The sequence below is a fragment of the Haemophilus sp. CCUG 66565 genome (genome assembly GCF_001679495.1).
In the GTDB taxonomy this organism is placed as follows: domain Bacteria; phylum Pseudomonadota; class Gammaproteobacteria; order Enterobacterales; family Pasteurellaceae; genus Haemophilus; species Haemophilus haemolyticus_K.
Genome location: NZ_LZOX01000002.1, coordinates 172,852 through 288,194 on the forward strand (window position 1 = coordinate 172,852; position 115,343 = coordinate 288,194).

At 37.8% G+C, this 115,343-nt stretch carries 109 protein-coding genes, 1 tRNA gene, 1 pseudogene and 1 riboswitch (2 of these 112 only partly in view); of the genes and pseudogenes, 53 read left to right on the forward strand and 58 right to left on the reverse strand.

From position 1 onward, the window contains the following. Positions 1-433: the 5' portion of a chalcone isomerase family protein gene (locus tag A9501_RS02200; RefSeq protein WP_048952566.1), read on the reverse strand. It extends 176 nt beyond the left edge of the window; only the first 433 of its 609 coding nucleotides appear in the window; the start codon lies at positions 431-433; its stop codon lies beyond the left edge, outside the window. Between the two features lie 127 nt (positions 434-560). Then, positions 561-1,955, reverse strand: a complete 1,395-nt coding sequence (gene fumC / locus A9501_RS02205; protein ID WP_065264762.1) for a class II fumarate hydratase — start codon at positions 1,953-1,955, stop codon at positions 561-563. Between the two features lie 234 nt (positions 1,956-2,189). Between fumC and A9501_RS02210 the strand changes: the two genes are divergently transcribed. The 4 genes from A9501_RS02210 to valS are packed head-to-tail and all read left to right on the forward strand — an operon-like array spanning position 2,190 to position 6,349. Next, on the forward strand, positions 2,190-2,624 hold the full coding sequence (locus A9501_RS02210) for a DNA polymerase III subunit chi (RefSeq protein WP_065264763.1): 435 nt from the start codon (positions 2,190-2,192) through the stop codon (positions 2,622-2,624). Positions 2,625-2,627: 3 nt separating this feature from the next. Then, the gene (gene yqfB, locus A9501_RS02215; protein ID WP_065264764.1) at positions 2,628-2,936 is read left to right on the forward strand and encodes a N(4)-acetylcytidine aminohydrolase; all 309 of its coding nucleotides are present in this window, start codon (positions 2,628-2,630) and stop codon (positions 2,934-2,936) included. 57 nt (positions 2,937-2,993) lie between these two features. Next, positions 2,994-3,428, forward strand: a complete 435-nt coding sequence (locus A9501_RS02220) for a hypothetical protein (protein ID WP_179855772.1) — start codon at positions 2,994-2,996, stop codon at positions 3,426-3,428. Between the two features lie 56 nt (positions 3,429-3,484). Beyond that, positions 3,485-6,349, forward strand: a complete 2,865-nt coding sequence (gene valS, locus A9501_RS02225; protein WP_065264766.1) for a valine--tRNA ligase — start codon at positions 3,485-3,487, stop codon at positions 6,347-6,349. A gap of 131 nt (positions 6,350-6,480) precedes the next feature. Here valS and A9501_RS02230 read toward each other — a convergent pair whose 3' ends face one another. From A9501_RS02230 to A9501_RS02240, 3 genes and pseudogenes are all read right to left on the reverse strand, one after another. Continuing rightward, on the reverse strand, positions 6,481-9,645 hold the full coding sequence (locus tag A9501_RS02230) for a type I restriction endonuclease subunit R (RefSeq protein ID WP_065264767.1): 3,165 nt from the start codon (positions 9,643-9,645) through the stop codon (positions 6,481-6,483). Positions 9,646-9,859: 214 nt separating this feature from the next. Next, positions 9,860-11,194: a restriction endonuclease subunit S gene (locus A9501_RS02235; protein WP_065264768.1), complete on the reverse strand. Its 1,335-nt coding sequence runs from the start codon at positions 11,192-11,194 to the stop codon at positions 9,860-9,862. Next, a pseudogene (locus tag A9501_RS02240) lies at positions 11,187-12,922 on the reverse strand (type I restriction-modification system subunit M). The gene A9501_RS02235 and the pseudogene A9501_RS02240 overlap by 8 nt, the downstream one beginning before the upstream one ends. Positions 12,923-13,037: 115 nt before the next feature. Here A9501_RS02240 and rbfA point away from each other — a divergent pair. From rbfA to tyrA, 3 genes are all read left to right on the forward strand, one after another. Further along, positions 13,038-13,424 (forward strand): 30S ribosome-binding factor RbfA, encoded by a 387-nt coding sequence (gene rbfA, locus A9501_RS02245; protein ID WP_005628626.1) that lies wholly within the window; start codon positions 13,038-13,040, stop codon positions 13,422-13,424. Further along, positions 13,424-14,344 carry a tRNA pseudouridine(55) synthase TruB gene (gene truB, locus A9501_RS02250; RefSeq protein ID WP_065264770.1) on the forward strand — a complete coding sequence of 307 codons (921 nt, stop codon included), beginning with the start codon at positions 13,424-13,426 and terminating at the stop codon, positions 14,342-14,344. The genes rbfA and truB overlap by 1 nt, the downstream gene beginning before the upstream one ends. Positions 14,345-14,433: 89 nt before the next feature. Continuing rightward, the gene (gene tyrA / locus A9501_RS02255) at positions 14,434-15,558 is read left to right on the forward strand and encodes a bifunctional chorismate mutase/prephenate dehydrogenase (protein ID WP_065264771.1); all 1,125 of its coding nucleotides are present in this window, start codon (positions 14,434-14,436) and stop codon (positions 15,556-15,558) included. 33 nt (positions 15,559-15,591) lie between these two features. On the opposite strand, the gene queF is transcribed toward tyrA, so the two are convergent. Genes queF through A9501_RS02280 form a run of 5 tightly spaced genes read right to left on the reverse strand, consistent with a single transcriptional unit; the run spans position 15,592 to position 19,322 of the window. Continuing rightward, positions 15,592-16,431 carry an NADPH-dependent 7-cyano-7-deazaguanine reductase QueF gene (queF, locus tag A9501_RS02260; RefSeq protein WP_065264772.1) on the reverse strand — a complete coding sequence of 280 codons (840 nt, stop codon included), beginning with the start codon at positions 16,429-16,431 and terminating at the stop codon, positions 15,592-15,594. Between the two features lie 54 nt (positions 16,432-16,485). After that, positions 16,486-17,271, reverse strand: coding sequence for a Zn-ribbon-containing protein (locus A9501_RS02265; RefSeq protein ID WP_065264773.1), 786 nt, complete (start codon positions 17,269-17,271; stop codon positions 16,486-16,488). Continuing rightward, complete coding sequence (locus A9501_RS02270; protein WP_065264774.1) at positions 17,262-17,642, reverse strand: SufE family protein; 381 nt, start codon at positions 17,640-17,642, stop codon at positions 17,262-17,264. Before A9501_RS02270 ends, A9501_RS02265 begins: the two co-directional genes overlap by 10 nt. Next, positions 17,639-18,838, reverse strand: coding sequence for a cysteine desulfurase (locus A9501_RS02275; RefSeq protein WP_065264775.1), 1,200 nt, complete (start codon positions 18,836-18,838; stop codon positions 17,639-17,641). Before A9501_RS02275 ends, A9501_RS02270 begins: the two co-directional genes overlap by 4 nt. Position 18,839: 1 nt before the next feature. Beyond that, positions 18,840-19,322 (reverse strand): thermonuclease family protein, encoded by a 483-nt coding sequence (locus A9501_RS02280; RefSeq protein WP_065264776.1) that lies wholly within the window; start codon positions 19,320-19,322, stop codon positions 18,840-18,842. A gap of 118 nt (positions 19,323-19,440) precedes the next feature. On the opposite strand from A9501_RS02280, the gene A9501_RS02285 reads away from it, so the two are divergent. From A9501_RS02285 to A9501_RS02300, 4 genes are all read left to right on the forward strand, one after another. Further along, the gene (locus tag A9501_RS02285; protein ID WP_065264777.1) at positions 19,441-19,872 is read left to right on the forward strand and encodes a CidA/LrgA family protein; all 432 of its coding nucleotides are present in this window, start codon (positions 19,441-19,443) and stop codon (positions 19,870-19,872) included. Between the two features lie 20 nt (positions 19,873-19,892). Next, positions 19,893-20,588, forward strand: a complete 696-nt coding sequence (locus tag A9501_RS02290) for a CidB/LrgB family autolysis modulator (protein WP_065264778.1) — start codon at positions 19,893-19,895, stop codon at positions 20,586-20,588. A 92-nt stretch (positions 20,589-20,680) separates the two neighbouring features. Next, positions 20,681-22,066 carry an anti-phage deoxyguanosine triphosphatase gene (locus A9501_RS02295; RefSeq protein ID WP_065264779.1) on the forward strand — a complete coding sequence of 462 codons (1,386 nt, stop codon included), beginning with the start codon at positions 20,681-20,683 and terminating at the stop codon, positions 22,064-22,066. A gap of 93 nt (positions 22,067-22,159) precedes the next feature. Then, entirely contained in the window at positions 22,160-24,103 is a 1,944-nt protein-coding gene (locus A9501_RS02300) for an ABC transporter ATP-binding protein (RefSeq protein ID WP_065264780.1), read from the forward strand. Between the two features lie 28 nt (positions 24,104-24,131). Here A9501_RS02300 and can read toward each other — a convergent pair whose 3' ends face one another. Both can and asnS read right to left on the reverse strand, forming a co-directional pair. After that, positions 24,132-24,821 (reverse strand): carbonate dehydratase, encoded by a 690-nt coding sequence (gene can, locus A9501_RS02305; protein ID WP_032803425.1) that lies wholly within the window; start codon positions 24,819-24,821, stop codon positions 24,132-24,134. 75 nt (positions 24,822-24,896) lie between these two features. After that, positions 24,897-26,300 (reverse strand): asparagine--tRNA ligase, encoded by a 1,404-nt coding sequence (gene asnS, locus A9501_RS02310; protein ID WP_065264781.1) that lies wholly within the window; start codon positions 26,298-26,300, stop codon positions 24,897-24,899. A gap of 118 nt (positions 26,301-26,418) precedes the next feature. Between asnS and sohB the strand changes: the two genes are divergently transcribed. Then, positions 26,419-27,480 (forward strand): protease SohB, encoded by a 1,062-nt coding sequence (gene sohB, locus A9501_RS02315; RefSeq protein ID WP_065264782.1) that lies wholly within the window; start codon positions 26,419-26,421, stop codon positions 27,478-27,480. A 191-nt stretch (positions 27,481-27,671) separates the two neighbouring features. After that, on the forward strand, positions 27,672-28,526 hold the full coding sequence (locus tag A9501_RS02320; protein WP_048952675.1) for an OmpA family protein: 855 nt from the start codon (positions 27,672-27,674) through the stop codon (positions 28,524-28,526). 62 nt (positions 28,527-28,588) lie between these two features. Here A9501_RS02320 and ytfE read toward each other — a convergent pair whose 3' ends face one another. Beyond that, positions 28,589-29,260 carry an iron-sulfur cluster repair protein YtfE gene (ytfE, locus tag A9501_RS02325; RefSeq protein WP_065264783.1) on the reverse strand — a complete coding sequence of 224 codons (672 nt, stop codon included), beginning with the start codon at positions 29,258-29,260 and terminating at the stop codon, positions 28,589-28,591. 241 nt (positions 29,261-29,501) lie between these two features. Here ytfE and A9501_RS02330 point away from each other — a divergent pair, with 241 nt between their 5' ends. The 4 genes from A9501_RS02330 to cspD all read left to right on the forward strand — a co-directional run bounded on the left by A9501_RS02330 (position 29,502) and on the right by cspD (position 31,048). Then, entirely contained in the window at positions 29,502-29,816 is a 315-nt protein-coding gene (locus A9501_RS02330; RefSeq protein WP_048952673.1) for a YqcC family protein, read from the forward strand. Next, on the forward strand, positions 29,816-30,535 hold the full coding sequence (gene truC, locus A9501_RS02335) for a tRNA pseudouridine(65) synthase TruC (protein WP_065264863.1): 720 nt from the start codon (positions 29,816-29,818) through the stop codon (positions 30,533-30,535). Before A9501_RS02330 ends, truC begins: the two co-directional genes overlap by 1 nt. Continuing rightward, positions 30,528-30,680 carry a YoaH family protein gene (locus A9501_RS02340; protein ID WP_048952672.1) on the forward strand — a complete coding sequence of 51 codons (153 nt, stop codon included), beginning with the start codon at positions 30,528-30,530 and terminating at the stop codon, positions 30,678-30,680. The genes truC and A9501_RS02340 overlap by 8 nt, the downstream gene beginning before the upstream one ends. A 149-nt stretch (positions 30,681-30,829) precedes the next feature. Beyond that, a complete protein-coding gene (gene cspD, locus A9501_RS02345; RefSeq protein ID WP_048952671.1) occupies positions 30,830-31,048 on the forward strand; it encodes a cold shock domain-containing protein CspD in 219 nt (72 codons plus the stop codon). A 65-nt stretch (positions 31,049-31,113) separates the two neighbouring features. Here cspD and matP read toward each other — a convergent pair whose 3' ends face one another. Further along, complete coding sequence (matP, locus tag A9501_RS02350) at positions 31,114-31,560, reverse strand: macrodomain Ter protein MatP (RefSeq protein WP_048952670.1); 447 nt, start codon at positions 31,558-31,560, stop codon at positions 31,114-31,116. Positions 31,561-31,681: 121 nt separating this feature from the next. Between matP and A9501_RS02355 the strand changes: the two genes are divergently transcribed. Beyond that, positions 31,682-33,448 carry an AAA family ATPase gene (locus tag A9501_RS02355; protein ID WP_179855774.1) on the forward strand — a complete coding sequence of 589 codons (1,767 nt, stop codon included), beginning with the start codon at positions 31,682-31,684 and terminating at the stop codon, positions 33,446-33,448. Positions 33,449-33,612: 164 nt separating this feature from the next. Further along, complete coding sequence (gene fabA, locus A9501_RS02360) at positions 33,613-34,146, forward strand: bifunctional 3-hydroxydecanoyl-ACP dehydratase/trans-2-decenoyl-ACP isomerase (RefSeq protein WP_048952668.1); 534 nt, start codon at positions 33,613-33,615, stop codon at positions 34,144-34,146. A gap of 84 nt (positions 34,147-34,230) precedes the next feature. Here the strand turns inward: fabA and hybG are convergent, their stop codons facing one another. The 8 genes from hybG to A9501_RS02400 all read right to left on the reverse strand — a co-directional run bounded on the left by hybG (position 34,231) and on the right by A9501_RS02400 (position 41,408). After that, a complete protein-coding gene (hybG, locus tag A9501_RS02365) occupies positions 34,231-34,506 on the reverse strand; it encodes a hydrogenase maturation factor HybG (RefSeq protein WP_065245732.1) in 276 nt (91 codons plus the stop codon). 29 nt (positions 34,507-34,535) lie between these two features. After that, positions 34,536-35,045: a hydrogenase-2 assembly chaperone gene (gene hybE, locus A9501_RS02370; protein WP_065264785.1), complete on the reverse strand. Its 510-nt coding sequence runs from the start codon at positions 35,043-35,045 to the stop codon at positions 34,536-34,538. A gap of 91 nt (positions 35,046-35,136) precedes the next feature. Continuing rightward, positions 35,137-35,610 (reverse strand): HyaD/HybD family hydrogenase maturation endopeptidase, encoded by a 474-nt coding sequence (locus A9501_RS02375; RefSeq protein ID WP_065264786.1) that lies wholly within the window; start codon positions 35,608-35,610, stop codon positions 35,137-35,139. After that, positions 35,610-37,319: a hydrogenase 2 large subunit gene (hybC, locus tag A9501_RS02380; protein ID WP_065264787.1), complete on the reverse strand. Its 1,710-nt coding sequence runs from the start codon at positions 37,317-37,319 to the stop codon at positions 35,610-35,612. The genes A9501_RS02375 and hybC overlap by 1 nt, the downstream gene beginning before the upstream one ends. Next, positions 37,319-38,545 carry a Ni/Fe-hydrogenase cytochrome b subunit gene (gene hybB, locus A9501_RS02385; protein WP_065264788.1) on the reverse strand — a complete coding sequence of 409 codons (1,227 nt, stop codon included), beginning with the start codon at positions 38,543-38,545 and terminating at the stop codon, positions 37,319-37,321. The genes hybC and hybB overlap by 1 nt, the downstream gene beginning before the upstream one ends. Then, a complete protein-coding gene (hybA, locus tag A9501_RS02390; RefSeq protein ID WP_005636015.1) occupies positions 38,538-39,578 on the reverse strand; it encodes a hydrogenase 2 operon protein HybA in 1,041 nt (346 codons plus the stop codon). The genes hybB and hybA overlap by 8 nt, the downstream gene beginning before the upstream one ends. Positions 39,579-39,580: 2 nt before the next feature. Further along, the gene (gene hybO / locus A9501_RS02395; protein ID WP_065264789.1) at positions 39,581-40,726 is read right to left on the reverse strand and encodes a hydrogenase 2 small subunit; all 1,146 of its coding nucleotides are present in this window, start codon (positions 40,724-40,726) and stop codon (positions 39,581-39,583) included. A gap of 211 nt (positions 40,727-40,937) precedes the next feature. Beyond that, a complete protein-coding gene (locus tag A9501_RS02400) occupies positions 40,938-41,408 on the reverse strand; it encodes a hypothetical protein (RefSeq protein ID WP_065264790.1) in 471 nt (156 codons plus the stop codon). A 160-nt stretch (positions 41,409-41,568) separates the two neighbouring features. Between A9501_RS02400 and A9501_RS02405 the strand changes: the two genes are divergently transcribed. Next, positions 41,569-41,952: a helix-turn-helix domain-containing protein gene (locus A9501_RS02405; RefSeq protein ID WP_065264791.1), complete on the forward strand. Its 384-nt coding sequence runs from the start codon at positions 41,569-41,571 to the stop codon at positions 41,950-41,952. 50 nt (positions 41,953-42,002) lie between these two features. Here the strand turns inward: A9501_RS02405 and trpCF are convergent, their stop codons facing one another. From trpCF to purE, 12 genes are all read right to left on the reverse strand, one after another. After that, entirely contained in the window at positions 42,003-43,442 is a 1,440-nt protein-coding gene (gene trpCF / locus A9501_RS02410; protein ID WP_065264864.1) for a bifunctional indole-3-glycerol-phosphate synthase TrpC/phosphoribosylanthranilate isomerase TrpF, read from the reverse strand. Positions 43,443-43,482: 40 nt separating this feature from the next. Next, a complete protein-coding gene (gene trpD, locus A9501_RS02415; RefSeq protein ID WP_065264792.1) occupies positions 43,483-44,484 on the reverse strand; it encodes an anthranilate phosphoribosyltransferase in 1,002 nt (333 codons plus the stop codon). 52 nt (positions 44,485-44,536) lie between these two features. Next, positions 44,537-44,923, reverse strand: coding sequence for a tautomerase family protein (locus A9501_RS02420; RefSeq protein WP_065264793.1), 387 nt, complete (start codon positions 44,921-44,923; stop codon positions 44,537-44,539). Between the two features lie 48 nt (positions 44,924-44,971). Further along, on the reverse strand, positions 44,972-45,553 hold the full coding sequence (locus tag A9501_RS02425) for an aminodeoxychorismate/anthranilate synthase component II (RefSeq protein WP_005641831.1): 582 nt from the start codon (positions 45,551-45,553) through the stop codon (positions 44,972-44,974). 12 nt (positions 45,554-45,565) lie between these two features. Continuing rightward, the gene (trpE, locus tag A9501_RS02430) at positions 45,566-47,116 is read right to left on the reverse strand and encodes an anthranilate synthase component I (protein WP_065264794.1); all 1,551 of its coding nucleotides are present in this window, start codon (positions 47,114-47,116) and stop codon (positions 45,566-45,568) included. 104 nt (positions 47,117-47,220) lie between these two features. After that, positions 47,221-47,985 (reverse strand): glycosyltransferase family 2 protein, encoded by a 765-nt coding sequence (locus A9501_RS02435; RefSeq protein ID WP_065264865.1) that lies wholly within the window; start codon positions 47,983-47,985, stop codon positions 47,221-47,223. Between the two features lie 188 nt (positions 47,986-48,173). Continuing rightward, entirely contained in the window at positions 48,174-49,010 is an 837-nt protein-coding gene (locus A9501_RS02440; protein ID WP_048953228.1) for a DUF4198 domain-containing protein, read from the reverse strand. Positions 49,011-49,165: 155 nt separating this feature from the next. Next, positions 49,166-50,095 (reverse strand): universal stress protein UspE, encoded by a 930-nt coding sequence (gene uspE / locus A9501_RS02445; protein ID WP_048953227.1) that lies wholly within the window; start codon positions 50,093-50,095, stop codon positions 49,166-49,168. A gap of 133 nt (positions 50,096-50,228) precedes the next feature. Next, the gene (locus tag A9501_RS02450; protein ID WP_048953226.1) at positions 50,229-51,002 is read right to left on the reverse strand and encodes an FNR family transcription factor; all 774 of its coding nucleotides are present in this window, start codon (positions 51,000-51,002) and stop codon (positions 50,229-50,231) included. A gap of 257 nt (positions 51,003-51,259) precedes the next feature. Beyond that, entirely contained in the window at positions 51,260-52,450 is a 1,191-nt protein-coding gene (locus tag A9501_RS02455) for an amino acid aminotransferase (RefSeq protein ID WP_065264795.1), read from the reverse strand. 139 nt (positions 52,451-52,589) lie between these two features. Further along, positions 52,590-53,678, reverse strand: coding sequence for a 5-(carboxyamino)imidazole ribonucleotide synthase (gene purK, locus A9501_RS02460; protein WP_065264796.1), 1,089 nt, complete (start codon positions 53,676-53,678; stop codon positions 52,590-52,592). Positions 53,679-53,747: 69 nt separating this feature from the next. After that, positions 53,748-54,242 (reverse strand): 5-(carboxyamino)imidazole ribonucleotide mutase, encoded by a 495-nt coding sequence (gene purE, locus A9501_RS02465; protein ID WP_065264797.1) that lies wholly within the window; start codon positions 54,240-54,242, stop codon positions 53,748-53,750. A 170-nt stretch (positions 54,243-54,412) separates the two neighbouring features. Here purE and A9501_RS02470 point away from each other — a divergent pair, with 170 nt between their 5' ends. The 6 genes from A9501_RS02470 (at position 54,413) to A9501_RS02495 (ending at position 62,026) form a co-directional block, all read left to right on the forward strand. Further along, a complete protein-coding gene (locus tag A9501_RS02470) occupies positions 54,413-54,661 on the forward strand; it encodes a type II toxin-antitoxin system HicA family toxin (RefSeq protein ID WP_048953222.1) in 249 nt (82 codons plus the stop codon). Further along, complete coding sequence (locus tag A9501_RS02475) at positions 54,658-55,002, forward strand: type II toxin-antitoxin system HicB family antitoxin (protein ID WP_065264798.1); 345 nt, start codon at positions 54,658-54,660, stop codon at positions 55,000-55,002. Before A9501_RS02470 ends, A9501_RS02475 begins: the two co-directional genes overlap by 4 nt. Positions 55,003-55,055: 53 nt before the next feature. Further along, entirely contained in the window at positions 55,056-57,665 is a 2,610-nt protein-coding gene (pepN, locus tag A9501_RS02480; protein ID WP_048953220.1) for an aminopeptidase N, read from the forward strand. A gap of 198 nt (positions 57,666-57,863) precedes the next feature. Continuing rightward, complete coding sequence (gene metE, locus A9501_RS02485) at positions 57,864-60,134, forward strand: 5-methyltetrahydropteroyltriglutamate--homocysteine S-methyltransferase (protein WP_048953219.1); 2,271 nt, start codon at positions 57,864-57,866, stop codon at positions 60,132-60,134. 167 nt (positions 60,135-60,301) lie between these two features. Continuing rightward, positions 60,302-61,051 carry an ESPR domain-containing protein gene (locus A9501_RS02490; RefSeq protein ID WP_048953218.1) on the forward strand — a complete coding sequence of 250 codons (750 nt, stop codon included), beginning with the start codon at positions 60,302-60,304 and terminating at the stop codon, positions 61,049-61,051. Between the two features lie 357 nt (positions 61,052-61,408). Continuing rightward, positions 61,409-62,026: a YadA family autotransporter adhesin gene (locus A9501_RS02495; RefSeq protein ID WP_053087831.1), complete on the forward strand. Its 618-nt coding sequence runs from the start codon at positions 61,409-61,411 to the stop codon at positions 62,024-62,026. Positions 62,027-62,357: 331 nt separating this feature from the next. On the opposite strand, the gene metF is transcribed toward A9501_RS02495, so the two are convergent. After that, the gene (metF, locus tag A9501_RS02500) at positions 62,358-63,239 is read right to left on the reverse strand and encodes a methylenetetrahydrofolate reductase (RefSeq protein WP_065264799.1); all 882 of its coding nucleotides are present in this window, start codon (positions 63,237-63,239) and stop codon (positions 62,358-62,360) included. Between the two features lie 310 nt (positions 63,240-63,549). Here metF and rplM point away from each other — a divergent pair, with 310 nt between their 5' ends. The 4 genes from rplM to A9501_RS02520 all read left to right on the forward strand — a co-directional run bounded on the left by rplM (position 63,550) and on the right by A9501_RS02520 (position 65,651). Further along, the gene (rplM, locus tag A9501_RS02505) at positions 63,550-63,978 is read left to right on the forward strand and encodes a 50S ribosomal protein L13 (protein WP_005628896.1); all 429 of its coding nucleotides are present in this window, start codon (positions 63,550-63,552) and stop codon (positions 63,976-63,978) included. 16 nt (positions 63,979-63,994) lie between these two features. Then, positions 63,995-64,387, forward strand: coding sequence for a 30S ribosomal protein S9 (gene rpsI, locus A9501_RS02510; protein WP_005631594.1), 393 nt, complete (start codon positions 63,995-63,997; stop codon positions 64,385-64,387). A gap of 173 nt (positions 64,388-64,560) precedes the next feature. Then, the gene (gene sspA / locus A9501_RS02515) at positions 64,561-65,199 is read left to right on the forward strand and encodes a stringent starvation protein SspA (RefSeq protein ID WP_005633569.1); all 639 of its coding nucleotides are present in this window, start codon (positions 64,561-64,563) and stop codon (positions 65,197-65,199) included. Then, positions 65,199-65,651, forward strand: a complete 453-nt coding sequence (locus A9501_RS02520) for a ClpXP protease specificity-enhancing factor (RefSeq protein WP_065264800.1) — start codon at positions 65,199-65,201, stop codon at positions 65,649-65,651. Before sspA ends, A9501_RS02520 begins: the two co-directional genes overlap by 1 nt. A 35-nt stretch (positions 65,652-65,686) precedes the next feature. On the opposite strand, the gene dxs is transcribed toward A9501_RS02520, so the two are convergent. The 3 genes from dxs to xseB are packed head-to-tail and all read right to left on the reverse strand — an operon-like array spanning position 65,687 to position 68,747. Further along, a complete protein-coding gene (gene dxs / locus A9501_RS02525; RefSeq protein WP_065264801.1) occupies positions 65,687-67,564 on the reverse strand; it encodes a 1-deoxy-D-xylulose-5-phosphate synthase in 1,878 nt (625 codons plus the stop codon). 53 nt (positions 67,565-67,617) lie between these two features. Then, positions 67,618-68,508, reverse strand: a complete 891-nt coding sequence (gene ispA / locus A9501_RS02530) for a (2E,6E)-farnesyl diphosphate synthase (protein ID WP_065264802.1) — start codon at positions 68,506-68,508, stop codon at positions 67,618-67,620. Then, positions 68,508-68,747, reverse strand: a complete 240-nt coding sequence (gene xseB, locus A9501_RS02535) for an exodeoxyribonuclease VII small subunit (protein ID WP_005628882.1) — start codon at positions 68,745-68,747, stop codon at positions 68,508-68,510. Before xseB ends, ispA begins: the two co-directional genes overlap by 1 nt. A 147-nt stretch (positions 68,748-68,894) precedes the next feature. Here xseB and thiI point away from each other — a divergent pair, with 147 nt between their 5' ends. The 5 genes from thiI (at position 68,895) to moaE (ending at position 72,875) form a co-directional block, all read left to right on the forward strand. Further along, positions 68,895-70,346 (forward strand): tRNA uracil 4-sulfurtransferase ThiI, encoded by a 1,452-nt coding sequence (gene thiI, locus A9501_RS02540; protein WP_065264803.1) that lies wholly within the window; start codon positions 68,895-68,897, stop codon positions 70,344-70,346. Positions 70,347-70,509: 163 nt separating this feature from the next. After that, a riboswitch (molybdenum cofactor riboswitch) is annotated at positions 70,510-70,651 on the forward strand. Continuing rightward, positions 70,640-71,653: a GTP 3',8-cyclase MoaA gene (moaA, locus tag A9501_RS02545; protein WP_048953211.1), complete on the forward strand. Its 1,014-nt coding sequence runs from the start codon at positions 70,640-70,642 to the stop codon at positions 71,651-71,653. (Overlaps the previous riboswitch by 12 nt.) Positions 71,654-71,683: 30 nt before the next feature. After that, the gene (moaC, locus tag A9501_RS02550) at positions 71,684-72,166 is read left to right on the forward strand and encodes a cyclic pyranopterin monophosphate synthase MoaC (protein WP_065264804.1); all 483 of its coding nucleotides are present in this window, start codon (positions 71,684-71,686) and stop codon (positions 72,164-72,166) included. 9 nt (positions 72,167-72,175) lie between these two features. Next, the gene (gene moaD / locus A9501_RS02555) at positions 72,176-72,421 is read left to right on the forward strand and encodes a molybdopterin synthase sulfur carrier subunit (RefSeq protein ID WP_065264805.1); all 246 of its coding nucleotides are present in this window, start codon (positions 72,176-72,178) and stop codon (positions 72,419-72,421) included. 1 nt (position 72,422) lies between these two features. Continuing rightward, positions 72,423-72,875 (forward strand): molybdopterin synthase catalytic subunit MoaE, encoded by a 453-nt coding sequence (moaE, locus tag A9501_RS02560; RefSeq protein WP_065264806.1) that lies wholly within the window; start codon positions 72,423-72,425, stop codon positions 72,873-72,875. A gap of 42 nt (positions 72,876-72,917) precedes the next feature. Here the strand turns inward: moaE and trpA are convergent, their stop codons facing one another. From trpA to A9501_RS02580, 4 genes are all read right to left on the reverse strand, one after another. Beyond that, on the reverse strand, positions 72,918-73,724 hold the full coding sequence (gene trpA, locus A9501_RS02565; protein WP_065264807.1) for a tryptophan synthase subunit alpha: 807 nt from the start codon (positions 73,722-73,724) through the stop codon (positions 72,918-72,920). Beyond that, positions 73,724-74,920 carry a tryptophan synthase subunit beta gene (gene trpB, locus A9501_RS02570; RefSeq protein WP_065264808.1) on the reverse strand — a complete coding sequence of 399 codons (1,197 nt, stop codon included), beginning with the start codon at positions 74,918-74,920 and terminating at the stop codon, positions 73,724-73,726. The genes trpA and trpB overlap by 1 nt, the downstream gene beginning before the upstream one ends. 17 nt (positions 74,921-74,937) lie before the next feature. Further along, positions 74,938-75,696 (reverse strand): SDR family oxidoreductase, encoded by a 759-nt coding sequence (locus A9501_RS02575; protein ID WP_083071883.1) that lies wholly within the window; start codon positions 75,694-75,696, stop codon positions 74,938-74,940. Positions 75,697-75,871: 175 nt separating this feature from the next. After that, complete coding sequence (locus A9501_RS02580) at positions 75,872-76,456, reverse strand: FMN-dependent NADH-azoreductase (RefSeq protein WP_065264810.1); 585 nt, start codon at positions 76,454-76,456, stop codon at positions 75,872-75,874. A 285-nt stretch (positions 76,457-76,741) separates the two neighbouring features. Between A9501_RS02580 and thrS the strand changes: the two genes are divergently transcribed. The 5 genes from thrS to rplT all read left to right on the forward strand — a co-directional run bounded on the left by thrS (position 76,742) and on the right by rplT (position 81,049). Continuing rightward, a complete protein-coding gene (thrS, locus tag A9501_RS02585; RefSeq protein WP_065264811.1) occupies positions 76,742-78,673 on the forward strand; it encodes a threonine--tRNA ligase in 1,932 nt (643 codons plus the stop codon). Between the two features lie 61 nt (positions 78,674-78,734). After that, positions 78,735-79,547, forward strand: a complete 813-nt coding sequence (locus A9501_RS02590) for a D-hexose-6-phosphate mutarotase (protein WP_065264812.1) — start codon at positions 78,735-78,737, stop codon at positions 79,545-79,547. Positions 79,548-79,724: 177 nt separating this feature from the next. Next, the gene (gene infC, locus A9501_RS02595; protein ID WP_428844780.1) at positions 79,725-80,222 is read left to right on the forward strand and encodes a translation initiation factor IF-3; all 498 of its coding nucleotides are present in this window, start codon (positions 79,725-79,727) and stop codon (positions 80,220-80,222) included. A 210-nt stretch (positions 80,223-80,432) separates the two neighbouring features. Then, complete coding sequence (gene rpmI, locus A9501_RS02600; RefSeq protein WP_005596065.1) at positions 80,433-80,630, forward strand: 50S ribosomal protein L35; 198 nt, start codon at positions 80,433-80,435, stop codon at positions 80,628-80,630. Positions 80,631-80,695: 65 nt separating this feature from the next. Then, the gene (gene rplT / locus A9501_RS02605; protein ID WP_005596075.1) at positions 80,696-81,049 is read left to right on the forward strand and encodes a 50S ribosomal protein L20; all 354 of its coding nucleotides are present in this window, start codon (positions 80,696-80,698) and stop codon (positions 81,047-81,049) included. Positions 81,050-81,343: 294 nt separating this feature from the next. Here the strand turns inward: rplT and A9501_RS02610 are convergent, their stop codons facing one another. Next, complete coding sequence (locus A9501_RS02610) at positions 81,344-81,676, reverse strand: hypothetical protein (protein ID WP_065264813.1); 333 nt, start codon at positions 81,674-81,676, stop codon at positions 81,344-81,346. A gap of 336 nt (positions 81,677-82,012) precedes the next feature. On the opposite strand from A9501_RS02610, the gene recB reads away from it, so the two are divergent. Both recB and recD read left to right on the forward strand, forming a co-directional pair. Continuing rightward, positions 82,013-85,654, forward strand: a complete 3,642-nt coding sequence (gene recB / locus A9501_RS02615) for an exodeoxyribonuclease V subunit beta (protein ID WP_065264814.1) — start codon at positions 82,013-82,015, stop codon at positions 85,652-85,654. Next, a complete protein-coding gene (gene recD / locus A9501_RS02620; RefSeq protein WP_065264815.1) occupies positions 85,654-87,576 on the forward strand; it encodes an exodeoxyribonuclease V subunit alpha in 1,923 nt (640 codons plus the stop codon). Before recB ends, recD begins: the two co-directional genes overlap by 1 nt. 46 nt (positions 87,577-87,622) lie before the next feature. Here recD and ybaK read toward each other — a convergent pair whose 3' ends face one another. Next, positions 87,623-88,099, reverse strand: a complete 477-nt coding sequence (ybaK, locus tag A9501_RS02625; RefSeq protein WP_065264816.1) for a Cys-tRNA(Pro) deacylase — start codon at positions 88,097-88,099, stop codon at positions 87,623-87,625. 58 nt (positions 88,100-88,157) lie between these two features. Here ybaK and A9501_RS02630 point away from each other — a divergent pair, with 58 nt between their 5' ends. Both A9501_RS02630 and A9501_RS02635 read left to right on the forward strand, forming a co-directional pair. Continuing rightward, positions 88,158-89,111, forward strand: a complete 954-nt coding sequence (locus A9501_RS02630; protein ID WP_065264817.1) for an oxidoreductase — start codon at positions 88,158-88,160, stop codon at positions 89,109-89,111. A 25-nt stretch (positions 89,112-89,136) separates the two neighbouring features. Beyond that, on the forward strand, positions 89,137-89,493 hold the full coding sequence (locus tag A9501_RS02635; protein WP_065264818.1) for a DsrE/DsrF/TusD sulfur relay family protein: 357 nt from the start codon (positions 89,137-89,139) through the stop codon (positions 89,491-89,493). Positions 89,494-89,603: 110 nt separating this feature from the next. On the opposite strand, the gene A9501_RS02640 is transcribed toward A9501_RS02635, so the two are convergent. The 8 genes from A9501_RS02640 to mukF form a co-directional block, all read right to left on the reverse strand. After that, positions 89,604-89,689, reverse strand: a tRNA-Leu gene (locus A9501_RS02640). A 147-nt stretch (positions 89,690-89,836) separates the two neighbouring features. After that, positions 89,837-90,331, reverse strand: a complete 495-nt coding sequence (gene ftnA / locus A9501_RS02645; RefSeq protein ID WP_065264819.1) for a non-heme ferritin — start codon at positions 90,329-90,331, stop codon at positions 89,837-89,839. A 15-nt stretch (positions 90,332-90,346) separates the two neighbouring features. Next, positions 90,347-90,835: a non-heme ferritin gene (gene ftnA / locus A9501_RS02650; protein WP_048953195.1), complete on the reverse strand. Its 489-nt coding sequence runs from the start codon at positions 90,833-90,835 to the stop codon at positions 90,347-90,349. Between the two features lie 694 nt (positions 90,836-91,529). Further along, the gene (gene sbcB / locus A9501_RS02655) at positions 91,530-92,951 is read right to left on the reverse strand and encodes an exodeoxyribonuclease I (protein ID WP_065264820.1); all 1,422 of its coding nucleotides are present in this window, start codon (positions 92,949-92,951) and stop codon (positions 91,530-91,532) included. A gap of 12 nt (positions 92,952-92,963) precedes the next feature. Then, entirely contained in the window at positions 92,964-93,839 is an 876-nt protein-coding gene (locus tag A9501_RS02660; protein WP_065264821.1) for a hypothetical protein, read from the reverse strand. Positions 93,840-93,908: 69 nt separating this feature from the next. Further along, positions 93,909-98,441 carry a chromosome partition protein MukB gene (mukB, locus tag A9501_RS02665; protein WP_065264822.1) on the reverse strand — a complete coding sequence of 1,511 codons (4,533 nt, stop codon included), beginning with the start codon at positions 98,439-98,441 and terminating at the stop codon, positions 93,909-93,911. Continuing rightward, entirely contained in the window at positions 98,441-99,175 is a 735-nt protein-coding gene (mukE, locus tag A9501_RS02670) for a chromosome partition protein MukE (protein WP_042594654.1), read from the reverse strand. Before mukE ends, mukB begins: the two co-directional genes overlap by 1 nt. Positions 99,176-99,434: 259 nt before the next feature. Further along, positions 99,435-100,769 carry a chromosome partition protein MukF gene (gene mukF / locus A9501_RS02675; protein WP_065264823.1) on the reverse strand — a complete coding sequence of 445 codons (1,335 nt, stop codon included), beginning with the start codon at positions 100,767-100,769 and terminating at the stop codon, positions 99,435-99,437. 373 nt (positions 100,770-101,142) lie between these two features. On the opposite strand from mukF, the gene A9501_RS02680 reads away from it, so the two are divergent. Then, positions 101,143-101,700 (forward strand): YbhB/YbcL family Raf kinase inhibitor-like protein, encoded by a 558-nt coding sequence (locus A9501_RS02680; protein ID WP_065264824.1) that lies wholly within the window; start codon positions 101,143-101,145, stop codon positions 101,698-101,700. On the opposite strand, the gene A9501_RS02685 is transcribed toward A9501_RS02680, so the two are convergent. Beyond that, positions 101,697-102,485 carry a helix-turn-helix transcriptional regulator gene (locus A9501_RS02685; protein ID WP_257006475.1) on the reverse strand — a complete coding sequence of 263 codons (789 nt, stop codon included), beginning with the start codon at positions 102,483-102,485 and terminating at the stop codon, positions 101,697-101,699. The genes A9501_RS02680 and A9501_RS02685 overlap by 4 nt on opposite strands. 326 nt (positions 102,486-102,811) lie before the next feature. On the opposite strand from A9501_RS02685, the gene ttcA reads away from it, so the two are divergent. The 6 genes from ttcA (at position 102,812) to A9501_RS02715 (ending at position 107,325) form a co-directional block, all read left to right on the forward strand. Next, positions 102,812-103,753 (forward strand): tRNA 2-thiocytidine(32) synthetase TtcA, encoded by a 942-nt coding sequence (gene ttcA / locus A9501_RS02690; protein ID WP_005634611.1) that lies wholly within the window; start codon positions 102,812-102,814, stop codon positions 103,751-103,753. 1 nt (position 103,754) lies between these two features. Next, entirely contained in the window at positions 103,755-104,084 is a 330-nt protein-coding gene (locus A9501_RS02695) for a TusE/DsrC/DsvC family sulfur relay protein (protein ID WP_065264826.1), read from the forward strand. 142 nt (positions 104,085-104,226) lie between these two features. Further along, positions 104,227-105,213 carry a FecCD family ABC transporter permease gene (locus A9501_RS02700; protein ID WP_065264827.1) on the forward strand — a complete coding sequence of 329 codons (987 nt, stop codon included), beginning with the start codon at positions 104,227-104,229 and terminating at the stop codon, positions 105,211-105,213. Beyond that, positions 105,213-106,001 (forward strand): ABC transporter ATP-binding protein, encoded by a 789-nt coding sequence (locus A9501_RS02705; RefSeq protein ID WP_065264828.1) that lies wholly within the window; start codon positions 105,213-105,215, stop codon positions 105,999-106,001. The genes A9501_RS02700 and A9501_RS02705 overlap by 1 nt, the downstream gene beginning before the upstream one ends. Before the next feature lie 10 nt (positions 106,002-106,011). Continuing rightward, a complete protein-coding gene (locus A9501_RS02710) occupies positions 106,012-107,037 on the forward strand; it encodes an ABC transporter substrate-binding protein (RefSeq protein WP_065264829.1) in 1,026 nt (341 codons plus the stop codon). 78 nt (positions 107,038-107,115) lie between these two features. Next, complete coding sequence (locus A9501_RS02715) at positions 107,116-107,325, forward strand: TOBE domain-containing protein (RefSeq protein WP_005631673.1); 210 nt, start codon at positions 107,116-107,118, stop codon at positions 107,323-107,325. A 93-nt stretch (positions 107,326-107,418) separates the two neighbouring features. Here A9501_RS02715 and cdd read toward each other — a convergent pair whose 3' ends face one another. Continuing rightward, positions 107,419-108,297, reverse strand: a complete 879-nt coding sequence (cdd, locus tag A9501_RS02720) for a cytidine deaminase (RefSeq protein WP_065264830.1) — start codon at positions 108,295-108,297, stop codon at positions 107,419-107,421. Between the two features lie 272 nt (positions 108,298-108,569). On the opposite strand from cdd, the gene A9501_RS02725 reads away from it, so the two are divergent. Continuing rightward, positions 108,570-109,052 (forward strand): Dps family protein, encoded by a 483-nt coding sequence (locus A9501_RS02725; RefSeq protein WP_065264831.1) that lies wholly within the window; start codon positions 108,570-108,572, stop codon positions 109,050-109,052. 95 nt (positions 109,053-109,147) lie between these two features. Here the strand turns inward: A9501_RS02725 and topA are convergent, their stop codons facing one another. Continuing rightward, positions 109,148-111,754, reverse strand: a complete 2,607-nt coding sequence (topA, locus tag A9501_RS02730; protein WP_065264832.1) for a type I DNA topoisomerase — start codon at positions 111,752-111,754, stop codon at positions 109,148-109,150. Between the two features lie 95 nt (positions 111,755-111,849). On the opposite strand from topA, the gene A9501_RS02735 reads away from it, so the two are divergent. Beyond that, positions 111,850-112,743, forward strand: a complete 894-nt coding sequence (locus A9501_RS02735; RefSeq protein WP_065264833.1) for a LysR family transcriptional regulator — start codon at positions 111,850-111,852, stop codon at positions 112,741-112,743. A 35-nt stretch (positions 112,744-112,778) separates the two neighbouring features. Here A9501_RS02735 and A9501_RS02740 read toward each other — a convergent pair whose 3' ends face one another. From A9501_RS02740 to infB, 3 genes are all read right to left on the reverse strand, one after another. After that, a complete protein-coding gene (locus A9501_RS02740) occupies positions 112,779-113,603 on the reverse strand; it encodes a PHP domain-containing protein (RefSeq protein WP_065264834.1) in 825 nt (274 codons plus the stop codon). Further along, entirely contained in the window at positions 113,603-114,622 is a 1,020-nt protein-coding gene (pyrD, locus tag A9501_RS02745; protein WP_065264835.1) for a quinone-dependent dihydroorotate dehydrogenase, read from the reverse strand. The genes A9501_RS02740 and pyrD overlap by 1 nt, the downstream gene beginning before the upstream one ends. 143 nt (positions 114,623-114,765) lie before the next feature. Further along, positions 114,766-115,343, reverse strand: the 3' end of a protein-coding gene (infB, locus tag A9501_RS02750) for a translation initiation factor IF-2 (protein ID WP_065264836.1). Its footprint extends 1,957 nt past the window's final position; only the last 578 of its 2,535 coding nucleotides appear in the window; its start codon lies beyond the right edge, outside the window — the gene reads right to left on this strand; its stop codon occupies positions 114,766-114,768.

The window sequence follows — 115,343 nt, forward strand, 5'->3', positions numbered from 1 at the left end:
CAAGCCAGATGCCGATAAATGCTTGATTAAATTTAGCATCAAAATCATGTTCCAAAACAGTGTCATTTAAGACGAAGTAGCCTCTATCTGGTAAGGCAATATAGTTCAAGATATCGTTTGGTGAGAAATCAGGAAATGTAGATTGCATTTCTTTAAGCCAGCTTTGAGTATCGCCATCATTAAGTTTTAAGGTTTCGATTTCTTTAATAAGCGTAATCGCAAAATTTTTCCCTTCAATGGGTTTTTCATATTTGAAAGAGAGCATTAATGGGCGTTCATTTTCTTGATAAGTGCCCGTTTCGGAAAATAAACCAATGGTATAAACATGGAACGGCCCCCACGTGTATTCGGCATTTCCGATGGGTTGCCAATGAGCAAAAGGTGCGGCAGAAAAAAACGTAATTATTGCCACAAAAAGGGATTTCATTTTCATAATAAATTGCCGTGAATAAAATTGTGTTGATTATAACAAACCGCATCAAAAAACAAACGAGAAACGAGTAAAAAGGCGAGTAATTTTACTCGCCTTTAATATTACTGATGTTAATTTGTGCGGTGTATTATTTTAGACTACCCACCATATCTTCAGGGCGAACCCATTTATCAAAATCTTCAGCAGAAACTAAACCTAAATTAATTGCTTCTTCACGCAATGTTGTACCATTTTTGTGTGCCGTTTTTGCAATTTTAGCCGCGTTTTCATAGCCAATATGCGTATTAAGTGCGGTCACCAACATCAATGAATTTTCAAGTTGTTGTTTAATTCGAGGATAGTTTGGTTCAATACCTACTGCACAGTGTTCATCGAAAGATACGCAAGCATCACCCAATAATTGAGCGGATTGTAAGAAGTTTGCAATCATCACTGGGTTGAACACATTTAATTGGAAGTGACCTTGTGAACCCACAAATGCGATTGTGGTGTCGTTACCAAATACTTGTGCACATACCATTGTCATCGCTTCGCATTGAGTAGGGTTGACTTTACCTGGCATGATTGAAGAACCCGGTTCATTTTCAGGAATTAAAATTTCGCCAATTCCTGAACGTGGGCCTGATGCTAATAGACGAATATCGTTCGCAATTTTAAATAAACTCATTGCTAATTGACGTAATGCACCGTGAGTTTCAACAATCGCATCATGAGCGGCTAATGCTTCAAATTTATTATCTGCGGTGACAAACGGAAGTGCGGTGAATTTTGCAATGTAATCTGCTACTTTCACATCATAGCCTTTCGGCGTGTTCAAACCTGTACCAACCGCTGTACCACCCAATGCTAATTGACTTAAATGTGGAAGAGTATTTTTTAATGCTTTTAAGCCGAAATCTAATTGAGCAGCATAAGCCGAAAATTCTTGGCCTAATGTGAGTGGTGTTGCATCCATTAAGTGAGTGCGGCCAATTTTTACCACGTTTTTGAAGGCTTCAGATTTTGCCGCAAAAGTTTTTTGTAAACGTTCAACACAAGGAATGGTGTGTTCAACTACTTTTTTATATGCCGCAATGTGCATTGCCGTTGGGAAAGTATCGTTTGAGGATTGTGATTTGTTCACATCATCATTTGGGTGAATAATAGATTTTTCACCTAATTTACCACCGTTTAACACATGTGCACGATTTGCAACTACTTCGTTCACATTCATATTGGATTGTGTACCAGAGCCGGTTTGCCAAATAACGAGTGGGAATTGATCATCTAATTTATTTGATAAAATTTCGTTACAAGCTTGAGCAATTAAATCACGTTTTTCAAGAGGTAATACACCTAAATCATGATTAGCAAATGCGGCTGCTTTTTTCAAATAGCCAAAAGCTTCGATAATTTCATGTGGCATTGAGGCGGCAGGACCAATTTTAAAGTTATTGCGTGAACGCTCAGTTTGTGCAGCCCAGTATTTATCTGCTGGAACTTGAACTTCACCCATTGTGTCTTTTTCAATACGAAATGCCATTCTGTACTCCTATGAATTGAATGAAAATTAAAACTGGATTGATTTTAACACTTCCGAGTTATGAGTGGAACGTAACAAAAACGTTAAAAATCAGTTTTGTGACATAGATCATAAAAGTGCGGTGGATTTTCACGCATTTGTAATAATGTATATTTAATTATTTATTTTTTAGGGTTTTTTCGTTAAAATTTTACCCTTTTTATAGGGCAAGATTGAGAAAATAACGGGACTAAAATGGCAAAAACTGCACAATTTTACATTCTTACGGAAGATTGTACGTTAACTGTTGAAGAAATAGCCTGTAATCTTGCTGCCTCAATATGGCGATCAGGGAAAAAAGTATTGATTAGCTGTGAAAGTGAGGCGCAAGCGCTAGAAATTGATGAGCGTTTGTGGCAACGAGATCCTAATGAATTTGTACCGCATAATTTATCGGGTGAGGCAACACAATATCCCACACCAATTGAGATTTCATGGCTTGGGAAACGAAATTTACAACGCCGTGATGTGTTAATTAATTTGCAACAAGAAATCCCAGATTTTAGTCATAGTTTTACCCAGATTATTGATTTTGTACCGAAAGATGACGTTTTAAAAACACAAGCCCGAGAACGCTATAAACAATTACGTCTGCAAGGTTGGAATCTTTCTACTGAAAACGTGGGTTAATAAATGAACGACATTACCTTTTATCAACGCTTTGAAGCCGACATTCTCTCAGGGCGTAAAACCATTACCATTAGAGATAAATCGGAAAGCCATTTTAAAGCAGGTGATATTTTACGTGTTGGGCGCTTTGAAGATAATAAATACTTCTGCACGATTGAAGTGTTAAATGTATCGCCGATTGCCCTTGATGAACTAACGGAACAGCACGCAGAGCAGGAAAATATGAGTTTGGCGGAATTGAAAGAGGTGATTAAGGCGATTTATCCAACTGAAAGTGAGTTTTGGATAATTGAATTTCAATTAGTAGAGTAATAACAAAGATTAATTAATATGGATAAGATGTTTTACCCTAACCTTATATTGACTCTAATGTCTCTTTTAAGTTTCATAGGGATTTTGGGTGTTTTTATCTTTTTTGAAAAGAGAAGTTACAGAGCTGTTTGGCCTGCATTTATAGTAATATTTTTATCTATATTGGTACAAATGATTACTTTTATTGAACCAACATCTAGATTGGATACTTCTAAAAATAATATAGATACATTAGGAAGTATAGAATATTCTTATATTACGCTTTCAATTTTGTCATCTATCTTTATCGTTTATTTATTGTCTATTTTTCATGCTTTATCTGATAATGAGAAAGCTATTTCTTTCTCTTTGGGAGCATTTCAGATTGCAATATTTATGTCGATAACCTCGTTAAATAGCATATCAGTGCACTTGAAAATATTATTGAATATTTACTATCTTTGTATTCCTGCATTAGCGATCTATAAGCTAACAATCAAGGACGATAGTTGATATTAAATTTAAAGTAAAATAGTGGTTAATTTTTACCCAGCATAAAGAGAACAACAATGACACAAAAATTCGAAATGGCAGACCGTTTTAATCCGTCTGCGGTAGAACAAGCCCTTTATCAACATTGGGAAGAAAGCGGTTATTTTAAACCGTCTGAAAATGAAAATGCGCCGAGCTATTGCATTGCAATTCCGCCACCGAATGTAACGGGTTCCTTACACATGGGGCATGCTTTCCAACAAACCTTAATGGATACTTTAATCCGTTTTAACCGTATGGAAGGGCATAACACTTTATGGCAAGCGGGGACAGACCATGCGGGTATCGCAACCCAAATGGTGGTAGAACGTAAAATTGCTGCAGAAGAAGGCAAAACTCGCCACGATTATGGTCGTGAAGCGTTTATCAATAAAATTTGGGATTGGAAAGCCTATTCTGGTGGCACAATTAGCCAACAAATGCGTCGTTTAGGAAACTCTATCGACTGGGAACGTGAGCGTTTCACCATGGACGATGGTTTATCGAATGCAGTAAAAGAAGTGTTTGTTCGCTTGCATGAAGAAGGTTTGATTTACCGTGGCAAACGCTTGGTAAACTGGGATCCAAAACTTCACACCGCGATTTCTGATTTAGAAGTGGAAAACAAAGAGAGCAAAGGTTCCCTTTGGCATTTCCGCTATCCGTTAGCAAACGGTGCGAAAACGGCAGATGGTAAAGACTATTTAGTGGTGGCAACTACGCGTCCGGAAACCATGTTAGGCGATACGGCGGTTGCAGTGCATCCAGAAGATGAGCGTTATCAATCTTTAATCGGTAAAACGGTCGTTCTGCCGTTGGCAAACCGTGAAATTCCGATTATTGCCGATGAATATGTGGATCGTGAATTCGGTACCGGTGTGGTGAAAATCACCCCTGCGCATGACTTTAACGACTACGAAGTGGGTAAACGTCACAGCTTGCCGATGGTTAACGTGTTAACTTTAAATGCGGATATTCGTGATGAAGCCGAAATTATTGGTACTGATGGAAAACCGCTTGCCAGCTATGAAGCAACTATTCCTGCGGATTACCGTGGCTTAGAGCGTTTCGTTGCACGTAAGAAAATCGTGGCAGATTTTGAAGCGTTGGGTTTATTAGACGAAATTAAACCACACGATCTCAAAGTGCCTTATGGCGACCGTGGTGGCGTGCCAATCGAGCCGATGTTAACTGACCAATGGTATGTAAGCGTGAAACCGCTTGCTGATGTAGCGATTAAAGCGGTGGAAGACGGCGAAATTCAATTTGTGCCGAAACAATATGAAAACCTTTATTTCTCTTGGATGCGTGATATTCAAGATTGGTGTATTTCTCGCCAACTTTGGTGGGGACACCGTATTCCGGCGTGGTATGACGCAGAAGGAAACGTTTATGTCGCGCGTAACGAAGCAGAAGTGCGGTCAAAATACAACTTAGATTCTGCGGTTGAACTCAAACAAGATGAAGACGTGTTAGACACGTGGTTCTCATCAGGTTTATGGACGTTCTCTACCTTAGGCTGGCCAGAGCAAACTAAAGAACTCAAAATGTTCCACCCAACGGATGTGTTAATCACCGGTTTTGATATCATCTTCTTCTGGGTTGCGCGCATGATTATGTTTACGATGCACTTCGTGAAAGATGAAAATGGCAAACCACAAGTACCATTCAAAACGGTGTATGTAACAGGCTTGATTCGTGATGAGCAAGGCCAAAAAATGTCGAAATCGAAAGGTAACGTACTTGACCCAATTGATATGATTGACGGTATTAGCCTTGAAGATTTACTTGAAAAACGCACTGGTAACATGATGCAGCCGCAATTAGCAGAAAAAATTGCTAAAGCAACCCGCAAAGAGTTTGCAGAAGGGATTGCAGCTCACGGTACAGACGCATTGCGTTTCACATTAGCTGCGTTGGCTTCAAACGGTCGTGACATTAACTGGGATATGAAACGTTTAGAAGGCTACCGTAACTTCTGTAATAAACTATGGAATGCAAGCCGTTTTGTCTTAACGAATGAAAAATTAGATTTAAGCGAAGGCGAGATTGAGTTCTCATTAGCAGATCGTTGGATTCAATCAGAATTTAATCGCACAGTAGAAACTTTCCGTAATTCATTAAGCCAATATCGTTTTGACCTTTGTGCCAATGCAATTTATGAATTTACCTGGAACCAATTCTGTGACTGGTATTTAGAGCTTACCAAACCAGTATTTGCAAACGGTAATGCAGCACAAATCCGTGCGGCAAGCCAAACCTTGGTTCACGTGTTAGAGAAATTATTACGTTTAGCACATCCACTCATTCCATTTATTACCGAAGAAATTTGGCAAAAAGTAAAATGGTTTGTCGACATTACTGCTGACAGCATCATGTTACAACCTTTCCCTCAAGTGGAAGAGAACGGCTTTGATCCAGAAGCAGAAGCTGAAATTGAGTGGTTAAAAGAAGTGATCGTTGCGGTGCGTAATATTCGTGCAGAAAGCAACATCGCACCAAGCAAAGGCTTAGATCTGTTATTCCGTAATTTAAGCGCAGAAAACGCAAAAATTCTCGAAAAACAGACCGCTCTTTTAAAAGCCATGGCGAAATTAGACAACGTTCAAGTGTTAGCCGCAAACGAAACTGCACCACTTGCGGTAGCGAAACTCGTCGGCAATGCTGAATTGCTTGTGCCAATGGCTGGCTTTATCAATAAAGAAGCAGAGCTTGCCCGTTTAACTAAAGAGATTGAAAAATATCAAAATGAAGTTAAACGTATTGAAAGTAAACTCAGCAACGAAGCTTTCGTAGCCAAAGCACCTGAAGCGGTGATTGCGAAAGAACGCGAAAAACAAGCCGAATATCAATCTGGATTAGAAAAAATCCAAGAGCAGTATAAAGCGATTGAGGCGTTGTAGTTTTTGATATTAAAAACAGCTAATTTATTAAATATAGATTAGCTGTTTTTTTATTCATAATAAACTTTATTTAAGTGATATAAGACGTAAGGTTATTATTCATTCAAATTAAAGTGATTTTATTGTATAGGTTAGAATCTAGTTAAATCCTCTGCAATTTCTTCAGCTTGTTTAATCACATAAGTTACCGCTTCTTCCTGTTTATCGGGTGGATATTTGTAACGTTGTAGGGCGCGTTTAACGAGAATACGCATTTTTGCTCGTACCGCCTCTTTGTATTGCCAGTCGATTGTGACCGATTTTCTAAGTGTTTCCGTGATTTCTTTCGCCAGTTTAGAAAGCACTTCATCACCCATCAAATCTTTTGCACTTTGATTTTGAGATAGGGCTTCATAGAAGGCAAGTTCTTCCTTGGTTAATCCTAGTTTTTTCCCTAATGCTAAACGTTCTTGGAAATCTTGGCTCATTTTAAAGAGTTCGTCCAAAATCTCTACCACAGTCAAATTGTGGTTGTGGTATTGATTCAATGCTTCCTTCAAACGCTGTTCAAAATCTTTTTGCAAGGTTAAGTTTGTGCCTGATTTAACTTTAATTTCACTTGCTAAATAACGTTCCATTGCCGTAACCCATAAATTTTTAGTTGGGCTATTTTTAACAGTTTGTAAAAATTCCTCGGAAAGCAAACTGATTTGTGGTTGTGGTTTTTCTAGCAGATCAAATAAATCAATCACGCCTTCAGAATACACAGTTTGATTAACCAGTTTTTTTAATAAAATCTGTCTTTCATTTGTGCCTGTGCCGTTTTGTTTACGCTTCGTGAGAATAGCGCGTACGGCATCATAAAAAGCAATTTCTTGGTTATATGGCTCAACTTCAGCCAATGAGCCGCATAACATATAGCCTTTTTTCACCAAGCCTGCTGCTTTCAAAAAGGCTTTTTTGCGAGGTTCTGTTTCTTTTTTATCAAACCAATGTTGCTCGTGTGCTTTGCCATCAAACGGTAATTGATCGAGGCTCAAAATATGGTTGGCAGCAAAACGAATCGCCATCAAAAGATCATTCGGATTATCTTTTTCTAAGGCAGCCTGAACATCAAAGGTTTTCCCTTCAACTGGCGTTGCAAACAGGCTGCGGACAAACTCCAAATGCTCTTTCATTTTAAAGAATACATCAATCACGTTATCAGTCAGCTTGCCCTTGCCTTGCGAGTTAGTATATTGCTGGGTGGCTTCTCTGAGCTTGTCAGCAATGCCTACATAATCCACAATCAAGCCGCCATTTTCTCGGCTCTTATTACGGAATACACGGTTAACCCGTGCAATCGCCTGCATTAAGTTATGCCCTTGCATCGGCTTGTCGATATACATCGTATTACAACAAGGCGCATCAAAGCCCGTCAGCCACATATCGCGCACAATCACCACTTTCAGCGGATCGTTCGGGTCTTTAAAGCGGCGTTCCAGCGTTTGTTTTTCCTGTTTACTGTAAACGTGTTTCTGCATTTCCGGCGTATCGGAAGCAGAACCTGTAATCACAATTTTAATCGCCCCTTCGTTAATATTGTCCGAGTGCCATCCAGGGCGCAGTTTGATGATTTCGTTGTATAAGTCCACGCAAATCTGACGGCTGGAAACCACCATCATCGCTTTGCTGTCGACGATTTCATTGCGTTTGGCAAAATGCTGCACAAAATCCGCGGCTAAATCAGCCAGACGGGCTTGCGAACCCAACAATTTTTCCTGCAAACGCAGGGCAGGGGATTGCTCCTCTTCCAGCAAATCATCAATTTCTTTGAATAGCTCATCGTGTTCTTTTTCGTTTAAGCGGATTTGGCGCGCTTCATACACAATCGGCACGGTTGCACCATCTTCCACTGCATCTTGCAAGTCATAAATCGACACATAACGCCCGAATACATCTTGCGTGTCCTTATCTTCTAGGCTAATCGGCGTACCGGTAAAACCAATAAACGATGCATTGGGCAGAGCATCACGTAAATGACGAGCGTAGCCTGCCTGAAATTTGCCGTTATGCAGTTTTTGGGTAAAACCGTATTGGCTACGGTGTGCCTCATCACTGATCACAATAATATTGCTGCGTTCATTTAACACAGGGAAGCGGTTTTCTTCCTCATTTAGGGCGAATTTCTGAATCGTGGTAAAAAACACGCCGCCCACTTCATTTTGCGCGAGCAGTTGGCGCAGTTGTTCGCGGTCTTCTACTTGCTGCGGTGTTTGTTTGATTAAATCTTTGCCTGAAGAAAAAGTTTGGAAAAGCTGACCGTCTAAATCGTTGCGATCGGTGACGACTAAAATCGTCGGGTTTTTCAATTCAGATTGTGAGAGCAATTTGCCGGCATAAAACAACATGGAAATTGATTTTCCCGAACCCTGCGTATGCCACATCACGCCAATGCGGCGGTCGCCTTTTTCGGAAGTCGCAAAGAGCGTGGAATCTACCGCTTCATTTACGCCGTAATATTGATGGTACGCCGCGATTTTTTTAATGGTTTTACCGCTGGAGTCCCGCTCAAATAATACGAAATAGCGGATATAGTCCAATAAATCCTCAGGCTTCAGCAAGCCACTGAGCAGGCTTTGCAATTCATCCTCAAAATATAAGCGCTCGCTTTTATTTTTTTCATCGACCACTTTCCACGGTGTAAAGCGTTGGAAATCTGCCGAAAGCGAACCCAAACGTGCGGCAATTCCGTCTGAAATAATCCGGGTTTGGTTGTAAACAAACAGCTCGGCAATTTCATCTTTATAGGTTTCAAACTGATTAAACGCCTGCAATAAATCTGCCGATTCACGCAACGGATTTTTCAGTTCAAATACCACTAAAGGCAGACCATTCACAAAACCAATAATATCGGGAATCCGTTTGCCCCCTTTACGGCTGCGGATTTCTAGCTGATTGACGGCAACAAAGCGGTTGTTTTCCACATGCTCAAAATCCACCAAGCGCGCCATCTCAATTTTCTGTTCGCCGTTTAGCGTATATTCCACTCGTACACCATCACGCAACAGCTTATAAAACGCCTGATTACGCACCACCAAGTCGCCAATATCGCTTTTCGTCGCCGATTTGACCACAGAATCCACTGCACTTTCCGGCAGTTGTGGGTTGAGTTTATGCACCGCCGCACGCAGTTGTTCAATAAAGATTACACCGCTCAAATCGCCACGGGCAAACTCGCCTTCATGAACAGGCAAATCTTTACCATAGCGATATTCCCAACCGAGGGATTGCAGGCGTTGAAGAGTAAGTTGTTCGATGTCGTTTTCGTTGAGCATGATGTGTTCCTTAGTGTGTGGTTTAAATCTCCCCTAACCCTTCTTTACAAAAGAGGGGAATGGTATTGAGCGTAATTTTAGTTTAAGTGTTTTTCATGAGTAATTTTTCTGTTAATCCGACCGCTTGCAGCTAATAAACTTCCAAATAGTCCCCCTCTTTAGTAAAGAGGGGATAGGGGAGATTTGGCAGATGTGAAATCAACCTCGTGAGTAATTAAATTTCTCCACTCAATAATCTAGGTAACAATAAATCTCTTGTGTCCTGAAGATTGAAATTTTCCAGCCTATTAAAAATAATTTTTTCTAAAATATTTTCTAATGTTTTATTTGCTAATAATTCGTCATTTGGCACTATGCATTTTGCAGCAGATAAATGCTCACGTTTAATATGCCCCATTGTCACAGCTTTGTCATAAGCAATACGCTGAAATTCGGTTAAATGATGTTTGGTATAAAAATAATAGAACCATTTAGGATACTCTTTGGATGAGACTTTGAATAAATGTTGGTTTAAAGCAGCTTTACCTCCACACCAAATATCTACTAATAAACTACCAGACCAAGAAAAAACGACATCACCATTATTAATAATGCACTCAGGCTTAATATTTGCTTTTGCTTTTTCATCGCCATCTGCATAACCTTGTCTCAATTGGGCAATTTTCACAACAGGTAAAAATGGTTCATTATTTTCTGGGCGGAATTTTTGTAATGCCAAGCCATTCTGATAATTTGCAACTTCATCTAAGGCTTTTATCTCCCATCCCTTCGGCACTTCAATCCCATCAACCTCCACCATATCACACGGAAACGCTTTGGCGGTTTCGGCTAATTCGGCGTAGTGGTCAGGCTGTGTTTGTGAAAGTGCGGTCAATTCTTCGGGGGTTTTTCCGTTGATTGCCTGCATGGCGGCAAGTTCAGCTTGTTCAAGACTCATGCCGTCTGAAAGCGCTTGGACTTTTGCGCGCACGGGATCGAAATCGACAAACCAGCTTTTAAACAGGGCTTGGGCGATTTGTTCCAAGGTTTGGTTAATTTGGGTGTTGAGGTGGATTTTTTGGTCCATGCTAAACAATTTCTTTGCGATTTCCCGTCGATTGTCAGGATAAGCAATTTCTGCATCTAAGATTTGATCTAAAACTATGCTCGGTTGAGCACTACCTTGGGCTCCTAGCAGTAAAAATTCTTGGAAATTTTTGTACTTTAATGCATAAAATAAATAAATTTGATCCCATTTATTATTTTCTTTAGTTCTTAATCTAACAGTATTTTGATTTAATAGATATCCATCAGCTTCAACAGGAACTCTTATGAAATTTCCTGCAGTGGCACCAACAGTAGTAATAACTACATCATAAGGTTTTAATCTAACTTTTTTATTTTTATCAGCAATTTCATTAGATATATAATAAATATTGTCTAGACTTATGCTATCCCCCTCAAAATCTGAAACTCGAACAATACCCACACCTTGTTTTTGGTAGTCTTGAGATTTAAAAACTGCACCTTTTTGATATTCAATAATTTCTTTTAATGTGATCTTACTCATACCCCAATCCCCCTAAATTCTTTTTAATCTCCGTTTCCAACTCTGCACTTTTTGCAAACTGTTCCTTCAAAAGCGCGGTCAGATTTTGCATTTTTTCTGCAAATGGTACGCCGTCGTCTTCTTGTTCTGCGGTGCCGACGTGGCGTCCCGGTGTGAGAACGAAATCGTTATCTTTAATCTCTTCTAAAGTAGCGGATTTGCAGAAAGCGGCTTGGTCTTCGTAGCCGTCTGATTTTTGCCAAGCGTGGAGGGTGTCGGCAATTTTGGCGATGTCGTCAGCGGTGAAATCGCGCAAGACACGGTCTTTCATATAGCCGATTTGGCGGGCATCGATAAATAACACGTCGCCTTTGCGCTTTTTGTTGCGATTTAAAAACCAAATACAGGCGGGGATTTGGGTGTTGGTGAAGAGCTGGCCGGGTAGGGCAACCATACATTCGACCAAGTCGGCATTGATGATGGCTTTGCGGATTTCGCCTTCGTTGTTGGTTTGGCTGCTCATGGAGCCGTTGGCAAGCAATAATGCCATTTTGCCGTTGGGCGAGAGGTGATAAATCATGTGTTGCAGCCAAGCGAAGTTGGCATTGCCTTTGGGCGGTGTGCCGTATGCCCAACGTGGATCATCGGCAAGGGATTCGCTCCACCAATCGCTGATGTTGAATGGCGGGTTTGCCATAATGAAATCCATCTTTTTGTCGATGTGTTGCGGCTGGGTGAAGCTGTCGGCGTTGTGTTTGCCGAAGTCATAATCAATGCCGCGGATAGCCATGTTCATGGCGGCGAGTTTCCAAGTGGTTGGGTTGAATTCTTGCCCGTAGATGGAAACGTTGTTGATGTTGCCTTGATGGGCGGAGATAAAGCGTTCGGTTTGCACGAAAAAGCCGCCGCTTCCAATAGCCGGGTCATATACGCGGCCGGAGTATGGCTCGAGCATTTCGACAATCAGGGAAACAATGGATTTCGGCGTGAAATATTGTCCGCCGCGTTTGCCTTCTGCTTGGGCAAAGCGACCGAGGAAGTATTCGTAAACGTGGCCGAGAATGTCTTTTGCGCCTAAATGAACGGGCTCGCCGTTGTAAGTCGGACGGGTAAAGTGGGTATCGGAAAAGAGGATAATCAGCCCGCGCAGGGTGTCTTCGTTTACGGCGTAGCCGCTGATGCGTTGGAGAACGCCTTTGAGTTTTTCGTTGTCTTTTTCAATGGCATCGAAGGCATCATCAATCAGTTTGGCTACGCTGGAAAATTTCCCGCCCCAAGGCAATTCTGCCCCAGTGTTGAGAATAGAGACTTCTTGTAAGGCTTGCCAACGCGCAGAAACTGGCACCCAAAATACGTTATCCGCGGTGTAATAATCACGGTTTTCCAGTTCAGCGGTTAAGGCTTCTTGATACTCTTCTTCAGTATCAAAAAAAGTGCGGTCAAGATAGAGGGGATTTTCTAGTGTGGAGAGTTCCGTCTGAATTTTTTCCTGTTGATGAGTGAAATTATCAGAAATGTATTTTAAGAAGATAAGACCAAGAACGATATGTTTATAGTTAGCGGCATCAAGTTGTTGACGGAGTTTATCGGCAGATGCCCAAAGTTTTTCATCTAATTCATTTAAAAATGCTTGTTGTAATACGTGATTTTCATCGACAATCTTGGTCGTCTCGTCTCGTCTCGTCTCGTCTCGCTTGCATAAATTATGCCCTCTGTAAAGTGATTTTTATCGGAAGTTTGAATATTCAAACAAATTATCAGTTGTTATTTTATCGAAAAACAGTATCGGGTTGAAAGGGATTTTCGCGTGCTAAATCCAATGATTTCCAGTAGAATGAGGCGTTTTTATAAATAAGGAATAACTATGGCAAGAGAATTTAAACGTAGCGATCGCGTCGCTCAAGAAATACAAAAAGAAATAGCAGTCATTTTACAACGCGAAGTGAAAGATCCCCGTATTGGGATGGTGACAGTTTCTGATGTGGAAGTATCGAGCGATTTATCTTACGCAAAAATCTTCGTGACTTTTTTATTCGATCACGATGAAACGGCAATTGAGCAAGGCATGAAAGGCTTAGAAAAAGCATCGCCTTATATTCGTTCATTACTAGGCAAAGCGATGCGTTTACGTATCGTGCCAGAGATTCGCTTTATTTACGATCAATCCTTAGTTGAAGGGATGCGTATGTCAAATCTTGTGACAAATGTTGTGCGTGAAGATGAAAAAAAACACGTTGAGGAAAGCAACTAATGTCTAGACCTCGTAAACGCTGGCGTGATGTTGATGGGGTATTTTTGTTGGATAAACCACAAGGCATGTCATCAAATGATATCATGCAAAAGGTGAAGCGTTTATTTCAAGCGAACAAAGCGGGTCATACTGGCGCGCTCGATCCCTTGGCAACGGGGATGTTGCCGATTTGCTTGGGCGAAGCAACTAAGTTTTCACAATTTTTGCTTGATGCAGATAAGCGTTATCTTGTTACGGCAAAATTAGGCGAACGTACCGATACTTCCGATGCGGAAGGGCAAGTCGTGGAAACTCGTGAAGTTCATGTTGAAACTCAGCAAATTTTGACCGCACTTGAACAATTTCGTGGCGATATTTTGCAAGTGCCGACAATGTTTTCTGCACTAAAACATAACGGTAAACCGCTTTATGAATATGCGCGCCAAGGTATTACAGTTGAGCGTGAAGCACGCCCAATTACGATTTTTGAACTCAATTTTATTGAATATCACGCGCCTTATTTAACCTTAGAAGTGCATTGTTCAAAAGGCACTTATATTCGCACCTTAGTAGATGATTTGGGTGAAGTGCTGGGTTGTGGCGCACATGTGACAATGTTACGCCGTACAGCCGTAGCGGATTACCCCGTAGCAGAAATGATGCCAATTGATGAGCTACAACTGCTCGCTGAAAATTTTCCATTAAGTGAATTAGATCGTTTATTACTGCCAACCGATACCGCAGTAAGTAAATTGCCCGCTTTGCATTTGAATGCAGAGCAGAGTAAAGCCATTGGTTTTGGTCAGCGAGTGAAATTTGCTAATGATCAGCAATTAAGTGGCCAAGTGCGGTTATTTTCAGCGGAGAATTTATTCTTAGGTGTGGCATTGATCGATGGGAATATTATTCGCCCACAACGGTTAATCACGCAATCCGCATAACTTAATTGCCTTTCCTATAAAATTCTAGTAATCTCATCTGTAATTTATTTTTTACAACACATGTAAACTAAATATTGCAGGTGAGTTTTATGGAAGCCCTTAAGGATTTACGTTCTGAAATTGATTCGCTTGATCGCGAACTTATCCAACTTTTTGCTAAACGTCTTGAGTTGGTTTCTCAAGTCGGTAAAGTTAAACATCAACACGGATTACCTATTTATGCGCCAGAGCGTGAAATAGCAATGCTCCAAGCGCGTCGTTTAGAAGCTGAAAAAGCAGGCATTTCAGCAGATCTGATTGAAGATGTTCTACGCCGTTTTATGCGCGAATCCTATGCTAATGAAAATCAATTTGGCTTTAAAACCATCAATCCTGATATTCACAAAATTGTTATCGTGGGCGGTTATGGTAAATTGGGTAGCTTATTTGCTCGTTATTTACGTGCATCTGGCTATCCAATTTCTATTTTAGATCGTGAAGATTGGACGGTAGCTGAAAGTATTTTAACGAATGCTGATGTCGTGATCGTTTCCGTCCCTATTAATCTCACCTTAGAAACCATTGAACGCTTAAAACCTTATTTAACAGAAAATATGTTACTTGCAGATTTAACCTCTGTTAAGCGTGAACCTCTAGCGAAAATGCTTGAAATCCATTCTGGTGCTGTTTTAGGTTTACATCCAATGTTTGGGCCAGATATTGCAAGTATGGCAAAACAAGTAGTTGTTCGTTGTGATGGACGTTTTCCTGAACGTTACGAATGGTTACTTGAGCAAATTCAAATTTGGGGCGCAAAGGTTTATCAAACCGATGCCACAGAACACGATCACAATATGACTTATATACAAGCCTTGCGCCATTTTTCAACTTTTGCGAATGGTTTACATCTTTCTAAACAGCCCGTTCATCTTGCTAATTTATTGTCGCTTTCTTCCCCTATTTATCGCTTAGAACTTGCGATGATCGGTCGCTTATTTGCGCAAGATGCAGAGCTTTACGCAGATATTATTATGGATAAGCCAGAAAATTTAGCGGTAATTGAAACATTAAAACAAACTTACGAAGAAGCTTTAACTTTCTTTGAAAATAATGATCGTCAAGGTTTTATTGATGCTTTCCATAAGGTACGAGATTGGTTTGGCGATTATTCAGAACAATTCTTAAAAGAAAGCCGTCAGCTATTGCAGCAAGCAAATGATTTGAAGCAAGGGTAGTAAAGTGCGGTGAAATCTCACCGCATTTTTCTTTTACTGTCTCGCCAATCTTAAGTTTTCAGGTAAATTCTCAAAATTAGAACGGAACGGATTGATATCTAATCCGCCACGACGAGTATAGCGTGCGTAAACGGTGAGTTTTTCTGGTTTGGCGTAGTGCATTAAATCGCAAAAAATACGCTCGACACATTGTTCGTGGAATTCATTGTGTTGACGGAACGATACAACGTAACGCAATAATTTTTCGTGATCGATTTTTCTACCTACATAATGAATATGCAAGCTGCCCCAGTCTGGCTGATTGGTAATCAGGCAGTTGGATTTTAACAAATGGCTGACTAATTTTTCTTCGACAATTTCATCAGATACGCAATCTTTCAGCCAATCAGCGTTAAATTCGTAGCTGGTAATTTCAATATCTTGTTGATCAATGCAATCGCCTTGTAAATGATCAATTTTTTGAGAATCATAAACTGCCACTGGATTTAACCGCACTTTTACATCGCCTTGCGCACATTCGCTTAAATCGCGTTGCATAGTTTGTTGAACGGCATTGAAGTCGGCAAATTTGCTTTGATTGAAGCTATTTAAATAAAGTTTAAAACTTTTTGATTCAATCAAATTTTGGCTTTGATAATCCAGATAAATGTCTGCGATAGCCACTTGTGGCAAGCCTTTTTCATTGAGCCACGAGATTTCATAAGCCGTCCAAATATCGGCACCAATGGTAAAAGGCTGGTTTTGAGTAATGCCCAATCCATCACGATTTAACGCGCGTGGCACAGGCTGTAATAAAGTGCGGTCATATTGAGAGGCGTATTCTGTTTTTTGACCGAGTTTTAAGGATTTTAAGCTGTTGTCTTGGTAATTCATCTTTTCTCCGATTAGGTGTTCGAATTTTGCAAATTTCGACACTTTATAAATTAATTACAAAAAATTCCACGATAGATTCGAGACTAACCGACAGGTATCGCATTTAAAATGAAAGGTATCAAAAATCGCGTCTTTTAACACCCAATTTGCACCACAAGAAGGGCAGCAACGGGATTTTTCAGATTCTAAAGATTGCCCACCTACACGATATAAATAATAGTAAGTCGGTATGCTCGTTTCTTTTTCGATTTCTTGTGCTAAATAACGCCCATGTTTTGAAAGCGTGCTTTCATGATCTGAAATTTCTGCCAAAGATTGTTGTTCTAATACAGAACCATTCATTTGTAGTTGATCACAGGCTTGCCAATTTTCTTGCCATTTAATCAGATCTTGGCTTAAGTGCGGTTGATTTTTCAACTGTTTATACAAAGGGATTGGTGCGAAATTTTCTCCGCTATGAATTGGCGAACAACTTTGTAAATGGGTTGTGTAAAGCACTTGCCAAGTTGGCGATGTATTTTCTGCCGTTTGATCTGAATTAAAATCATCACCCACAAGTTGAAAACCATCAAAAATTACGCCGCACTTTTCTGCTTCTTGTAATGCTCGATTCACTTCTGCATTATTATTTTGCGGGAAAAGACTATCTTGCTCAGGGCAAATGACACGCATAGCAAAGCCTTGTGCGCCATCTTCTTCCGCTAAATATAAAGGAATTTCACGTCCGATAATTTGCCCGTTATACCGCCATTGATCGATCACGGCATTAAGTAAACGACTTTGTGATTCAATATTATTTTCGAGCGCAGTTAGGAGAAAATAGGTTTCGATTAAATACATAAATTTTTTAATTGCTGTCCGATTTGGTTTAAGCCGTTTAAACGTGTTTCGCTTAAACGTTGTGAAATGCCGAGTTCGCTAAAAAATGCAGTAATATCAAATGTATTCAATTCATCTGCTGTTTTACCATTGATTTGATTGAGTAAAATCCAAAGCAAGCCATTCATAATTCTGGCTTCGCTAAATCCGTTGAATTGAAAAGTGCGGTCATTTTTAGGCATAATTTGAAACCACATTTGTGCTTCGCAGCCAGTAATAGGTTGCATTTGAGCAAGTTCATCATCGCTTGGGCGAGATAAATTTTTGCCAGCTTGAATAATCAGGCGATAGCGATCTTCCCAATTTTTAGCTTGTTTTAATTGTTCTATCATTGTAATAAATCCAGTGCTTTATCTAAGGCGGTAAAAAATGCCTCTACATCTTCCTGTGTATTATAAGGCGCAAAAGATAGGCGTAATGTGGTGCGTTCGCCTAAGCGTGCTAAATAAGGCTGGGCACAATGTTCGCCCACTCGGAGCGCAATATTTTGTTCGCTTAAGAGTGTAGAAAGATCAGAACAGTCAATGCCGTCAAATACAAAGCAAACAACGGTACTTGGTTGAGGAGAACTGAATAATCGACAATTCTCGTAAGATTTTAACCGCACTTTGACGGATTCTGCCAAGGATATAGCGTGCTGTTCTGCTGAGGTAAAATCCCATTTTTGTAGCCAATTCAGTATGGCATTAAAGCCAATAACTCCAGCAATATTGGGTGTGCCTGCTTCTAAACGATAAGGTAACTCGGAAAAAGTAATCCGATTATTTGATACACGATCAACCATTTTCCCACCGAAAAAGAGCGGTTGAAGTTGAGAAAGTGCGGTCAATTTTCCTGTTAAAACGCCAAGCCCATTTGGACCATAAATTTTATGGGCTGAAAATGCGAGGAAATCTGCATCTAAATCTTGTAAATCGATTTTAATATGACTAATCGCTTGTGCAGCATCCACTAAAACCAACGCATGACTATGTTGTCTGATAAGTTGAATTAGGCGTTTAATCGGCTGTTCTGTGCCCGTGACATTTGAAACAAAATTCAGTGCAACGAGTTTGGTTTTTTCAGAAAGAGCAGAAATAAGCGCATTTTCATCAATTAGCCAATTATCTAAAATCGGTAAAACTCGAATTTTTGCACCGCACTTTTTCGCCGTTTCGTGCCAAGTGACAAAATTGGCATGATGATCTGCTTGGCTAATCAGAATTTCATCTTCTGCGTTTAATTGTGGTAGTAATCCATTTGCCACTAAGTTAATCGCGTGAGTTGTACCCGACGTCCAAATAACAGCGCGTTTATCTTCTGCATTAACCCATTCTTCAACCTGTGTGCGAGCCTGTTCATATTGTGCTGTTTGGGCCGCATCATATTGGCTACGATGTACTGAACCCGCAGAAGCATAAAATTCAGCGGTGCGATCAATTAACACTTGAGGTTTCAACGCGGTAGCAGCGTTATCTAAATAAACAACCGCATCTTCATCTTGGAAATAGGGAAATTCTTGACGGAACGTTTGATAATCAAAAGCCATATTAATTTTTCTCTTGTCTGCGCCATTGACTTGGTTCAATCGGATTCTTGTCCGCCCAAAGACCAATTCGTTTGGCTTGTGCATTTTCTTGCGCTTGAAGATAAATCGGATCATGGGAATATTGCTTATAAGCCCATGCCATACCTTGTTTAACCATTTCTAAATTAATATTTTTATCTTGATAATAAACAATCGCCAATGTGCGTTGATAGCGATCTTGACCTTTTAAAGAAAGACGCACATCACGGAGATAAACCATATCAGATAACGCTTTTTTAGATTTTTGTCCAAAAGCTTGTTTTTTCTCTGGTGCATCAATTTCAGCTAGTCGCACTTTGATTTGTCGATTATTTTTAGCAAGGCAGGTAAGCGTGTCGCCGTCACTAATGCCAACGACACGGCAAGTATTTTCTTCACTAGAGCACGCCGAAAGAGCGGTAAAAATTAGTAATAAAATAGCAAATATCGATTTTCGATTTATCATTTTGCAAGGTTCTTGATCTAAGTCTGGTTATTTTACCGAAAAAAACTGGTCAATTCAGAAAAAAAAAGCGTAAAATAATTTTGAAACATTATGGAAAAAGTTGAAAAAAAGGTTGTATATGGTTCAAAAATCATTTTTATTGGCCCGTTCGTTGGTCATTTTGTACATTATGTTATATCTCGGAAATCTTATTGCACATTATGTACCTGTAGGTGTACCTGGGAGTATTTGGGGATTGTTATTGCTCTTTTTAGGTTTAACGACACGATTAATTCATTTAGATTGGATTTATTTAGGCGCGAGCTTATTGATTCGTTTTATGGCGGTGCTTTTTGTGCCTGTAAGCGTAGGTATTATTAAATATTCTGATTTATTAAGAGAACAGGTTAATATTTTATTACTTCCCAATATTGTAAGCACATGTATTACATTAGTTGTGATTGGTTTTTTTGCCAATCATTTATATCAACTCCAATCTTTTACACATAAACGGAAAAAAGTAATAAAACGTCGCCAAGTTCAAGAGAAACAAATAACTGAAAACATGTAGTCTTTATTTGGATGTCAATTATGCAGCAGTACGCAATTTATCTTTATACATTTTTAACAATTTTCGGATTTTGGCTTGCATTACAAATTAGTAAACGTTGGAAATCAGTCATTTTCAATTCATTTATCTTAACCGTATTGATTCTTGTGGTAATTTTAGTTGTAGGTAAAATTCCATATGATGATTATATGGCTGGGAATGCACCAATAAACAATTTGCTTTCATTAAGTATCGTTGCTCTTGCTTTGCCACTTTATGAGCAACTTCGCCAAATTGCCAAACAATGGAAAATCATTCTTTCAACGGTTTTCATTGCCTCTTTTTTAGCAATGTTAAGTGGTGCACTTTTAGCATTTCTTTTAGGTGCAACACCTGAAATGGTCGCAACAGTTTTACCTAAATCTATTACAACGCCTATCGCGATGGAGGTTTCTCGCCATTTAGGCGGAATTCCTGCTGTTACCGCCGTAGGGGTTGTTGTTGCAGGTTTGCAAGGCTCTGTTTTTGGTTACCTTGTATTAAAAAAATTAGGTATTAAACATCAAGAAGCTATAGGACTTTCCGTTGGTTCTGTTTCTCATGCACTTGGTACCGTAAGTTGTATGGAAACTAACTCAACGGCAGGAAGTTATAGTTCTATTTCTCTCGTGCTTTGTGGGATTATTAGTTCTATTCTTGCGCCATTTGTATTTAAGCTTATTTATTTCTTTGTTTAAATATCAATGAAAATTCAACCGCACTTTATTCATTCTAGATTTTGTTTGTTCCAGATAAAGTACGGTTGTTTTTTGTGCTAAATGATTAGATAATGCAGAAAAATCAAATAAAACAAAGCGATATGAAACCACTCATCATTGATTCTTCTTGGACAGAACGTTTTTTTCCTGATCCTCCACGCGAAAAAGATAATCGCCCACCATTTCGCCGTGATCGGGGGCGAATTTTACATTCTGCTGCCTTTCGTTGCTTGCAAGCAAAAACTCAAATTCACGCGATTGGCGAAAATGATTTTTATCGCACTCGCTTAACTCACTCTTTAGAAGTCGCACAGATTGGCAGTAGTCTCGTTGCACAGCTTAAATTTTTAGAAACCTTTGAAAGCCTTTCGCAAACATTAAATATTGATAAAAACGAGTTGCAAAAACAATTAAAACCTTTATTGCCAAGTAACGATCTTATTGAGAGTTTGTGTTTTGCTCATGATATTGGGCATCCGCCTTTTGGGCATGGTGGCGAAACGGCATTAAATTATATGATGGCAGAGCAGGGCGGTTTTGAAGGCAATGCACAAACCTTTAGAATTTTAACGAAACTTGAGCCTTACACTGAAAATGCAGGGATGAATCTAACGCGTCGAACACTATTGGGTGTAGTGAAATATCCCGCGTTGTTAGATGTGGCCTCGCCTCAATATGCAGAACTTAATTTTTCTCGCAATATCGATCCGCGGTTTGTGCGTATTCATGATTGGATTCCAGGAAAAGGCATTTTCCGCGATGATTTGAAAATGTTTAATTGGTTGCTAGAAAATCTTTCTGAAAATGACCGCACTTTATTCTGTCAATTTAAAAAAGTACGGGAAAACCCAGCTGAATCTTTACATACTCGTTTTAAATCTCTGGATTGCAGCATTATGGAATTGGCGGATGATATTGCCTATGGCGTGCATGATTTAGAAGATGCGATTGTAACTGGCGTGGTAAATCCTCATCAATGGCAAGCAGCACATTCCGCATTAAAACAAATTCCGTCAGCTTGGTTGCATGAAAATATTGATTCAATTAGTCAACGACTTTTCTCTGATAAACATTTTGAGCGAAAACAAGCCATTGGTGCATTGGTGAACTTTTTTATTACCAATGTACGGTGGAAATTAACGGCAAATTTTGATGAACCTTTGTTACGTTATAACGCAGAGTTGCCACCTGAAGTGATTGCTGCACTTGGCGTATTTAAAAAATTCGTTTGGGATTATGTTATTCGCAATGTGGATACGCAACGAATCGAATATAAAGGGCAGAGAATGTTGACAGAAATGTTCCAGATTTTTGAATCTGATCCAGAACGTTTATTACCACGAAATACTGCAAATCGTTGGCGTAATGCACCAGAAGAAGGGAAGAAACGGATTATTTGCGATTATATTGCAGGCATGTCAGATGCACACGCATTGCGGGTATATCAACAACTTTGATTTAATAGAGAATCCCATTGAATTGATGGGATTTTTTATGCAAACTGTATAGAATAGTGCGGTTAATTTTCACTGAATTTTTATGGGGCAGTTGTGGCATTAATTAGTTTAACCAATGGATATCTTTCCTTTAGCGATTCACCTTTATTAGATCACGCAGAATTACATATTGAACCGAATGAACGCGTTTGTTTAGTTGGGCGTAACGGCGCAGGTAAATCAACTTTATTGAAAATCATCGCAGGCGATGTGCTTATGGATGATGGCAAAATCCAATACGAGAAAGATCTTGTTGTTTCTCGTTTAGAGCAAGACCCACCGCGTAATGCGCAAGGCAATATTTTTGATTATGTCGCGGAAGGTGTAGGGCATTTAACGGATTTATTGAAAGAATATCATCATATTTCTGTTCAATTGGAAGAAAATTACAGTGATCAAATTTTAAGTCAATTAGAGCAAGTTCAGGCTAAATTAGAACACGCTGATGGCTGGCGATTTGAAAATAAAATCAATGAAGTGTTGTTAAAACTGGGCTTAAATCCAAACACAAAATTATCCGCACTTTCGGGCGGTTGGTTGCGCAAAGCGGCACTAGCACGCGCATTAGTGTGTGATCCTGATGTGTTATTACTTGATGAACCAACCAACCACTTGGATGTGGAAGCTATTGAATGGTTGGAAAATTTCTTATTGGATTTCCAAGGTAGCATTGTATTTATTTCCCATGACCGTTCTTTTATTCGAAAAATGGCAACACGCATTGTGGATTTAGATCGTGGTCAATTAGTGTCTTATCCAGGCAATTACGATTTATATTTAACCACGAAAGAAGAAAATCTACGCGTTGAAGCCTTGCAAAATGAATTATTTGATAAACGTCTTGCTCAGGAAGAAGTATGGATTCGCCAAGGTATCAAGGCTCGTCGCACAAGAAATGAAGGGCGAGTGCGAGCATTAAAAGCAATGCGTGAGGAACGCCGCCAACGACGTGAAGTAATGGGAACGGCCAAATTACAATTAGATACCTCAAGCCGTTCAGGCAAAATTGTCTTTGAAATGGAAAATGTGAGCTATGAAATCTCAGGAAAAACCTTGTTAAAAGATTTTTCAACAACGATTTTACGTGGAGACAAAATTGCGCTTGTTGGGCCAAATGGCTGTGGAAAAACTACGTTCATTAAATTATTGTTGGGTGAAATTAAGCCAACATCAGGAAAAATTCGTTGTGGTACCAAATTAGACATTGCTTATTTTGACCAATATCGTGCTGATTTAGATCCTGAAAAAACCGTAATGGATAATGTGGCGGATGGTAAACAAGATATTGAAGTCAATGGTGTAAAACGCCATGTGCTCGGGTATTTGCAAGATTTCTTGTTCCCGCCAAAACGAGCAATGACGCCAGTTAAAGCCTTATCGGGGGGAGAACGAAATCGTTTATTGCTCGCAAAATTGTTGCTAAAACCAAACAATTTATTGATTCTTGACGAACCGACCAATGACCTTGATGTAGAAACATTGGAGCTTTTAGAAGAAATTTTGACTGATTATCAGGGCACATTGTTAATTGTTAGCCATGACCGTCAATTTATTGATAATACTGCGACAGAATGTTATTTATTTGAAGGTGAAGGGCGTTTGAATAAGTATGTGGGGGGATTCTTTGATGCGAAACAGCAACAAGCCAATTTCTGGGCAAGCAAAGCAGTAGAAGAGCAGGCTAAAGCGAGAAAAACTGAACCGCTAAAAGAAGAAAATTCGGTAAAAAATGACCGCACTTCTAAGCCGAAATCAGTAAAACTTTCTTATAAAGAACAACGTGAGCTAGAACAACTTCCACAACTATTGGAAGAATTAGAAACTAAAATCACCGCACTGCAAGCTGAAATAGCCGATCCCGCATTTTTCCAACAGGCTCATGATATTACCGATGCTAAATTAAAATCATTGGCGGATACTGAAGCCGAATTAGAAACCGCATTTTTACGCTGGGAAGAATTGGAAGAAAAGAAAAATTTGGCTGAAGGTAAAGCTTAAAAAAATAACGCCCGAAAGGGCGTTTTCTTTAGACATTTTCAAGATGATCTTTTTTCAAAATGCTTTCTTCATCAAGTGTTGATAAACGGGAGATTGCGTTACGGTAAGAAATTTCTAAGGTTTCTCTACTGGTTGCCATTACTCCTTGATCCACTAAAAATCCATCATTTACGTCATATACCCAGCCGTGCAATGAGAGTTTTTGCCCGCGTTCCCAAGCACTTTTTACAATTGAAGTTCGCCCTAGATTGTAAACCTGTTCCGCTACGTTAATTTTAGTCAACATATCCGCGCGTTTTTCTGGGGAAAGTTTACCGAGAAGATGACCGTGTTTAAACCAAATATCGCGAATATGAAGAAGCCAGTTGTTGATAAGCCCTAAATCTTTATCTGTCATAGCGGCATGAATCCCACCACAGTTGGTGTGGCCACAGATAATAATATGTTCAATTTTAAGCACATCGACGGCATATTGCACAACAGAAAGGCAATTAAAATCTGTGTGAATCACTTGGTTAGCAACATTACGGTGTACAAAAAGTTCACCTGGTTCAAGATTCGTCAATTTCTCAGCGGGGACACGGCTATCAGAGCAACCAATCCAAAGGTAATGTGGTGTTTGATGATCCGCAAGTTCTTTGAAGTAAGTCGAATTTTCTTCCTTCATTCTTTGCGCCCAACTGTAATTGTTGGCAAAGAGTTGTTTAATTTTATCCATTTTGCTTTCCTTAAAATTCTGAAAAAATTGACCGCACTTTGGCGTAAGTGCGGTCAATATTAAAGTTAAATTGAATTAGAAATTCGCATTTCTTGGCGCGCGTGGGAATGGAATCACATCACGAATATTTTGCACGCCAGTTACATAGACGATTAAGCGTTCAAAACCAAGACCAAAACCAGAATGTGGAACGCTACCGTATTTACGAAGATCGCGATACCACCAATAATCATCTGGATTTAATCCCATTTCTTCCATACGTTTATCAAGTACATCTAAACGTTCTTCACGTTGTGAACCACCGATGATTTCACCAATTCCTGGTGCTAACACGTCCATTGCTGCTACAGTTTTTCCATCATCATTTAAACGCATATAGAATGCTTTAATGTCTTTTGGATAGTTTTTCACTACAACTGGTGATTTAAAATATTCTTCCGCTAAGAAACGTTCGTGTTCAGAAGAAAGATCGATCCCCCAAGAAACAGGGAATTCAAATTTCTTACCAGATTTTAATAACACATCAATGGCATCAGTATAGTCAATTTGCGCAAAATCTGAGTTCACAAAGTTTTCCAAACGCGTAATAACATCTTTATCTACATGTTTTTCAAAGAATTGTAAGTCATCTTTACGCTCAGCTAATACTGCACGGAATACGTATTTCAACATATCTTCTGCAAGTTTTGCGTTATCCGCTAACGTTGCAAATGCTACTTCTGGTTCAACCATCCAGAATTCAGCTAAGTGACGGGTGGTATTAGAGTTTTCTGCACGGAATGTTGGGCCGAAAGTATAAATTTTGCTTAATGCACAAGCATAGGTTTCGCCATTTAACTGACCTGAAACCGTTAAAAATGATTCTTTACCGAAGAAATCTTGGCTGAAATCTACTTTTCCATTTTCACCACGTGGCAGATTTTCTAAATCAAGAGTAGAAACACGGAACATTTCACCCGCACCTTCAGTGTCTGATGCAGTAATTAATGGGGTTGCCACCCAATAGAAACCTTGCTCATGGAAGAAACGGTGAATTGCTTGAGATAAACAATGGCGAACACGTGCGACAGCACCAATAATATTGGTACGAGGGCGTAAGTGAGCCACTTCGCGTAAATATTCAATAGAGTGGCGTTTTGCTGCCATTGGGTAAGTATCTGGATCTTCAACAAACCCAGTCACTTCTACTTTTTCTGCTTGTAATTCAACTGCTTGTCCTTCTGCAGGTGATTCAACAACTTTACCCGTTACAATTACAGAACAGCCTGTTGTTAAACGTAAAATTTCGTTTTCGTAATTTTCAATATCGTTATTAATAATCGCTTGAATTGGATCAAAGCAAGAACCGTCATAAACTGCTAAGAAAGATAAGCCTGCTTTAGAATCACGACGGGTACGTACCCAACCTCGTACAGTGACGGTTTCACCAATCGCCACTTTTCCTTGTAATACATCAACAATTGATGCTACGTTAGACATATAAACCTCTATAACTAAATGTAATTTTACGTAAAAATGGAGATATTCTACCTGAGTATGGAATTTTTTCCATAAAAAAGTATAGAATGGGGTGGATTATTCATCGTGAGGAGAAACAATGTTAAACGATATTTTAACGGGCTATGGAATTTTTGTTTTAGAAATTTTGACGGTTTTATTAGTGATTTTAGTCATTGTGAGCTTAATTATTTCACATCGTCAGCACAATAAAGTGAAAGTAGGCGAGCTGGAAATTAAGGATTTATTGGAAGAATTTGATAGTCAAGTTCGAGTGTTGCGCGATTTTAATTTTTCTGAAGAAGAGCTAAAACAACAAGCTAAAGCAGAGAAAAAAGCTGAAAAACAAAAAGCCAAAAAACGTAAAGAGAAATTAAAAAAAGGTGAAACCGTAGATGACGAAAAGAAAGGGTGTGTATATATCTTAGATTTTCATGGTGATATTTCAGCGTCAGAAACAACCGCACTTAGAGAAGAAATTTCAGCAATCTTAAGTGTAGCAAAACCAGAAGACGAAGTATTACTACGTTTAGAAAGCCCTGGCGGTATTGTTCATGATTATGGGTTTGCCGCATCTCAATTAGCTCGTTTAAAACAAAAAGGAATTAAGTTAACGATTGCGGTGGATAAAGTAGCAGCAAGTGGAGGTTATATGATGGCTTGTATTGCTGATAAAATTGTATCAGCTCCGTTTGCTATCATTGGGTCGATAGGTGTGGTTGCACAAATTCCTAATATTCATCGTTTATTGAAAAAATATGATGTGGATGTAGATGTAATGACCGCTGGAGAGTTTAAGCGAACTGTAACAATGTTGGGGGAAAATACCGAAAAAGGTAAACAAAAATTCCAACAAGAATTAGAAGAAACACATCAATTATTTAAACAATTTGTTTTACAAAACCGTCCTCACTTAGATATAGATAAAATAGCAACAGGAGAGCATTGGTTTGGGACGCAAGCGCTAGAATTGAAATTAGTTGATGAAATCACTACAAGTGATGATTTGATTTTAGATAAGATGAAAGAAAAACGAGTTCTAGCGGTAAAATATCGATTGAAAAAATCGTTAATAAAAAAATTAGGTCGCCAAGCAGAAGAAAGTTTAGCGAATATTATTTATAGTTATATGATGAAGAAGGTAAATAATTTTATTCAATAAACTTTAATTTCTTTACATTATCTTTACAAAAAAAACGGTTGATTTAGGCAAAATCAAGTAATTTGTTATTTACAAGGTAAAGTTTTGCCATTAGTATATGCGCCGAAACTTTGAAAGTTTTGTTCTTTGAAATTTATAAAGTTTAGTTATCCCTTTAATTTAGGGATTTTACAAATTAAAAGGTAAAACAAATGAAATTATCTCGTATTTTATTATCTACTGTTGCAATCGCAACTGTGACAGCTTGTGGTAACTTAAGCAAAGTAACAGATGCTGGTACACCTGAATATAAAGATGTAAATGGTGAGCAAGTACCACAATTAGTATGGCCAAAAATTGATACATCAGGTTTTAATCATGATGGTAGTCAATTTGGTACATGGCCAAATTGGTCTAATGTTCGTTTGATCGAACGTGGTCAAAATAAAGATCAAATTCGTCAATTAATCGGTGATCCTCATTTTGCTGAAGGTTTATATGGCGTAGAAGAATGGGATTATGTATTTAATTATCGCGAAAATGGGGTTCACAAAGTTTGTCAGTATAAAGTGTTATTTGATAAAAACCATAATGCACAATCTTTCTTTTGGTTCCCTAATGGCTGTAACGGTAATTCTGCATTCAGTTTAAGCGGTGATTTCTTATTTGATTTTGATAAAGATACTTTAACTGCGCGTGGTAAAGAAGTCGTTGATAACGTTGCAAATCAATTAAAGGCAACTGGTGCAAAAGATGTTAAAGTTGCAGGTTATACTGACCGTTTAGGTTCAGATTCTTATAACTTAAATCTTTCTCAACGTCGTGCAAATCGTGTTAAAGCACGTTTATTAGAAGATGGTGTTGTTGCTCAGATTAACGCAGTTGGATATGGTAAAAATCCACAAGTTAAGGCTTGTGATGATGTAACAGATAAACAAGCGTTAAGAGAGTGTTTAAGACCTAACCGTCGTGTAGAAGTGACGGCTTCTGGTTCTGTATTAAAATTACAGGAAGGTAGTCAATCTAATGGCGGTACTCAAGGACCTGCTCCTTTATACCAAAAATAATTTAGGTATTTACGTCATTAAAAAATAGGGCTAGATATTTTATCTAGCCCTTTTTACATAAATTATTTTTCTTTTAATACTCTAGGGAATAAAATATTATTCTCTAAATGAATATGATGCATAAGGTCATCAATAAACTCATTAATCCCACTGTATAGAGCTTTCCAACTAAAACAAGCATCAGAAGGCGCTGTACAATGATTAGTGAGAGATTTAACGACTTCTACATCTTGCCCTGCTTCATCATGCTCCATTTCCATTACACGGATTGGCATAGCTGCCATCATATAATTTTTGGCCTTAATCATTGGGAAAAGAATTTGTTCTTCTTTCATTAAATGTTGACTTAATTCTATGTAAATTTTTTCTAGTTGTGCGGCTACACCAATTGGGCAATCTTCACGATCACCATGTACATTTTCAACTTTTTGAGCCAAGGTAATTAATTCAGGTAGCTGCTCTCGATGGCGATTATGGTAGCGTGTAATAATATGATCGATAATTTCGTCATAATGTGCAACGTTCCAATCTTTATCATTATTTTCTGATTTACTTTGTTGTAAATGAGCTAAGCGCGTTTCAATCTCAGAGAGATTAAGATTTTTTTGCTGTGCGGCAACTTCTAGTAAGATAGAACCACCGCAACAAAAATCTAAATCATATTCACGAAAAATTTTTGTTGCTCCCGGGATAGAAACTGCTAATTCGCTAAGTTTTTGTTGGGCAAAAGACATAAATCACTCCTTCTTAAATGAAATAGAATAAAACCTATTAAAATAGTAGGATATTTTCTTCGTGATGGAAAGTGTTTATATTCATTTCTTGATAAAATGATGACTTAAATCAAGAAAAATACTTCATAATAGTGAGATTAAGTAGTAAGGAAGATGATGATTAACGATTAAAACTATAGTGTTTTTGCGAAATAATATGATTTTTTGTAGAATAAGCATTATATTTTTTAGAGGAATTATTATGCGTAATCAAACAAAAAAGTATATCCAGCAATTACAAAATGTTATGCATTCTTTGTCATTATGGCAAAGTATTCCTCCCGCAGCTGATGCTTTTCTCAGTGAAGAACCGTTTTCTATTGATACGATGTCTGCTCAAGAATGGTTACAATGGGTATTTATTCCACGTATGCTAGCATTGCTGGAAAGTGGTGCACCATTGCCAAATCAGATTGCAATTTCCCCTTATATTGAAGAGGCAATGAAAGAGTTTGATGAATTAGAACAATTATTGTCTCCTTTAATAGCCTTAGAAGAATTATTGAAAAATCAATGATATTAGAGATTCTATATCAAGATGATGTATTGATTGCGGTGAATAAACCTGCAGGAATGATGGTACATCGTAGCTGGCTTGATCCTCACGAAACACAATTTGTTATGCAAACTTTACGAGATCAAATTGGTCAGCATGTATTTCCTGTTCATCGCCTCGATCGTCCTACATCAGGTGTCTTATTGTTTGCATTAAATAGCGAAATTGCCAATATATTATGTCAGCAATTTGAACAGCGATGTGTGGAGAAATCTTATTTAGCCGTCGTAAGAGGATATTTAGAGGGAAGGGACATCATTGACTATCCATTAAAAATTCAGTTAGATAAAATTGCAGATAAATTATCCCAAGAAGATAAACCTCCTCAAGATGCCATAACTAAATATGAAGGGATAATAACTGCAGAAATGCCTTATCCAGTTGGACGTTACCAAACTGCACGTTATTCTTTAGTGAAATTGATTCCTTATACGGGGCGAAAACATCAATTGCGGCGACATATGAAACATATTTTTCATCCAATTTTAGGGGATACTCAATATGGCGATTTACATCAGAATCGAGCATTAACTACTCATACAGGTTGTCAACGATTATTTTTGCATGCTTATGAATTAATATTTATTCACCCTATAACACAAATAGAGATAAAGCTCACTGCAGGTTTAGATGAACAATGGTTAAAATTAATGAATAAATTAGGATGGGAGAATGTTTGATATTATTTTAACGCATGAACAACAACAAAAAGCAGTAGAACAAATTCAAGCGTTGATGGCTAAAGGTGTAAGTAGTGGTGAGGCTATCCAAATTGTAGCAAAGGCGATACGAGAAGCACATAATCATAATAAAAAGGCATCATAAAACTAATTTTTTGTGATCTAGTTATCATTTTTGAAGATTTCTCATTGCATTATTTCATAAAATAACTGAACATATTAACCAGACGAGGTGATAAGGCAATCGCCTTATTGGTATTTTGTTTTAATAGGCAAAGCCTAGAGAGGTCTTTTATGGAAATTGGTGTAGTGAAATGGTTTAATAATGCAAAGGGATTTGGTTTCATTTCCGCTGAGGGGGTAGATGCCGATATTTTTGCTCATTATTCTGTTATTGAAATGGAAGGGTATCGCTCTTTAAAAGCAGGGCAAAAAGTACAATTTGAAGTGATTCATGGAGACAAAGGCTCTCATGCCACGAAAATTATCCCTATAGTGGATAACCAGGAGTAATTATATTGCTCTGATTTTCTCTATTTAGTCCTAAGTAAAAAGACAAGAATTGCAGCTTGTCTTTTTTATTTGAGTAAATTCTTCAAGCTGTTTTTCATTGCAGCCATTTGATTTTCAAATTGTGCTTTACTTTCTCGTTCATCAATCATATAGGTAATAGTTTCTGATAATGTCATTTTCATTTTGCGAGAATATCTTGAAAGACGTTGCCATACAGCATATTCTAAATCAATAGACTTCTTTTTTGTATGCTGTTTTTCACCATTAAAAAAGCGTTTACGGCGCGCCCGAATAGCCTGATCTAATTTAATTGGAAGTGCTGGAGAAAGATGGTTTTTTATCCATGCTTCTATTTTTTCGGGATAATGTTGACAGGCTAATAATTCTTGTGATTTTGCCTCTTGTAGACTGCGTTCTTCATAACATGTAATATTTTCTCCTTCACGGTATTTTCGAATGAGGTAAATCCATTTCCAATTAGCTTCTTGATTTTCAAGTTTTTGATATTTCATGTTTTAACTATTCAGTGACGTGGTAACTCGACTAGTGTAAGTCTTTTTAAATGAATTTTCTAGCAGATTTTTACAAGCGTATGAAATATGCGATAATAGCCCTAATTTTTTCAAAAAGAGAGTGACTGTGAGTTCATTTTTTCCTCAACAAGCCTTGGATTGGCAAGCGTTGCAACCAGATCTAGCTATAACTGAATTCCCACCAGAGACGGTTGATTTTTGGTCATTACAACCTAATGCTAAACAGGCTCTATCTGTATTTTTACGTCATCCTAGTCGTTTTTTGCTAATGCTTAAAGCTGATGATCAAGCTGAATATGCTTCGTTATTGGAATCCTTTACTAAGTTGCATCATCATCGTGAACAATCGGTTTTTGGCGTAAATTATGTTGTTGAGCAAGGAGACGCTTTTTCTTTTCCACGTGTTTATACAGAGATGGCCCATTCCCTAGACGATAATTTTGCTACGCTAGGTGAGGTGGTGAACGCACTTTATTGTGATCAATTTCAATTGTTTGGTTCTCTTCGTGTTCATCCTAGTTCGCATGATATTCAACTAAATCCTGGATTAGTTCATCGTGCAAATGGAGGAGTATTAATTTTAAGTGCAGCAATGCTATTATCTCAGTTTGACTTATGGTTACGACTAAAGCAAATTTTACAAACACAAACTTTTGATTGGTATTCAGCTCATCCTTTTAAACACTTGCCCTGCGATGTGCCTAGTTATAAGCTTAATTTGAAAGTTATTGTGCTTGGAAATCGCACAGAATTGGCAACTTTAGGTGAGTTAGAAGAATCATTATATTCTTTTGCTGATTATGCTGAAATTGAGAGTTATATTTCAGTGGCAGAAGTTGAATCTCAAAAGATGTGGGCTGGTTATGTGAATAAAATAGCACAAACACTTAATGTTGAAATGAATTTTTCTGCACTCAATAAATTATATAAATTATTAGTACGAGAAAGTGAAGATCGATTTCTCATTAATATTTCACCTCTTAAACTTAAAGAAATGTTACAAGATGTAGTGACATTAACGGGTAATTCAATATTAAGTGCGGATGATTTTGAAGCTGTTTTTCAAAGAAAATCTATACAATATGGCTTTTTGAAAGAGCAAACTTATGCAGATATTTTAAATGAACAAGTCTATGTAGAGACCCAAGGGGAAATTGTTGGACAGATAAATGGGCTTTCAGTGATTGAATATCCAGGCACGCCGGTGAGTTTTGGTGAACCCTCACGTATTAGTTGTATTGTCCAGTTTGGTGAAGGGGAAGTTATTGATGTTGAAAGAAAAAATGAGCTTGCAGGAAATATTCATAGTAAAGGTATGATGATTGCTCAAGCTTGTCTTTCTAATATTCTTGATCTCCCTTCTCAATTGCCTTTTTCTGCATCATTGGTGTTTGAACAGTCTTACGGTGAAATTGATGGTGACAGTGCATCGCTTGCAATTTTCTGTGTATTGGTGAGTGCTTTATCTGATTTACCACTACCTCAAAACATTGCGATTACAGGTTCTATCGATCAATTTGGTTTGGTTCATTCAGTAGGCGGTGTAAATGATAAAATTGAAGGGTTTTTCACAATTTGTCAGCGTCGTGGATTAACAGGCAAGCAAGGTGTGATTATTCCTATGACAACTATACAGCAACTGAGCCTATCTGATGAAGTTAAAAGTGCGGTAAAAAATAATGAATTTTTTATTTATCCAGTAGAAGATATTTATCAAGCCTGTGAGTACTTATTTGAACGTGATTTATTAGATGAAAATAAAGAATATTCAGAAAAAACAATGCCTATTTCTCGTTTAATTCAACGTAGGATTGAGAATCGGCTCGATTCTGAAAAAAAAGGATTTTGGGATTTTTTTAAATCTTAATTAAAAAAGCGAACATTTGTTCGCTTTTCTTTTAGTTATAATTAAACGGCACTGATCCGACTAGTTCTGCTAACAAGTGTTCGCTATTTACAGATTTATTTATTCTTTCTAGAATATACTCAATCAGTATACTACTGAAATTATCATGTATATAGGAAGGTAAAATGCAAAACACTTGTACACCTAATAAAAAAAGCAGTTATTCATATGATGATTTGCTTGCATCAGGTCGTGGTGAGTTATTTGGTAACGATGGGCCTCAATTGCCTGCACCAACGATGTTAATGATGGACAGAATTATCGAAATGAATGAAGAAAAAGGCGCATTTGGTAAAGGTTATATTGAAGCAGAGCTTGATATTACCCCTAATTTACCTTTTTTTGGCTGTCATTTTATTGGTGATCCAGTTATGCCTGGGTGTTTAGGGTTAGATGCAATGTGGCAACTTGTAGGATTCTACTTAGGCTGGATTGGTGGCAAAGGAAAAGGTAGGGCATTAGGAGTTGGTGAAGTAAAATTTACTGGACAGATTTTGCCAACGGCTAAAAAAGTGATCTATCGAATTAATATGAAACGTGTTATTAATCGTAAGCTTGTGATGGGTATGGCTGATGGTGAAGTTGAAGTTGATGGACGTATCATTTATACCGCTACAGATTTAAAGGTAGGTTTATTTCAAGATACTTCAGCATTTTAGTTTTATAGAGTGGACAGGTATATCCTGTCCTACTCTTATAGGATTAAGCGATGAGATAAATTACATCGGATCAGTATGTTATCTTTATTTTTGATTCAATCCTAAAAAGTCACCTACTTCATGTTCTAGTTGACTCATAGCGAGTAGGGCTTCTTGGGTTTTCTTGGCTTCATCTTCATCAATAACACTCATTGCAAAGCCTACATGAACGAGCACCCATTTGCCAAGTAAATCGGCAGGATCTCCACTGCAGACTAGTGAAATATTCACATCACGTTGTACGCCACATACATCCACGGTGGCAAGTTGAAGAGCGCTTTCGCCAATCTTAACAATTTGGCCTGGAACACCTAAACACATAATACTTTCACTCCTATTGAAATTTGTGCCTATTTTACTATCGCGCGGAATAAGTTACGTCGATCTGGATCAAAAGTTGTTGCTTTTGTTGGCATTGATAAAATCATTCTGAGGCAATCTTGTGCGAGTTGAGCTGCTTGAGTATTTGTCATGGCAGGATCAATCGGAGAATGAAGGGAACAACTAAGATATTGTGGAATATTTTCTAAACTACTCACTGTGAAGGTGAAGGTTTTATAGGGTAGTTGTACTGAAAGTTTATCGCCAATTTCACGCGGTTCCCATTCTTGATCTTTGCCTGGTAAAATGACAATGCTCAACATCCAAGGTGTCACAACCGTACCTATCCATTGGTTTTCAAAAAGTACAAATTTAGGACAATAGCAGTCGATACTTTTTCGATAGAAAGGAAGATCTTTCATTTCTTCTGAAACTTTTCGCATTTCGTTTTGGAAGATTGAAGATGGATCTTCGGCGAAGCCTTGAATGGCACCTTCAAGTGCGGTGGTATTTTCTGGTGTTTTTTCGTGTCGATACATAATTATTAAAATTTATAGAGAGGCGAATTTCAACAATTCACGTATACCATAAGAGCAAATTATGGCATGCGTGAAATGTATTATTTCTCATCTACATTTGAACGTGAAATCCATACTCTTTCAAAACGTTTTCTAATGTTTTAAAAATTTCTGGAAATTGTTTTTGAATTGTTTCACTTAATGCAATCTGCGGCTCAAAAGTTTCTGGTTGAATCCCAATTAAACATAGATTTTTGGGGAATTCATCCGTTAATTTTAACGCAGAAAGCACATCACAAATACCAAGTTGATGTGGTGAAATTTTACGCGAGAAAAATACTGGCACTTGCTCATCATGAAGCACAATGATTTCTCCTGGCTGTTTATTGGCAAGTACAGCATCAATGATGATGATATGCTCACGATTCGCCATTTCATCCAGTAATTCCATGCCGCAAGTGCCGCCGTCAACCACATCAAAGTGCGGTAAAATTTTAGGGCGATTTTCTAGGGCTTGGGCGATTCGTACGCCTACCCCTTCATCGCCGAGTAAAATATTACCAACACCTAAGATTAATGGTTTCATTAGAGCACCTTCACTTGTGTGACTTCACCATTTTCTGTATTCACAACATGCACTGCGCACGACATGCAAGGGTCGAAAGAGTGGATGGTACGCACAACTTCTAATGGTTTTGTCGGATCTGCTACGGGTGTGCCGAGGATGGAAAGCTCATAAGGCCCCATTTCATCATTCTGGTTACGAGGGCCTGCATTCCAAGTCGATGGTACAACGGCTTGATAATTTTCGATTTTGCCATTTTTAACGACAACCCAATGAGAGAGCATGCCACGAGGTACTTCACCAAAACCAACACCTTTAAATTCACCTGTTTGTGGAATGTCTGTTTTGAGATAAGCAACGGTATCACCAGTGCCAATATTATCAACAAGTAGTTTCCATTGTTGTTCAAGAATATTATTTAGCACACAACAATGTACGGTACGAGCAATAATACGTCCTAAGGTTGAATGTAAATGGTCAACAGATAAGGTATTGCCGCTTAATTTTTCATACAACCCTTTAATATGGTTAAAGTGATGTAATGTATCTTTATTTTCGTTGGCTAAGTTACACATTAAATAGGCAAGAGGGCCCACTTCAACAACTTTTCCGTAGAAACTTGGTGCTTTTACCCATGAATATTTGCCTTCATCTTGCCAGCCTGTATATTTCGGACGTGTTAAACCAGCCCAAGGTTCAAGCGGTTCATCGTCTTCATACCAAGCATGTTTACCACTTTCTTTAATGCCTTTCACAACAAATTCATCTTTTTGTTGCGTAATTGGACGGAAGGTTGAAATATCAAAGTTTTCAATATAGCCACCCGTTAGAACAAATTTAGAATTATCACCATCAATTGGATATTCAGGCACAGAAAGGTAGTTGCCTGATGTTTTACCAAGATTGAGCCATTCTGGGTAATAAGCCGCAATGATCGCCGCATCAACACGATAAACTTGGGTAACAAAGTCATTTAAACGATCAATACAGGATTTTACAAACATTAAACGTTCTAAGTTTAATACTGATTGAGAGTCTAAGTTGATTGGGTTTGCTACACCACCAATTGCTAAGTTTTGAATGTGCGGTGTTTTTCCGCCGAGTAATGCCACAATACGGTTACAATCACGCTGACATTCAAGGGCTTGTAAATAGTGAGCCACTGCGATTAGGTTTACTTCCGGCGGTAATTTCATGGCAGGGTGACCAAAATAACCGTTAGCAAAAATACCAAGCTGACCGCTTTCAACTAAAGATTTAATTTTATTTTGTACATTGCGGAATTCATTTGCACTGTTTAGCCCCCATGTTGAAACACCTTTAAGCATTTCAGCTGCTTTATCAGGATCAGCATTCAGTGCCGCAGTGATATCCACCCAGTCCATCGCAGAAAGTTGATAAAAATGAACGATATGGTCGTGCATACTATGAGCAGAAAGAATCATATTGCGGATATATTGTGCATTCACTGGCACCTTGGCGCCGAGAGCATCTTCCACTGCACGCACACTTATAATGGCGTGAACGGTTGTACAAACGCCACAAATACGTTGCATAATCATCCAAGCATCACGCGGATCTGAACCTTTCACAATATTTTCCATACCACGCCACATTGTGCCTGATGACCAAGCGTTGGTTACTACGCCATTTTCAATTTCACAATCGATACGCAAATGGCCTTCAATGCGTGTGATAGGGTCGATTGAGATACGTTTTTTTTCAGTCATTATTCTGCTCCGCTCATTTTTTTACTGAATTGTGCTTTTTCGGCAATAATTTGTTCCGAGTCTTCATGATGTTTTTCTTTCAACACTGGTAAGACAGGGAATAGACGAATTATTAAAATATAGGCGCAAATTTCGATGGATACGAAACCAATAGAAATTAGCAATTCTTCTGCTGATGGGAAGTAACGATAGCCATTACCAGGATCGTACATAATCATTGAATAATTTAAACGCCATAGGGCTGCGCCGAGTAACATGCTCAAGGCTGAGATAAATAGCCAACGTGAATCAGATTTTTTCTCACCAAGAAATAAAGTGAGTAATGGTAATGTCATTAGCCATACTTCCATCCAAAACATCCAAGCTTCAAATTTACCAAGTTTATCGAATCCGAATACATAATGGAGTTTGTCATGGTAAATCAATTCGCCAAAGCGTACTGCAAGGAAAAGTGCGATTAATCCCGCGGTGACTTTTGCAAGTTGGGTAAAGAGTGAACGTTCATCTGGTGTTTTTCCTGCCAAACCTGCGCGCACTAAAGAACCTTCAAAAATGACGATAGAAAAGCCCATAATAAATGCAGTGAGCAATGATAAGATTGGTAATGCTTCATAGCTTTGCCATACTTGATGAACTTTATGGCCAGCGGCGATCATTAATGATCCCATAGATGATTGGTGCATCATCGGCAATAGTGCGCCAAGTGCGATGACAAAGAACATAATTTTGTTGAGCTTATTAAACCATTTTTTCAATCCTAAGAACCCGAGCCAAACTGGTGCAAATTCAAGGGTCACGACAATGATGTAAATTGTCATACAAAATGCGGTTTCAAATAACACCGAGTTTGTATTGAATTGACCTGGAATGTAGAAGTAAGGCAAGTGCCAGTAACGCCCCATATCAATCGTGATGGAAAGACCACCTAATGAATAGCCGAATAAGCTTGCAAGCAATGCGGGACGCACAAGAGGGTGATATTTCCCTTTGTTGAAAATATATACTGTCCAAGCTAATGCCCAACCACCACAGGCAAAACCTGTACCTACAAGTAAGTCAAAGGAAATCCATAAGCCCCAAGGATAACCGCCGTTAAGTGCGGTGACGGAACCGATACCTAAGAACAAACGTTTGATAATTAATAAGATACAAATTACGGCCAAAGGTGCAAAAAAGAGAATACTGGCGGAAATTAATCGACCACCTACCGGACGTGGATTACCCATGATGTTCATCCTCCGCTTCTTCCATTTCTTTACGTGCTTGGCGCATTGCTTCTTTTTGCGCTTCAATTCGTTCACGAATCTTATCGCCGTGCATATTCTTATAAGTCATCATTGTTAAACCAGCTAACGCCACCAGTGGCAATGCCAAACCGCGATACAAGAAGTGCTGTAAATGTGCTGCGCGTGCACCTGTAGCAATATCATCTAACTCAGGGAAACCTAAATTTTCTTGTGGAACCGCACTTAACACTAATACTTGTGTACCGCCCCCTTCTTTTTCACCGTAAATACGATATTGATAGGCTGGCACAGTTGCGCGATAAGTGTCTTTACTGTTTACATGTTGGCGAGGATAGTCATATTCTGTGCCACGTAATAAACTTAAACGACGTTTTGCTTCTGCTAAAAGTTCTTCACGGGTACCAAAAATAATTGCCCCAGTTGGACAAACATGACAACAACCTGGTAATTCACCTTTATCTAAGCGTTCCACACCTTTTTGGTTGCAAAGTTCACATTTGCTGATTTGACCAAATGGATTGTCGTAATCATATTTTGGCACATCAAATGGACAGCCTACCATGCAATAACGGCAACCAGTACAAATATCAGGATCGTATTTAACAATACCTGTTTTAGGATCTTTGGTTAAAGCCTGTACTGGACAAACGGAAACACAGTTTGGATCAACACAGTGCATGCATTGTTTTTTAACATAAGCATAACCGTTTTCTGTTTTATCTTTATTTTTGCCGTCGCCATCGCTCCATACTTGAATCACGTTGCGTGTGAACGGAGTGAGTTTGTCATTGTTTGCCCAGGTTTGCTCACCTTTTGGATTGACAGGAGTTTTGTTCACTTGCTGACATTCTGCGACACAAGCCTGACAGCCAACGCAAAGTGTGGAGTCATAAAGCATCCCAAGTGCGCCAGGAATTGGTGGAAGATTTTCCACCGCTTCCGCTTTTGCTACGGGCAGACCTGATGTGACTGTTCCCAGCAGACCTGCTTTTAGGAAATTTCGTCTATCCATCTTTAGTGTCCTTGATCTTGATTGGCTTGTTTGTCTGCTACTTTGTTTGCTTTATGTTGTTTGCTTAATTCTTTCAATGTCACAACGCTGACGCCCGCTAAAATGGCTGCGGCACCGCCTAATAAGCCAATCGCCGTCATTGAGGCACCTTCGCCTTCAATATTGTTCACATCTGGTTTTTCCACCCGTGGCGTTGGATTTTCGACGTTCGCTAATTGGAAAATGCCTTTGGTAAAACCGATACCTTGATCGTTACAGCCATAGCAAGGATGTCCGATACCCACTGGCCAGTTATTACCACCAACATCACAGAATTCTAATGTAGAGCAGTTGCCGTAAGTTTCAGGCCCTTTACAACCTAAATGGTATAAACACCAGCCATGACGATGACCATAATCGCCAAATTCTTTTGCGAAACGGCCTGCATCAAAGTGCGGTCGGCGATAACAGTTTTCATGGATTAGACGGTCATAAGCAAACAATGGACGATTTAATTTATCCATTGCTGGTAATTTTTTATAAGTGATGATATAGGCAACGGTTGCCAAGAAATTATGTGGGTTAGGAGGGCAGCCAGGAATGTTAATAATTGGTGTGCCTTTTGGTAAAACTTCAGAAAGACTGACCGCACCTGTTGGATTGCCACCGCAAGATGGAACACCGCCCCAAGATGAGCAAGATCCAATGGCAATAATAGCTGCGGCACCTTTTGCGGCTTCACGAATATGTTCCACAATTGGTTTGCCTGCCACCATGCAGTAAACACCGCCGTCTTTAATTGGAATGGAACCATCCACTACAAGCACATATTTGCCGTAATAATTATGGATAGCATTATGTTTATTTTCTTCTGCTTGTTCACCAAATGCGGCAGAAAGTACTTCGTGATATTCAAGGGAAATTAAATCTAGCACGAGATTTTCAACAGTTGGGTGGGTTGCACGCAGTAAAGATTCAGTACAGCCAGTACATTCTTGCGCACCAATCCAAAGTACGGGTGGGCGTGCTGGACTGGTCATTGCCGCCGTCATTTCAGCACCCGCTTTAGAATTTAGCCCCATCGTAGCCGCAAGTGCGGTACATAATTTCATAAAATCTCGGCGAGAAACATCTGCTAATGCAGAAAAAACGCCATCCGGATTATTCATAGTATCACTCCAAAGACACACATTTATTGTGGGAATTGGCCAATGATAAATGTTTTCTCCAAAAAAAATTTGATCATAATCATGAAATGAAGAATTTATAGAAAAAATATGTCACAAATTGTGAATGGAATGTTATTTTAGATGAGAAGGATTCTTGTTTGTTTGTTTTTAGGGAAGAAAAAAGGCTGCAATGTTGCGCAGCCTTATTATGTTATTTTTTCTTTTGAGGTCGAGCGGATGTATTTTCTTGGATATCTTTATCGCCACATTCAAAAATTTGTGCGCTGATTCTATAGCCAGTAATATGGCTTTCTATTGCATAGCCTTCTTCATCTAATGGGCAACGATTTATACAAATTGGTTTTTCTTCAACAATTCGTAATGTAATTCTTTTTCCTTTACCAATTGCTTCAGCAGCATTATTTCTAAGATCATTGAGCGCACTATCTCTCAAGGTCTCCCGAGTAACTGAGCCACGAGTATATAAGGTAGATGGATTAGTTGTTTCCTTGCCTTCCGCCTCACCTAACACTTTACAACCGTAGGGAGTAGAACGCACTGTTGTAATTCCTCTTGCTTCAGGATTTAAAGATTTCCCTTCATAAGGCACAAATTGAACACAGCCAGATAATACTGTGGATGCGATTGTAGTTAAAATAATACTAGGTACTAACTTTTTCATTTTTCATTCCTTAATATGTTGTTTATTAAGCCTTTTATTTAATCGTATTGGTTATTAGGAGAAGAAATGATACACTAGCTACCAATTAATCTACACCAATAAAAGGGAGTGTTTGCTCTCCTTTTTGTGGTGAAAAACATCAAATTAGGTAAAATCTAAAATGAATCTTAATCAAAAAATTCGTACAATACGTGAACAAAATGCGTTATCACAAGAAGATATGGCAACGAAGATGAATATGTCTGTTAATGGCTATGCGAAGATTGAACGTGGAGAAACAAAATTGCGTCTAGATAAGTTAGAGCAGATTGCACAGATTTTTAATTTGGACATTGTAGAACTGCTTTCTTCAGATCAGCAAAATATATTTTTGATTAATGAACATAGCAACTTAAGTTCTAATTATTACGGTAAAAGTAGTGGTAACGATTTTGTGATTGAAAAACTGAATTTGATTATTATGCATAAAGATGAGCTTCTCCAAAAACAATCTGATGAAATTGCATCACTGAAAAAAATAATCGCCTTACTTGAACAAAAATAATATTAAAAATAAAGCACCACTGAAATTCAGTGGTGCTTAAACAAAAAATTCTAGAACGAGTTAAAAATTTTTTCAAAAACTAACCGCACTTTTTCTTCATTTTTTACGCCCGCAGAACTTTCTACTCCAGAATTAAGATCCAAGCCTAAGCAATTTTGTTGAATGGCTTGTTCCACATTATTTGGTGAAATACCTCCGGCTAAAATAATCTTATGTTTAAGATGTTCAGGAATTAATGACCAATCAAAGGTTTTTCCTGTGCCACCTTGTTGGTTCTCTGTTTGGCTATCAAAAATATAACGTTCCACATTCAAATCATCGGTAAAATCGACCGCACTTTGGGTTTCAGTATTGACCGAAATCGCTTTCCAGATTTGCGTGTTTTTTGGTAGTTGTTGGCGAAGTGCGGTAATAAATGCTTCAGTTTCTACACCATGTAATTGCACCGCGTAAAGCTGTAACTGGCTGGCTATTTTTACGATAAAGTCAATTTCTTGATTCTGAAAAACACCAACAAATCGAAGTGGAACAGCGGTTACCAATTCTTGCGCTTGGCGTAAACTCACACAACGTTTTGAATGTTCTGCGAAGATTAATCCGCCGTAAAGTGCGCCGTTTTCGTAAACGATTTTGACATCTTGCGCGCGCGTTAAACCGCATACTTTATTTTCTCCAAAAATCACTGAGCGAACCGCATTATTCAAATCTTGGTTGCCCATTAAGCTGCTCCCAATTAAGAAACCATGCGCCACTTTTTGTAATTGACGAATTTGCTTATGGTTGTAAATGCCTGATTCGCTAATAATACGTATATCAGCAGGGATACGGTTGGCGTATTTTTCAGTGAGTTCAACAACACGATTTAAATCCACAGTCAAATCATGTAAGTTACGATTATTGACACCAATAATTTTCGCACCAAGCGCAAGGGCACGTTCAAATTCTTCTTCATTGCTGGTTTCTGTCAATACGCCCATACCAAGAGAATGCGCAAGATCTGCCAGCACACGATAAGTCTCATCGTTGACGACGGAAAGCATTAATAAAATCGCATCCGCTTGATAGTAGCGAGCAAGGTAAACTTGATATTCGCTAATCATAAAATCTTTGCAAAGCACAGGTTGGCTCACGATATCGCGAACTAAAGGCAAGAACTCAAAATTCCCTTGGAAGTATTTTTCATCTGTCAGAACAGATACAGCAGAGGCATAATGTTTATAGACATTGGCGATGTCTTCTAAATTAAATTCAGCACGAATTAATCCCTTGGAAGGGGAGGCTTTTTTACATTCTAAAATATAGGCGGGCTTTTGATGCGTGCCTTTTGCTAACGCCGCATAAAAAGAGCGGTCAGATTTTTGAATCTTTTCTTTAAATTGTGAAAGCGGAAGTTCCTTTTCTTTTGCTTGAACCCATTGTGCTTTATCAAGCACAATTTTTTGTAACACCGTAGCGGAATCAATGGGTTTGGTAAAATCTTGAGTGATCATCATTTTTCTTCTTATTGTGGCGTATCAAATTAGCTTTTTATTAATATGTGGTTAATTTCTGTAATGTTTCAAAGGCTTTACCTGATGCAAGATGCGCCAACACATTTTGCACATTTTGTTTTAAGTCATCGTGCCCGAATAATTTCAATAATAATGCTGTGTTTGCCGCTACCGCATTAGCATGTTCAGATTTGCCTTTACCTTGTAAAAGTGCGGTGAGCATTTGGGCATTTTCTTGCGGTTCCCCCCCACGAAGGCTTTCGAGAGATTGCGTTTTTAAGCCAAAATCTTCAGGTGTTAAAGTGAAATATTCAATTTTGCCATTTTTAATTTCTGCCACTTGTGTTTCGCCGTGTAATGCGACTTCATCTAAGCTAGAACCATGTACAACAAAGGAATGTTGATGCCCTAAGGCAACCGAAGTTTCAGCATAGGTTTTCACTAATTCAGGCGCATATACACCAAGTAAATGATAAGTCGGGCGAGCAGGATTGATAAGCGGCCCTAAAATATTAAAGATAGTGCGCGTTTTTAAAGCGGCACGGACTGGTGCAACATGGCGGAAACCAGAATGATATTGTTGAGCAAATAAAAAGCAGACACCAATTTCATCTAATGCTTGTCGAGCTTGCTCTGGTGTGACATTCACATTCACGCCAAGTGCCGTTAACACATCGCTAGCACCTGATTTACTCGACACGCTACGATTGCCATGTTTTGCTACTTTGGCTCCCATTGATGCTGCCACAATCGCACTGGCGGTGGAAATATTAATGGTATTTTGTCCATCGCCACCCGTTCCCACAATATCCGCAAAAGAATAATTTGGATGTGGGAATGCCTTGGCATTTTGTAATGAGGCGGCAACCGCCCCCGTAATTTCCTCAGTATTTGCTCCCCGCACTTTTAACGCAATCAGCATTGCAGCAATTTGTTCATTGGAAAGCTCACCTTGGATGACTGCATTAAAAAGTGCTGTGCTTTCTGAAGTTGAAAGTGAATGTCCGCTATAAAGTTGTTCTAATAATTGGCTGTGTTGCATAGTCTATTCCTGTTTTTCTTTGTATATGGATTTGCTAATTTTCTATATTTTATTAAACATAAATATCGTAATCTAAATCGCGCGCTTCATCGCCAGTCATTCCGCGGAAACCCCAGCAATGCGCTGGTTGTTCTTTAATCGTGATCTCCACATCGTGAGCACGGATGCCGAGCTTGTACTCCAATTCGCTAAACAGCATTTTTATCAAGCGTTTTTTCGTACCTTCCATACGACCAGCCATCAGATTAATTTCGATGATCGTGTAATCATCGCTACGGTCGAAAGGGTAGTAAAAATCTTCTTTTTCTAAACACAAAAAGCGAATCGCGTGTTTACCTTTCGGAATATCTAAGCCAAGGTAGAGGCTGTTATAAATTACTTCTGCCAGTTGTTCACGACGTGGTGCGAGTTTGGATTTAAGTCCGAATACGGTGATCATTTTTTCTCCTTTAAAGTGCGGTTAAAAATCACCGCACTTTTTGATGTCTTATCTATTTAACAACCATTCAATTGATTGTTGTAATAATTGCGAACCTTGCACAGTTAAAATACTTTCAGGGTGAAATTGGAATGCGCAAATAGGTAAATCGCGATGACGAATTGCCATGATAATGCCATTATATTCTGCATTGACGATAAATTCCTTTGGTAAATCTTGTCCCATTAAAGAATGATAACGCGCTACTGGCATTGGATTAGTAAGATCTTTAAACATGGCTTCGTTATCATGGGTGATACGAGAAACTTTACCATGTAATACTTCGCCAGCGTGAACAACCTTCCCGCCAAAAGCTTGAATCAATGCTTGATGGCCTAAACAAATACCAATAATTGGAACATGATTTTTTAAGCGTTCGATCAATGGCAGCAAAATCCCCGCTTCTGATGGTGTTCCTGGCCCGGGAGAAAGTGCAAGAATGGTATCAGTTGTATTGAGTGCCGTTTCTACCAGTTTTTCTAAATCACAGTCATTGCGGTAAATTGTGACGTTGTGACCCAACACACGGAATTGATCCACAAGATTGTAAGTGAAGGAATCGAAGTTATCTAAAAATAAAATATTAGCCATAATAATTCTTCCTTATTTTGCTTGTGTATTAACTTGACGAATTGCTTTTAAGACAGCCGCGGCTTTGTGGCGTGTTTCATCGGCTTCCATTTGTGGATCTGAATCCAATACTTCACCGCAACCTGCCTGTACATGAGCTATCCCATTTTGTACGAAAGCAGAACGGATCACGATACAGGTATCAAAATGTCCATCGGACGCGAGATAACCCACCGCACCACCGTAACTATGACGTTTTTGTTGCTCAAATTGATAAATAAGCTGCATCGCTTTAATTTTTGGCGCACCAGTTAATGTGCCCATATTCATACAGGCTTGATAGGCGTGAAGTGCATCTAACTCAGGGCGTAATTTACCCACTACGCGAGATACCAAATGCATGATGTGAGAATAGCGATCCACTTGCATCAATTCAGCCACTTTACGTGTACCGCTTTGGCAAACTCGAGCAATGTCGTTACGTGCTAAATCAACTAACATTAAATGTTCCGCTTGTTCTTTGTGATCAAGGCGAAGTTCTAGTTCTAAACGTGCATCCAATTCCGGATCAATATTACCATGAGCATCAAAACCACGAGGGCGTGAACCTGCGATTGGGTAAATTTCTAACTGACGATTTTCTGGCTCATATTTCAGCGCACTTTCTGGTGATGCACCAAACAAAATAAAGTCTTCATCATTCATATAGAACATATAAGGGCTTGGATTATTTTGTTTGAGTTGGGCGTAACTGGCTAATGTATTCGGGCAAGCAAGGGAGAAACGGCGAGAGGGCACAATTTGGAATACATCACCAATGTTAATATGGTGTTTTAATACTTTCACAATGCCAGTAAATTCAGGATCTTCAAAGTTTGTTTTAACCTCATCACTTGCCGCTTTAATAGAAAGAACATTATCAATATTTTTTAGTTTTTGCGCGATAGAAAGCGAGGTTTTCGCAATATTGACTTGTTCTTCTTGAGCAAAACAGAAACTTTTTAGTGTTGCTTGTTGATTTTGATGGTCGATAGTAATGAGGTGTTCGGCAAGATAGAAACTGTAATCAGGGCAGTTAATACCATCATGTTGTAATGTAATGCCATCCATTGGAATAAAATTTGCGACGAGATCGTAAGCAAACAATCCACCTAAGAAAATAGGTGTTTGGCTATGTTGATAAAGAGTAGAAATAACACGCAGTCCATCAAAAATAGTAGCAGACTGTAATTTGCTATCTTCATCGAGTTGATTATCAAGTGGCGAAAATTGTACAGAAAATTCTTCTTCAAAATTGACCGCACTTACTTTTCCAAGCGCGGTTAATTTTGGATGAATTTCTTTTAAAACTTGTTTTCCATTCTCGTTTAATGCTTTAAATGTGACGCTGTGACCTAAGCAAGTTATTTTAACTGCAGCATTGACTAAGATAAGGCTTTGTAAACTATTTTTACTCCCGATTTCAGCAGAGTCGAGTAGAAGAGAATTCGAATTAGCTTGGCAAAGTGTATTAAAAATAGCAGTCGTGTCAGCATAATAAGGAACGGGTTGGGCTGTCACCGCAATAAAGGCTTGAGTTTGCATATTGATATCCTTTTGGAAACTTTTGCACTATTAAACTAGTACAAGAAATGCAAGTCAAGCCTAATTTTAATTTTTTTATGTTTTTTGATGAAAAATGTTTACTTTTATTCCTTTGCCCAAGGGCGACCTTTGTAATATTCAATATTTTGCTGATTAACCAGCTTTAATATGCCGGCAGAAATATGATCATTTATTTCATCTGAGAGTCTTAATTGAGGGAAGAAACTACGAGCAACGATTAATTTATTAAAATCAACGGTATATTTGACAGTATATTTTCCAGAGGTTTGTCCCATTAAACCCAAATTTTTTAAAGCAGACAAAAATCCTCGATCACCGATAGATGGAGTATGCCAACCATGTGCAGCTTTCTGCGCTATTTCGCGAGGTACGGCATAACAATTGGTATCGATATGAGCATTGATTCCGTTAAAATTAAAATGTATTTGTTGCTGAATATCTTCTATTTTAACATCTACGAAAATATCGCTTTTTGTATTCCAATTTCCGAGTGATTCAAAATCATCATTGCAAATAAATTGATGATTTGAATCGTAAAAAGATCGTAAGGAATAAGCAAAATCAGCACCTTGTTCAATCACGTTTACTAAGCTTTCCACGTGATCATCTCGTAGCTGATTGTCATCATCTAAATAACAAATAATGTCTTCTTCAACAAGAAAAGCTGCAGCAGCATTAATGGCTCCGTTAAGGATTCTGTTTTTTCCTGTATTCATTGGTAAGTAAATAGGAATTACATCAGGGAATTGTTCTAATATAGATTTAGCCTTATCCCAGAAAATATTGCTATCGATAAATACATAATGCTTACATGGATAAGTTTGATTTTGCACGCTTTTAATAGCCAAAGCTAATTCTGGACGACCAATTGTTGAAGTGACTACCGCAACGGTTTTACTATTTTGTTTGTTCATCGATATACATCTCTTTTTATTTTGCTATATTGAATAAAAATGGATATTTTTCGTAAGAAAAATATCCATTTTATTGCTAGCGTTTTTGCATTCTATCACCACTATTTTATGGTGTATAGACATTAATGATGGTGATGCTCTGGTCGTGGCGGCAGTTTATCTAAACCTTTTCCAATTGGAAGAATCAATGTTGAGTAGTTTGCCGATTGTTGGCAAATTTGTTGTTCTGGAAATGAAGTTTTATGAATAACTTTGATTTTCCAAATTCCCTCAATAAGAGGAATAATATTTACACGACCTTGTTCATCGGTTTTCCCTGAGAATCCTTGTGGTTCACGATGTCCATCAACGGCCTCAAAATCTTTCATTGCGATGGTATCGGATGTCGCAATGACAGTTTCTCCCGCTAAAGGCTGATCATTATAGAAGATTTGAACAGGGAACGGTTCGCCTGCTTTTACTTTACTTGGATCCTCTAATGGTACAATTTCAAGTGGTAAACCAATACGTGTTTTTGCCATTTCAGCATTTAATTTTTGTTTACCTACAGTAATAAGTTTTTTAGCAAACATTTGGGTTTCTTCGCAATAGGTCGCATTAGGTAAACCTTTTAAATTTTCCATTTTCCAACCTTCTGCATTTTGTGACCAGAATGTTGGTTTGTATGTTGCTGTTACCCAGTAAGAGCCATTAGTTAAAGGTTTACTTGATTGATATTGGTAATTTTCTCCTTTTTGAACCAGTATTTGTTTTTCGCCATCTTGACTGATAACTTCCATTGGCGCAAAAATTTTTAAACGAGCTTCAGGAATTTTTTCTACATAAGGATAGTGACCATATCCCATATTAGCCTTTAATATACTATCTGATGGAATTTGAGCAGGAACATCAACCCAAAGATCATGTGCTTGGGCGATACTTGCAAATGCAAGTAAGCTTACAATAAGTGTTTTTTTCATTTTTTGTCCTTAAATTAAAACGAGAGAGAAATAATTTTATGGATTCTAAATGAAAACAAATCTTATTTAAATAGATTGTGTAGAAAAAGTGTGGATTTGTGATCTAAATCACAAAAGTGCGGTAATATTTTCCGCACTTTTATGTGTGAGATGAATTATTCATCCTTTTTAGATGGTTTGATACCTAAGAGATTACAGCTTAATTTACTTATAACATGTTCTGCAGTATTACCAAGTAAAGCGGCAGATAGTCCTGTACGACCAACAGTGCCAAGGATAACTAGTTCTGCTTCAATTTCTTTAGCTACAGTAGGGATAACCTCCTCAGGGAAACCTTCACGTACATGAGTATGATCTTCTGCTATACCAAATTGTTGTCGTAAGGCTTTCATATTAATAAGATGTTGGCCTCGAATACCATTTTCATAACCTGATGTGTTAAATTCAGGTAAGTCAATGGCCATGTTGATTGGTGTTGAAGGGTAGGCGGCAACTAAATGCACATTGCCACGATTTAAGTTTTCAGCTAATGATATACCAGTTTCAACAAGTTCTAGATTAAATTCATTTTGGTATTCTTGTTCGCCTGAAACATTTACCGCTACTAAAATACGGCGTTGATGTTTCCAGTCGCCATCGCGTACCATTAATACAGGAATCGGGCATTTACGTAGTAATTGCCAATCAACTGGCGTGAAAATTAGAGAAGTAAAACTTTCTTGATCTTTGGTATATTTCACTACAAGATCATAATCATTATTTTCAACTTCTTCTTTTATCGCCTCTGCCTCATTACTGTGCCAAACAATGTGAGATTGTAATTCAATTTCTGGATCAGCATATTTATCTAAGTAATATTGTACAGCATGATGATGCTTTTCAATCACCTGACGATGCATTTCAGAACGTTCTTCTGAAGAAAGTAAGGCAGACATTTCATAAGATAAATCATATACAGATAAAAGGGCGGTAATTTTTACTTTTGTTTCATTTTTTTGTTCTTTCGCTAAACGAACAGCACGAGCAAGAGCATATTGTTTTTCGTTTTCAGGATTAAGAACAACTAGGATATTTTTAAATTTCATCATAACCTCCGAAGCTTTTCATAGAATAAAAAAGAATCTTTAGAATGGCAAGGTGTGAGAGATAAAAAGGTGATCTTATTCTAAGATTATTTTTATCTATGTAAAAAAGGCGTGAATTTGCACGCCTTTTTCATTATTCAACCATTGTAATTTTGGTTTTATTTGTTCCAGTTAACTCAATCAAACCATCAATATCATTAATAGTAATATATTTTCCTTGTACGGTGAGGATACCCAATTTTTGGAAACGACCTAATAAACGACTAATAGTTTCAACAGTTAAACCAAGATAATTTCCTATATCGCCTCGAGTCATGGTTAAACGGAATTCTTTAGCTGAAAAACCACGAGCAGAGTATCGTTTAGAAAGATTATGAATAAAAGCAGCCAAGCGTTCTTCCGCATTCATTTTAGACAGTAATAAAATCATTTCTTGATCACTTTTAATTTCATTACTCATTAAGCGTAAAATTTGTTGGCGTAATTTTGGCATTTTACCGGCTAAGTCATCCAAAATATCATAAGGAATTTCGCATACCATTGCAGTCTCTAATGCTTGAGCAAAACTTGGGTGTTGCATTTGAGTAATTGCATCAAAACCAACTAAATCACCAGGTAAGTGAAAAGAGGTAATTTGTTCTTCACCAGATTCACTAATGGTATAGGTTTTTATGGTGCCAGAACGAATAGCGTAAATAGAATTGAGTGTGTCACCGGCTTTATAAAGTACTTGGGATTTTTGAATGGGTTTTTTTCGTTCGATAATATTATCAAGCTGATCTAATTCGTGTTCGTTCAGTGTAAAAGGGATACAAAGTTGGCTAATACTGCAATCCTGGCAATGAATAGCACAACCTCCCGATTGAATCCGGCGTCCTGCCTTGGTTTCTGCAACGAAATTCTTCATGTAAACCTCAAATATTTCGAGAAATTAGTGTAAAATTGATCTAACGCAAAAAAGTATACCACTAATTAGTCATATAAAGAAGAGTAAATCATCAATGCCTGCTGAGAAATTAACCAAAAAACGTTTGATTCAAATTTTGATTATGTTGTGCATTCTTATAATCGCATTTGTTTGTCGATATTTTTGACATTGAGGGATATTGGTAAAGAATAAGGGCTAAATTTTTTTAAATTTTAGCCCTCTTAAACTCAGAATGATTAAAGCACTTTCACAATACTTTCACATAAATAACGAATATTATCTTCTGTGATACCTGCCACATTGATACGACCAGAACGAACAGCGTAAATGGCAAACTCATCTTTTAAACGATCTACTTGTTCAGGTGATAAGCCACTGAAAGAGAACATACCGTTTTGTTCCATGATGAAGCTGAAATCTTGTTCTGCACCATATTCTTTTAATAACTGAACGAATAAATGACGCATTTTTTTGATACGTTCACGCATTTCAGTCAATTCATTTTCCCATTCTTGGCGAAGTTGAGCATCATTTAATACTGTTGCTACAGTTGCCCCACCATGAGATGCTGGGTTAGAGTAGAGTGTACGAATAATTGATTTCACCTGTGTTAATGCAGTTGAAGCAATTTCTGCATTTTCAGCCACAAGGGTAAAAGCGCCTACACGCTCATTGTATAAACCAAAGTTTTTAGAGAATGAACTTGCCACTAATAATTCTTTATGATTTGCCGCAAAAGCACGTAAGCCATAAGCATCTTCATCTAAGCCATTGGCTAAACCTTGATAAGCAAAGTCAAAGAGTGGTAACCAGCCATTTTTTGCTGAAAGTGCGGCTAATTCTTGCCATTGTTCAGGGGTCGGGTCAATACCAGTTGGATTGTGGCAGCAACCGTGTAAAAGCACCACATCACCTTCACTTGCTTGGCTTAAATCTTCAAGTAAATGTTCCCAGTCAAGGGCTTTGCGTTCAGCATCATAATAACGATATTCACGAATCGTCATGCCCACCGCATTGAAAATGGCATTGTGGTTTGGCCATGTTGGGGTGCTGATCCAAACATTTTGTGCTTTGGTTTGACGTTTAATAAATTCAGCCGCAATGCGTAATGCGCCTGTTCCACCTAAACTTTGTACTGTTCTCGCACGATTAGATTGGATGACTTCAGAATCTTTACCGAAAAGGAGTTCTTTTGTTCGTTCGTTATAATCGGCAATACCATCGATAGTTAGATAATTCTTCGTTTTTTCCTTATCAAATAAGCGTTTTTCTGCTTCTTTCACTGCACGCATAATCGGGGTTGTGCCTTGTGCATCTTTATAAACACCAATACCTAAATTGATTTTATTTTCACGTGTTTCGGATTTGAATGCTTCGCCTAAGCCTAAGATTGGATCGGCTGGTGCCGCTTTGATATGTTCAAACATAGCTTTTCCTTATGTATGTGTTGTGTGGTGTATAATTTTATACTTCAGCCGTTTTATTTTATCAAGAAAGATTTTTATAAAAATTAACCGCACTTTGATATTTTTAAATATTCATCAAAAAGTGCGGTCATTTTTTACATTATTTTAGTTTTTCAATCGCCCAATTTAATCCAGATTGATAATCTTCTGGTAATTCAGTACGGAGTTTTTCTAATTGTTGAATAATGACTGCTTTGTTAGGATGAGAAAGATTGATATGCCCAACCTTACGTCCAGCTCTGACTTCTTTACTGTACCAATGAAGTTGTGCAAACGGTGTATTAAGCCATTTTAGATTATGGTTTGTGCCGATTAAATTCACCATCACGCTAGGGGAGAAAACCTGTAGTTCAGGTGTTGGCAAATCAAGTAGCGCACGTAAATGTAATTCAAATTGGCTAATCGAGCATCCTAGTTGTGTCCAATGTCCACTGTTATGTACACGAGGCGCAAGTTCGTTAATCAGTAATTTGTCGCCTACAACAAAACATTCCATTGCCATTACACCCACATAGCCTAATTTATCCATAATTTTGCCGAGCATGGCTTCCGCTTGTTTTTGTTGTGTGGATTGTTGAGGAAACGCAATATCAACCACACTGTAACGCAAAATACCGTTTTGTTGCAGGTTATGTGTAACGGGATAAAAACGTTTTTCGCCATTTTTAAATCTTGCGCCTACAATAGAAACCTCATAATCGAAAGGAATAAATTTTTCTGCGATCACTTCACCAAATAAGTCATCGGTGATGTCCGCTTTGTTTTCATTGTTGATAATCCATTGACCTCGTCCATCATATCCGCCTGTTCTGCGTTTAACGACAACTTTCTCGCCAACAGTTTGGAAAACATCATTCCATTGCGTTTTATCTTTTAATAAACACCAAGGCGAGGTCGAAAGATTCAGTTCATCAAGCAAGGATTTTTGAGTAAAACGATCGGCTAATAATCCAAATACATGTTGATTAACGAAGTTTTTATGGTTACCGAGTAATTCAGTCAAAGGCGTTTTTTCCCAGCGTTCAATTTCCGCAGTGATGATCGCATTTTCAGGTAAGCCAAAAACTGGCGCATTGAAGGCTAAGGGTTCAACATAAATATCTAAAGGGGCACCTGCGTAACGTAACATTCTGCCGAGTTGTCCGTTGCCGAGTACATAAACGGTTGGATATAAGGTGGAGTTTTGCATAATATTTCTCGTTAAATTTACGAAAAAAACAACCGCACTTTAGAAGTGCGGTCAGAACTGAAGAAATTTTTATGTGCGTGGATCGGGATTGTCCAGTACAGCATGAGTTTGGCTTTCACGGAAAGATTGCAAGCGTGAAAGTAATTCTGCATCCCAACCCGCTAGAATTTGGGCTGCTAACAATCCAGCATTTGCTGCACCTGCAGGGCCAATTGCTAATGTTCCGACAGGAATCCCTTTTGGCATTTGCACAATCGAATAAAGGCTATCTACGCCACTTAACATAGAACTTTTTACTGGTACACCCAGCACCGGCACAAGTGTTTTCGCTGCGATCATACCAGGTAAATGTGCTGCACCGCCTGCCCCAGCAATAATTACTTTATAGCCATTTTTTTGTGCATTTTCAGCAAATTCAAAAAGTTTATCAGGCGTACGATGAGCCGAGACGACTTCCACATGATAAGGTACTTTTAATTCATCTAAAATCTGAGTTGCCTCTTGCATGGTAGCCCAATCGCTTTTGGAACCCATTACAACGGCAATTTGTGCAGTGTTTGACATGCTATTTTCTCAATTTTTTAATTAAAAACGTGGCGTAGAATAGCACATCTTACACATATTAGGCAAACGTTTGCTATTTGCGTAGGTAGTATCTAGTCTTATTTTATAATTATTTGATTTTTAAATTTTAGTAACTATACTTGATACCAAATTAATGGGTGATAGTTTATATGGGACGAACTGAAAAATTATTAGATAAGCTCGCACAGTCAAAATCTACATTTGATTGGAATGAATTAGTTTCTTTGTTAGCTCAACAAGGTTATGAAAAGCGAGAAATGGCCGGTTCTCGAGTGAGATTTTATAATAGAACGCTCGATCATACGATTTTGTTACACAAGCCTCACCCTGAAAATTATATTAAAGGCGGTGCTTTAAAGTCAGTGAAAGAATCATTAAAACAGGTAGGTATTCTATGAAGTTATTAAATTATAAAGGTTATGTAGGCACGATTGAGGCGGATTTAGAAAACAATATATTGTTTGGCAAACTTGCTTACATTCGTGATTTAGTGACTTACGAAGCAGAGTCATTATCTGAGCTAGAAAAAGAATTTCGTCAATCTGTTGATTTATATTTACAAGATTGTTTGGAATTAGGTAAAGAACCGAATAAGCCTTTTAAAGGTGTATTTAATGTACGAATTGGCGAGGAATTACATAGAGAAGCAACGATCATAGCAGGCGAGCGTTCGCTTAATGCTTTTGTGACGGAAGCGATTCAAGAAAAAATTTTTCGTGAAAAACCAAGTTTAAGATAACAAAACGTAACGATATCATACTCACATTTTCTTTCTTCAAAGTAGGGCAAATTATGTTAGCCAAAGCAAAATATAGAAAAGATTACAAACAACCAGATTTTACGGTTACCGACATTTATTTAGATTTTCAACTCGATCCTAAACATACTGTGGTAACCGCAACCACAAAATTCCAACGCTTAAATGATGAAGCAACTTCTTTACGTTTAGATGGGCATAGCTTCCAGTTTTCTTCTATTAAATTTAATGGTGAGCCATTTTCTGCCTATCAACAAGATGGGGAGAGTTTAACGCTCGATTTAAAAGGTAAAAGTGCGGAAGAATTTGAACTTGAAATTGTGACCTTCCTTGTACCAGCCGAAAACACTTCATTACAAGGGTTATATCAGTCTGGTGAAGGCATTTGTACGCAATGTGAGGCGGAAGGTTTCCGTCAAATTACTTATATGCTTGATCGCCCCGATGTACTGGCACGTTATACAACCAAAATTACTGCAGATAAAACTAAATATCCTTACTTACTTTCTAATGGTAACCGCATTGCAAGTGGTGAATTAGAGGATGGTCGTCATTGGGTGGAATGGAACGATCCGTTTCCGAAACCAAGCTATTTATTTGCTTTAGTGGCGGGAAATTTTGATTTATTACAAGATAAATTTATTACTAAAAGTGGACGAGAAGTTGCATTAGAGCTTTATGTAGATCGCGGTAATCTTAACCGTGCAACTTGGGCAATGGAAAGTCTGAAAAAAGCGATGAAATGGGATGAAGATCGCTTTAATTTAGAATATGACCTCGATATTTATATGATCGTTGCAGTGGACTTCTTCAATATGGGCGCAATGGAAAACAAAGGGTTAAATATCTTTAACTCTAAATTCGTGTTGGCAAATCCACAAACAGCAACAGATGAAGATTATCTTGCCATTGAAAGTGTGATTGCACACGAATATTTCCATAACTGGACAGGCAACCGTGTTACCTGCCGTGATTGGTTCCAATTAAGTTTGAAAGAAGGTTTAACGGTTTTCCGTGATCAAGAATTTTCTTCAGATACGGGTTCTCGAGCTGTTAATCGCATTAATAATGTGAAATTTTTACGCACGGTTCAATTTGCTGAAGATTCAAGCCCAATGTCGCACCCAATTCGCCCTGAAAAAGTGATTGAAATGAATAATTTTTACACGGTGACCGTATATGAAAAAGGGGCAGAAGTGATTCGTATGTTGCATACTTTATTAGGTGAGCAAGGTTTCCAAAAAGGGATGCAGCTTTATATTGCTGAAAATGATGGTAAAGCGGCAACCTGTGAAGACTTTGTTTCCGCAATGGAACGTGCAAATAACCTCGATTTAAATCAATTCCGCCGTTGGTATAGCCAATCGGGTACACCAGAATTATTGATTAGCGATACGTATGACGAAAAAACGCATACTTATCGTTTAACAGTTTCACAATCCACACCGCCAACCGCAGATCAAATGGAAAAAGTGAATTTACATATTCCATTAAAAGTGGCGCTTTATGATGCGAATGGCACGAAACAAATGCTACAACATAATGGCGAATTGTTGAGTGATGTATTAAATGTTACTGAAAAAGACCAAGTCTTCGAGTTTCATGGCATTTATGGTCGTCCAATTCCAGCATTGTTATGTGATTTTTCTGCACCGGTAAAACTGGATTATGATTATAAAACGGAGCAGTTATTAGGCTTGCTGAAATTCGCAGATAATCAATTTATCCGTTGGGATGCGGCTCAGATGTTATTTGCACAAGAATTACGCCGTAATGTTGTGCGTTTTCAACAAGGTGAGGCACTAGAAATTTCGCCTGAAATCTTGACCGCACTTTCTCATGTTCTGAACCATTATGAGAAAGATATTGAACTGGCAACCTTAATTCTCACCCTTCCAAAAGAAATGGAATTTTCGGAAGGTTTCAAAACCATCGATCCTGATGGCATTTCAGCCGCAAGAGCATTTATGCAAGCGCAAATTGCCGAGACTTTAAAAGATGATTTCTTGCGCGTTTATACTCATATTCGTCTTGATGATTATCAAGTTACGCAACAAGACATCGCCTTACGCGCAATGCGTAATCTTTGCTTAACTTATTTGGCTTATACCAATTTGGGTAACAACTTAGTCCAAAAACACTACAATAATGCGAATAATATGACCGATACATTGGCTGCATTAAGTGTTGCGACTAAAGCGGCATTACCTTGCAGAGATGCGTTATTAGCTGATTTTGAACAAAAATGGCAACATGATGGATTAGTGATGGATAAATGGTTTGCATTACAAGCCACTCGCCCAGATGAAAATGTGTTGGAAATTATTCAGTTATTAATGGATCACCCAAGTTTTAACTTCAACAATCCAAACCGTTTGCGTGCATTAGTAGGTAGCTTTGCAAATCACAACTTAAAAGCATTCCATAATGTAAGTGGATCAGGCTATCGTTTCTTAACTGATGTGTTAATTCGTTTAAATGAAAGCAATCCGCAAGTGGCTGCGCGTTTAATAGAGCCATTAATTCGTTTTTCTCGCTTTGATGCTCAACGCCAAACCTTGATGAAACGTGCTTTAGAACGCTTAAGCATTGTAGAAAATCTTTCAAAAGATTTATTTGAAAAAATTGAGAAAGCGTTGCAGTAAAAGTGTGGTAAATTTTGCAATAGTTTTGGGGCATTTAGTATGCCCCTTTATTTTATACGTGGTTTTAGTATTAATTTATTTCATACAAATCCTGAAAATAATAAGTTTGCATAATACACTGAGATGACGCATTCTATACCCGTACAGACGTTTAGCCGTCTAAATGATTAAGAAGATTACTTTAAAACGGGAGTTATTATGACAACATCACATATCTTAGGCTTTCCTCGTGTAGGTGCAAAACGTGAATTAAAATTTGCACAAGAACGTTATTGGCGTAAAGAATTAGCAGAGCAAGATTTATTAGATTTAGCGAAAGCGTTGCGTGAAAAAAACTGGAAACATCAAGCAGCGGCGAATGCGGATTTTGTGGCTGTGGGCGATTTCACGTTCTACGATCATATTTTAGATTTACAAGTGGCAACAGGGGCAATTCCTGCTCGTTTTGGTTTTGATAGCCAAAATTTAACCCTTGATCAATATTTCCAACTTGCACGTGGTAACAAAGATCAATTCGCAATTGAAATGACTAAATGGTTCGATACGAACTATCACTATCTCGTGCCAGAATTTCATAAAAATACACAATTCAAAGCTAATCCAGCACATTATGTAAATCAAATTCGTGAAGCAAAAGCCTTAGGTTTAAACTTCAAACCTGTGATTGTTGGCCCATTAACATTCTTATGGTTGGGTAAAGAAAAAGGCGAAGCATTTAACCGTTTCGATTTATTAAATCAATTAGTGCCTGTTTATGTTGAAATCTTAAATGCATTAGTGGCTGAAGGTGCGGAGTGGATTCAAATTGATGAACCTGCATTAGCATTGGATTTACCTGCAGAATGGGTTGAAGCCTATAAATCTGTGTATGCTGAATTAAGCAAGGTGAATGCAAAATTATTGTTAGCCACTTATTTTGGTTCCGTTGCACAACACGCTGAGTTATTAAAAGCCTTACCTGTTGCGGGCTTGCATTTAGATTTAGTTCGTGCACCAGAACAACTTGCAGCCTTTGAAGATTACAGCAAAGTGTTATCTGCAGGTGTGATTGAAGGCCGTAATATCTGGCGTGCAAACTTAAACAAAGTGTTAGATGTATTAGAGCCATTAAAAGAAAAATTAGGCGAGCGTTTATGGATTGCACCAAGCTGTTCATTATTGCACACCCCATTTGATTTAGAAGTGGAAGTACAATTAAAAGAAAAAAATCCTGCACTTTACAGCTGGTTATCTTTCACACTACAAAAAGTAGAAGAATTAAATGTATTAAAACAAGCCTTAAATCATGGCAGAGCCTCTGTACAAGCGGCATTAGATGCAAGCCAAGCGGCAGCAGATGCACGTGCAACCTCAAAAGAAATTCATCGTCCTGAAGTGGCAGATCGATTAGCAAACTTGCCAAAAGGTGCGGATCAACGTAAATCGCCATTTGCAGAACGTATTGTTAAGCAAAATGCGTGGTTAAATTTACCGCTTCTTCCAACCACAAACATTGGTTCATTCCCACAAACGACTGAAATTCGTCACGCCCGTGCAAGTTTCAAAAAAGGTGAATTATCCCTTGCAGATTACGAAGCGGCAATGAAAAAAGAGATCGAATATGTGGTACGTCGCCAAGAAGAATTAGATTTAGATGTATTAGTTCACGGCGAAGCAGAACGCAACGACATGGTGGAATACTTTGGGGAATTATTAGATGGTTTCGCATTCACTAAATTTGGTTGGGTACAAAGCTACGGTTCACGTTGTGTGAAACCACCAGTAATTTACGGTGATGTAACTCGCCCAGAGCCAATGACAGTACGCTGGTCACAATATGCACAAAGCTTAACAAACCGCGTGATGAAAGGGATGTTAACAGGCCCTGTGACAATTCTTCAATGGTCATTCGTGCGTAACGACATTCCACGTTCAACCGTATGTAAACAAATCGGCGTGGCATTATCTGATGAAGTGTTAGATTTAGAAGCGGCGGGCATTAAAGTCATTCAAATTGATGAGCCAGCTATTCGTGAAGGTTTACCACTTAAACGTGCAGATTGGGATTCATACTTACAATGGGCAGGCGAAGCATTCCGTTTAAGCTCAATGGGCGTGCAAGATGATACGCAAATTCACACTCATATGTGTTATTCCGAGTTTAACGACATCTTACCAGCGATTGCTGCATTAGATGCGGACGTGATTACCATCGAAACTTCACGTTCAGATATGGAATTATTAGATGCCTTCGTGAAATTCAACTACCCGAATGACATCGGTCCAGGTGTGTATGATATTCACAGCCCACGTGTACCAACCGCAGGTGAAATCGAACACTTATTACGCAAAGCGTTAAATGTCATTCCAAAAGAACGCTTATGGGTAAACCCAGACTGCGGTTTAAAAACTCGCGGCTGGACAGAAACTATCGATCAACTAAAAGTGATGGTGGATGTAACCAAAAAATTACGTGCGGAATTAGCGTAAATTTTAAGTTTATTACTTAACTGTAACTTAAGGACTGAGGTTGTATTTTACCATTTCAGTCCTTTATATTTATGGTGAAACATAAAATAGATGATTGTTATAATTATGTTGTTGTTGTGTACAATCCGTGTTCAATTTTTTACTGTTACTATTTAAAGAGGAAAATTATGAATAAAATTTTTAGAATTGTATGGAACGAAGCAGCTCAAGCCTGGGTCGCCGTATCTGAACTGACTAAAAAACACAAAAAACGTGCTTCTGTAACCGCCGTTGCAGCTACTCTTGTTGCTGGCATGCTTTCTCCTTTCGCGCAGGCGAGTACGACGGACTCGGATGTGGCTAAGAATCTTCAACCTTCTGAGTTGGGAACAGACTATTATTTTCGTGTTACGACAGCTAACACTGGTGAGCCAGACGATCTTGATTATTATAATGGATGCAAGAATGGAAATGTAGACAGTGCATGCCCAGATACAGAGATGAATATAGGCGTATTAGATAAAGATTCAGTTATAACAGAAGAGACAAAGGATAAGAGCGATAATTCCAGATTGATTTTAGAAGGGAATAAAGGGATTAGACTTACAAGAAAGAACGATAACTATACGGCTCATAAAATCACCTTTGATGCGCCAGTCGAGGTTGCTAGCGGTAGCGGTGCGGTATCAATAGAGCAGCCTGTGGAAGGTGATAACGCAGGCCATACAATTATTAAATCTGAAATCATATCCGGTACTCCAGATAAAATAGGAGTGGAATCTAAAGATGGTGTAACCAAAATTACCTGGGTAGGTGGTGCTGGTGGTGCAAAAGGTGCTGACGGTAAATCGGCTTACGACCTCTGGAAAGCAAAAGATGGCAATGCTGATAAATCTGAAGCAGACTTCTTAGCTTCACTTAAAGGTGATAAAGGTTAGAACGGTACTAATGGTACTAACGGTAAATCAGCTTACGACCTCTGGAAAGCAAAAGATGGCAATGCTAATAAATCTGAAGCAGACTTCTTAGCGTCCCTTAAAGGTGAGAACGGTACTAACGGTAAATCGGCTTACGACCTTTGGAAAGCAAAAGATGGCAATGCTGATAAATCTGAAGCAGACTTCTTAGCTTCACTTAAAGGTGATGCTGGCCGTCAAGTAGTTGCGGGTAAGGGTATTACTGCTACAGTAAATACAGATGATACATTAAGGATTGAAGCAAAAACCAAACCAAACGGTGGTATTAGCGCACAAGAAGAAGGTCTTTCTATCGATACTGATGGCACAACAATCACATTGAAGTCAGGTAAAGTTTCAGCGGCAACGGGTACGATTACAGCGGGAGAGACTCCATCTGTTGCTACAGCTGATGCGAATAAACTGGCGAAAGCTGGCGAAGTAGCGGAAGCGATTAAGGCTGCGAAAACTAAAGTAGTTGCTGGTAGTGGCATTAAAGTCACATCTAGTGGCAATGGATATACTGTTTCTGCCGACTTACCGTTTACTAAAAATGCAGATAAGTCAATTAGCTTAAATGAGGAAGGTGTAATCCGTAATGTGGCTAATGGACGTGTAGCTAAAGACAGTAAAGATGCCGTGAATGGTAGTCAGTTACATGCTGTTGAACGCCGTTTGAGTGGCAATATGGATAAGTTAAACCATCGCATCGATAAAATGGGCAAACGTGCAGATGCTGGTACGGCAAGTGCAATTGCTACGGCAAACTTGCTCCAATCTTATCGACCTGGTTTGTCAGCTGCTACTGCTGCAGTAGGTGAATATCGTGGCCAATCTGCGGTTGCTGTTGGTTATAGTCGCCTTTCTGATAATGGAAAATATGGTGTGAAATTATCACTAGGTGCTAATACACAAGGTAATGTTGGTGCCGGTGCTGGTGTAGCATATTTCTGGTAATAACCTGATTTTCCTTTAACTTTCGAATGAAAGGTTGATATTAAAATGTGATGATTGCGTTGTGATCATCACATTTTTTATTATTTGCACATTATTCCTGTTCCTCGTAGAATACGAGCAATCTTACCTTTAAAGTGCGGTGAAAATTAACCGCACTTTTCTTACAGTCAACTATCCTGAGAGATAAACGAGTATGTATCAATTATTCCGTCACGGCATTTTCCAAAAGCTCGTTTTTTTTGATAATCATTTATCTAAGATAAAAATTGTAAAGAAAAAAGAACCCACGCTTTGAAAGAGCGTGGGCTTTGAATATTAAATAAGTCGTATATTAGCTAGGTCTTACACCTAACATATGACAAATTGCATAAGTTAATTCACTACGATTTAGCGTATAGAAATGGAAGTCATTCACTCCTTCGCGAGATAAAATTTTCACCATATCCATCGCAACACTTGCTGCTACAAGATTACGAGTAGTTTGATCATCGTCTAATCCTTCATAAGCGTTAACAAGCCATGCAGGAATTTTCACATTAGTGAAAGAAGCCATTTTTTGTAATTGCTTAAAGTTAGTTACAGGTAAAATGCCCGGCACGATTTCAGTATCAATACCAATTGATGCACAACGATCACGGAAACGTAGGTAGTTTTCAATATCAAAGAAAAATTGAGTGATAACATGATTTGCACCTGCATCAATTTTACGTTTTAAATTAATCAAGTCTGCTTGTGCTGATTTTGCTTCTGGATGAACTTCTGGATAAGCAGCCACAGAAATATCAAAATCAGCGACAGAACGGAGTAATTCCACGAGATCTGACGCATAAAATGGTTTTTTGGCATATCCTTTGGGTTCGTCACCGCGTAACGCAACGATACGACGAATACCACTGTTCCAGTAATCTTTAGCAATTTGTTTTAATTCTTCAGGTGTGGCATCAATACCAGTTAAATGCGGAGCCGCTTCTAATCCAGTTTCTTGTTTGATTGCTTTTACAATGCTATGAGTGCGGTCACGCTCGCCTGAGTTTGCGCCATAAGTAACAGAAACGAATTTCGGTTTTAATACTTTTAAACGATGAATCGAATCCCATAAAAGCGTTTCCATTTTTTCATTTTTTGGTGGGAAAAATTCAAAAGAAACATTAATTTTTTTATTGAAGTCAGCGATGTGTTGATTAAGCGTGTCAATTTCTTTAGCGTAGCTCATAAAAATTCCTATAACTAGTATGATGATATTTAAGTTAACAATAAAATAACTTTATGTATGAGTCAATTTTAATAAATTCATTAAAAATATTAATTTAGTTAATGTAAATAGGTTTCAGCAAAAATACTAAAATTTTGCATAAAAAATTAGCATTAATGAAATAAATATGTATAATACACCGACCCTGTAAATGTGCGAATTCCCATCGTACATTATTTTATTGAGATCTCACTCGAAGGGGTGGCGATTAAGATCAATGGTTGTGTTCGTAAGAACACTGGGTATCAAACTAATTTTTGGTAATTAATTAATGAAAACTTTTGTAGCAAAACCAGAAACGGTTAAACGCGACTGGTACGTAGTAGATGCGACAGGTAAAACTTTAGGTCGTTTAGCGACTGAATTAGCACGTCGTCTTCGTGGTAAACACAAGGCTGAGTACACTCCACACGTAGATACTGGTGATTACATCATCGTTATCAACGCAGACAAAGTGGCAGTAACTGGTCGTAAAGAAACAGATAAACTTTACTACTGGCACACTGGCTATGTAGGTGGTATTAAACAAGCGACTTTCAAAGAAATGATCGCTCGCCGTCCTGAAGCAGTGATTGAAATTGCGGTTAAAGGTATGTTGCCAAAAGGTCCATTAGGCCGTGCAATGTTCCGTAAATTAAAAGTGTACGCAGGTGCTGAACACCAACACGCTGCACAACAACCACAAGTATTAGATATTTAATCACGAGGTTTAGAAAATGGCAGAGAATCAAAACTACGGCACAGGTCGCCGCAAAAGCTCTTCAGCTCGTGTATTTATCAAACCGGGCAGTGGTAAAATCACTATCAACCAACGTGAATTAGACGTTTACTTCGGCCGTGAAACTGCGCGCATGGTAGTACGTCAACCATTAGAATTGGTTGAATTAACTGATAAATTAGACCTATACATTACTGTTAAAGGTGGTGGTATTTCTGGTCAAGCGGGTGCAATCCGTCACGGTATCACTCGTGCATTGATGGAATACGATGAAACATTACGCCCAGCACTTCGTGCAGCTGGTTTCGTTACTCGTGACGCACGTCGCGTTGAACGTAAAAAAGTGGGTTTACACAAAGCACGTCGTCGTCCACAATACTCAAAACGTTAATTTTTATTTTCGTTTCGAAAAAGAAAAGCAGAGAGAAATCTCTGCTTTTTTGTTATCTAACTTATTGATTATAAAACAATAAAAAAGAATTGTTTGGCAAATGACTTACGCTTTGTGGTAGAATACATACCCCTTATAAAATATAGAATATTTTTGGATCTTCGGAGGAATAAATGTCCAGCGCATCAAGTAAACGTTCAGTAATGACCCTTTTTTCAAATAAAGATGATATTTACTGTCATCAGGTAAAAATTGTTTTAGCTGAAAAAGGTGTACTTTATGAGAACGAAGAAGTTGATTTGCAAGCATTACCAGAAGATTTAATGGAATTAAATCCGTATGCTACAGTGCCTACGTTAGTTGATCGTGATCTTGTTTTGTTTAGTTCGCGAATTATTATGGAATATCTTGACGAGCGTTTTCCGCATCCACCATTAATGCAAGTGTATCCAGTTTCTCGAGCAAAAGATCGTCTTTTGATGTTACGAATTGAACAAGATTGGTATCCAACTCTCAAGAAAGCAGAAAATGGTACAGAAAGTGAAAAAGCTGAAGCACTCAAACAATTAAAAGAAGAACTTTTAGCGATTACACCAGTTTTCCAGCAAACACCTTATTTCATGAATGAAGAGTTTGGTTTAGTGGACTGTTATGTTGCGCCATTGTTATGGAAATTAAAACATTTAGGTGTGGAATTTACAGGTCCTGGTAGTAAACCGATTAAGGGATATATGGATCGTGTATTTAGTCGAGATTCATTCTTGCAGTCTGTAGGTGAAGCTGCACCAAAAAATTTAATGGATGATAAGTAATGGAATATAAAGCTTCCCCTAAGCGCCCTTATTTATTACGCGCCTATTATGATTGGCTAGTAGATAATAATTTCACGCCTTATTTAGTTGTTGATGCGACTTACTTAGGTGTGAATGTTCCGGTCGAATATGTAAAAGATGGACAGATTGTATTGAACTTGTCTGCCAATGCTACGGGCAATTTACAACTGACAAATGATTTCATCCAGTTTAATGCTCGATTTAAAGGTGTTTCTCGTGAACTGTATATTCCAATGGGCGCAGCGCTTGCGATCTATGCTCGTGAAAATGGTGATGGGGTGATGTTTGAGCCAGAAGAAGTTTACGATGAACTTAATTCTGAGCCAGATACTGAACAACCAACTAGTTTTCATGAGGCTGTAGATAGCCCAAGAAAACGAGAAGAAAAAAAGAAAACAAAATCAGCTTCTCATTTAAGAATTGTTGATTAAGAAAAAACGCGATGAAGTTATCATCGCGTTTATTTTTATAAATTACCTTGCTTTTCAATAAAGTGGAGAATTTTTTCTTCAATTCCTTTTGAATCTAATCCCAAATCTTTCAATGCTTCTTGCTGTGTTGCTTGTGGAATAAAATAATCTGGCAAACCAAGCTGTAAAAGTGCGGTCGATTTTCCAGATGAATTTAGCACTTCAGTAACCGCAGAGCCAGCTCCACCTTGAATTGCATTTTCTTCTAATGTGACTAAATAATCATGAGTTTGTGCAAGCACATTAATCATTTCAATATCAATCGGTTTCACAAAACGCATATCGACAACTGTTGCATTGAGTTTTTCTGCTGCCTCTAAAGCGGACGGTAAAAGGGTACCAAAATTTAAAATCGCAATTTTTTGACCTTCTCGAATTAAACGTGATTTACCGATAGGAAGCATTTCTAAAGGTGTTAGTTCAACACCAATGGCATTTCCGCGAGGATAGCGTACTGCTGCTGGTTTTCCACATTGATAACCTGTATAGAGCATTTGACGGCATTCATTTTCATCACTTGGTGTCATGATGATCATATTGGGAATGCAACGCATAAAGCTGAGATCAAATGCCCCTTGGTGTGTTGGACCATCAGCGCCTACGATGCCCGCTCGATCAATCGCAAATAATACAGGGAGATTTTGAATAGCCACATCGTGAATCAATTGGTCGTAAGCGCGTTGTAGAAATGTCGAGTAAATCGCAACTACGGGTTTATATCCGCCAATAGCAAGTCCAGTGGCAAACGTAACGGCGTGTTGCTCTGCAATCGCTACATCAAAATATTGTTCTGGGAAACGCTGAGAAAATTCCACCATGCCAGAACCTTCGCGCATTGCTGGTGTGATACCAATAATTTTGGAGTCTTTTTCTGCCATTTCGCATAGCCAATCACCAAAAATTTTCGAATAAGTTGGCTTCGTATTATGTTTAGGCAATTCACCACTGATTGGGTCAAATTTTGGTACGCCATGGAAACCAATCGGATCTTTCTCCGCAGGTGCGTATCCTTTACCTTTTTTTGTTTTTATATGTAAGAATTGTGGTCCCTTCAGATTACGCATATTCGTAAGTGTTGCCACTAATTCGTCAATGTTATGCCCATCCACTGGGCCAATATAATTAAAACCGAGTTCTTCAAATAATGTACTTTCTGGCGAAAACATCACTCCTTTCATATGTTCTTCAGTTTTTTTCATAAAGTTTTTTACAGGTGGAACTTTATCGAGAATTTTTTTACTTCCATCTCGTAATGTGGAGTAGATAGAACCAGAGAAAATACGAGCGAGGTGATTATTTAACGCGCCAACATTTTCTGAAATAGACATTTCATTGTCATTTAAAATGACCAACATATCAGTGTGAACAGAACCTGCGTGATTCAGCGCTTCAAAAGCCATTCCTGCAGTAATTGCGCCGTCACCGATGACGCATACCGTTTTTCTACCTGCATTTTCTCGTTCTGCGGCGACAGCAATACCTAATCCAGCACTAATAGAAGTAGAGGAGTGGCCAACGCTTAATACGTCAAATTCACTTTCTTCACGCCAAGGGAAAGGATGAATACCGTCTTTTTGACGAATTGTGGACATTTGATCTCGACGACCGGTTAAAATTTTGTGGGGATAAGCTTGATGTCCAACATCCCAAATTAACTGATCAAATGGTGTTTTATATACGTAATGTAGTGCAACGGTTAGCTCTACAGTGCCTAAACCTGATGCTAAATGCCCGCTAGTTTGACTAACCGATTCTAAAAGATAACCACGTAATTCTTGGCAGAGTTGTGGTAGCTGCTCTTTATTTAAAAGACGCAAATCTTCTGGTGAATTAATCAAAGATAATAAGGGGTAATTGTTCATATTGTTAGTCATTTTAAAAATGTTATAATTTTAACCGCACTTTGTCAGCATTGATGCGGTCGATATTAACTTTTTCTAGTAATAATGAATTCAGCTAATGCACGAAGTGCGGTCGTATTAAAAGGAATTTTTTCTAATTCAGACAAAGCACTTTGATATAGATCTTGCGCTTTTTGTTTTGCGCCACTTAATCCAAGTAATTTTGGATACGTACTTTTATCTAAATCAAGATCCGCGCCGACTTGTTTGCCAGTTTCTGCACTATCACCCTCAATATCTAAAATATCGTCTTGAACTTGAAAGGCTAAGCCAATGGCTTCCGCATATTGTGTTAAGGATTGTTCTAACCTTTTGTCGGCAAAATGCGGAGAACAAATAAAACCTAATTTTAATGCGGCAATCAGCAATGCGCCCGTTTTGTTACGATGGATTAATTCTAATTCGCTTAAACTAATTTGTTTATGTTCAGAGATAAGATCTAAACTTTGCCCTAAGCACATTCCTTGTACGCCAGAGCCTTGAGCTAAAATTTTAACTAAAGCCAGTTTTTGTTCAGAAGAAATATTTGGCGTTTTAGTTAACATTTCAAAAGCAAAACTTTGCAGCGCATCGCCCGCAAGAATAGCCGTAGCTTCATCAAATTGGATATGACAAGTAGGATGCCCACGACGTAGATTGTCATCATCCATTGCAGGTAAATCATCGTGAATTAAGGAATAGGCATGAATGGCTTCAATAGCGGCAGCGGCGTAATCTAAGGTTTGTTTCTCAGCGCCAAGCATTTGACCTGTTGCGTAAACTAAAAAAGGTCTAACCCGTTTACCACCAAGTAATAATGCGTATTTCATCGCGTCAAGCAAAGGTGCATTATAACTTTCAATACCCTCAAATTGGGCTTCTAAAAAGCGATTGATACGAGTTTGAACCTGCTGTAATTCTTCAGAAAAGTTACCCATTAAGCATTCCCTTCATAATCATTCAGTGGGGCATCTTCAGTTTTTTGCAATAAGATCTGAATACGTTGTTCTGCTTGTTGTAAACGTTCTTGCCCTAACTTAGCCAGTTGCACACCTTGTTCAAATTCTTTTAACGCTTCTTCTAACGGCAGATCGCCATTTTCTAAATGTGTAACAATATTTTCTAACTGCGCTAATGTTGTCTCAAAATCTTGCGAAGATGCTGGTTTACGCGCCATGGAATTATCCTTTTTCACGGTAAAAATTGCTTGCCATTGTACTGTATTTTACTTGCGTTGTTAAAAAATTATTTCAAGCTAGGACCAGTGGACTTTTCACTATCTTTGCGTAAAATACTCGCCACTTTAAATACCCAAGCTATTCATATGAAATTTATCGTTAAACTTTTTCCTGAAATTATGATTAAGAGCGAAACTGTTCGTAAACGTTTCGCCAAAATTTTAACCTCTAATATCCGCAATATTTTACAGAAATATGATGAAGAAACTGCAGTTGTACGTCACTGGGATTACATTGAAGTGCGGTCAAAAAATGAAGAAAATCGTGAAGAATTAATCGCCTTGTTACAACGTATTCCTGGTATTCATCATTTTTTAGAAGTTGAAGAAAAACCGTTTACCGATTTACATCATATTTTTGAATTGACGCTTGCTGATGTCGCGCAACAACTTCAAGGCAAAACCTTTTGCGTTCGAGTAAAACGTAAGGGAAAACATAAATTTAGTTCTATTGAAGCAGAACGTTATATCGGCGGTGGATTAAATCAACATATTGAAAGTGCAAAAGTGCGGTTAAAAAATCCAGATGTGACCGTTCGTATTGATATTGAAGATGACAAAATGATGTTAGTTAAAGCACGTCACGCGGGGATTGGTGGTTATCCGATTGGGACTCAAGAGGATGTGCTTTCTTTGATTTCGGGGGGATTTGATTCAGGTGTATCGAGTTATATGTTGATTCGTCGTGGTTCTCGAGTTCATTATTGTTTCTTTAATCTTGGTGGCGCAGCCCATGAAATTGGCGTAAAACAAATGGCTTATCATATTTGGCAACGCTATAGCGCTTCACATAAAGTACGCTTTATTGCGATTAACTTTGAAGGGGTTGTCGGTGAGATTTTAGAGAAAGTCGATAACGGCCAAATGGGCGTTGTATTAAAACGGATGATGGTGCGAGCAGCGAGTAAAGTCGCTCAACGTTTTAATATTGAAGCGATTGTGACAGGGGAGGCATTAGGGCAAGTTTCTAGCCAAACTTTAACCAATTTACGCTTGATTGATGAAGCCGCTGATGCCTTAGTATTACGCCCGTTAATTACGCATGATAAAGAACAAATTATCGCGATGGCAAAAGAAATTGGCACTGACGATATTGCAAAATCTATGCCGGAATTTTGTGGCGTGATTTCAAAAAATCCTACGATCAAAGCTGTTCGTGAAAAGATTTTAGAAGAAGAGGGGCATTTTAATTTCGAGATTCTTGAAAGTGCGGTGCAAAATGCGAAATATTTAGATATTCGCCAGATTGCAGAAGAAACAGAAAAAGAAGTGGTAGAAGTTGAGGCAATTTCTGTATTAGGTGAAAATGAAGTGATTTTGGATATTCGTAGCCCAGAAGAAACGGATGAAAATCCATTTGAATCGGATACACATGAAGTCCTTCAAATGCCGTTCTACAAACTTTCTTCTCAATTTGGTAGCCTTGATCAAAGTAAAAATTACGTGTTGTATTGTGAACGTGGTGTGATGAGCAAATTACAAGCCTTATATTTGAAAGAAAATGGTTTTTCAAATGTGCAAGTTTTCTCAAAAAAATAATGTTTAAATTTACTATATATTAGTAAGCGTATATGTTGTTTTAAAGTACCATTATGTATTTTTTTATATAATTAATTTTTAAGAATTTATATAAATTTTGTTTTTCATCAAAATTAGTAATTGTGTTAGCGAAGTGAAATCTTTTAAAATCACGAGCAATAAATTTTACGCATAACTCCGAGCTTGTTGACCTACGTTTATATTCAAAATAGGGTCGCAATGCCAATAACGATGTTTGTTATTCAGGGATACGCTGGAAACGGTTTATCCTCTCCATATTAGAAAGGTGTCACATGCAATCAATTCCCATTAAAAACGTAGGGAACGTGGGATTAGTCGATGCGTTCCAGCGTGCCTATTATTATTTACGACTGTCAATAACTGATCAGTGTAACTTTCGTTGTAACTATTGTTTACCCAATGGTTATCAGCCTGAAGCAAATAAACCAAGTTTTCTTACCTTAAGTGAAATTGTTCGTGTCGCAGAAGCATTTGCTGCTATGGGGACAGAAAAGATTCGTTTAACTGGTGGAGAACCCACTTTACGTAAAGATTTTATTACGATTGCTGAAAATGTAGCGAATGTAAGTGGCATTCGTCAGTTAGCTTTAACTACAAATGGCTATCGTATGGCAAAAGATGTAGATGCTTGGCAACGTGCGGGCATTACTTCCATTAATGTTAGTGTTGATAGTCTTGATCCTAAAATGTTTCATCAAATTACAGGAATTAATAAGTTTGATGAGGTGATGAGAGGAATTGAGCGAGCCTTTGAGATTGGTTATAAAAAAGTTAAAGTCAATTCAGTATTGATGAAAAATTTAAATGATCATGAATTCAATCAATTTTTAGCTTGGGTAAAGAATCGACCAATCCAAATGCGCTTTATTGAGCTAATGCAAACGGGAGAAATGGATACTTTCTTTCATCATCACCATCTTTCTGGTGAAATTTTAGTCAAGAAATTATTAGAGCAAGGTTGGCAATTACAACAAAAAGCTATAACAGATGGTCCTGCAAAGGTATTTAAACATCCTGATTATATGGGTGAGATAGGATTGATCATGCCATATGAAAAGAATTTCTGTGCAAGTTGTAACCGTCTTCGTGTGTCAGCAAAAGGAAAATTACATCTTTGTTTATTTGGTGAAGAGGGGATTGAACTGCGCGATCTTTTACGTTCAGATGATCAGCAATCAATTTTACAGGCTCGGATTTTTTCTGCGCTTCAAGGTAAGCGTGAACACCATTACTTACACCAAGGCGACACTGGCATTCGTCAGCATTTAGCATCTATCGGTGGATAAATTTCTTAAAATTAACCTCACTTTTAAATTATGAAAACATTTACGCATATCAATAGCCAAGGTGAAGCCAATATGGTGGATGTTTCTGGCAAAATAGAAACCGTACGCGAAGCACGTGCAGAAGCTTTGGTGACCATGGCGCCTGAGACTTTAACTATGATTCTTAGTGGGCAGCATCATAAAGGTGATGTTTTTGCAACTGCGCGTATTGCAGGTATTCAAGCAGCTAAACGAACATGGGAATTAATTCCGCTTTGTCATCCTTTGCTACTTTCTAAAGTAGAGGTCAGTCTTGAACCTTTAGTGGAAAAACACCAAGTACGAATTGAGTCTTTATGTAAACTTTCGGGAAAAACTGGCGTAGAAATGGAAGCATTAACAGCGGTAAGTGTTGCTGCTTTAACTATTTATGACATGTGTAAGGCTGTTCAAAAAAATATAGTTATTGAATATGTACGTTTATTGGAAAAAAGTGGTGGAAAATCAGGTCACTTTGTTGCCCAATATAAATAGGGAAATAACATGCTAAAAGTATTATTTTTTGCTCAAACACGAGAATTAATTGGTGTAGATGAACTTTCTATTGAGGCAGAATTTACAACAGCTGATAAATTACGTGAACATTTAGCGCAAAAAGGTGATAAATGGGCATTAGCTTTAGAAAAAGAAAAATTGCTAGTTGCGATAAATCAAACCTTAATGCCTCTTGAAAGTACGGTAAAATCAGGTGATGAAATTGCATTTTTTCCACCAGTAACAGGAGGATAAGATGAGTAATGTTCATATTTCAGTACAGGAAGCTGAGTTTGATCAAAATGCAGTTTATCATTGGCTTTCTGAATCTCACTCTGTTGGTGCAACAGTAATTTTTATTGGAAAAGTTCGTGATCTTAATTTAGGTGATGATGTTTCAAGTCTATACTTAGAACATTATCCTGCAATGACCGAAAAAGCACTACAAGAAATTATTTCTGAAGCTCAATCCCGTTGGAATATCCAACGAGTTAGTGTGATTCATCGAGTAGGATTATTGCATACGGGAGATGAAATTGTATTAGTAGGAATAAGTTCTGCTCACCGTGGAGATGCCTATCATGCAAATGAATTTATTATGGATTATCTAAAATCTAAGGCACCTTTTTGGAAAAAAGAACAAACCAACAAAGGGGATCGCTGGATAGAGGCGAGAGATTCAGATAAAGAAGCATTAAAGAAATGGTAATAAAAAAGCGGTGGATTTCACCGCTTTTTTGTATTTTATAAGTTATTTTGTTGCTGCTTTCATCGCTTGAACAAATTCAGCTAATTCAGCTAAACATTCCTCATGATTATCCAGATTTCGCTCAATGATTTTCACCGTTGCAGAACCTGAAATCGCACCCGCTGCTCCCAAACCTAATGCTTCTTTTACTTGCTCTGGTTGAGCAATGCCGAAGCCTTGTAAAATTGGCGGAGCATTATGTGCCTTAAGCTGTTCTACAAGGGTATCTAAATTCGCTGCGTGGGCTTGATTTTCAGCACTGGTTACGCCTGCGCGTGAGACTAAATAGGTATATCCTTCGCTATTTTGTGCTACACCTTGGATCGTTTTCTCGTCCGCATTTGGCGGGCAAATAAATACCGGTTGAATGCCGTGTTTTTTAGCTGCTTGTACATAATCTTCTTTTGCGAGTAAAGGAATATCTGCTACAAGCACAGCATCAACACCGACTTTTGCACAACGTTGATAAAAATCGTCTAGGCCTTTGGCAAAAATTAAATTGGCACAAAGTAATAAGCTAATCGGAATCTCTGGATATTTTGACCGCACTTTTTCTAATAACTTAAAGCTATCTTCAGTACTATGGCCCGCAGTTAAAGCACGATTATTCGCAGCTTGAATAACGGGGCCATCGAGTAGCGGATCGGAAAAAGGAAAACCAAGCTCTAAAGCATCCGCACCGTTATCCACAAGCGTACAAATAATGTCAAAAGAGCGGTCAAAAGTAGGGTCACATAAGGTGATGAAAGGAACAAATGCCCCTTCATTTTTTGCTTTAAGTGCAGCAAATTGAGTTTCAAAACGGCTCATTATTTCATTCCTTTTTCTGTCAAAATTTTATCTACGGTGAAAATATCTTTATCGCCACGGCCAGATAAATTCACGACTAAAATTTGTTCTTTGTTAGGTTCTTGGTGAATCATTTTTAAGGCTTGGGCAAGAGCGTGTGAGCTTTCTAGTGCAGGAATAATGCCTTCATGTTTAGCTAATTCCTGGAAAGCATTCAATGCTTCATCATCGGTAATACTTGGATATTCTGCTCGTCCAATACTTTGTAAATAAGCATGCTGAGGCCCAACAGAAGGGAAGTCTAACCCGGCTGAAACAGAGTAGGATTCCTCTACTTGACCATCTTCCGTTTGCATTAAAGGGGATTTCATCCCGAAATAAATGCCGATTTTTGCATGACCTAATGGTGCGCCATGTTCACCGCTTTCAATGCCTTTCCCCGCGGGTTCAACGCCAATTAAACGTACATTTGGTTCATCAATAAAATCTGTAAACATACCAATTGCGTTAGAACCACCGCCAACAGCTGCAATCACTGCATCAGGTAAACGACCTTCTCGTTCGAGAATTTGACGTTTCGTCTCAATCCCAATCATTTTTTGAAATTCTCTCACAATCGTCGGGAAGGGGTGAGGGCCTGCCGCGGTTCCAAGTAAATAATGGGTGGTTTCATAGTTTGCTGACCAATCACGCATAGCTTCGCAACAAGCGTCTTTTAAAGAACAAGAGCCTTTTTGTACAGGAATCACTTCCGCGCCCATTAAACGCATACGAAATACATTCGGCGATTGACGCTCAACATCTTTTGCACCCATATAAATACGGCATGGCATATCTAACATGGCACAAGCAAGAGCAGTTGCGACACCATGCTGACCCGCACCGGTTTCGGCAATAATACGTGTTTTACCCATACGTTTAGCCAATAAAATTTGCCCTAATACTTGGTTAGTTTTATGGGCGCCACCGTGCAATAAATCTTCACGTTTAAGATAGATTTTCGCTTTAGTACCTTTTGTTAGGTTACGACAAAGGGTAAGTGCAGTCGGTCTTCCCGCATAATTTTTGAGTAAATCTTGAAATTCACGTTGGAATTCAGGATCGTCTTTCGCTTCTACAAATGCTTTCTCAAGCTGTTTAAGCACTGGCACGAGTATTTCTGGTACGTACATACCACCAAACTCGCCAAAATAGGGATTTAAAAGAGTCTCTGACATTGTGTTTCCTTATTGTTTTAATTTGAATTTCTTGCCACATTAAGCGGTGCAAAAGTTTGAGCAGTTGGCATCACTTCAATGCGATTAATATTAACGTGTTCTGGTTGTTGATTGAGCCATAAAACCATATTTGCAATATCTTGTGGTGTAACGTATTGCACATTTTCATAAACTTTTTCTGCTCGTTTATCATCACCTTTAAAGCGCACATTAGAAAATTCCGTTCCACCACAAAGGCCCGGCTCTAAGTTTGTTACACGAATATTTTTACCCGCGAGATCGGCCCTTAGATTTAAACTAAATTGCTTAACAAAAGCTTTCGTACCACCATATACATTACCACCCGGGTAAGCATAATTGCCTGCTATTGAACCAATATTTATAATATGGCCCATATTTCGTACAACCATTTGAGGCAAAACGAATCGAGTAATATTTACCAATCCTTTAATATTGGTATCAATCATTTGTTCCCAATCATCAAGATTCGCTTTATCGGCAGATTCTAAGCCAAGAGCCAATCCTGCGTTATTAACGAGTAAATCAATATTTTTCCATTGTGTAGGTAAAGATGTAATTGCTTCTTGAGTCGCTAGTCGATCAGATATATCGAAAGCAAGAGGAAGAAATTTTTCACCCAATTCAGCTTTTAATGAAGCCAAACGTTCACTACGACGGCCAGTACCAATTACAAAATATCCAGCTTGAATAAGCGTTCTACAGATTGAAGTACCAAATCCTGCAGTAGCACCAGTAATAAGGGCAATTTTAGACATCATTTTCTCCTTTCTTATGTAGAATATTTTTATACTACTACACTAGTACAAAAAAATATATAAATTTGTGAAGAAAATGTAGGAATTTTATTTTCTATAAAAAAACTACACTAGATGTATTTGAATCTATCTAGTGTAGTCATTTTATAAGTTTCAGATGAAATAAAATGAAGGCTTAAAGAGCGGTAATAATTTCATTAATTTTTGCTTTTGCTGATACTTGTGCTTTTTCAATGGCTTCAGCGCCTAATCCGATGCCTTTTGCATAGACAAATTTTACATCGGTGATACCAATAAAGCCCAAAATAGCTTTCATATACTGGGTCACCAAATTTTCTTCATCATATAACCCACCAAATGCGCATAACACAATCGCTTTTTTACCTTTTAATAACCCTTCAGGCCCATTTGCCGTATATTGGAAAGTGACACGTGGGCGTGCGATAAAATCAAAATAAGTCTTTAATTGTGTTGGGATGCCAAGATTATACATTGGAGCACCAATAACCAGAGTCTCTGCATTTTTTAATTCGGAGACTAATTCATCGGAAAGTGCAAGAAGTTGTTTTTCTTCATCGTTTTTAGGTTCACCGCGTACAGCAATTGCTGCTTTGGCATCAAAATATGGAAGTGGTTGTTGGGCTAGATCGCGTACGACAATGTGATTACCTTGTAATTTTTCGATAACATAATCAGCCAATTGATTGGTCTGGGCGTTATTTCCTGAAATGCTAGATTTTAATACTAATACGTTGCTCATTTTTATTCCTTAACTGGGTATTTAAAAAGTGCGGTTATTCTAGCCTTTATTTTTAGGATATAAAGCCCCTAGCTAGAAAAACATTATTTCCTTTCTGTAAAATATGTGCATTTATTTAACAATACCTTAAGAAAGTGATAGAATTCGCCACGCATTTTTTGCCTAATTCCGCTCGTTCAATGGTAGGAATGAAGCCAAGTAGGGCAAAAATGCGGTTAATTTTTATAGAATTTTAAACGAACACGTCACCTTTCGTATGGGTGACCACTGTATAAGGAAAAAACAATGCCAATTATTACTTTACCTGACGGTTCCCAACGTCAATTCGATCATCCTGTTTCTGTTCTTGAAGTCGCACAAGATATTGGTGCGGGTCTTGCTAAAGCCACTATCGCAGGCCGTGTAAATGGTGAGCGCCGTGATGCATGCGATATGATTGAGCAAGATGCAACGCTTGAAATCATTACCGCTAAAGATGAAGATGGTTTAGAAATTATTCGCCACTCATGTGCCCACTTGTTTGGTCATGCCATTAAACAATTATTCCCAGATGTAAAAATGGCAATCGGTCCAACTATTGAAAACGGTTTCTACTATGACATTGATTTAGACCGCTCTTTAACGCAAGAAGATTTAGATGCAATCGAAAAACGTATGTTGGAATTGGCAAAAACCAATTATGACGTCGTGAAAAAACGTGTTACTTGGCAAGAAGCGCGTGATACCTTTGAAAAACGCGGCGAGCCATACAAAATGGCAATTTTAGATGAAAACATTGAACGTACTGCAACGCCTGCGTTATATCATCACTTAGAATATATTGATATGTGCCGTGGCCCACACGTGCCAAATATGCGTTTCTGTCAGCATTTTAAATTACAAAAAGTTGCCGGTGCGTACTGGCGTGGTGACAGTAAAAACAAAATGTTACAACGTATCTATGGTACGGCTTGGGCGGATAAAAAACAACTTGCTGAATACTTAACACGCTTAGAAGAGGCGGCAAAACGTGACCACCGTAAAATTGGTAAAGCATTAGATTTATATCATATGCAAGAAGAAGCACCAGGTATGGTGTTCTGGCACAATGATGGTTGGACAATTTTCCGTGAGCTTGAAACGTTTGTGCGTACTAAATTAAAACAATACGATTACCAAGAAGTGAAAGGACCGTTCATGATGGACCGTGTATTGTGGGAAAAAACAGGTCACTGGCAAAATTACGCAGATTTAATGTTCACAACCCAATCTGAAAACCGTGAATATGCAATTAAACCGATGAACTGTCCAGGACACGTTCAAATTTTTAATCAAGGTTTAAAATCTTACCGTGATTTACCAATCCGTATGGCGGAATTTGGTTCTTGTCATCGTAATGAACCATCAGGTTCTTTACACGGTTTAATGCGTGTTCGTGGCTTTACTCAAGATGATGCACATATTTTCTGTACTGAAGATCAAATTGAGAGTGAAGTAACTAGCTGTATCAAAATGGTGTACGATATTTATAGCACCTTTGGTTTCACTAATATCGCAGTAAAACTTTCTACTCGCCCTGAAAATCGTATCGGTTCAGATGAAATGTGGGATCGTGCGGAAGCCGGTCTTGCAGCTGCATTGGCGCACAATGGTCTTGAATATGAAATTCAAGAAGGTGAAGGTGCATTCTATGGTCCGAAAATTGAATTTGCATTACGTGATAGCATTGGTCGTGAATGGCAATGTGGTACCGTTCAATTAGACTTCGCATTACCAGGTCGTTTAGATGCAACTTATGTGGCAGAAGACAATAGCCGTAAAACACCTGTCATGATTCACCGTGCGATTTTAGGTTCTATTGAGCGCTTTATTGGTATCATTACCGAAGAATATGCAGGTTTCTTCCCTGCATGGTTAGCACCAACCCAAGCGGTTGTAATGAATATCACCGATAGCCAAGCCGACTATGTACAGAAAGTAGCAAAACAGCTTTCCGATGTAGGTTTACGAGTGAAAACTGATTTGCGTAACGAAAAAGTGGGTTTCAAAATCCGTGAACATACTTTACGTCGTGTGCCTTATATGCTTGTTTGCGGTGATAAAGAAATCGCAGAAGGCAAAGTGGCAGTACGTACCCGTAAAGGTGCTGATTTAGGTACATTTACTGTGGAAGAATTTTCGGAAATCTTGAAAAATCAAGTAAGAAGCCGTGAATTAAAATTACTTAATGAAGAATAAAAAACTTTGAAAAAGAGACCGCACTTTAGTGCGGTTTTTTCATCTTATATAGGGAATAAATATGAAGATTACTTTTCTTAAAACATTAACGCCAGAGCTAAATTTAGTTCAATATAATGACATCCCTGTTCTTCACCTAAAACATGCTGTTGGAGAGGCAAAAATTTCCCTACAAGGGGCACAGCTTATCAGTTGGAAACCGCAAAATGCGAAGCAAGATGTATTATGGTTAAGTGAAGTAGAACCATTCGAAAATGGCAATGCTATTCGTGGTGGCGTACCGATTTGTTATCCCTGGTTTGGTGGCGTAAAACAACCTGCGCACGGTACAGCTCGTATTCGTTTATGGCAGTTAAGTCATTATGATATTTCAGCACATAAAGTGCGGTTAGAATTTGAGTTGTTTTCTGATTTAAATATTATCGAAGCTAAAATTGTAATGGTATTTACTGACAAATGTCATTTAACTTTCACACATTATGGCGAAGAACCTGCGCAAGCAGCATTACATACCTATTTCAATATTGGGGATATTAATCAAGTGGAAGTACAAGGTTTACCTGAAACTTGTTTTAATAGCTTAAACCAACAACAAGAAAATGTTCCGTCACCGCGTCACATTTCTGAAAATGTGGATTGCATTTATTCCGCAGAAACAATGCAGAATCAAATCGTAGATAAAAGTTTCAATCGTACGATTGCACTGCATCATCATAATGTAAGCCAATTTGTCCTTTGGAATCCTTGGCATAAAAAGACGAGTGGAATGAGTGAAACTGGCTATCAAACGATGTTGTGCTTAGAAACTGCTCGCATTCATCACTTGCTTGAATTTGGCGAAAGTTTAAGCGTAGAAATTTCGCTTAAAGGCTAAATTTTGTTGCATAAGTGGTGTGAATACTATAGAATTCGCGGGATTTTGCTCGTTCCTTACGGGCAACAAATTTGAAATCTTTTATTTTTAGCGAAAAGATTTTTACGATTAACCAATAGAAGGAATACGATTATTAAAACCGTAAAAAAAGCGCCGGCAGTAAATCGCCCAAACCGTATCAATGAAGAGATTCGTGTAAAAGAAGTTCGTTTAATTGACCAAGATGGTGAACAAGCAGGGATTGTTTCTATTCAACAAGCCCTAGAAATGGCAGAGCAAGCAGAGCTTGATCTTGTTGAAATTAGCCCAAATGCAGAACCGCCGGTTTGCCGCATTATGAACTACGGTAAATTCCTTTACGAGAAAAGTAAAACCGCTAAAGAACAAAAGAAAAAACAAAAAGTTGTGCAAGTGAAGGAAATTAAATTCCGTCCAGGCACAGATGAAGGTGACTATCAAGTTAAGTTACGTAGCTTAATTCGTTTCTTAGAAGACGGTGACAAAGCAAAAATTACCGTGCGTTTCCGCGGTCGTGAAATGGCTCACCAAGATATTGGTTTTGATGTGTTAGAGCGCGTAAAAAATGATTTAGCTGAAATTTCTGTCGTTGAATCTGCACCGGGTAAATTAGAAGGTCGTCAGGCTGTAATGGTGTTAGCACCGAAGAAAAAATAAGAATTTTGCTGAGATTTCTCAGCAAATCTTTTTGTTTAAGTTTGACTTAAATGAAAAGACAACTGCACGTTGGGCACACTACGCAGCCTAACTGCTTTTGAAAAGGCAATTTAATTTGCCTTATGATGGAAATGATCAGTGCTTCCAAGTAACTTTTTAAGTTCGCCTGATTATGTTGTTTTAAACGAAAAATGCGGAGTTATTTTAACAATGCCTAAAATCAAAACAGTACGCGGCGCAGCGAAGCGTTTCAAAAAAACTGCTTCTGGTGGTTTCAAGCGTAAACAATCTCACTTACGTCATATTTTGACTAAAAAAACAACTAAACGTAAACGTCATTTACGTCATAAATCAATGGTTGCGAAAGCAGACCAAGTTTTAGTAGTAGCTTGCTTACCATACGCATAAGCCGTTATTTAAGCAAAACGTACGATTAGTTCATTTTAGAAAAATATTACATAGGAGATTAAATAATGGCTCGTGTAAAACGTGGTGTTATTGCAAGAGCACGCCATAAGAAAGTTCTTAAGGCTGCTAAAGGTTATTATGGTGCACGTTCACGCGTGTATCGCGTTGCTTTCCAAGCGGTGATCAAAGCTGGTCAATACGCATATCGTGACCGTCGTCAACGTAAACGTCAATTCCGTCAATTATGGATTGCACGTATCAACGCTGCAGCGCGTCAAAATGGTTTATCTTACAGCAAATTCATCAACGGCTTGAAAAAAGCATCTGTTGAAATCGACCGTAAGATTCTTGCTGATATCGCTGTATTTGACAAAGTAGCGTTCGCTGCATTAGTTGAAAAAGCAAAATCTGCACTTTAATTTTTTAAAGTTTAGATAAAGAAGACGTAGGACGCTGAAAAGCGTCCTTTTTTACTATCTCTTAATTTATGTCACAAAGCTTATTAACGTTGTGAGCCTTAACCGCTTTAATCACATAAATTTTTTGTTCAATAATTTAATATTTCCTCATTTAGTATTTTGAATATAGGGATTGGTAACTTGTTATCTGAGGGATTGATTGTATTTAGTCATAAAAAATCTGCACCTTAATCGGTTGGTTTTTTAGTCCAACTTTTGAGGTGCAGATTAGAAGCATTATGTTAATATTAAATATTAACGGCAACCTGGTAAACCACGGTCGATAATTAAGTTACCTTCAGTAACATAACCTTGATAGAATGGGAACGATTTAATTGTTAATACAGCATCAGATAAACCTACTGCACATTTGTCTTTTTGAATTGCGTTATCTACAGCATTTTTAATATTAGGAATACCTAAGAACTTCATATCTTCACCAGTTACTCGAGTATCGCGTTTAACAACGAAGTTTTTAGAATCTAAGTTAATGTTTTTAGTGGTTAGAGCTGTGAAGTCACCAATTCGAGCTGTACAAGCTGAAAGAAGTCCAACCGCGCATAAACATACTAATGATTTCAATTTCATAAAATTTTTCCTCAAAATGGTTATTAATATGCCTTAATTCAATATTAAGGCATTTTAAATTATAACTCATATTAAAATAATATCCCAATGATAATTTAAATATTTTTACCTATATTGTATTAGGGAGGATATGTATTAATGTTTATGTGAACCATATAAAAATAATTTCTAGAAGATTAAACCTAATCTAATTTTATGATCGTCAGATTAATTTTAGTCCACTTTATATTTAAAGTTTAGATAAAGAAGGATTAGAGCGCTGAAAAGCGTCCTTTTTTGCATTTATGACTTTAAATTTTGTAAAATAATGCCATTAGTTCTCATCTGTTAAAATCTATGTCCGAAACAATCCCACTCAATCCTATCACGTTGCCTTTAAATCAAATTAGCTTAATCGAAGCATCCGCTGGTACAGGGAAAACCTACACTATTGGTTCTTTATATCTCCGACTTTTATTAAAGGCGGGGGAAAATAACTTTTCTCGTCCGTTAAATGTGGAAGAAATTCTGGTGGTAACCTTTACGGATATGGCGACAGAAGAACTCAAGAAAAAAATTCGTGAGCGTATAACAGATGCGATTGATAAACTCACAACCTTTTCAGAAACCCAAGATAAATCCGCATTTAAAAATGATGAATTTCTTACCGCACTTTGTCAGGATTTGAACATTTTTGAGGCAATTCATCGTTTAAAATTAGCTGAGCAAAATATGGATTTGGCGACGATTTATACCATTCACGGTTTTTGTCGCCGTATGTTGATGCAATATGCTTTCCATTCTGGCATTCACTTCAATTTAGAATTAATTAAAGATCAATCTGATTTGCTAGTTCGTTTTGCTAATGAATTTTGGCGAGAACATTTTTATCCGTTGGATTTTGAATCTGCGGATTTTATCGCGACAGAATTAGTATCACCAGCAAATGTGTTGTCTTTGTTGGAAGCGGATTTAGGTAAAGATTTGCAGGTGGAGATTGAAAATAAACAGGCGTTGTCTGTACCAATACAAATCTTTTTACCGCAATATCTGGGTGGTTATCAAAAGGCGTTGAATGAATTAAAGGCATTTTGGTTAGAAAGTGCGGATGAAATTTCAGCGATTATTACTAATGAACTGGAGAAAGATTATCCAAAAGATCAGTTGAAATCGTTAAATCGTAAAAAGTACCAAGTAAAGCGTTTAGGGGATTGGATTAATAAAATCAATCAATGGTCAAATAATCCTAGAGATTATCAAATTAATAGCACATTGAAAGACTATTTCCTACAATCATCCATTGAGAAAAATTGCGAAGAACAAACTGATAAAAATAAAGATAAAAAAACCGCAACGCCTTTTTATTCCCCGATTTTTGCAGAGCTTGAAAAGCGCGTTAATGCCTTAATGACACCAGATTTACTAAGCAAACTGACTCTTTATCATTATCGCCAAGGGTTACAACAAAAACTTTTAGACTATAAACTTAATCATCAAGAAAAATCCTTTGATGATTTATTGCGTTTGCTTTGCGAAGCCTTGCAAGGTTCGCAAGGGGATGAATTAGCGGAAATGATTCGTTTCCAGTATCCTTTCGCGATGATTGATGAATTTCAGGATACGGATTCACAACAATACGCTATTTTTTCAAAAATTTATCGTGATAATCCCGAAAAAAATACTGGTTTTATTATGATTGGCGATCCGAAGCAGGCGATTTATCGTTTCCGTGGCGCAGATATTTTTACTTATCTAAAAGCATCGGACGAAGCCCAATCTCGCTTTGAACTCACTAAAAATTATCGTTCAGAGAAGCATTTGGTTGATGGCGTAAATGCGTTGTTTGATTTTCCTCAATCGCCATTTATTTATCAAAATATTAACTTTACTGCTGTTGATTCTCGTGATGATCATCTGCGATTTTATTTAAATGGTAAAGCTGAACCAGCTTATCGTTTTTATCTAACTGAAAGTGACAAAGTGAATAAAACTGAAATGGCAAAAATATGTGCTATTTCTATTCAACATTGGCTGAAAAGTGCGGTAGAAAATCAGGCAGTTTTTCAAAATGAAGATACCTGTAAAACCTTACAAGCAGAGAATATTGCCGTATTGGTGCGTGATAAAAATGAAGCGGTTCTAGTAAAAAATGAATTGCAAAAATTGGGGATCGCGTCAGTTTATCTTTCTGATCAAAATAGCGTATTTGATAGCAATGTTGCGAAAGAATTAGCCAGGGTGCTTAAAGCCTGTTTGAATGTGGCAGAACGTCCAATTTTGAACGCAATTGCGACCGCACTTTTTGGCTTAAATGCAGCGGATATTCATCAAATTCAGCAAAATGAGGCAGACTGGCAACGTTGGGCTGATAGCTTTGCTCAATATCAACAAACTTGGCAGCGTCAAGGAATATTGGCAATGTTGCATCAAATTTTGCTAGAACAAGGCATTTCAGAGCGATTATTAAGTCAAGCCACAGGCGAGCGAGATTTAACGGATTTCCTACATTTGGCAGAAATTTTACAACAAGCTGCCACGCTACACGAAAGTGAAGCGGCATTGCTTAGTTGGTTTGAAAAACAAATTCAAGGCGAAGGTCGTCAAGAGGCTCAAATTCGTTTAGAAAGCGAACGCCAGTTAGTGAAAATTGTGACAATCCATAAATCCAAAGGCTTAGAATACGATTTAGTTTGGCTGCCATTTTTAGCGGTGCCGAGCAAAGATCCAAGTAAAAAAGACATCAATATTTATTATTCTAAAGAACGAGATGAAACCTTATGGGATATGGAAAATCGTAATTTAAACGCACTTTATGAAGAAACTTTTGCGGAAGAGTTACGTTTACTTTATGTGGCTTTAACCCGTGCCAAATATCAAATTGCATTCGCTTTGCCTGCACAATTTGATAAAAAATGGAATGCCTTACATTATGTGCTAAGTCAAGGCGAAATAGGCAAGGAAATAAATTTGTCAGATCCTAAAGATACAGAAACATTGTTGCAAACCTTCAAAGAAAAAATGCAAGATAATGTGGAAATCTGTACTAAGCCAAATCTAAAAGCTTTTCCGGCTTTATCAATCAATACAAAACATGATGAGCTTAAAGCCGCAGAATTTACGGGCAATATTGAGCAAGATTGGCGAATAACCAGTTTTACTTCAATTGAACAAGGTCATCGCCGCCAGCATTATTTCACTGAAAGTGCGGGTAAAAAACAGGCTGTTTTTGATGATGCAAAAGATTATGATAGCCAAAATGCTATTGAAATTTCGACCGCACTTTTAAACGAAAATGAATCAAACATTTTAGATTTACCACGAGGTAAACAAGTCGGGACGGCATTGCATCGCCATTTTGAAAATTGCTATTTTTCTGATTTAGCAAATATAGAAGAAATTGACAAATTACGACAATCCTTACAGTTAGATGAAACTTTTACAGAGCCGCTACAAAATTGGCTACAACAGATTTCACATACGCCACTTTCTAATGAAATAGAAATAGGAATAGCATTAGCTGATTTGGCAAATAAAGATTGCATTAAAGAAATGCCATTTTATCTGGCTATTCGGGAATATTTTGATGTTGAAGCGTTTAATCGCGCGTTGAAAGCCCATCATCATTTGCCAAGCGAGCCACTTCAATTTGAACAAATTCAGGGTATGGTGAGAGGTTCGATTGACTTAGTTTTCCGCCATAATGGGAAATATTATCTCGTTGATTATAAATCTAATTTCTTAGGTTCAAGCCTTGCTGATTACAATCAAGAGGCATTGAAAAAAGAAATATTACACAGTCACTATGATTGGCAATATTTAATTTATACGCTGGCATTGCATCGTTATTTACAAAGCGTTGTGTCTGATTATGATTATGCGCGAGATTTCGGTGGGGTATTTTATCTTTTCTTACGTGGAATGAACGGTGATCCACAATCTGGCGTATTTTACGATCGTCCAAGCGTTGAATTAATCACAGAATTAGACGGGGTGTTTTAATGTTATCTGTATTACAAAAGCTTAAAGAGCAGGGCATTCTTTCTCAAGGTGATTATTATTTTGCTAAATTGATAGCTGATAAACAATGCCATACGGATTATGCGGAACCAGTCAAAAATTTAGCTATATTATTAGCCGCACTTTGTAGCTGGCGTTATACGCAGGGAAATACTTGCAGCCAATTAGATCGCTCTTTAGAACATAATTTATTTGGCTTGGCTTATCGTACAACGGAAGAAGATTATTTAGCTGAAATTCATGAAAAGATTGGTTATTTAGCTGTGGAAGATTGGCAACGTGCGTTGTGTGGGCATATGGCATTTACGCAAGATCCCGTCAATCAAATTGCGCCAATGGCATTTCAATTTGGCGCGTTGTATTTCTATCGAGCTTGGCAAGATGAATATCGCATCGCACAATATATAAAAAACACCTTAAAAAAACACCGCACTTTAGCCTTTTCTTATGATGAAATTCGCCAAAAATTGGATAAATATTTCCCTGAAAAACAGGAAAAAATAGATTGGCAAAAAGTGGCTGTAGCCACAGCGATTAAAAGCCCATTTTCGATTATTACAGGCGGCCCAGGAACAGGAAAAACCACCACAGTTACGCGTTTATTGCTCGTTCTACAAGAATTATTTGATTGTAAATTACACATCAAATTGGTTGCGCCGACAGGCAAGGCGGCCTCTCGTTTGGAAGAGTCGATTAAAAATGCGTTAGGTTTTATGCAAGAAAAAATGAATTTATCCGATTCACTTTTCAATGCGATCCCACAAAAAGCCAGTACTTTGCATAGTTTACTGGGTGTGAATGCTTTTAATGATTACACGCGCTATAACAGTCATAATCCTTTGCAGTTAGATGTGTTAGTTGTCGATGAAACATCAATGATTGATTTGCCGATGATGGCAAAACTTATCAATGCGTTAAAGCCTGAAACTCGATTAATTTTATTAGGCGATCAAGCGCAATTAGCCTCTGTTGAGGCGGGAGCAGTATTGGGAGAATTAGCTCAATTTGTTAATCAACCTTATAGTCATGAACAAGCCGCGTACTTACTAGCGACGACAGGATACGAAGTAAATGGTGCTGATTGTTCAAATCCAATACGTGATTGTTTATGCCATCTAACAGAAAGTCGCCGTTTTGATAAAGATTCAGGTATTGGCAAGTTGGCTGAATTCATTCAAAAAGGCAAAGCAGACGATAGCCTTGGGTTATTTGAACATTATCCGCAAGAATTGTACTTTAATGCCTTAAATGATGAAAGCGATGCAGTTAATCAAGTGGTAAAAAGTGCGGTGGAAAATTACTGCACTTTCTTAAAAATGTTGGATGATTTACGTAAACAAAAAATTGATCCTAATGCTAAAAATAAACAAGGCATTTCCTATGCCGAAGCTATTCAAGCACAATTTAATTCTGTGAGATTTTTAACCGCACTTCGTAATAACGATTTAGGTGTTGAAAATCTCAATAAAGAAATCGCGTTAGCGTTGCGAGAGGAAAAATTGCTTTGGTTCCGTAATGAACAAGATTGGTATATCGGCAAGCCAATTATGATTACTGAAAACGATCATAATGTTCGCCTTTATAACGGCGATATTGGCCTGTGCTTGGCAAATGGCAAAGTATGGTTTGGAAATAGAGAAGTGCTGACAAGCCGAATTCCAGCACACGAACCCGCTTTTATGATGACGATTCATAAATCTCAAGGTTCCGAATTTGAACATACCGTCATGGTGCTTCCTACAGAAGTAAATCCAGTATTGTCGCGAGAATTAGTTTTCACCGGGGTCACTCGTGCGAAAAAAGAACTTACTGTATTTGCCGATGAAAAAATATGGAAAACAGCAATTCGCCAGACAGTGAGACGCCAGAGCGGATTGGGGAAATTATTGGAAGAATTGAATTAGTCAAAAAGGCGGAATGAATCCGCCTTTAAATTTATAAATCCATCAGTTATTCATCAACAATATCAGTAAATTCTGCACCTAATACTTTTGCCAAATCTTGTGGCGCAATTTCTACGCTTAGCCCACGTTTTCCGCCTGAAACATAAATCGTTTCAAACTCAAGTGCGGTTGAATTTATCACGGTTTTCACGCGTTTCTTTTGACCGAGCGGGCTAATTCCCCCCACAAGATAACCTGTACTTTTTTGCGCCGCATCTTTATCTGCCATTTCCACTTTTTTAACACCGATAGATTTTGCTGCTTTCTTTAAATTCAGCATATTGGCCGTTGCAAGCACAAAACAAGTGAGTTTTTTCTGATCGCCATTTTCCGCTACAAGTAAGGTTTTAAAAGAGCGGTTAGGATCAATGCCTAATTTTTCTGCCGCTTCATCACCAAAATGTTGATTGTTCGGATCATGATCATAAGCATGCAAGATAAAAGGAATTTTTTGTTTTTTAAGTAAATCAATTGCAGGTGTCATTATTTCGTTCCTGGTTTTGGTGTAAAATAATGCTGATTATTTTACAGCGGAGAGAAAAATGGACGCAACCTTAAATATTGCGATAGCAGCAGAATTTGAATTAAGTGAAAAAATTGTAGAGCATTTAGAACAAAGTGCGCTTGAAATTAGTAAAGTTTCTATTGTTGAAATGATACCTTTTGAAGAAGAACAAAATATTCGTTTTCGCAATAAAGGCGTTGAACAACTTTCTCCAAATGAAGTTGAGTGGGCTAATTTTAATTATGTATTTTTTGCAGGAAAACTTGAGCAAGTTGCCCATATTGCGCAAGCAGCAGAGCAGGGCTGTATTGTCATTGATATGTTAGGCGTTTGTAGTGCGCTTTCAGATGTGCCCGTTGTTGTCCCAACGGTAAATGAATCACAACTATTTGAGCTGAGACAACGTAACATTGTTAGCTTACCTGATCCACAAGTAAGCCAACTTGCTTTAACCCTTGCCCCGATTTTACAAGAGACTAATCTTAATCAAGTGTTTATCACCTCTTTATTACCAGCCTCTTATACAAATGCGGAAACCGTGACTAAACTTGCGGGACAAACAGCCCGTTTATTAAATGGCATTCCATTGGACGAAGAAGAAACGCGCTTAGCGTTTGATGTTTATCCACATCAAGCACCTAGTTTATTGAATCAATTACAACGAATCTTTCCTCAATTAGATCGAGCTACATTCCACGCAATCCAAGTGCCTGTATTTTATGGATTGGCACAAAAAGTCACCGCACTTTCAGACTATGATTTCGACTATCAACCTCAAAATAGCGAGCTTGTTGCTTTAGAAGAAACCTTAATTACACCTGTGCTTAATGGAGAACAAGAAAATGGAGAAGAATCAGTAAAACTTCATTTAAGTCAAATAAGTGCGGTAGAAAATGGCGTAGAATTTTGGTCTGTGGCAGATGAACAACGCTTTAATCTCGCCTTACTTTCAGTGAAATTGTTGGAAGGAATTTATCAACAAGGTTATTAATACCCAGGAAATCAAGGAGAATAGTATGCAAAATATTCTATTTATTATCCATTCATCCCCTTATGGTGACGAGCATTTTTTTAGTGCATTACGTTTGGCGTTACAGTTGCAAGAGCAGCATAAAAGTGCGGTTAATTTAAAAGTATTTTTAATGTCTGATGCAGTAACTGGCGGTTTGGCAAAACAAAATCCAGCAGAAGGGTATCATTTGCAACAAATGTTGGAAATTTTAACGGCACAAGGGGCAACAATTAAACTTTGTAAAACCTGCACCAATGCTCGTGGTATCACCGAATTGCCGCTGGCGGACGGTGTGGAAATAGGCACGTTAGCAGAACTGGCAGACTGGACGATGGAAGCCGACAAAGTATTAAATTTTTAATCATTACAATAGATACATAATACTCCCTCATAGCTAATGAGGGAGAATATATTATAGTCATAAAGTCTGATAAAATAAAAATCCCTGCTCAAGGAGCAGGGATCTATGTTTGGTGCCTAGGGTCGGACTCGAACCGACACGGTTATTCACCGGCGGATTTTGAATCCGCTGCGTCTACCAATTTCGCCACCCAGGCCATATTTATAATTCGAATTATACGGATATTTAGTCTATGAGCAAGAAAAAATTTAATAAAAAATCTTATTTGATTTATAAATAGCCAATATAATTTTTTTGAATAAAAAATACCTAGCTAAAAGCTAGGTATTTCAAAAAAGTAAATTTAAGCCGCTGCAAGATTACCTAAATCTTTATCAACTAAGAATAAACCTTTACCATCATCACCAAGAAGATTAAGTTTATCTAAAATACTACTAAATAATTTTTCTTCTTCGTGTTGTTCTGCTACGTACCATTGTAGGAAATTGAAAGCAGAGTAGTCTTTTTCTTCAAAAGTTTTACCTACTAATTCATTGATTTTGCTGGTAATCAGTTTTTCGTGTTCATAAGTGATTTCGATCACTTCTTTTAATGATTTATACTCGTGTGATGGTGCTTCGATGGCAGAAATAATTGCTTGAGCACCGGTTTCATTCAAATAAGTGAATAATTTACGCATATGTTGCATTTCTTCTGCCGCATGTGCAGATAAAAATTTAGCAGCACCTTCAAAGCCTTGTTGCTCACACCATGCGCTCATCTGAAGATAAAGGTTAGAAGAATAAAATTCCAAATTCATTTGATCGTTTAACAGTTTGATTACGTTTGCTGATAACATTTTATTTCTCCTATATTATTCTAAAGTTGCTAAATCGCGATCGATAAAGAATAGAGCTTTTCCATCTTCACCAACAAGATTGAATTTATCAATAATACTACTAAATAATTTTTCTTCTTCGTGCTGTTCTGCTACGTACCATTGTAAGAAATTAAAAGTAGAGTAGTCCTTGTTTGCGAAAGTAACTTCAACTAATTCATTAATTTTTGATGTAACTAATTTTTCGTGTTCTAAAGTTATTTCAAACACCTCTTTTAATGAAGCATACTCATGTTTTGGTGCATCAATTTTACCTAAAAGTGGCATACCACTGGTTTCGCTTACATATTGGAACAATTTTTGCATATGTTCTAATTCTTCATCAGCGTGACGAAGCAAAAATGCGGCTGCACCTTCATAACCGTGTTTTGAACACCATGCGCTCATTTGTAGATAAACATTAGAAGAGTAGAACTCTAAATTGATTTGTTCATTGAGTTTGTTTGTGATGGCTTGATTAAGCATAACTAATTCCTTTCCATTTGATTGATAAAGTGCAATAAAACCTAACTTGCAATTCTTATTTTAAGCTTATAAATGAGAATTGCAAGTTTTTTATTAAAACAAAACTCCTATAACCAATTAATTTTAAAAAGAAAAATTAAAAACAATTATTCTCATTTAAGCAGTCTAAGTGAATAAAATAATTACAATGTCACAATTAAAGCTAAAGATGTTAAATCTACTGGCAAATCTTCTGTCAATTTATTCAGATTTCACCTAGCGCAATCCAAATTCGGAATTAAATATTATTGCTTTAACTTTTGAATCGAGAAGAAGCAGAGTATCCCTTTTAGCATTTTACAAAAGTTACTTTTACACCCACTTAATTTAACATAATATACATTATACGAAATTAGTTATCAGGTTAGCGAAAACTACGGATTAAATAAATCACATAGTTATACACAAGTCACAGGTACTAGCAAAACAAGACAAAATAAGAGTAAATAACACGTTGTAACATGTAATTTTATAGAGTTATTGAATGGATAAATGAAAATGTAAAGGTAATGTAAAGATGAAATAAGTTAAAGATGCTTGATTGCGCTACGTAAAATCTGGAGAATTTTTGGGATGATTCTCTTCCCAGAAAAAACAACAAAAAAGCACGTTTTATTAAAACGTGCTCTTCTAAAAAAATGTGACAACGTATCAGTTAACCTAGTAGTTTTATACCATATTCATATACTTGTTGTAGCAAAGATAGTTTTTCAGGGTTATCTAAATGTTCCTCTGCTAAACGTTGTAAACTTGATTCAAAATCTACCGCACTTTTTTCAAGTTTATTCTGTCGGTATTTTTGCCATTTAATTTGTTCAGCGCGTGTGAGGGTTTTATAAAAGTGGCGAGCTCGATAATGGAATAATAATTCAGGGATACGTTTATCTTCAAAAGCTAAACCATGTTCAGCTAATTTTTCTGCAGGTAAACTACGTAAAATAGACATGTTATTTTTATCAGCATTACTGAAAAAGCCATTGTATAGCTCAGTTTCTACATTATCATTCGATTCAAATTGGCGTTCTTCATTAAAAATATCCGCAATTTTTTCTCGAATATCAAAAGATGCCCGTAATTTTGCAAGATTATCCAAACATAATTGTCGATCAATGCCCAAGCGATTTGCTGTTTCTGGTAACAAGGTTTTGGCTGGCGCTAAAATAGGACATTTATTGATATGCACAAGCTTTAATGGAACAGATGAAACTCCCCTTTCTTCTAATTCCGATTTTTTGGTATATAAATCTGCTCGTAATTCATCCGCACTTTTGGCTAATAAATTATCGATATCGCCAGTTAAATCACAAACAATGAGTGCATTTTGATTTGTTGGATGCCAAGCTAAAGGTGCAACCCAGGTGCAATTTCCACGATAATTCCCTAACATCCCAGAAACATGCACTAAAGGCGCCATTGCGCCTGTATCAACCAATTTTTCGATTTCTTTTTTACCTCGATATTCAAAGAAATATTGGAATAATTTAGGCTGTTTTTCTTTAATTAGTTTCGCCATAGCAATAGTTGCATATACATCTGCCATTGCATCATGAGCATTTTCATGTTCAATACCATTTGCTTTAGTGAGTTTTTCTAAGCGGAAACTTGGCATTCCATCATCGTCATAAGCCCAATTAATCCCTTCTGGACGCAAGGCATAACAAGCTCGCACTAAATCTAACAAATCCCAGCGTGAATTCCCGTTTTTCCAGCTGTATTCATAAGGATCAATAAAATTACGATAAAATGTATAACGCGTCATTTCATCATCGTAGCGAATATTGTTATAGCCCATGACACAAGTATTGGGTTGGGAAAATTCGGCTAAAATGTTTGTGGCAAATTCAGGCTCAGAAAGCCCCTTTTCATTACATTCTTGTGGTGTAATTCCTGTCACCATTACCGCTTCAGGAGCCGGTAAATAATCGTTGGTTTGTTTACAATAAAACATTATTGGTTCACCAATGATATTAAAATCAGCATCTGTGCGAATACCTGCGAATTGCGCAGGGCGATCTGTTGCTGGATTTACACCAAAACTTTCATAATCGTAAATAAAAAAGCTGAAATCTTTTGCCATGACTACTCTCTTTTACGCGATAATTTTATCTAAATAATATAGGCAGAAAATAGCCGATAAACTAAAAATAATACCTAGCCAATTTAGCTTACTGATTTTTTCTTTAAAAGCGAATGCGCCAGTTATCGTACCTAAGTAAATCACGCCAATATTCATCCCTGCAAAAACAAGCGTCGGATTTCCAGAAAAACTTTGATGCGCTTTTATGTAGAATAAAATATTAAAGAAATTCAATACACCTAAAACGATGCCACTAATGACACTTGATGCTGTCCATTGGGCGCGTTTTAAGAATAAATAGATAAACATAACGCAAGCTGCAAGCGAGAAAGAAATAAACAATGTTGCAGGAAATGCACCGCCGCTTTTCGCCACTTGTTTGAATAGAATATCAATAATGCCATACCCAAACCATACGCCGATTAATCCTAAAACACCTTTAAAATTCACCGCACTTTGCCCTTGATTTGGCTTAGTTAATAAACAAAATAAACCTATAAATGCTAATACAATACCAGTGATTTTAGATTGGCTTAGTGTTTCATGAAAAATTAAAAACGCCGATAAAATAGGAAGAAACAACGAAAGACGTTGTGCTGCATCTGAACGTACAATTCCAGCAAACTCTACCGCTTTTGACATAATAATAAATACGCTAGGTAACAATAACCCCAGGGCTAAAAAAATGGGTGAATTTTCGCTTTTTACAATGTAATCAGTAAATTCTAAACCTTTAAAATCAGGTTTGAGTAAGAAATAACTGAAAGTGATGGCTGTGATATAGTTGAATGCAATAGCTTGTTCAATAATGATATTTTTTTTACGGGCTATTTTAAGCAAAACTGAAACCGCTACGCTGCAAAGAATGGCAAGAATAAGATTGTGCATTTAAATTCCTTATATAATTAAAGTGCGGTCAAAAATCTTAAAATTTTAACCGCACTTCCCTTCTATTTTTTATTCTGTCGCACCGAATCCGCGTAAACCAACAACGTGTACATGCTCTTGGTTGCCTGCGATTTTACGCACGAGTTTATAAGTTGTCCCTTTTTCTGGGCTAATGTTTTCTGGCGCCGCAATAAGCAACTGCATATCTAAACGTTCGCAAAGCTCGAATAAAGTAGAAATAGATTTACCGTCTAAACGAGCTGCTTCATCTAAGAACAACAAGCGACAAGGCACAATATCTTTACCTCGAATTCGACGGCTTTCTTCTTCCCAGCTTTGAACAACCATTAAGAGAATTGACATACCTGTACCGATAGCTTCACCAGTAGAAAGTGCACCACTTTCTGCACGTAACCAACCATCAGCGCCACGGAATACTTCTACTTCAAGCTCAAGATAATTACGGTAATCTAACAATTCTTCACCAATTGTTTGCGCTGTGCGTTGTCCCATATCGATATGTGGATTGATGCGTTGATAGAGCTTCGCCATAGCTTCCGAGAAGGTGATGCGGTTATCGTTGAATAAATCTTGATATTCATCTTGCTGACCAGAAAGCGCATCCAATAACATGGCATGGGTATCACGAATATTTACTACTAAACGAACAGATTTCACCTGACCAAACGCAATGTTTTGTAAACCTTGATTGAGCATACGAATACGATTTTGTTCACGCTGAATCGTTTTACGCATAATATTTGCAACACTTTCAGAACTGATTGCCAATTTTTTCTCACGGCTAGTTAATTCAGCCGTTAAACGAGAAAGCTCAATTTCCATTTGTTCAATGGCATCAATTGGATCATCCGTTTTAATAATGTCTTGGCGAATACGTTCACGTAGATGCTGATACACCGCAATAAAGAACCGCACTTTATTTTCAGGTTTTCGACTATCTTCCGACACTCTTAGACTATCACGTAGATATTCATTATCCGCCACTGCTGTACGCAACGCACCTAATGCTTTATCCGACATTGAACGTAACTCATCTGCAGATAAGTAAGCGAGCTCTCGGCGATTGAGGCGTTTTTCCATATCAGAGTTGCGGGATAAGCGTAAAACCACACACCAACTCACTTTCGCGGCTACAACTAATTCACGTTGGGTTTTATAATCACGTTCGGTTTTACGAATAAGGCGATTTAAGTTGTCTGCTTCGCTTTCAATTAATGTCAGTTGTTTTTCTACATAAGAACGACGCTGACGGCTTGTTGAAAGTTGTTGATGTAATTCATCACGACGGATACGTGCACGTTCTTCTGCTCCATCATCAGCTCTTACACCAAGCTCGCTAATTTCACCAATCAATTCATTTAAAAGCTGATATTTACTATCGTAAGAACTTTGTAACTGAATCAATACGCGGTTATATTCAGCAAATTGGCTTTGTTTTTGGCGAACTTGCTCACGTTGCGTATCTCGCTGAGCCTGCATTTGTTCTAAACGTTGGCGAAGTTTTTCGTTGAGTTCAGAAGTTTCAGCCTGCCCTGTATCTTCATAACCAAAATGCGGTTTACGTTGTACAACATCAGCTAACACAAATACACGTTGTTGAACTTGTTTTTGACGCTCAATCGCTTGAGTTAATTCATTTTTTAATCCTTCGTAATTTTCTGGATCACTTTGTAAACTATTTGCAATCGGCTCTAATTGTGACAACGTTACGCCATGCTGACGAATAAAATATTCATCTTGCTCTGCAATATCTAATTGCTCACGACATTCTTCAATACGATCAATTAAATCCTCATCGGCCAATACATTGAGTTGTGGAATCAACTTGTTGAGTAATTGCAGTTTTTCTTTTGCATTATCTAATTGAATGCGTAATTGTTGTTCGCCACTATTAAATTGGTTTAATTCACGATCAATTTCATTACGTTCGCGATTAATTTCAGACATTAACACTTCTGGATTTGGCTGGAACGCAAGCGCCAGATGCAACCCAACAAATTGGCTGAAATGTTCGTGTAAACGTTGGCATTTTTGTACATCAAACGCAATTTGTGCATGTTGTTCTGCCACTTCATCACGTTCAATTTGTAATTCTTCTAAACGTTTTTCACGTGCTGCACGCCCAAATAACGGGATTTCAGGGAATCTTGAATAGCGTAATTCACGATCTGAAACTTGCACTACAACACCTAGCTCAAGTTCTTGTGCGGATAATACGCTGTCGTCAAATGCGGTAGGATCGCCTTCAATTAAATACAAATCGTCTGGGCAATCTTCTAATTGCGCAAGTTGTTCACGCACGGCATTGAGATCACGCACAACAATAGCATGACGCGCAGGCCCGTAAAGTGCGGAGAAATAAGGCGCATCTTCAATGGTAACATCATCATAAAGCTCTGAAAGCAACACCCCACCAAAACGTTCTGCCAGCATATTTAAACGCGGATCTTCTGAACCATCTGGCTGACTTAAACGAGAAATTTGTTCATCTAATTGCAAACGTTTTTGTTCAAGTTGATCACGTTGCATCGTGAATTCACGTTCTTTCACAAGTTGTGATTGCATAAAGTTCATCACATCTTGGCTATGTTCAAACGTCTCGCCACTTTGTTGCTCTAAACGTTCTAATGCAGCTTTAGCTGTCAGCCATGCTGGCGCTTTACGCGCATTGTCATCATAAAGTGCGGTTAAATTTTCACGTTTTTGACGAAGCGTAGAACGATTTTCCACTTGTTCTGAAAGTTCAGCAGAAATATCTTCAATTAATGCTTCTTGCTCTGCGTGATAATCCTCTAATTCTTCTGCCGTTTGTAAACTTAAATTAGCACGTTGATTAAAATCATTAAGTAACTTGACCGCACTTTGTTGTTGTGCATAACGTTGCTCAAGTTCATGTAATTTTGTGCGAAGTTGTGGCGTTTGTTGTGCCTGCAATTTTTGGCTTGGATATTCACGTAATAATTCTTTGGCACTTTCCCACGCCGCAGAACGAGGCATTTCCCCCGCAATTTTGCATACTAATTGGTACGCTTTATCAAACTGAGATTTTGCTGCTTCAGAAATAGACATTTTGTGCTCGAGTTCAAGCACGGTTTCCGTTAAACTTTCAGCATGTGCTTCAAATTCTGCGTGATAATCTTCTACATTTTTAACACTTAAATCCGCTAAACCGCATAATGTTTTCGCTTTTTCAAGAGCTGCAATGGCTTGTTGATATTGAAGTGCGCGAGTTTGTTGGGCATCTAATGCTTGTTGATAGTCTGCTAATTGGGCGCGCACCGCATCAATTTCAATTTCGGTTTGTTCAAATTTGGCTTGGCTTTCTTCTAACACATCATTAGCATCTTCAACCACCATTTTTTGTTCTTCTAAACGCTCGGTGAGTTCTGCAATATCTTCTTGATAACGCGTGATTTTTTCTTGGTGACGCAAAGCATTTAACACTAAGTTAAGATGATCAACCGCACTTTGGTGATCAACTTCTAAAGTACGTTCATTTTCTGCCAATTCAGCCGCTTCTCGACTTAAATCAACTAAACGATGTTGAGATAAATTCTGCTCTGCTTTTGCTTTATACCACTCACGACGAGATTCTAATGCAGCCTCAATATTGCCACGGCGTTCATTCGCATTACGCATATAATCCGAAGCGACATAATTAGTGGTTTCAGTAATTAAATGTTTGAATAAATCGCGATCTGATTGCGTGACCTTAATCGCCTCTAAAGTCATACGGTTCTCACGCAATGCACTTTCCATATCTTGGAAAGCTTTGCGCACACCTAAATTTTCTGGCAATAAATAGTCACGTAAAGAGCGTGTGATTGCACTGGAAATACCACCGTATAAAGACGCTTCGATAAGTTTATAGAATTTGCTACGGTCTGATGCTGAACGTAAACGTTTCGGAATAATACCTAAATCGAACATCATACCGTGATAATCGGTGATGGAATGATATTGTTTAAATTGTGCACCGATATTTTCAATTTTATCTTTGAGTTCGTTTAAATTGAGTACACGAGCTTGACGTTCGCCCACTGTTTCAGTGAAAAGTGCGGTCGGATTTTGAGATAATTCAACACCTTGAATTGAGAAAGTTTTTAAATCAACTTTTTTATCACGACCCGCAATTTGTTGCAGACGCACACCAACAAGAATACGTTGATGGCGAGAATTAATGGTATCTAATACCGCGTAACAAACACCCGGACGCAATTTACCATGTAAACCTTTATCGCGAGAACCGCCTGTAGAGCCAGCCTCTGTTGTATTACGAAAATGTAAAAGGGTCAAATCAGGAATTAATGCTGTCACAAATCCAGCCATTGTGGTTGATTTACCTGCACCGTTACCACCAGAAAGTGTGGTAACTAATTCGTCTAAATCGAAAGTACGCGCAAAAAAACCATTCCAGTTAATTAAGGTTAAAGAACGGAATTTACCACGCTCGACACCATTATTTGTCGCCATGCTAAAAGGCATTGGCGTTTCAACGATTTCTTCGACGTTTTCATTTTCCATAATGACTTCATCGCTCTCTAATTCGATTTCATTTTCTAATTCAAAAACATCAGACATTATTCTTGTTCTCCGTCAAATTCTTCATCAATTTCATCCGCACTTTCCGTATCGTTTTCCACTAATTGCGCTTGTTTTTCCAACGCTAAGGATTCTGGTGTTGCTGCTTCCCCATCACGAATGAGTCGAGCTTGGGCCTCTAATGGATCATCTCCGCTACGTACTTCCGCACCAAAACGAAATACAGATTCAGAAATAGTAAATTTCCCACTATTTTGTTCACCAACAGTTTGAATCATACCTAAACGACGTAAACGACCAATTGCAGCCCGCACTTTTTCTGCCAATTTTTGTTTATCTAAGTCAGAACCACTTGAACGCTGATTAACTGCTTTTAATAATTTTCCTTCATCGGCAAGATTTAATAATTCATCATACACTTCTTGCGTACTAAAAATGCCCTGTTGAGCTAAACGTTCTGGGCTTAAATAAAGATAACAAAGCACTTTACCAACAAGCATTTCCAACTCAGAAAGTACTGAACGCGCAATTAATGTCGTTGCTTTCGGGCGAAGATAGAAGAATCCTTCTGGCGCACGAATGAGTTCCACGTTATAGCGGCGATAAAATCCGTCTAATTCATTTTGGAAATCCATTAAAAATGCGTGATTATCTAAGTGCTCTGTGCTGATATGGCGACCTGAGCGCAATAGACTATCTACCGCTGGAAATATTGGATTTGCAATCGCCACAGCGAGTTTTGGGGAAATTACATCTTGAAGGTTGTCTGTCATAGGTTATTTCTCTATTAAAACTTTATTCAGTTACTTTCTTCGTTAATCATTATTGCCAAATCTCCCCTAGCCCCTCTTTGCTAAAGAGGGGGATATTCTTTAGCAAATCAATTCTTGCTGATTCCTTTAGCATTTTCTAACACAATAAAATAATCTCAATATCGATTATTTCATTATTATTCCCCTATTCAGCAAGGAGGGATTAGGGAGATCTAACAGAAGTAATTCCGTCGAAATTAGCTTTTAAATTATCTTAAAATCAATACTTATCAATCACATGCGCTTGCACTTCTGCGCCACGTTCATTAATCGCTTGCCAATCTGGATAAATACCTGATAAATCATCATTCGCCATACCAAGGCGCACAGCTTGATCAACAATGATTCGAGCCACATCAAAATGACGAGAAAGTGGATAATTTTCCAGTTGTTCTTTTAACACTAAACTCAAATCAATCGGACGGTTATTTTCACGATATGCAATCAGTAAGCCTTGCATATGCTCTACAATTTGATCGTGTAAATCAGAAAGGGATTCGTATTGCAATTCTTCCGGCAATTCACCTAAAGCATCATCTTCACGCAACACCATTTCTTCATCGCGTAGATCAACTAAACGCTCAGCTTGCGCTGTCCATAAGAACCAAGGATGATCAAAATAATGATGAATAGAATTACGTAAACGTTGTGAGAACACACGATTTTTATCCATATCAATGGCTGTACGAATAAATTTATGCACATGGCGGTCATAACCAATCCATAAATCGATGGCTTGTTGTCCCCAGCTAATAATTCGGTCAAGTTTTGATTGTAAATCGGTAATTAATTGATCAATAAAATACAAATCATCGCGCCCAATTACACAATCTTGAATACGCAATAACTGCGCCTGAAGTTTATCCCCTGCTGCATTTAGCGTATCTTGTAATTCGCGTAAATTCCCAGATGTTTCATCTAATAAACGTTCACAGCTTGAAATTGCCGCTTGCCAATCTTTAGTAAGAAGCTCTGCAATTTCATCTTTAATACTTTGCTGATTTTCATCCATGATACGTTGTGAAAGATCGATGCTATCAAAAATTTCCGCAACGGAATATTTTAATGGCGCAAACACATTACGACGCCAATAATGTTCATTTTCATTATTCTCCACGCCTTCTTCTGCAGAATCAGAAGCGCGTTGAATTTCATCTGCCACAATGGAAAGTTGTACAGAAAGACGCAATGCAGAAAATTCACGCTGACGAATGTAATAATCAGACACTCCAACACCTAATGGCGTTAAACGATAAATCGCCAAGCCTTCAGTAAATTCGCTACTAAAACGATTTAATAAACGTTGTTTCACTAATTCATTAATTGCATTATTCGCTCGTGTTGCAATAGCATCGGAGGATTGCTCAAAAGCATTCATCGTATGGCGGAAGATATCCACAAGATCGGCTTCTAACATTTCGCCGTCTAAACGTTCGTTGTTATAAATTGCAATCGCTAGCAGGAAAACCAAGCGCTCGGTAGGTAAATTCAAAGAAAACTCGCGATCTTTTGCCCAAGTGACGAGTTCTGGAATAGTTTGGGATGTTTCAATCATTGAATTGCAAAGCGTTAAAATTGAACAAAAAATTGGAAAGATTATACAGGATTTTTTGCGGATCTTAAAAATCTTCTTTTGAATTGACCGCACTTTTCCTATTTCTAACGCAGGAGAAACACAAATATTACCTATTTTATTAAAAAATAAAGATATTTATAGGTTTCTAAAAATATAATACTTTAGATAATTAATTTCAGGAGATTTCTGCTGTGAAAAGTGGTAGTTGGTAAAATAAAAGAAAGAATTTAATTTTTCCGAAAATTTGCAAACCATATCAGAAATAAAAAACATTTGAGCGTTTTTGCACAGTTTTAGTTAATAAGATTTCCTATACTGATACCTCATGTACATCATCAGAAAAGGAAAAATCATGAAAAAAATGATCTCAACAGTATTTTGTTCGCTTATTGCTGGTACATCTTGTACAAACGCATCAGTTTTTAGCATTAATGTGCCAGATTTACCTAAACACGGATTTCACGCTAAAAACTTGTTAAGTACCGATTATGGTTTTGGTTGCAATGGAGGAAATCTGTCACCAGCGATTTCTTGGACAAATGCCCCGAAAGGGACGAAAAGTTTTGTGGTGACGATCTATGATAAAGATGCGCCAACAGGCATTGGCTGGATGCATTGGGTCGTTGCAAATATTCCTGCAAATACGACCACTCTTCCTGAAGGCATTAAAGCTGATGGTACTAATTTACCACAAGGTGCGCTGCAAACCCGCACTGATTTTGGCGTGCCAGGCTTTGGCGGAGCTTGTCCACCCGAAGGACAAAAACATCGTTACGAAATTAAAGTCACAGCGGTAAGTGTAGAAACCCTGCCAAATGTGACGGCAGATACAATGCCTGCTGTAGTCGGTTATTTTACTAAAGCTAATGCCCTTGCCGAAGCTTCTATTATTGTGGAACATAGTCGTTAAACAGCACTCGACTGCCGAACCTCTAACGGAGAACAGCCAAAATGTTGTTTAAATTTCACGGAAAAACGTGAATGACTTTCATAGCCAACTTCATAGGCGATTTGTGAAATTGGGCGTTGAGTGAGTTGTAACAAATTCAACGCTCGCATCATTCGAACTGTAGTTAATACTTCCCGAAACGATGTTTTTTCTGCGGCGAGATGACGGCGCAATGTAGCTTCACTGGTATTTAACGATTTTGCAATGTCACCAATTTTCCAGTGATACTCAAAATTTTCTGAAATTTTCTTACTAATTTGACACTTTAAAGAAGGTGTAGAGAATGGATTAAATACACCACCCTGTTCAGACAACCAAGCTAGCAATTCCCACAAGCGAATTTCTACAATACGATCAGGAATTTCATCACTGGAAAGTGCTTTTGAAACAATCGAAAAAGCTTGCTGCATAAAGGGATGTACAGGCAAGTGAAACAGGCTTTCAAAGGGTTTTGGCTCTGAAAGCAGTCCAAAAAATCTCTCAACCACTGCATTATCAATAGATAACCAATCCGCTTGATATATACCTAGTTCATCAGGTTCATTAATCACATCAAAGTGTTGATTTCCTGCCAACATTACCATTTCACCAGCTTGGATAATTTTCTCTCCATTTATCCAACGTAAAATTTTCCGACCGCGCATAACCCAAATAACGGTAGGTTGCGTAAAATAAGATTTATCTAGTTTCAATTTATGTCTTTGTATAATGGTACTTTTTTCAGCAAAATTAGGACGAATGGGCATAAAAATTCCTTGTAAAAGTGCGGTCATTTTAAGTAATTTTTTATGGATATTCTAGATTATGCTAAACACTCTCCCAATTTCTAAATGAAGGAGCATTTAGAATAATCTGCTACCTATACAGATAAAATTATCGTTCAGCTATGTAATCAAATAGATGTAGAAGATTACAGAGAATCTAACTTGTTTATAGAATGTCATTATTGTCAGCTCAGAGCTAATCTTCTACAGTTTAAGAACATATTACTCCTAAATTTTAGGAAAATGCGATCTTGCTCTGATTTTTCACGTATAATGTGCGCCTTTCATGAATAACTAAAGATAACAGAATGAGCGAATTAACCCAGTTAGCCCAACAAGAAAAAAAACAAACCTATAATTTCAATAAATTACAAAAACGTCTTCGCCGTAATGTAGGCAACGCCATTGCAGATTTTGGAATGATCGAAGATGGCGATAAAGTCATGGTGTGTTTATCCGGAGGCAAAGACAGTTATACGCTTCTCGATATTTTGTTGAATTTACAGCAAAGCGCACCTATTAAATTTGATATCGTAGCAGTAAACCTCGATCAAAAACAACCAGGGTTTCCAGAGCACGTATTGCCTGAATATTTGGAAAGTATTGGCGTAGATTACAAAATTGTACAAGAAAACACTTACGGAATTGTGAAAGAAAAAATTCCAGAAGGAAAAACGACTTGTTCACTCTGCTCTCGCCTACGCCGTGGTATTTTATATCGCACGGCCACAGAACTTGGTGCAACCAAAATCGCGTTAGGACATCACCGAGACGATATGTTAGCGACACTATTTTTAAATATGTTTTATGGCGGCAAAATGAAATCAATGCCACCAAAATTAATTTCTGACGATGGCAAACAAATTGTGATTCGTCCGCTTGCTTACTGCAAAGAAAAAGATATTGAAAAATATGCTATCGCGAAAGAATTTCCGATTATTCCTTGTAACCTATGTGGCTCACAACCAAATCTTCAACGACAAGTTGTAAAAGAAATGCTTAATACTTGGGATCGCCAATATCCGGGACGCTTAGAAACCATGTTCAGCGCAATGCAAAACATTACATTGTCACATATGTGTGATCCGAAATTATTTGATTTCAAAGGCATTAAACATGGGCAACTAATTGATGGCATTGAAGGCGATACCGCATTTGATGAAGAACGAATCACGCCAATGCAATTTGAAGATGAAGATCAAACCGATTTTTCAAACAACGAAATGATTAACTTTAAAGAAGTAAATTAATATGTTGAATATCAATGGAATGGAAATTGAAACTGACAAAGATGGTTATTTGCTTAATAGTCAACAATGGAACAAAGATGTCGCTCAAGCTATTGCACAGTTAGAAAATATTGAATTAACTGATGCCCATTGGGAAGTGATTTACTTTGTACGAGACTTTTATCAAGAATATAACACCTCCCCAGCCATCCGTATGTTGGTAAAAGCCATGACGGAAAAGCTTGGTGTGGATAAAGGTAATAGCCGTTATTTGCAACGCTTATTTCCTGAAGGCCCTGCAAAACAAGCTACAAAACTAGCAGGCTTACCGAAACCTGCAAAATGCCTATAAAAGTGCGGTCAATTTTATGAAAGTTTTAAACGCTTAGTCTTTTTAGATTGAGCGTTTTTCTTTTTAAGAAAGAAGCTCTAGATCTTAATATATTTTTATATATAATGATTTAACCTAGAAATGACCGTATTTTTCTCAAGGAATGATGAAAAAAAATTTATTAATCCCTTTTCTTTTTTTGCTTCTTATTGGATTGAGTTGGTTTTCTCTTTCGTGGGGTAGATTTTCTATTCCTTTAACGGATGTGTTAGATGTACTTTTCGGTCAAAGCCAAAATGAAATTCAACACAATGTTATTTTCAATTTACGTTTACCACGTATCTTAGCTGCAATTTTAGTTGGTTCAGCCTTATCGGTCGCGGGTACTGTATATCAAGGCATTTTCCGTAATCCCCTTGTTTCACCGGACATTTTAGGCGTATCAAATGGTGCTTGTGTGGGTGCAGCTGTCGCCATTTTACTTGACTCGAGTATACTTGGGATTCAAACATTTGCATTTTTCGGTGGATTAATTGCCGTATTGCTTACCATGAATCTCCCCCGCTTAATTCAACGAGATTCAACAATAGTCCTCGTGCTTTCAAGCATTATCGTATCGGGTTTTATGATGGCGACATTAGGTTTAATCAAATACCTTGCCGATCCTGAAACTGAACTTGCAGATATTGTATATTGGCAATTAGGCAGTCTCACCAAATCCAGCTACAACAATCTTCTTTTACTCTCACCAATCATCTTAATTACCACTGGCATCTTATTGGCTATGCGTTGGCGTATTAATGTGTTGTCATTAGGCGATCGAGAAGCCAAATTAATTGGCGCAAATATTCGTTTAGAACGCGGAGTAATGGTCTGTTCCGCGACCTTATTAACAGCTTCGGCAGTCTGTCTAAGCGGAACAATAGGTTGGCTAGGTTTAGTGATTCCTCATTTAGCCCGTCTATTTATAGGCGATAATAATGTCAAAAGTTTACCGCTCTCTGCGCTAATTGGTGCAATTTTCTTGCTGCTTGTGGATACATTGGCACGTAATCTTTACATTCAAGAAATTCCGCTCGGTATTATCACTGGTTTTATCGGTGCCCCATTCTTTGCATGGGTATTAATTAAGCAAAAGGTGGTGGACTAATGTTGCAAGTAAAGAATCTTTATTATTGGCATAATGTAGAAAATTCACTGCTAAATGGTGTGGATTTAACACTTAAGCAAGGGGAATTACTCACGATTTTGGGCGCTAATGGCCGTGGAAAATCAACCTTATTGAACTGTTTAGCGGGTTTACTGGCACCAAAGAGCGGTCAAATTTTATTACAAAATGAAAATCTAGCGTCTCTTTCATCAAAACAAATCGCACAAAAGATAGCTTATGTCTCACAACAAAGCCCGCAAACTTATCAATATAAAGTTCGAGATTATGTTGTGCTCGGTCGAGCAGCACATTTAGGAATGTTTGATAAACCAAGTGAGAGCGATTTTGAGTTGGTCGATCAAGCTTTGGATAAACTGGGAATTCGTCATTTTGCAGGAAAGATTTATATGCAGATGAGCGGTGGTGAAAAACAGTTAGTTAATCTTGCTCGGATTTTAGTACAACAGCCTCAGCTTATTCTATTTGATGAACCGACTTCAGCCTTAGATTACGGTAACGTATTTAAAACCTTGAGTTTAATAAAAGAGCTTTCTTTACAAGGTTTTACTATTGTGATGACAACTCACAATCCAGATCATCCCATGTTGTTACATAGCAGTTTACCAAATAGCCGAGTAGCAATTTTAAATGAACATGGCCGATTACAAACAGGTTCCGCTCCTGAAATTATTACTGAAGAAAATTTAACCGCACTTTATCATACGGATCTCCGATTGCTTGAAGTGCCTGAATTACAACGTCAAATTTGTGCTATCACTCATCTATAAGGAGTTAATTATGTTGAAAAATCTAAAAAAAGGCGCAGTTGCCTTAGCTTTTATTTCTTGCTTTAGTTTTTCTGCTCAAGGAAAAATGATTGAAGATGTAAAAGGCAACCAAATTGAAATCCCCGACCATGTAGAACGTATTGCTGATTTATGGCATGCCAACAACCAAATTGTCTTATTACTTGGCGGTGCAGATAAATTAGTGTCAACAACTACGGTTATTCAGAAAAATCCGTGGTTTAGCGAAGTTTATCCAAACATTAAAAAAGTGCCTGCACTAACCAATGGACAAACCATTCAAATGGAAGAGTTACTACAACGTAATCCACAAGTGACTTTACTTTCCAATGACAACATGTTGACCGAGCTAAAACAAGCTGGGTTAACTGGGGTGAAAGTGAGCTTCCAAGATTTTGAAGGCTTGAAAAAAACAGTTCGAATCACGGCTGAGGTCATTGGAGATAACGCAGCAAATGTAGCTAAGGAATACATTAAAGAGTTAGAAAACAATATTTCATTTGTTGAAGCTAGAACAAAATCAATCCAAGAAAAAGATAAACCAACAGTATTGCATATTGCTGATGGAAAAAATTTACTCAAAATTGACGGTGGAAAATCCATTATTGGTGATTGGATTAATAAAGCTGGGGGTAAAAATGCATTTCCAGAACAAGCAAATCTTGTCGAAATTAGTCAGGAAGAAGTGGTAAAAATTAATCCTGAAGTGATTATTATCGGCGGAACCAATGCACCAGAAGGGGTAGAAAAAATTAAACAAGATCCAAGTTGGCAATCTGTAAGTGCGGTAAAAAATGGCCGTGTTTTTGTTAATCCAACTGGTACTTTTCCTTGGGATCGCTACAGCGCTGAAGAAGCTTTACAAGTTTTATGGGCAGCAAAATTATTCCATCCAGCACAATTTAAAGATGTTGATATGGTATCTAAAGCTAAATCCTTTTATAAAAAGTACTACCACTATGATTTAAGCACAGAAAATGCACAACAAATGCTAAAAGGATTGCCTCCTTTGAAGTAATATTAAGTTTTTCTTGCATTTTCTGTAAGAATGGATAAAATGCACGCTCTTTTAAACCCTAACAAACAAGGAAATGTTATGAAAATTAGTGCAAGAAACCAATTAAAAGGTAAAGTTGTTTCAATCGAAAACGGTTCAGTAAACGCGATCGTTCACATTGATATCGGTGGCGGTAACGTACTTTCTTCTACTGTATCTTTAGCAGCTGTTAAAGAATTAAACTTAGAAGTTGGTAAAGAAGCGTACGCAATCATCAAAGCAACGTCTGTAATGGTTGGTGTAGAATAATTTCTTCCATAAAGACAGAACTTAATAAGCCGTACTTTTAGAGTGCGGCTTTTTCATATATTTATAATAATGACAAGATAGTTCTTTAAATTTCTATAATGCGATATATTCTAATTTAATTGCAGACAGCCCCAATAATAAAGATTCGGCCATTGCTCGATGGCTTAGTGTAAGTGTTTTTTCAACCATCACAATCCTTTCAATTTCACTTAATTTTTTATCATTTAAATAAGCAAAATTAAGCGCAGTTTGCAAAGCGGGTAAACTTGGGTTAAATGCAGCATTTTCCGCATAGCGTCCAGTTACGATATCTCCATCTTTAAATAAAATCGCAATACCGTGTGGACTATTCGAATAAGGGCAATGGGATTGGTTAGCGGCTAAAATTGCATGATTTATAAGCGGATCTTGGGAGTCTGCTGCTAAATGATGCTCTTCTTTCGCTAAAAGATGTGTTTCGATATCTAAATCTTTAGGACCAAATGCATCAGGTAAATAAGTATGCAATAAATTATTTTGGCTATGTGGTAAGTGAATTGATAGTTTATCAGCGCCATCTAATTCATTCATAAATTGGCGACAATGACCACAAGGCGTATAATTCACCACAATATCCGTAATTCGGCTTTCATTACGTAACCAGGCATGACTAATCGCACTTTGCTCCGCATGAATAGTTTGTTGAATCGCTTTTCCTGCAAATTCTTGATTTGCACCAAAATAAAAGTCTCCTCGTTCACCAATCGCTATTGCACCAACATTAAAATGAGAAACTGCTGTATGGCTATAACAGGCCGCAATTGGCAATAAATGTATCGCAAGTTTTAATGGTGTTAATTCAAAATCACGACAAAGTTGTAGCACTTGTGAGTGGCTTAAAAAGCCTGCCCAATGTTGTAAACGAAGCGCTTCTACAATCGCTTGATTAATTATATTTTCTTGTGGTAATGCATTTTTAATAAGTTCTTGCATAAATTATCCTTTTTAAAACATCTAAATACATGTTACTTATTAGAACAAAATTTATTACTTACTGCGAGTGTCTCACTAAATATTCCTTAAAACTGTGATCGGGATCACTCAGTTTGATAGATTTGAATTATTACATTTTATTAACATATAGCTAATAGCTATCAATTTTATTGAATAGAACAATTTCACAGTATATTTTAGGGACGTATAATGACTCTCAACAAAGGGAGAGCATTAGCTCAAATTATTAACATTGATAGAAGGAAAATACTATGTCAAAAACATCAATAGGCTTAGATAAAGTTCAATCAGCTGAATTAGCAAATAAACTAAATGAATTACTTGCCACCTATCAAGTTTTCTACACAAATGTACGTGGCTACCACTGGAATATTAAAGGTGTAAATTTCTTCGAATTACATGCAAAATTTGAAGAAATTTATACCGATTTAATCACCAAAGTTGATGAAGTTGCAGAACGTATTCTTACATTAGGCTATGTACCGAATAATGCTTATAGCCAGTATTTAGAAGTTTCACGCATTAAAGAAGATATCGCTATAAGCGGTGCACAAGAATGTTTATCAGGTACATTACAAGGCCTAAAAACACTACTAGAACAACAACGTGAAATTCTTACCCTAGCAGGTGAAGCAGATGATGAGGGTACCGCTTCACAAATGAGTGATTACATTAAAGAACAAGAAAAATTAGTGTGGATGTTCCAAGCAGCTTGTCAAACCTGTCATGCTTAATTTATAAAGTTCTATCGAATAAGCCCGCCATTGCGGGCTTTTATTTTTTCTTCCTTATATACTAAAAAGTGCGGTGATTTACCGCACTTTTCTTCTTATTTTTTTCGTTCAACCCATTTTCCATTGGTGAAATCAACAATCCATTTCGTCGCTTTCCCATCTTTTTCAGAAGTCACATATTGTTTCTTCTCTTTACGACTAAAACGAACAATCGCTTCATTCCCCTCTGGGTCTTTTTGTGGTGCATCCGCTAAATAAGTCAATTTCTCAGGTAAACGCTCGCGATATTGCACAAGTTCAGCGATTTTAACTGGGCGCGTTTCGCGGGATTTCGGGAAGTTATGGGCTGACATAAATACACCACTCGCACCGTCACGCAATACAAAATATGCATCAGATTTTTCGCATTTTAACTCAGGGAAATGTACAGGCTCTTCTTTTGGTGGTGCGACCTCGCCATTTTTCAAAATTTTGCGCGTGTTATCACAATTTGTACATCCCATATACTTGCCAAAACGACCAAGTTTTAAATGCATATCCGCACCGCATTTATCACACTCAACAACAGGGCCATCATAACCTTTAATTTTGAATGAACCTTCTTCAATTAAATATCCATCACAATTTGGATTATTACCACAAATATGGATTTTACGATGGGCATCGATTACATAGCTGTCCATTGCCGTTCCACATTTTGTACAACGTTTACGATCCATTAACGCCTTGGTTTCTGAAGATTCATCTAAAACATTCAATAATTCCGCTTCAGGAATTAAATTAATCGTCGTTTTGCACCGCTCTTTTGGTGGCAATGCATAACCCGTGCACCCTAAAAATACCCCCGTACTCGCCGTACGAATGGCCATTTTTCTACCACAGGTTGGACATTTAATATCGGTTTCCACAAGACTATTTGGGCGCATGCCGCCTTCAAGTTCATCCAATTCAGCTTTAGAAAGCTGGCTAGAAAAATCCTTGAAGAATTGATTCAATTCAGTTTTCCAATTTACCGAACCTGAGGCAATTTTATCTAAGGTATCTTCCATATTCGCGGTGAAATCGTAATTCATTAATTCACCAAAAGACTCATTGAGGCGATCAGTCACAATTTCGCCCATTTTTTCTGCATAGAAACGACGATTTTCAGTACGAACATAGCCACGTTCTTGGATAGTAGAAATAATTGCCGCATAAGTGGAAGGTCGGCCAATACCACGTTTTTCCAATTCTTTTACTAAAGCCGCTTCAGTAAAACGAGCTGGTGGTTTAGTAAAGTGTTGAGTGGGTTGGACTTCTTTTAAAGCAAGTTTTTCTGAAACAGCAACTAAAGGCAATTCTTGATCTTCAGGATTTTTGCCTATCTGCGGTAATACTTTTGTCCAACCATCAAAACGTAAAATTCTGCCTTTTGCTTTCAAGGTATAATCGCCAGCTGACACAGTCAATGTACTGCTATCATATTGTGCAGGCGGCATTTGACATGCTAAGAATTGACGCCAAATTAAATCATAAAGGCGTACCGCATCTTTTTCCATTCCCTCTAAAGATTCAGGCAATGCTCGAATGTCTGATGGACGAATAGCCTCATGCGCCTCTTGCGCATTTTCTTTACTAGAATAGAAATTTGGTTTTTCTGGTAAATATTGTGCACCAAAATGATTTTCGATATAGCTACGCGCCATATTAAGCGCATCTTGACTCAAATTGGTTGAGTCCGTACGCATATAAGTAATGTAACCCGCTTCATATAAACGTTGGGCTAACATCATTGTTTTTTTAACGCCAAATCCCAAGCGAGTGCTTGCAGTTTGTTGAAGCGTTGACGTAATAAATGGCGCTCTAGGGCGAGAACTGGTTGGCTTAGTTTCTAAATCTGTGACAACGTAATCGGAAATATTAAGAAAATCTACCGCACTTTGTGCTTCTTTTTGATTTTTTGGATCAAATTTTTTGCCTTTATAATCCGTGACATCCAAACGTATAGCTTGTTTATTTTGATTATTCGTAAGAACGGCAACTTCCCAATATTCTTCTGGCTGGAAGGCTTTAATTTCACGCTCGCGTTCTACTAATAATTTAACCGCAACAGATTGAACTCGACCCGCAGAAAGCCCTCGTGCGACTTTTTTCCAAAGTAATGGCGACACCATAAAGCCCACTACTCTATCTAAAAAACGACGAGTTTGTTGTGCATTAACGCGATCCATATTTAATTGTTCAGGCTTTTCAAAAGCCTGTTTAATGGCATTTTTAGTGATTTCGTTAAACACTACTCGGCTAAAGCGCTCATCATCGCCACCAATCACTTCACGTAAATGCCATGCAATAGCTTCTCCTTCTCTATCCAAGTCGGTTGCGAGATAAATATGATCTGCTTTTTTAGCAAGCGATTTTAATTCGGAAACCACTTTTTCTTTACCAGGCAAAATCTGATAATTTGCTTTCCAATCGTGATAAGGATCAATCCCCATACGTTTAACTAAGGCGTTACGTTCCTTCTCTGCCTTAATTTTTGCTTTTTCTTCGGCATCCATACCTTTGGTTGAAATTGGTTTAGCTTTTTCACCTGTACTAGAACCAACCGTCGGCAAATCACGAATATGTCCAACACTCGATTTCACCACATATTGGCTACCTAAATACTTATTGATGGTCTTTGCTTTTGCCGGCGACTCCACAATCACCAAGGATTTACTCATTTGATTACCTAATATCACTAGAATTTTGTAAAATTGGGGGTATAGTGCAAAGTTATGTAGGCAAAATCAAGCATTTTTTCAAAAAAGGTCTATAAATGGATAAACTCAACGCGATTTCTATTTTCTGCAAAGTCATTGAAACCCAAAGTTTTACATTGGCAGCAAAGCAACAAAATATTTCTGTGGCGATGGCAAGCAAATTAGTTTCACAGTTAGAAGAACATTTAAAAACACGATTGTTACAACGTACTACCAGAAAAATTATGCCTACTGAAGCGGGAATGATGTATTACCAACGCTGCCAAGGAATTTTACTTGATTTAGATGAGGCTGATTCTAGCATTACTCATCTCACTAGCTCATTACAAGGAAATTTACTTATTTCTGTTCCTCGTGATTTTGGTTTACTTTTCATCGTACCGAATTTACCGCTATTTATTGCGGAGCATCCTAATCTAAATGTTGAAATTGAGTTTAATGACAAAAAAATTGACCTTGTGGCAGAAGGCTATGATCTTGCATTACGTATCGGCTATATGGCGGACAGTTCTCTTGTATCACGCAAAATTAGCACCACTACACTCCATTTTGCAGCCTCACAAAGCTATCTTGAGGCGAATAGTATTCCACAAACGCCTGATGATTTAGAGCATCACAATGGCTTACTTTATAAAAATGTAATGAATCAAGTGAATTGGGTTGGCTCACGCATAAATCAAACACAACGTTTCAAAATCCAATCCAAAGTGGTAAGCAATAGCGGTTTAGCCTTATTAGAAATGGCAAAAGCAGGACTAGGCATTGTGAATTTACCTAGATTTATTGTTGGTGAATCTCTCGAAAAAGGGGAACTCATCGAAGTATTGCCAGAATATAAACAACAAAAATTAGAAATTCATGTGGTATATCCAAACAGAAGACATTTACCAATAAAAGTGCGGGCATTTATTGAATTTTTATCTGGATTAGGTTTGTGTAATGAGATCTAATTAAATATATAGGCAAATATTACTTGTCCTACGTACTAAAATAACGTCCAAACTGGGGTGACTTCATCCATTAAGGTTAAATTTTTTCCTAATTCAATCCATCCGCAAGGAAAATGAAAATCAGACCCTACTGAACCAACGAATTTAAATTCACCAGCTAATCGTGTAAGCATTTGACGTTGATCCTTTGTTGTACCGCAATCTGCCATCTCCATACCATCACCACCCCAGGTTTTAAAATCGGCCATTAACTTACGTACCCATTTCCCTGTCATATTATAGCGTAATGGATGGGCAATAACGGCGATTCCGCCTGCCGCATGAATAGCTTCAATTGCAGTGGGAATATCAGTCCATTGTGATTTAACAAAAGCAGATTGTCCCTGTCCCAAATAACGCTTAAAGGCTTGTCCATCATTTGATACTTTACCAATATGCACTAAATAGCGTGCATAATGTGCGCGTGTAACCTCTCCATTGGCGAATAATTTTGCACCGTTATAAGCATTCGGTATACCTACCTTTTCCAATTTTTTACCAATTTCAATTGCCCTTTTAGCACGTAGTATTTTTTGACTTTCCAAAAGTGCGGTAATTTTTGGATGCATTTTATTAAAATTTAACCCAACGATATGAATTCCGCGCCCCTCCCAGTTGGTTGAAATCTCAACACCTGTAATTAGCTTGATCCCTATTTCTTTTGCCGCTAATTGTGCCTCATCAATGCCATCAACTGTATCATGATCGCATAATGCTAGTACATTTACGCCCTGTTCATGAGCACGTATAACTACTTCACGAGGTGAAAGTACACCATCAGATGCCGTACTATGGCAATGTAAATCAAATATTTTTGTCATTATTTTATGTTTCTTATTAATTCCGCAACCAATTTAGGACCATGATAAATTAGCCCCGAATAAATCTGCAGTAATGTTGCCCCAACGTTCATTTTAGCTTGTGCATCTGATACGCTATCAATACCACCACAACCAATAATTGGGATACGGCCTTGTAATTCTTCATGTAACCGTTTGATAATAGCTGTACTTTTATGTTGTAAGGGTTTTCCGCTTAATCCACCTTCTTGTTCTGAATATTTTAACCCAGTGACATTGTCACGGGAAATGGTCGTATTTGTGGCAATCACCCCATCGACTTTATGACGGATTAACCCATCTGCAATTTGGACAATTTCAGCATCATTCAAATCAGGTGCAATTTTCACTACAACAGGTACGTACTTATTATATTGTTTAGCTAAGACTGATTGGCGGGATTTAATCTCTTTTAATAAATCATCAAAATAATCACCATATTGTAATTGACGCAAATCTGGCGTATTAGGTGATGAAATATTCACTGTGATATAACCTGCATAATTATAAGCCTTATTTAAACAGAGAATATAATCGTCCTTGCCTCTTTCCAATGGGGTCCATTTATTTTTGCCAATATTAATACCTATCACTCCCTTATAATGGGTGTTTTTTACATTTTCAATCAGATAATCAATACCCTTATTATTAAACCCATTATGGTTAATGATACCCTCAGCTTCTATTAAACGAAATTGACGAGGCTTTGAGTTACCATCCTGAGCAAATGGTGTTATCGTACCAACTTCAATAAACCCCAGCCCCAGCATGCCGAAACCATCAATTGCCTCACCATTTTTATCCGCTCCTGCCGCCAAACCAATAAGATTAGAAAAATTTATTCCCATTACTGTCTTAGACAAACCTTTCGGCGTATCAATGAGTGATTTAAAAAGTGGATAAAATAATGGATGAGTAGTCATTTTTAAACACTGAAGCGTAAAATCATGGGCTTTTTCAGCATCCATTTGGAAAATAGCATATCGAAATAATTTATACATACGCGTTTATCTCTCAGGATAGTTTACTGTAATAAAGAAAGGAGAATTTTTAATAAAGCTTAATCAGGTATATTTTAAGGTTAAGGATAATAATCTGCAAATAAAAAGGGCATATCACTATGCCCTACATAAATTATCTAATATTAGATTGAACGTTTAACTTCAACCACTTCAAACACCTCGATTTGGTCGCCGACTTTTACATCGTTGTAGTTTTTCACGCCGATACCACATTCCATACCGTTACGAACTTCAGATACATCATCTTTGAAACGACGAAGAGATTCTAATTCCCCTTCAAAGATAACGACGTTGTCACGTAATACACGGATTGGATTGTTACGTTTCACTACACCTTCGGTCACCATACAACCTGCGATTGCACCAAATTTCGGATGACGGAATACATCACGAACTTCAGCTAAGCCAATAATTTCTTGTTTAAATTCAGGCTCTAACATACCGCTCATTGCTGCTTTAATTTCATTCAACAATTCATAGATGATTGAGTAGTAACGTAAATCAATGTTTTCCGCTTCAATGACACGACGCGCAGATGCATCAGCACGAACGTTAAAGCCAACAATAATGGCATTAGATGCTGCCGCTAAAGTTGCATCAGTTTCAGTAATACCACCTACGCCAGAACCAACCACTTTAACTTTTACTTCATTGGTAGAAAGTTCATTTAACGCTTGAACAATCGCCTCTACAGAGCCTT

Bases quoted from the DNA above. Each gene is read 5' to 3' on its own strand.
- fumC (WP_065264762.1), bottom strand. From the start codon at position 1,955: ATGGCATTTCGTATTGAAAAAGACACAATGGGTGAAGTTCAAGTTCCA.
- A9501_RS02210 (WP_065264763.1), top strand. From the start codon at position 2,190: ATGGCAAAAACTGCACAATTTTACATTCTTACGGAAGATTGTACGTTA.
- yqfB (WP_065264764.1), top strand. From the start codon at position 2,628: ATGAACGACATTACCTTTTATCAACGCTTTGAAGCCGACATTCTCTCA.
- A9501_RS02220 (WP_179855772.1), top strand. From the start codon at position 2,994: ATGTCTCTTTTAAGTTTCATAGGGATTTTGGGTGTTTTTATCTTTTTT.
- valS (WP_065264766.1), top strand. From the start codon at position 3,485: ATGACACAAAAATTCGAAATGGCAGACCGTTTTAATCCGTCTGCGGTA.
- A9501_RS02230 (WP_065264767.1), bottom strand. From the start codon at position 9,645: ATGCTCAACGAAAACGACATCGAACAACTTACTCTTCAACGCCTGCAA.
- A9501_RS02235 (WP_065264768.1), bottom strand. From the start codon at position 11,194: ATGAGTAAGATCACATTAAAAGAAATTATTGAATATCAAAAAGGTGCA.
- rbfA (WP_005628626.1), top strand. From the start codon at position 13,038: ATGGCAAGAGAATTTAAACGTAGCGATCGCGTCGCTCAAGAAATACAA.
- truB (WP_065264770.1), top strand. From the start codon at position 13,424: ATGTCTAGACCTCGTAAACGCTGGCGTGATGTTGATGGGGTATTTTTG.
- tyrA (WP_065264771.1), top strand. From the start codon at position 14,434: ATGGAAGCCCTTAAGGATTTACGTTCTGAAATTGATTCGCTTGATCGC.
- queF (WP_065264772.1), bottom strand. From the start codon at position 16,431: ATGAATTACCAAGACAACAGCTTAAAATCCTTAAAACTCGGTCAAAAA.
- A9501_RS02265 (WP_065264773.1), bottom strand. From the start codon at position 17,271: ATGTATTTAATCGAAACCTATTTTCTCCTAACTGCGCTCGAAAATAAT.
- A9501_RS02270 (WP_065264774.1), bottom strand. From the start codon at position 17,642: ATGATAGAACAATTAAAACAAGCTAAAAATTGGGAAGATCGCTATCGC.
- A9501_RS02275 (WP_065264775.1), bottom strand. From the start codon at position 18,838: ATGGCTTTTGATTATCAAACGTTCCGTCAAGAATTTCCCTATTTCCAA.
- A9501_RS02280 (WP_065264776.1), bottom strand. From the start codon at position 19,322: ATGATAAATCGAAAATCGATATTTGCTATTTTATTACTAATTTTTACC.
- A9501_RS02285 (WP_065264777.1), top strand. From the start codon at position 19,441: ATGGTTCAAAAATCATTTTTATTGGCCCGTTCGTTGGTCATTTTGTAC.
- A9501_RS02290 (WP_065264778.1), top strand. From the start codon at position 19,893: ATGCAGCAGTACGCAATTTATCTTTATACATTTTTAACAATTTTCGGA.
- A9501_RS02295 (WP_065264779.1), top strand. From the start codon at position 20,681: ATGCAGAAAAATCAAATAAAACAAAGCGATATGAAACCACTCATCATT.
- can (WP_032803425.1), bottom strand. From the start codon at position 24,821: ATGGATAAAATTAAACAACTCTTTGCCAACAATTACAGTTGGGCGCAA.
- asnS (WP_065264781.1), bottom strand. From the start codon at position 26,300: ATGTCTAACGTAGCATCAATTGTTGATGTATTACAAGGAAAAGTGGCG.
- sohB (WP_065264782.1), top strand. From the start codon at position 26,419: ATGTTAAACGATATTTTAACGGGCTATGGAATTTTTGTTTTAGAAATT.
- A9501_RS02320 (WP_048952675.1), top strand. From the start codon at position 27,672: ATGAAATTATCTCGTATTTTATTATCTACTGTTGCAATCGCAACTGTG.
- ytfE (WP_065264783.1), bottom strand. From the start codon at position 29,260: ATGTCTTTTGCCCAACAAAAACTTAGCGAATTAGCAGTTTCTATCCCG.
- A9501_RS02330 (WP_048952673.1), top strand. From the start codon at position 29,502: ATGCGTAATCAAACAAAAAAGTATATCCAGCAATTACAAAATGTTATG.
- A9501_RS02340 (WP_048952672.1), top strand. From the start codon at position 30,528: ATGTTTGATATTATTTTAACGCATGAACAACAACAAAAAGCAGTAGAA.
- cspD (WP_048952671.1), top strand. From the start codon at position 30,830: ATGGAAATTGGTGTAGTGAAATGGTTTAATAATGCAAAGGGATTTGGT.
- matP (WP_048952670.1), bottom strand. From the start codon at position 31,560: ATGAAATATCAAAAACTTGAAAATCAAGAAGCTAATTGGAAATGGATT.
- fabA (WP_048952668.1), top strand. From the start codon at position 33,613: ATGCAAAACACTTGTACACCTAATAAAAAAAGCAGTTATTCATATGAT.
- hybG (WP_065245732.1), bottom strand. From the start codon at position 34,506: ATGTGTTTAGGTGTTCCAGGCCAAATTGTTAAGATTGGCGAAAGCGCT.
- hybE (WP_065264785.1), bottom strand. From the start codon at position 35,045: ATGTATCGACACGAAAAAACACCAGAAAATACCACCGCACTTGAAGGT.
- A9501_RS02375 (WP_065264786.1), bottom strand. From the start codon at position 35,610: ATGAAACCATTAATCTTAGGTGTTGGTAATATTTTACTCGGCGATGAA.
- hybC (WP_065264787.1), bottom strand. From the start codon at position 37,319: ATGACTGAAAAAAAACGTATCTCAATCGACCCTATCACACGCATTGAA.
- hybB (WP_065264788.1), bottom strand. From the start codon at position 38,545: ATGGGTAATCCACGTCCGGTAGGTGGTCGATTAATTTCCGCCAGTATT.
- hybA (WP_005636015.1), bottom strand. From the start codon at position 39,578: ATGGATAGACGAAATTTCCTAAAAGCAGGTCTGCTGGGAACAGTCACA.
- hybO (WP_065264789.1), bottom strand. From the start codon at position 40,726: ATGAATAATCCGGATGGCGTTTTTTCTGCATTAGCAGATGTTTCTCGC.
- A9501_RS02400 (WP_065264790.1), bottom strand. From the start codon at position 41,408: ATGAAAAAGTTAGTACCTAGTATTATTTTAACTACAATCGCATCCACA.
- A9501_RS02405 (WP_065264791.1), top strand. From the start codon at position 41,569: ATGAATCTTAATCAAAAAATTCGTACAATACGTGAACAAAATGCGTTA.
- trpCF (WP_065264864.1), bottom strand. From the start codon at position 43,442: ATGATCACTCAAGATTTTACCAAACCCATTGATTCCGCTACGGTGTTA.
- trpD (WP_065264792.1), bottom strand. From the start codon at position 44,484: ATGCAACACAGCCAATTATTAGAACAACTTTATAGCGGACATTCACTT.
- A9501_RS02420 (WP_065264793.1), bottom strand. From the start codon at position 44,923: ATGATCACCGTATTCGGACTTAAATCCAAACTCGCACCACGTCGTGAA.
- A9501_RS02425 (WP_005641831.1), bottom strand. From the start codon at position 45,553: ATGGCTAATATTTTATTTTTAGATAACTTCGATTCCTTCACTTACAAT.
- trpE (WP_065264794.1), bottom strand. From the start codon at position 47,116: ATGCAAACTCAAGCCTTTATTGCGGTGACAGCCCAACCCGTTCCTTAT.
- A9501_RS02440 (WP_048953228.1), bottom strand. From the start codon at position 49,010: ATGAAAAAAACACTTATTGTAAGCTTACTTGCATTTGCAAGTATCGCC.
- uspE (WP_048953227.1), bottom strand. From the start codon at position 50,095: ATGAAATTTAAAAATATCCTAGTTGTTCTTAATCCTGAAAACGAAAAA.
- A9501_RS02450 (WP_048953226.1), bottom strand. From the start codon at position 51,002: ATGAAGAATTTCGTTGCAGAAACCAAGGCAGGACGCCGGATTCAATCG.
- A9501_RS02455 (WP_065264795.1), bottom strand. From the start codon at position 52,450: ATGTTTGAACATATCAAAGCGGCACCAGCCGATCCAATCTTAGGCTTA.
- purK (WP_065264796.1), bottom strand. From the start codon at position 53,678: ATGCAAAACTCCACCTTATATCCAACCGTTTATGTACTCGGCAACGGA.
- purE (WP_065264797.1), bottom strand. From the start codon at position 54,242: ATGTCAAACACTGCACAAATTGCCGTTGTAATGGGTTCCAAAAGCGAT.
- A9501_RS02470 (WP_048953222.1), top strand. From the start codon at position 54,413: ATGGGACGAACTGAAAAATTATTAGATAAGCTCGCACAGTCAAAATCT.
- A9501_RS02475 (WP_065264798.1), top strand. From the start codon at position 54,658: ATGAAGTTATTAAATTATAAAGGTTATGTAGGCACGATTGAGGCGGAT.
- pepN (WP_048953220.1), top strand. From the start codon at position 55,056: ATGTTAGCCAAAGCAAAATATAGAAAAGATTACAAACAACCAGATTTT.
- metE (WP_048953219.1), top strand. From the start codon at position 57,864: ATGACAACATCACATATCTTAGGCTTTCCTCGTGTAGGTGCAAAACGT.
- A9501_RS02490 (WP_048953218.1), top strand. From the start codon at position 60,302: ATGAATAAAATTTTTAGAATTGTATGGAACGAAGCAGCTCAAGCCTGG.
- metF (WP_065264799.1), bottom strand. From the start codon at position 63,239: ATGAGCTACGCTAAAGAAATTGACACGCTTAATCAACACATCGCTGAC.
- rplM (WP_005628896.1), top strand. From the start codon at position 63,550: ATGAAAACTTTTGTAGCAAAACCAGAAACGGTTAAACGCGACTGGTAC.
- rpsI (WP_005631594.1), top strand. From the start codon at position 63,995: ATGGCAGAGAATCAAAACTACGGCACAGGTCGCCGCAAAAGCTCTTCA.
- sspA (WP_005633569.1), top strand. From the start codon at position 64,561: ATGTCCAGCGCATCAAGTAAACGTTCAGTAATGACCCTTTTTTCAAAT.
- A9501_RS02520 (WP_065264800.1), top strand. From the start codon at position 65,199: ATGGAATATAAAGCTTCCCCTAAGCGCCCTTATTTATTACGCGCCTAT.
- dxs (WP_065264801.1), bottom strand. From the start codon at position 67,564: ATGACTAACAATATGAACAATTACCCCTTATTATCTTTGATTAATTCA.
- ispA (WP_065264802.1), bottom strand. From the start codon at position 68,508: ATGGGTAACTTTTCTGAAGAATTACAGCAGGTTCAAACTCGTATCAAT.
- xseB (WP_005628882.1), bottom strand. From the start codon at position 68,747: ATGGCGCGTAAACCAGCATCTTCGCAAGATTTTGAGACAACATTAGCG.
- thiI (WP_065264803.1), top strand. From the start codon at position 68,895: ATGAAATTTATCGTTAAACTTTTTCCTGAAATTATGATTAAGAGCGAA.
- moaA (WP_048953211.1), top strand. From the start codon at position 70,640: ATGCAATCAATTCCCATTAAAAACGTAGGGAACGTGGGATTAGTCGAT.
- moaC (WP_065264804.1), top strand. From the start codon at position 71,684: ATGAAAACATTTACGCATATCAATAGCCAAGGTGAAGCCAATATGGTG.
- moaD (WP_065264805.1), top strand. From the start codon at position 72,176: ATGCTAAAAGTATTATTTTTTGCTCAAACACGAGAATTAATTGGTGTA.
- moaE (WP_065264806.1), top strand. From the start codon at position 72,423: ATGAGTAATGTTCATATTTCAGTACAGGAAGCTGAGTTTGATCAAAAT.
- trpA (WP_065264807.1), bottom strand. From the start codon at position 73,724: ATGAGCCGTTTTGAAACTCAATTTGCTGCACTTAAAGCAAAAAATGAA.
- trpB (WP_065264808.1), bottom strand. From the start codon at position 74,920: ATGTCAGAGACTCTTTTAAATCCCTATTTTGGCGAGTTTGGTGGTATG.
- A9501_RS02575 (WP_083071883.1), bottom strand. From the start codon at position 75,696: ATGTCTAAAATTGCCCTTATTACTGGTGCTACTGCAGGATTTGGTACT.
- A9501_RS02580 (WP_065264810.1), bottom strand. From the start codon at position 76,456: ATGAGCAACGTATTAGTATTAAAATCTAGCATTTCAGGAAATAACGCC.
- thrS (WP_065264811.1), top strand. From the start codon at position 76,742: ATGCCAATTATTACTTTACCTGACGGTTCCCAACGTCAATTCGATCAT.
- A9501_RS02590 (WP_065264812.1), top strand. From the start codon at position 78,735: ATGAAGATTACTTTTCTTAAAACATTAACGCCAGAGCTAAATTTAGTT.
- rpmI (WP_005596065.1), top strand. From the start codon at position 80,433: ATGCCTAAAATCAAAACAGTACGCGGCGCAGCGAAGCGTTTCAAAAAA.
- rplT (WP_005596075.1), top strand. From the start codon at position 80,696: ATGGCTCGTGTAAAACGTGGTGTTATTGCAAGAGCACGCCATAAGAAA.
- A9501_RS02610 (WP_065264813.1), bottom strand. From the start codon at position 81,676: ATGAAATTGAAATCATTAGTATGTTTATGCGCGGTTGGACTTCTTTCA.
- recB (WP_065264814.1), top strand. From the start codon at position 82,013: ATGTCCGAAACAATCCCACTCAATCCTATCACGTTGCCTTTAAATCAA.
- recD (WP_065264815.1), top strand. From the start codon at position 85,654: ATGTTATCTGTATTACAAAAGCTTAAAGAGCAGGGCATTCTTTCTCAA.
- ybaK (WP_065264816.1), bottom strand. From the start codon at position 88,099: ATGACACCTGCAATTGATTTACTTAAAAAACAAAAAATTCCTTTTATC.
- A9501_RS02630 (WP_065264817.1), top strand. From the start codon at position 88,158: ATGGACGCAACCTTAAATATTGCGATAGCAGCAGAATTTGAATTAAGT.
- A9501_RS02635 (WP_065264818.1), top strand. From the start codon at position 89,137: ATGCAAAATATTCTATTTATTATCCATTCATCCCCTTATGGTGACGAG.
- ftnA (WP_065264819.1), bottom strand. From the start codon at position 90,331: ATGTTATCAGCAAACGTAATCAAACTGTTAAACGATCAAATGAATTTG.
- ftnA (WP_048953195.1), bottom strand. From the start codon at position 90,835: ATGCTTAATCAAGCCATCACAAACAAACTCAATGAACAAATCAATTTA.
- sbcB (WP_065264820.1), bottom strand. From the start codon at position 92,951: ATGGCAAAAGATTTCAGCTTTTTTATTTACGATTATGAAAGTTTTGGT.
- A9501_RS02660 (WP_065264821.1), bottom strand. From the start codon at position 93,839: ATGCACAATCTTATTCTTGCCATTCTTTGCAGCGTAGCGGTTTCAGTT.
- mukB (WP_065264822.1), bottom strand. From the start codon at position 98,441: ATGTCTGATGTTTTTGAATTAGAAAATGAAATCGAATTAGAGAGCGAT.
- mukE (WP_042594654.1), bottom strand. From the start codon at position 99,175: ATGACAGACAACCTTCAAGATGTAATTTCCCCAAAACTCGCTGTGGCG.
- mukF (WP_065264823.1), bottom strand. From the start codon at position 100,769: ATGATTGAAACATCCCAAACTATTCCAGAACTCGTCACTTGGGCAAAA.
- A9501_RS02680 (WP_065264824.1), top strand. From the start codon at position 101,143: ATGAAAAAAATGATCTCAACAGTATTTTGTTCGCTTATTGCTGGTACA.
- A9501_RS02685 (WP_257006475.1), bottom strand. From the start codon at position 102,485: ATGCCCATTCGTCCTAATTTTGCTGAAAAAAGTACCATTATACAAAGA.
- ttcA (WP_005634611.1), top strand. From the start codon at position 102,812: ATGAGCGAATTAACCCAGTTAGCCCAACAAGAAAAAAAACAAACCTAT.
- A9501_RS02695 (WP_065264826.1), top strand. From the start codon at position 103,755: ATGTTGAATATCAATGGAATGGAAATTGAAACTGACAAAGATGGTTAT.
- A9501_RS02700 (WP_065264827.1), top strand. From the start codon at position 104,227: ATGATGAAAAAAAATTTATTAATCCCTTTTCTTTTTTTGCTTCTTATT.
- A9501_RS02705 (WP_065264828.1), top strand. From the start codon at position 105,213: ATGTTGCAAGTAAAGAATCTTTATTATTGGCATAATGTAGAAAATTCA.
- A9501_RS02710 (WP_065264829.1), top strand. From the start codon at position 106,012: ATGTTGAAAAATCTAAAAAAAGGCGCAGTTGCCTTAGCTTTTATTTCT.
- A9501_RS02715 (WP_005631673.1), top strand. From the start codon at position 107,116: ATGAAAATTAGTGCAAGAAACCAATTAAAAGGTAAAGTTGTTTCAATC.
- cdd (WP_065264830.1), bottom strand. From the start codon at position 108,297: ATGCAAGAACTTATTAAAAATGCATTACCACAAGAAAATATAATTAAT.
- A9501_RS02725 (WP_065264831.1), top strand. From the start codon at position 108,570: ATGTCAAAAACATCAATAGGCTTAGATAAAGTTCAATCAGCTGAATTA.
- topA (WP_065264832.1), bottom strand. From the start codon at position 111,754: ATGAGTAAATCCTTGGTGATTGTGGAGTCGCCGGCAAAAGCAAAGACC.
- A9501_RS02735 (WP_065264833.1), top strand. From the start codon at position 111,850: ATGGATAAACTCAACGCGATTTCTATTTTCTGCAAAGTCATTGAAACC.
- A9501_RS02740 (WP_065264834.1), bottom strand. From the start codon at position 113,603: ATGACAAAAATATTTGATTTACATTGCCATAGTACGGCATCTGATGGT.
- pyrD (WP_065264835.1), bottom strand. From the start codon at position 114,622: ATGTATAAATTATTTCGATATGCTATTTTCCAAATGGATGCTGAAAAA.